Below are 111,056 nucleotides of genomic sequence, written 5' to 3'. Positions count from 1 at the left end.
GCCAGTTCGCCTGCGTGCGGCGTCAGGACGGTGTCCGCGGAGAGCTGGTGCGGCAGCGCGGGCAAGGCGCCGGCGTCGGCCACGATGGGAAGCCCGGTGCCCGCTGCCGCGCGGACCCGCTCCAGCTGTTCGTGGGCGCCGTCGTCGAGGCCGGGGCCCAGCAGCCAAGCCTGCACATGGGTTTCGGCGGGGTCCTCCCGTGTGCAGACCACTTCCGGGCAGGCGTGGCGGACCAGGTCGGCAACCGCGGGCGGTCCCAGGTAGCGGACCATGCCGACGCCGGCTGCCAGGGCGCCCGCGCAGGCGAGTACCGCGGCCCCGGGGTACCGTTCCGAACCGGCGACGACGCCCAGGACGCCGCGGGAGTATTTGTGGGCACGCCGTTCGGGGCGGGGCAGCAGCCGGGCCAGGTCGTCGGACTCCAGCCGGCGCAGGGCCGGCTGGGGAAGATGTGTCTCGATCCCGATCGGGACGAGCTGTACGCGGCCGGCGAAGTCCGCGCCCGGGTCAGCCAGCAGGCCCGCCTTCGTGGCGCCGAACGTCACCGTGACATCGGCCGTGAGCACGGGGGCGTGCGCCTCCCCGGTGTCCGCGTCGACTCCGCTGGGAATGTCGCAGGCGACCACCAGGCCTGGGCGGGCACGTTCCAGATCATGGATGAGGGTGGCGGCGGGTCCCCTGAGCCCGCCCCGGGCGCCCGTCCCGAGGACCGCGTCAATCACGACGTCGGTGCGTGCGGCCGCGGCCGCGATTGACGCGGCGTTCTCCGGAGTCAGGTGCAGCGTGCGGCCGCCTGCTTTTTCGAAGGCCGCCAGTCCCCCGGGGTGCGCGCCGTCCGTGGTGAGGACCGCCGTCGTCCGCATTCCGCGGCCCGCCAGCAGCATGGCGGCGAACAGCCCGTCGCCTCCGTTGTTGCCTTTGCCGGCGAGGACCGTCACGCTGGCTCCGTAGAGGCGTTCCCCGCGGTGCTGAAGCTCGCGGACCACCGTGTTGGCCAGGCCGTAGGCGGCCCGCTGCATCAGAACATCGCCCGCGCCGGAGTCCAAGCCTGCCTGCAGAAGGGGCTTTTCAGCCTCCCGTACCTGGGTACCGGTGTAGGCGCTGATCATGGTTTCAGTCCGTTCGCCGTGCGGTCGCTGTTGGCAATGCGGGTTCTGCCGGACCTGTGTTGCCGGGTGGGTTCGGCGCGGGCTGGCGTGCTCAGCCTTCGGCGAGGACCGTGGCGGTGGCGATCCCGCCGTCGTGGCTCATCGAGAGGTGCCAGCGCTTGACGCCTTTCGACTCCGCTACGGCCAGCACAGTGCCCTTGACCTGGATGGTGGGGCCGTTCTGGTCCAGTCCGATCCAGCAGTCCTGCCAGTTCATCCCTGCCGGGGCGCCGAGGACCTTGGCCACGGCTTCCTTGGCGGCGAACCGTGCGGCCAGCGACCGGGTGTTCAGTTCGCGCTCAGCAGGGACGAACAGCCTGTCACGCAGCCCGGGGGTGCGTTCCAGCTGCCGGCCGAACCGTTCAATGTCTACGACGTCTACGCCGATGCCAACAATCATGCGGCTATTCTACGGTCACGCTTTTGGCCAGGTTGCGTGGCTGGTCCACGTCGTAACCCTTGGCCGAGGCAAGTGCGAGGGCGAAGATCTGCAGCGGGACCGTGCTGAGCAGCGGGGCCAGCAGCGTGGGCGTCTCCGGAATGTAGAAGACATGCTCGGCGTAGGCCTTGACCGATTCGTCTCCTACTTCCGCGATCACAATCGTCTTGGCGCCGCGCGCCCGGACTTCCTGGATGTTGGAGACGACCTTCGCGTGCAGCGAGTCCCGGCCGCGCGGGGACGGGACGACGACGAAGACCGGCTGGCCCTCCTCGATCAGTGCGATCGGTCCGTGCTTCAGCTCACCGGCGGCGAAGCCTTCGGCGTGGATGTAGGCGAGCTCCTTGAGCTTGAGGGCGCCTTCCATGGCGACCGGGAATCCGACATGGCGCCCCAGGAACAGCACAGACTTGGCGTCGCGCATGGACGCGCCGAGTTCCTTGATCTGGTCCTCGTTGTCCAGGATTTCCTGGATCTTGTCCGGGATCTTGCCGAGGTCGGCGAGGATGTCCTTGATTTCGCCCTGGAATTTGTTGCCGCGCAGCTGTGCCAAATACAGTCCCAGCAGGTACGCGGCGGTGATCTGCGCGAGGAAGGCCTTGGTCGAGGCCACCGCGATCTCCGGGCCCGCGTGGGTGTACAGCACGGCGTCGGATTCGCGGGGGATGGTGGATCCGTTGGTGTTGCAGATGGAGACCGTCTTGGCGCCCTGCTCCTTGGCGTAGCGGACGGCCATCAGGGTGTCCATGGTCTCGCCGGACTGGGAGATGGAGACGATCAACGTGTTCTGGTCAACGATCGGGTCCCGGTAGCGGAATTCGTGCGAGAGCTCCACTTCGGTGGGGATCCGGCACCAGCGCTCGATCGCGTATTTCGCGACCTGCCCGGCGTACGCGGAGGTGCCGCAGGCCAGGACGATGATCTTGTTGACGCTCTTGAGCAGCTGCGGGTCGATCCGGAGCTCGTCCAGCGTCAGCTTGCCGTTGATGTCGGAGCGTCCGAGCAGGGTCTGCAGCACGGCATCCGGCTGGTCATGGATTTCTTTTTCCATGAAAGACGGGAAGCCTCCCTTTTCAGCGGAGGCCGGATCCCAGTCGACGTGGTATTCCTTGCCCTCTGCTGGAGCGCCGTAGAAGTCGGTGATCTCAACGGAGTCTGCGGTGATGGTGACGATCTGGTCCTGGCCCAGTTCCACGGCCCGCCGCGTGTAGTCGATGAAGCCGGAGACGTCGGAGCCGAGGAAGTTCTCCCCCTCGCCGAGGCCCACCACGAGCGGCGAGTTCCGGCGGGCTGCCACGACGACGTCGGGCTGGTCCGCGTGCACGGCGAGCAGCGTGAAGGCGCCGTCCAGGCGCTGGCAGGCAAGCTCCATGGCCCTCGTGAGGCCGCCATGGTCGGCGCCGGATTCGGCCTGGGTCCGGTAGATGTCGCCGAGCAGGGCAGCTGCGACTTCGGTGTCCGTCTCGGAGAGGAACGTCACTCCCTTGCCGAGGAGCTCGAGCCTGAGTTCGGCGAAGTTTTCAATGATGCCGTTGTGAATTACCGCCAGCTTCCCGCCGTCAGCGAGGTGCGGGTGCGCGTTCTGGTCCGTGGGGCCGCCGTGCGTGGCCCAGCGGGTGTGGCCGATGCCGGTCAGGGATGCGGGGAGCGGGCTGGCCTCGAGCTCGGCGATCAGGTTGCTCAACTTGCCCGACTTTTTGCGCGAGGAGATGGTCCCGTCGGAGACGACCGCGATGCCGGCCGAGTCGTAGCCTCTGTACTCCAGGCGCCGCAGTCCCTCGAGGACAACGTCCAGGGCATTGTGTCCAGTATTTGTCCGGCCAGCGGAGTGGCCTACATATCCAACGATTCCACACATGGACTCAAGCCTAGCGGGTTTCACGGAAAAGCCGGCGTTTGATGAAGCGGTTTGGCCGGCGACCCCCTGCCCTCCGTGCTGAGTGGCGCAGGGACGCCCATTTCGCTCTCAGGCCGGCGAAGGGCAGAATCTCTAGGGTGACTTTGCAACGCAATGAAGCGAACGGCGACGGTGTCTCCCCGTTCGTGGAGCTGGACCGGCAGACCTGGTCCCGGCTCGCTGCCCAGATGGAGCAGCCCCTTAATGAAGAGGATGTGCTGCGCCTGCGCGGGCTGGGCGATCCGCTCGACATGAAGGAAGTCCGCGAGGTCTATCTCCCCTTGTCCCGGCTCCTGCACCTCTATGTTGAGGCGGCCGGCCAGCTGCATTCCGCGACCACCACTTTCCTCGGTGAGAAGACCCAGCGCACGCCGTTCGTGATCGGCGTTGCCGGCTCGGTTGCGGTGGGCAAATCGACCATCGCCCGTGTGCTCCGCGAAATGCTCCGGCGCTGGCCCGGAACCCCCAATGTGGAACTCATCACCACCGACGGCTTCCTCTACCCGCTGGCTGAGCTCAAACGCCGCCAGCTCCTGGAACGCAAAGGGTTTCCCGAGTCCTATGACCGCCGCGCCCTGCTCCGCTTCGTGAGCGAGATCAAAGGCGGCGCCGAGGAAGTCCGGGCCCCCTGGTACTCGCACGTGACCTACGACATCGTGCCGGGCAAGGAAGTGGTGGTCCGGCGCCCCGACGTCCTGATCGTGGAAGGACTCAATGTCCTGGCGCCCGCCCGGCCCCGGCATGATGGCCGGCAAGGCCTGGCGCTGAGTGACTTCTTCGACTTCTCGATCTATGTTGATGCCAAAACGAGCTACATCGAGGAATGGTACGTGGACCGCTTCCGCAAGTTGCGGACCACGGCTTTTGCCCAGCCGGAGTCTTATTTCCACCGCTACGCCACGCTCTCGGACGCCGAGGCGGAGCAGACCGCGCGGGAAATCTGGAAGCGCATCAACGAGCCGAACCTCGAGGAAAACGTTCTCCCCACCCGCGGGCGTGCCCAGCTGGTCCTCACCAAGGATGCCGACCATTCCATCCGCCGCATGCTTCTGAGGAAGGTGTAGCAGAGGTGTGCCATGACGGCATCGGCGGCCCTGACGCAGGGCGCACAGTACCCAGCAGGCGGGCCTTCAGCCGGTTCCTCCTGGCCGGTTCCGGCCTGGCCGCCCTCGCCGCCTGCTCCCCCGCAGCGCCGCAAGACCCCGCCGCCGGGTCCGGCTCAGCGACCACGACGACGCCGGCCGCTAGCCCTTCTCCGTCCGCCACAGCCGGCGCTTCCGAGGCTCCGGTCCCGGACAGCACTCCGGCGGCAGTCCCGGGCGGAACCACGGCTGCCGGTACGGCGCCGTCGGCCTCCGCCCCCGGGCCGCAGCATTCACTCTCGGACCCCGCCAGCCAGTGGGTGGTGGTCAACAAGCACCGGGCGCTCTCCCCCGCCGCCTTCGTCCCGGCCGATCTGGTCCGGCCGCGCATCCGCCTGTCGACGTCCGGGGAGGCGGCCCTGCTGAACAGCACGACGGCGGCCGCAGCGGAGTCGATGTTCGCGGCTGCGGCGGCGGACGGCGTCACCATGACCCTGGCCAGCGGTTACCGTTCTTTCACCACCCAGACCGCCACGTACGGCAATTGGGTGCGCACGCAAGGCCAGACAAAGGCTGACACGGCTTCGGCCCGTCCCGGCTTTTCGGAGCATCAGACCGGCTGGTCCTTCGACATCGGCGATGGCAGCGGGGCGCACAGTTTCCAGCCCGAGTTCGCCAATCTGCCCGCAGCCATCTGGGCCAAGACAAGCGCCCACCGCTTCGGCTTTGTGGTCCGCTACCCGTGGATGTTCCACGACATCACCGGCTACTGGTACGAGCCGTGGCACCTGCGCTTCATCGGTATCGAGGCGGCCACGGACATGACGACCCGGGGAATCGCCACCCTCGAGGAATACTTCGGCCTGGAAGCCGCCCCGTCCTACCTGTAGGGGCCGCGGACACGGCCTGCAGGGACACAGGACCCCGAACTTACCTGCCCGCCACCCCGTGTTCACAGGACTGCGCTAGCTTGGTGTCCATGCTGACCGGATTCAAGAATTTCTTCATGAAGGGCAACGTCATCGACCTTGCCGTCGCCGTCGTCATGGGTGCCGCCTTCGGGGCAGTCGTGACGTCCATTGTGGAAGGCCTGCTGACCCCGCTCATCGGGATGCTCTTCAATGCCAAGGGGATCGAGGAGATGGCCTGGGAGGGCTTCAAGTACGGCTCCGTGATTTCCGCCGTGATCTCGTTCCTGCTGATCGGCGCAGCCGTCTATTTCGTGGTGATCCTGCCCATGAACCATATGATCGAGCGCCGCAACCGCCGGCTCGGGATCAACGAGGACGTCAAGGAAGAGGCGGCCGAGGACCCGCAGATCGCACTGCTGACGGAGATCCGGGACGCCCTTCGGAAGGAAAACTCAGTCTGACGCGAGCGCCAGGGCCAGTTCGGTCCGGACTACCTGAGCCAGGCGTTCGGCCACGGCCTGGGCCGTCTCCTCGTCCGCGGCCTCGACCATGACGCGCACAACCGGCTCGGTGCCGGAAGGACGCAGCAGGACCCGTCCGGTGTCCCCGAGCTCGGCTTCGGCGAGGGCAACGGCCTCGGCCACGGCCTCATCGCCTTTCACCCGTGTGCGGTCGACGCCCTTGACGTTGATGAGGACCTGCGGGAGTTTGGTCATCACGGTGGCGAGGTCCTTCAGCGGACGTCCGGTCAGGGCCACCTGGGCGGCAATCTGCAGGCCGGTCAGGACGCCGTCTCCGGTGGTCGCGTGGTCCGCGAAGATCACATGCCCGGACTGTTCCCCGCCGAGGTTGAAGCCGCCCTCGCGCATTCCTTCGAGGACGTAGCGGTCACCCACCCCGGTTTCGCGCAGGCTGATGCCCGCCTCGCGCAGTGCAATCTTGAGTCCCAAGTTGCTCATGACGGTAGCTACCAGGACGTCGTCCTTCAGCTTGCCTGAAGCCTTCAGCGCGACGGCGAGGATGGCCATGATTTCGTCGCCATCGACCACGTTGCCTTCGTGGTCCACCGCAAGGCAACGGTCCGCGTCGCCGTCGTGGGCAATGCCCAGGTCCGCGCCGTGTTCCAGGACTGCCCTACTCAGCGGGCCGAGGTGGGTGGAACCGACGCCGTCATTGATGTTGAGCCCGTCGGGCTCGGCGCCGATCACGATGACGTCCGCGCCGGCGTCCTTGAAAACCTGGGGGGAACAGCCGCTGGCGGCGCCATGGGCGCAGTCCAGGACAATCTTGAGCCCGTCCAGGCGGTACGGGAGTGTACCCAGCAGGTGCACGATGTAGCGGTCCTCGGCGTCCGAGAAACGCTGGATGCGGCCGACTTCGCCGCCGAGCGGCCGGAACGGCTCCTTGCCCAGCTGCTCCTCGATGGCGTCCTCGACGTCGTCGGGAAGCTTCTGCCCGCCGCGGGCGAAAAACTTGATCCCGTTGTCAGGGGCGGGGTTGTGGGAGGCGGAGATCATCACGCCGAAGTCCGCGTCCAGATCGGCCACCAGGTAGGCAGCTGCCGGGGTGGGTAGCACGCCGGCGTCATAAACGTCGATACCGGAACTTGAAAGCCCGGCTTCCACGGCAGCCGCGAGGAATTCGCCGCTGGCACGCGGGTCGCGGGCAACCACGGCGCGGGGCCGTGTTCCGTTGGTATTGCGGTCGTGGCCCAGCACGACGGCCGCGGCCTGGGCCAGCTGCAACCCCAGCTCGGCAGTCAGCAGGCCGTTCGCCAAGCCTCGGACACCATCTGTTCCAAATAATCTAGACATCGGGTCAAGTTTAGACGATAGGGACATCGCCTCCGGCCAGTGCCCGAGTTTGGATCGTCATCCGGACCCCTTAAACGGCGGAAGCCCGCCCCGCATAATGCAGGACGGGCTTCCGGAAGCGGAATTAACGCTTCGAGTACTGCTGAGCCTTACGGGCCTTCTTGAGGCCAGCCTTCTTACGCTCGATGACGCGGGCGTCACGGCGAAGGTAACCGGCCTTCTTCAGGGTCGCGCGGTTGTTCTCGGTGTCGATCTCGTTCAGTGAACGGGCGATGCCGAGGCGCAGGGCGCCGGCCTGGCCGGAGATGCCACCACCGTGGATGCGGGCAGTGACGTCGTAGGCGCCATCAAGATCAAGGATCTTGAAGGGTTCGTTGACATCCTGCTGGTGCAGCTTGTTCGGGAAGTAGTTGGCCAGTTCGCGGCCGTTGATGATCCACTTGCCGGTGCCGGGCACGATGCGAACGCGTGCGACGGCTTCCTTGCGACGGCCAACTGCCGCGCCGGCAACCGTGAGGGCCGGGCGTTCCTTTTTGGGCGCTTCTGCTTCTGCAGGACCGCTCTCCGAGGTGTAGCTGGTCAGGTTTTCCTCAGCCACAACGGCCTCGGTGGTCTCTTCGTTCTGAGCCACGATTCTCCTTGTATAGATAAGTTGTTTGGTGGCCAGGACTACTGGGCGACCTGGGTGATTTCGAAAGTCTTGGGCTGCTGGGCGGCGTGCGGGTGCTCTGCACCGCGGTAGACCTTCAGCTTGCCCAGCTGCTGAGCAGCGAGGGAGTTCTTCGGGAGCATGCCCTTGATGGCCTTCTCCACAGCGCGGACCGGGTTTGATTCCAGCAGCTCTGCGTAGTTGACGGAGGTCAGGCCGCCCGGGTAACCGGAGTGGCGGTATGCGCGCTTCTGCTCCAGCTTGGCGCCGGTCAGGGCAACCTTTTCAGCGTTGATGATGATGACGAAGTCGCCCATGTCCATGTGGGACGCAAAGGTGGCCTTGTGCTTGCCGCGCAGCAGGATTGCGGTCTGGCTCGCGAGACGACCAAGGACAACGTCTGTGGCGTCAATGACGTGCCACTGGCGGTTGATATCGCCGGGCTTCGGGGTGTACGTACGCACGGTGTTTGCCTCGTTCTTGTTCTGGCGTTCTTGTTTTAGGCGTCACTCTTAAGGTGCACCTACTATCTATGCGCTACCGGAACAGAGGTGAGGGCTCCATGTAACCAGTAGTCCTATGGTCCCGAATGTGCACGATGAGTAGCTATCCTGCAACCGGATTCTCATACGGGCACGCATCATCGAGAAAGGACACGCACAACGACTACCAAGAATAGCGGAAGACGGGCCGCTGGGTCAAAATGGGGTGTCCGGATGCATCCTGCCCGCCGCCGGCCCCGCCGCGTCCTTGGAGGCACCGTGTCCGATCCCGCCGTTTCAGACTCCGTCGCCGTGCTCTTCGTGGCAGCAATCGGGGCTCTTGGACTGGGACTGGGACTGCTGGCCGACTTCGCCACCCGCCGCGCCCTGCCGGATCTTGCCGGCGGACCGTCCGTCCGTCCCAGAATCACGACGGCGGCAGTCACCTTTGTATTGTCGGCCTTGCTCGCGTGGCGCTTCGGCCCTTCCCCCGAGCTGGCCGCCTACCTGGTGCTGGGAGTTGCCGGTGTTCAACTGGCGCGGATCGACATCGTCCACCATCTGCTGCCCAACCGGCTCGTGACGCCCTTGCTGGGAGCCGGGCTGGTCCTGCTAACTGCCGCAGCCGCAGCACATGGAGCTTCGGAAAACCTGATGCGCGGCATCGCCGGCTCCGTAATATTGTTCCTTCTGTACCTGATTCTTGCCCTGACCAGCCGAAACGGCCTCGGAATGGGGGATGTGAAGCTCGCAGCACCACTCGGGCTGTACTTAGGCTACCTAGGCTGGTCCCAATTGTTTTACGGCGGCGCCCTGGGCTTCGTTGCCGGCGGCCTCTCCTCCCTTGTGCTCGTGCTCAAAAACCGCGGAAATAGGCCTAACGAAGTCGCCTACGGCCCGTCCATGCTCGCGGCCGGCCTCGCAGTCATCCTGCTGATTCCCTAAAGATCCGACAGGTCCGCAGGACCGCAGAAGTAGCAAGTTGGCTTACCAAACCAAGTAATTATGGCCGTACCCTGCCGAAAAACTGAGCCCGGCGTCGGAAGAAATTCGACGAACAGGTGCAGGACACCCTTCAGATGCTCGCCGGCGGTCTCCGGGCTGGGCACAGTCTGCTCCGTTCAGTGGACGCAGCCGCAGAGGAGTCCGAGGAACCGATGAAGGATGAGCTGACCCGGGTCCTGAACGAGACCAGGATCGGCCGGGATCTAGGGGAATCGTTGAACGACGTTGCCCGCCGCACTGAAAACGACGACTTCGCGTCGATAACCCGGGCCATCGACATCCACCGGGAAGTCGGCGGAGACCTTGCCCACGTTCTGGACAACGTCGGCGAGACCATACGTGACCGGAACCAGATTCGCGGCCAGATCAGGGCGCTGAGCGCGGAGGGTCGAATGTCCGCCATGGTGCTTATGGCGCTCCCCATTGTCATGTTCATTGGGCTGACGCTCTTCAACCCCATGTACTCGAGGGTGTTCCTGACCACGATCCCGGGCTACCTGATGATCCTCACGACGGTGGTCCTGTTGACCGTCGGCGGCTTTTGGCTCAGCCGGCTAATCAAACCGAAGTTCTGAGAGGAAGGGAGAGAACCGTGCAAACCATCGCATACGCCGCCATCTTGGCGGTTATCGCCCCGCTCTCGATGATGACCTGGCTGGTCTTCACCGGCGACCGGGCGGGCCTGCGGAACATCCAGGCCAATCTCGGCCGGCGTCCGCAGGAGGGCGGATCCCTGCTCTCGGCCCATGGACAACTAGCTGCCCTTACCACGAGGGCGACTCCCAAGGGCTATGCGGCATGGCTGGACAAGCAGCTCGCTGGGGCCGGTCGCCCCAAGGACTGGCCCTTGGGCCGCGTCATCATGGTGAAGCCTTTGCTCGCGCTAGCTGGGGCCGTAATGGGAATGTTCCTCCTGGTGGGTTCCCCATCGGCCCTCAACTTCCTTTTGATGCTGGGCTTCACGGCGCTGGCCTACTTTGTGCCCGACCTCCTGCTGCGAAATTACGCCCAGAAGCGACGGGAAAAGATCAAACTCGAACTACCCGATGCGCTGGACCAGATGCTCATTTCCGTCCAGGCCGGACTCGGTTTTGAGACGGCCATGGCGCGGGCTGGCCAGAACGGCAAAGGGCAACTCGCCGACGAGCTGATCAGGACTCTCCAGGACATCCAGGTAGGGCGCTCCCGCAAAGAGGCGTACCTGGCCATGGCGCAGCGGGTTGACGTCCCGGACTTGAGGTCCTTCGTCCGGGCTGTAGTCCAAGCAGACACCTACGGCATCGCCATCGCCAAGGTGCTCGAGTCACAGGCGAAGGATATGCGCGTCAAGCGGCGGCAGCGGGCGGAAGAGCATGCCATGAAAATGCCTGTCAAGATGCTCTTTCCGCTCATCATGTCCATCCTCCCGGCGCTCTTCGTTGTTATTCTCGGCCCGACGGTGATGAGCATCATGGATGTTTTCGCGAACAAGTAGCTCGGCGACTTTGAACCGCCCACCAGACCGGACCCCCTCGGACCCCAGAGCCGAGGGGGTCCTCCTGTGTGTCAGGGCAAAGGGGCGTGCCAAGCGCAGCGTCCGCGCAGGGAACGTACAGGAAACGTGCAGTTTGGGAAGCCTTGGCACAGGATGCTTCAAGGTCGCATCGTCGGCGTGTCGGCGGTTGCTAAGTTCCACTCAGTGCTGGTGCAGGGCCAGCCCCGACCTCGCTCAGGAGTCCCACATGCGTTCCTTTTTCTCCAACCTCGCATCCCGTCTTCGCCGTGACCAGCGCGGCGCCACCGCTGTGGAATACGGCATCATGGTTTCGCTCATCGCCGTCGTGATCATCGTCGCGGTCACGCTGCTTGGTGGCACGTTGAAAGAGACCTTCAACTCGGTCCAGTGCAGCGTCAAGGGCGGCGTCTACACGGCGGCCACGACGGGCACCACTCCCGTCGCCGGAAGCTGCTCGAAGTAACACCCACCTTTTCGTCCCGTCGCTGGCGTATGCCAACCACCCAACTCGCTCAGGAGGCCCCATGCGTTCCCTTTTCTTCAACATCGCCACGCGTCTTCGCCGCGACCAGCGCGGCGCCACCGCTGTGGAATACGGCATCATGGTTTCGCTCATCGCTGTCGTGATCATCGTCGCCGTCACTCTCCTCGGCGGGACTTTGAAAGAGACTTTCAACTCGGTCCAGTGCAGCGTCAAGGGCGGCATCTACACGGCGGCCACCACGGGTGCCACTCCCACCGACGGCAGCTGCTCCAAGTAGCAGAACCACGCGATCCAGCGGACAGGGTTGGGGACGGCTCCGTCGTTCCCAACCTGCCTGTTTCAGGAGCCATCGAAAAAGAGATCCAGAAAGGCGGTCCCCATGTCCAAAGCATCTGAACGGGGCGCCGTGGCGGTGGAGTTCGCTATCCTGGCCCCGGTCCTGGTGATGCTGCTTCTGGGAATCATGGAGTTCGGCCGCGCCTACAACGCCCAGGTCATTCTCTCCAGCGCCGCCCGCGAGGGCGTCCGGGTCATGGCCATCAATAACACTCCCGCGTCCGCCCTCACCGCAGTCAAGAACGCGGCAACGGGCCTGCAGCCGGCACTGACGGACTCAAACATCACAATCAGTCCCGCTACTTGCACATCGGGCGCCCAAATGACGCTCAAGATCACTTACTCGCTGTCCACAATGACGGGCATCGCCGGGCCTTTTCCGATGGAAGGGAAGGGAGTCATGGTATGCGGCGGCTAGCTGGACAGGGACCCGACGTAAACCGCGAGCGCGGCGGCATCAGCGTCATCGTCGCCATCCTGATGGTTGTCCTTCTGGGTTTCGCTGCCCTCGCGGTTGACATCGGCATGCTCTATTCCGAGCGGACCCAGCTGCGCAATGGGTCGGACGCCGCTGCCCTGGCCGTGGCCCAGAAATGCGCCAAGGACGCCAACGACCCGGAATGCTCAGCTACCTCAGCCCTTGCACGTAGCCTCGCCAGCAGCAACGCCGGGGACGGGCTCAGCAATGTCCAGTCGTTGACCCTGGACAAGGCGGCCCGAACGGTCACGGTCACTGCCGGAGCCCAGGAAGCCGGCAAGGAACCCAACCAGGTTTCGTTGTTCTTCGCCCGCGCCCTCGGCATCAACACCACCGAGGTCGCTGCCGCTTCAACGGTCCAGTGGGGCAGCCCGCTGGCGGGTCCGACAGCGTTTCCCGTCACTTTCTCGATCTGCCAGGTTCAGAACCACGTCGACCGCACGCTGCAGTTGCTCCAGAACCATGGCAGCAACGCCAACCCGGATTGCTTCTACGGTCCGTCCGGCGCCCCGGTCTCAGGCGGCTTTGGCTGGCTGACCAGTGAACCGGGCGTCTGCGGCGGATTGATAGACCTCGACGTTGCCGAAGCGGGAAGCGACCCGGGAAATAGCGGTGCCCCGGACGTCTGCTTGGCGATCCTGCAGCGTTGGGCCACCGACATGACGGCCGGCAAGGACGTTGTCGTGCTGTTGCCGGTCTTCGACGAGGTCAGCGGCACCGGGTCGGGCGCCGTTTACGGGCTGAAGTCATTTGCCGCGTTCAAGGTGCAGGGCTGGAAGTTCAGCGGTAACGACGACCTCCCCAAATCATTCCGGAACACCACAGCCTACGTTTCCTCCTCGGTGGCCTGCGCTGGAAATTGCAGGGGGATCATCGGCAGCTTCATTAAGTATGTCTCCCTGGCGGACGGATTCACGCTCGGCCCGGTGGACGCCCATGGCGCAACTATCGTCCGGCTCACCCAGTAACACGTTTTCGACCTAGCAGTTCAGGAGCAGTTTTTGAAGTCACGCCTATTGGCAGGAGTGGCGGCCGTAGTGCTCGCCATAGTCGGAGCCATCCTTGTAGTCAGCTACGCGCAAGGAGCCGACACCCGGGCCGTGCAGAGCCTGGAGCCAGTCTCAGTGCTCGTGGTCAAGCAGGCGGTTCCCGCCGGCACTTCGGTAGCCGCCCTCAAAGCCTTCGTGGCCAGTGAGGAACTTCCCGGCAAGGCGGTCACAAAGTCGGCGCTGAAGAACCTCGATGGACTTGCCGAGAAGGTCACGGCCGTCGAGCTGCTGCCGGGCGAACAGTTGCTGGCGGAGCGCCTCATCGCCCCCGATGAGTTTCAGTCAAGCGGGTCCGTACAGGTACCGGAGGGGCTGCAGGAAGTCTCGTTCCAGCTCGAACCACAGCGTGTCGTCGGCGGACGGATCGAACCGGGAGACCATGTGGGTGTCTTCATCAACCTGGCCGGTGGCGGCAACGAAGCCAAGGCAGACAGGAAGACGACCCAGCTTTCCATCCACAAAGTGCTCGTGACGGCGGTACAGCGCGCACCCGTAGCCACGCCGGCTCCCGAGCCTTCGGCCCCCGAAGGTTCTGCGGCACCGCCCGAAGACACTTCGCTCCCAACGGGATCGCTTTTACTGACCGTCGCCGTCAGCGACCTCCACGCCGCCAAGATCGTCTTCGCCGCGGAATTCGAGAAAATCTGGCTCAGCAAGGAACCGCTCAACGCCACAGACAGCGGCCCCATGATCATGGAGATACCGGAGGTCTACAAGTGAGCCGCTTTGTCCTGATCACCCCCAACACCGACTTCGATGCCCGGGTACGCCAGGCTCTCGCGGGCGGGCTGCCGGGCGGGCTGCAGACGTTTGCCGCCATCAACCCGGCCGATCCGGGCGAACTGTTCGCAAACCTGAACCAGGAACGCCCGGAGGTGCTGATCCTCGGCCCGGGCGTTCCCGTTGAAGACGCCCTGACCCTCGCCACGGTCTTCGGCGTGCAGGTGCCGGAACTCAGCGTCGTCCTCGTGGGCGAACCGGACCCCTCCTTCGTCCTGCTCGCCATGCGGGCCGGGATCCGGGACATCCTCAGCCCCGAGTCCGACCCCGTCCAGATCCGCATGCAGCTGGAGCGGGCCTGCCAGTCGTTCACCAGCCGGAGCCGGACCGCGGCAGTCCAACAGTCCGAGAGCCCCAAGGGCCTGGTCATCGGCGTCTTCTCCCCCAAGGGCGGCGTCGGAAAGACCACCATCGCCACCAACATCGCCATTGGGCTGGGAAGGGTCGCCCCCATGGGTGTGGTCATTGTGGACCTGGACCTGCAGTTCGGGGACGTCGCCTCGGGGCTCTACCTCAACCCCGAGCACACCGTGACGGACGCCGTCTCGGCAGCGGCCAGCCAGGACTCGCTGGTCCTCAAGGCCTTCCTGACCGTCCATCCAGGCAACATCTATGCCCTCTGCGGTCCGCGGACACCGGAGGAAGCCGACGACATCACGCCGCAGCAGGTCACCCGGCTGCTCGAGCAGCTCGCGGAGCAGTTCCAGTACGTAGTGGTGGACACCGCGCCCGGGCTGCCGGAGGTCGGGCTTGCCGCCCTCGAGCAGTGCACGGACGTGGTCTGGGTGACCGCCATGGACGTACCCAGCATCCGCGGGCTCCGGTCCGGGCTCCAAATCCTGCGCAGGCTGGACTTGCTGCCGGAGAGCCGGCACGTCGTGCTGAATATGGCCGACTCGAAGTCCGGATTGAGTGTCCAGGATGTTGAGGCAACCATCGGAGCGCCCGTGGATGTCAGTATCCCCCGGTCCAAAGCCGTGGCATTCTCGACCAACCGGGGCATCCCGGTGCTTCAGGACGGACGGAAGGACCCGGCTGTCAAGGGACTCCGTCAACTCGTGGCACGGTTTGATCCGGCTTGGCGTGCCACCGCCCAGAAGAAGCTCCACCGTCGGGTGGTGGTGTAAGTGAAGCTTTCCGAGCGTCTCCGTACCGCCGAAGGAACTCCTGCCGCCCCGCCGGCAATGTCGCCGCCCCGCACCAGCGAGCCGGCGGCGCCGCCGCCGGCGGCCGTCGTCGCCGCGTCACCGGTGCCCCACCCGTCGTTCGCGGAACCCCAGGAAGTGCCCCGGCCCAGGGGCCAGCAGCCGGTCGATGCCTTCGCCGCGCTCAAGCAGCGCGCGGCCACCGCCCTGTTCGAACGGATGGGTGCGCGGTTCAACGACTCCGCCATCAAGGAAGATGAACTCCGCACCTCGGCCCGGGAGGAACTCACCCGGATCATCGACGCCGAGCAGGTTCCGGTGTCCGCCGAGGAGCGTTCCCGGCTGGTCCGCGATGTGGCGGACGATGTCCTGGGCTACGGACCCCTGCAGCGGTTCCTCGACGACCCCGCTGTCACCGAAATCATGGTCAACCGGATGGACCAGATCTACGTCGAACGGCACGGCAAGCTGACCCTGACCGAATCGCGCTTCAGCTCGGAAGACCATCTGCGCAAGGTCATTGAGCGCATCGTGTCCAAGGTGGGACGCCGCATCGACGAGTCGTCCCCGCTCGTGGATGCGCGGCTCGAGGACGGGTCCCGCGTCAACGCCGTCATCCCGCCACTCGCGGTCGGGGGGTCATCGCTGACGATCCGTAAGTTCAGCAAGGTGCCGCTGACGGTCCGGAACCTCATCGAGTTCGGCACGCTCACACCGGAAATGGCAGAGCTGCTCAATGCCTGCGTACGGGCCAAGCTGAACATCATCGTCTCCGGCGGCACCGGCACCGGCAAGACAACCCTGCTGAACGTGCTGTCGTCCTTCCTGCCGCAGGACGAGCGGATCGTGACGATCGAGGACGCCGTCGAGCTCCAGATCCAGCAACAGCACGTGGTGCGGCTGGAAAGCCGTCCCCCGAACACCGAAGGCAAGGGCGAGGTCACGATCCGCGAGCTGCTGAGGAATTCCCTGCGTATGCGCCCGGACCGGATCGTCGTGGGCGAGGTCCGTGGCGGTGAGTCACTGGACATGCTCCAGGCCATGAACACCGGTCACGACGGCTCACTCTCGACGGTCCACTCCAACTCACCGCGCGACGCCGTCGCCCGGCTTGAAACCCTTGTCCTGATGGCGGGCATGGACTTGCCGCTGCGCGCGATCCGGGAGCAGATCGCCTCCGCCGTGAACGTGATCATCCAGATCTCCCGGCTCCGGGACGGCACCCGCCGGATTACCCACGTCACAGAGGTCCAGGGCATGGAAGGGGACATCGTCACGCTCCAGGACGCCTTCGTGTTCGACTACTCTGCCGGCGTCGACGCCCACGGTCGGTTCCTAGGCAAGCCGGTCCCCACCGGAATCCGCCCCCGTTTCATCGACCGTTTCGAGGACCTGGGCATTCACGTCTCGCCGAACGTGTTCGCGGCACCGCTGACCGCGGCCGGACGGGTGTGAGGAGGCCATGACGCTGCTGCCTATCGGTGTCGGGCTGCTCTTCACCGCCCTCCTGCTGCTTGGATACGCGCTGCTCGCCACGGGCGGGGGCGGAGTGCCGCTGGACCGACGGCGCCCCTTCCCGAACCAGCCCGACTCCCAGCTGACCCGCTTCGCCGGTTCCGCGGTGGGTATGGTGGACGGCTACTTTTCGCAGCGGAAGGTCCGGCTCTTCAACCGGGAGGCCCTGGAACATGCCGGTTTGCGGTTGAGCCAGGCCGACTTTTTCGTACTGCTTGGCGCCGGAGCCCTCGTCGGAGCGCTGGCCGGCCTGGTTGTCGCCGGTCCGCTGCTGTCGGTCCTCATGGTCCTCCTGGCGCCGCTCGTGGGGCACCTCTTGATCGGCTTCCTGGCGGGCAAGCGCCGGGCCAAGTTTGATGAGCAGCTCGGCGACACGCTCCAGCTCCTCGCCGGCGGCCTCCGGGCCGGCCACAGCATCCTGCGTGCCATTGACGCCGCCGCCACCGAGTCGCAGAGCCCGACGTCGGAAGAAATGCGCCGGGTCGTCACGGAAACCAGCCTGGGCCGCGACCTGCTGGCCTCGCTGAACGACACCGCGGAGCGGATGCGGAACGAGGACTTTGTCTGGATCGCCCAGGCCATCCAGATCAACCGTGAAGTGGGCGGCAACCTGGCCGAGGTGCTGGACCAAGTGAACGAGACGATCCGCGAGCGCAGCGAGATCAAGGGGCACATCAAGTCCCTCGCCGCCGAGGGCAAGTTCTCCGCCTATATCCTCATGGCCATGCCGATCGGCATTGTGGTGATGCTGATGCTGGTCAACCCCGGCTACATGAACGTCATGTTCACCCACCCCCTGGGCTGGACCATGATCGTGGCATCCGTGATCCTGATGGTCATCGGTGGTCTGTGGATGCGCAAGATCATCGACCTGAAGTTCTGAGGCCGGAATGGATTCCCGAATACTTCTCGCCCTCCTGCTGGTCAGCCTGCCGCTCGGATACCTTGTCTGGTCGCTGCTCTCGGTCGACCGCACCTCGCAGCGGGCCATCCGCGGGATGCTGGCGCTGGGCACGGAGCAAAGCGGTAATGAGGAGCGGGGGCGGAACCCGCTGCTCGCGCGGATCGGCTATCGCCTCACGCCTCCCGGCTACGTTCGGAAACTCGACAAACTCCTGTCCCTTGCCGGACGCCCGGCCTCGCTGCCGCTCGGGCGGGTGCTAGCGGCCAAGCCGCTGCTGGGCCTGGCCGGGGTTGCGCTCGGCTTCTACATCGGCAGCATCGGGCCGATGCCGATCATCAAGCTGGTGGGGGTCTTTGTAGTACTGCTGGGCTACTTCATCCCCGATCTCCTGCTCTACAGCAAAGGCGAGGAACGTCAGAAGCTGATGCAGCTGGAACTGGCCAACACCTTGGACCAGATGCTCATCTCGGTGGAGGCCGGCCTCGGCTTCGAAGGCGCCATGGCGCGGGCGGGCGAAAACGGCAAGGGCCCCCTCGCGGAGGAACTGGTCCGGACCCTGCAGGACATGCAGGTGGGCAGGAGCCGGCGCGAGTCGTATCTGGCACTGTCCGAACGCACCAAAATCCCCGAGCTGCGCAGCTTTGTCCAGGCAATCGTCCAGGCGGACACCTACGGCATCGCGATCAGCCGCGTGCTCCGGATCCAGGCGAAAGTCATGCGGGTCAAGCGCCGGCAGCGGGCCGAGGAAAAGGCGATGAAGCTGCCGGTCACCATCTTGTTCCCGCTGCTGTTTTTCATCTTCCCGGTGCTCTTCATCGCCATCCTGGGTCCCGCCGTGATCAACGCGATCGTCACATTCAGTGGCCCGTAGCTGACCGGGCACGCCGCCGCGCCGCGGTCCTGCGCGGGATGCCACAAGGAATGCCGAAAGGTTTCCGCAGGAAAGCCCGGAGCGTGAAATATCTGCCGGGACAGGCAGTAGCGTGGTCGCATGTCCTTCTTAGCTGCCCCAGACGACGGAGAAGCGAGCGCTGCCCTCTCCCCCGATGCTTCCCTCGGTGGCGCTGGGCTGAGCGTCCCGCCGGCGGTGCCCGCCCCGGCGTTACCGGCAGCACCGGCCACCGCGGCCCCGCTCGTGGATCCCGCGGCGCTCCAGGACCTCGGCGTCCAACTGGACAGCCCCGCCGTCGCCAAGGATTTCGCCCGCGACTACGCGAAGATGTGGCAGCAGCGCTACAGTACCCTGGCGTCGGCCCTCGCCGGTAGCGACGAGGTGGCAGCCCTCGATGCCGTGCTGAGCCTGAAGACGTCCTCGGAGATGGTGGGCGGCGTCCGCTTGGCCCAGCTGGCGGCGGAGCTTGAGCAAGCCGTCCGCGGCGGCGAGATGGACCGGGCCAGCGCCCTGCTGCGAGACGTGGCGGAACGCGGCAGCGAGACCATAGACGAACTCCAGTTCAGCTACGTCCTCTGGGACAGCTGACCCCGCTCCGGCGCCAGCCGGTAACCCACACCGCGGACAGTCTGCAGCCAGCGTGGCTCCAGCGGATTCTCGCCCAGCTTCCGCCGGAGGTTACCGATATGGACTTCCACCGCCCGTTCGTCGGATTCGCTGATGTAAGCGTCGGCGCGGTAATACTCGCCCCGCACCACCCTGACCAGTTCGGTCTTAGACCGGACCGCGCCGGCGCCCTTCAGCAAGGCATGCAAGAGGTCGAACTCGCTTCGGGTCAGGCTCGTGGCCGAACCATCGACCACTATCAAGCGGGTTTCCGGGTTCAGGGTCAGACCGTTGTGGCGGAGCACAGAATCATCGGCTGGCGTGGCACTGCCGGCGGCTTCCGGGCCGGAGAGGAGCGAGCCGGCGGGCGGCGTAGCCCTGCTGTCCTGGCGTGGCCGGCGCATCATCGCCGCCACCCGGGCGCGTAATTCCCTCGGCCGGAACGGTTTGCTGAGGAAATCGTCCGCGCCGGTATGCAGCGCTGTCAGGGTATCGAGTTCGTCGGTCCGGGCAGTCAGCATGACCACGTAGGCGTCACTGAACTGACGGATACGGCGCAGCACTTCGTAGCCGTCGATATCGGGCAGTCCCACATCGAGCGTCACTACGCTGGCATCCCGGAGCCTGACGACGTCGACCCCTTCCCGTCCGGCGGCCGCCGAATGGACTTCAAACCCCGCCTGGCTCAGCACAGCTTCGACAAGATTGCGCACGTCCACGTCGTCTTCCACAACGACGGCGACTCCAAGATCGGTCATGGCCCCCCTCACATCTGTTGCTGCTCCGCTGTCCGGCGCCGGTGCGTCGTCCGTCCCACCAACAGAAGCCACATTACCCAGTTTTGTGTCAAGTATGTGTGACAAGGGTGTAAAAATGAATCAGTGAGAAAGGGGCGCGGCTTAATTGGGTGAACTACAGCTGGTTCAAGGCTCGGACAGTGTTATGTCCGTCCTGCCCGTGGCCTTGTTGGCTGTCTCGCTCCTGTTGGTCGCGGTGACTGCCGCCGGGCTGTTCCTGCGGTCCCGGCAGCGGTCCAGGCTCGCCGAAAGCCTGGAACGCGAACGCGTGCTGCGCACCATCCTGGACACTGTCGACGTCGGCATCGTGGCCCTCGACAAGACCGGCCACCGCCTCCTGACCAACCGCTGGCAGTCGGAGTTGGAGGCCTCGGCGGTGCCCGCAGGCTCGCCGGGGCCGGCGCAGGAAGCGGAACTCCTCCTAGCCGGCCACGCACAGCAAGCGCCCCTCCCGCCCGAACGGCGTCCCATCCGGCGCGCGGCTGCCGGAGAGACCTTCGCGGACTACCTCGTGTCCTTCGGCGGGCCCCCCGGGGCCCGGGTGGTGTCCACCGGGGCCCGCAGCTTGACGGACCACGACGGCGGATGCGCCGGGGCCGTCGTTCTGTTCAACGAGGTGACGGGGCTGATGGAGGCGCTGGCCGCCAAGGACGACGTTGTCTCCACCGTCTCCCACGAGTTCCGTAACCCCTTGACGTCCATCATCGGCAACCTGGACTTGGCCCTCAGCGACCCGGAGGAGTTGCCGGCGCAGGCAGTCCGCCGGATCGAGGTCGCGCAACGCAACGCGGAGCGGCTGCTGGCCCTCGTCTCGGATCTGTTGATGTCCGCGAACTCGGCCGTCCACGTCCGCCCGAGGCGGACCGACGTTGCCAGCCTCGTGGAGGCCAGCCTCGGCTCGGCGCATGCCCACGCCCGGTCCGCCAGTGTTGCCCTCTCTATGGATGTCCCGGGTCCGCTGTGGGCCAACCTGGATCCGCTGCGGATCAGCCAGGCGCTGGACAACCTCGTGTCCAACGCCATCAAGTACTCCCCCGACGGCGGCACTGTCCGGGTTTCGGCCAGCACCGAAGGCGGCACGGTGCGCCTGCTGGTCCAGGATGACGGGATCGGCATGACGGCGGCAGACGCCGAGAAGGTCTTTACCCGCTTCTACCGGAGTCCGGCGGTCCGGGAGGGACCCATTCCGGGGGCCGGACTCGGGCTCTCGATCACTAAGGCAATCGTGGAGCACCACGGCGGGACAGTCTCCTGCAGCACCCGTCCCGGCCTCGGAAGCACCTTCACGGTGGAACTCCCCACCGCCGGGCCCTCAGCTTCCTAGCCGGCCTGCTCCTGGCGCAGCGCCCGGGTCAGTTCAGCCCGGGCCAGGAGTCCTACGTCCGAGGGGTAATCCACTTCCTCGAGCACCAGCGGATGCGGGGCGGCCAGCACGGACTTGGCGTCACGCTGCCGGGCGAGCAGCCGATCCAGCAGCCAGCCGGGCGATTCGACGCCCTCTCCCACGAACAAGGCCGAGCCCACGAGTGAACGCACCATATTGTGGCAGAACGCGTCCGCCTGGACCGTGGCGACGATGACGCCGTCGGAACCACGGGAAAACTCGAAGCGTTGCAGTTCCCGGATGGTGGTGGCGCCCTCCCGGGGCTTGCAGTAGGACCGGAAATCCTGAAGCCCCAGCAGTTGCGAGGCACCTTCGTTGAGCAGTCCGACGTCGAGCGTCTCCCGGTGCCACAGCGTTGAGGTCCGGCCCAGCGGGTCCCAACGGGCGGGACCGTCCGCGATCCGGTAGCTGTACCGGCGCCAGAGCGCCGAGAACCGTGCGTCGAATCCCTCCGGAGCGATCGAGACCTTGTGCACCTCAATGGCCCCGGTCAGGTCCCCGAGCCCGCGGCTGAGGGCGCCGCGGAGCCGGCGCAGCAGGGCGACGGCGGGATCCAGTTCAACGCCCCGGTTCAGGCCCAGCCACTCCTCCGCGCTGAGGTTCAGATGGACAACCTGGCCGCGGGCGTGCACGCCGGCGTCGGTCCTTCCGGCAACGGTGACCCTGATCGGACGCCGGATGAGCATCGCAAGGGCCTCTTCGAGGGTGCCCTGGACGGTACGCCGTCCCGGCTGGACGGCCCATCCGCTGAACGGGCCGCCGTCGTAGGCAAGATCAAGGCGGATACGCAAAAACCCGCCGCCCCCCATGACGGGGGCAGCGGGTTTTGGCTCGTTCATAGACTTAAGTCTATGCGAAGAAATCAGCGAACTACTTCGCGTCCTTCTTGGAGTCAGCGGCTGCTTCCTCAGCGGCCGGAGCCTCTTCGGTTGCTGCAGCTTCAGTTTCAGCTGCTTCAGCCTCGGGAGCCTCTTCGGTCTCGGCAACCGGAGCTGCTTCGGCCTTCTCGGCGTCCTTCTTGTCAGCGTCACGCTGGGCAGCGGAGGTAGCCTCGGCTACAACGGCCTGCTTCGCGGAAACCGGCTCAAGAACCAGTTCGATGACAGCCATGGGAGCGTTGTCGCCCTTGCGGTTGCCGATCTTGGTGATGCGGGTGTAGCCGCCGTTGCGGTTCTCCACTGCCTGTGCAATGTCGGTGAACAGCTCGTGGACGATGCCCTTGTCGCTGATCAAGCCGAGTACACGGCGGCGGGAAGACAGGTCGCCACGCTTGGCGAACGTCACCAGGCGCTCGGCGTACGGCTTCAGTCGCTTGGCCTTGGTCACAGTGGTGGTGATCCGCTTGTGCTCGAACAGTGCTGCGGACAGGTTCGCGAGCATAAGACGCTCGTGAGCCGCTCCGCCTCCGAGGCGCGGACCCTTAGCGGGGGTAGGCATAATAGTTTCTCCTCATATGGAAGCCAGTGGGCTGCGCACACCGTGGTGCATCCAGCCAGCCGGCCAAGATCTGTTTGTTAGAGTTCGTCGTCGCTGAACGCGGCGTCGTCCTCTTCAATTGCTGCGGCGCGGGCTGCGAGGTCAAAACCGGGAGGCGAGTCCTTGAGGGACAGGCCCAGTTCAACCAGCTTTGCCTTGACCTCATCGATGGACTTCGCACCGAAGTTACGGATGTCCATGAGGTCAGCCTCGGAGCGGGCCACGAGTTCACCCACGGTGTGGATGCCCTCACGCTTGAGGCAGTTGTAGGAACGGACCGTGAGGTCCAGGTCCTCGATCGGCAGGGCCATGTCTGCTGCCAGGGCAGCATCCGTCGGCGACGGGCCAATCTCGATACCTTCAGCTGCGGTGTTCAGCTCCCGGGCCAGACCGAACAGTTCCACCAGGGTGGTACCTGCCGAAGCAACGGCATCGCGCGGGGCGATGGCCTGCTTGGTCTCGACGTCGACAATGAGCTTGTCGAAGTCAGTGCGCTGCTCTACACGGGTAGCTTCCACGCGGAAAGTAACCTTCAGGACCGGCGAGTAGATCGAGTCGACCGGAATGCGGCCAATCTCGGAATCGCCGGACTTGTTCTGAGCTGCCGAAACGTAGCCGCGGCCGCGCTCGATGGTCAGTTCGAGCTCGAACTTGCCCTTCGAGTTCAGCGTGGCAATGTGCAGATCCGGGTTGTGGAATTCGACGCCGGCCGGCGGCGCGATGTCCGCGGCGGTGACGACTCCCGGGCCCTGCTTGCGCAGGTAAGCAACAACCGGCTCGTCGTGCTCGGAGGAAACCGACAGGTTCTTGATGTTCAGGATGATCTCAGTGACATCTTCCTTGACACCCGGAACCGTGGTGAACTCGTGCAGCACGCCATCGATCCGGATGCTCGTGACAGAGGCACCGGGGATGGAGGAGAGCAGGGTACGGCGGAGGGAGTTTCCGAGGGTGTAACCAAAGCCCGGCTCCAGCGGTTCAATGATGAAACGGGAGCGGTTATCGGAGACGACCTCTTCAGAGAGGGTGGGGCGCTGTGCAATGAGCACTTAGGTTTCCTTTCGGCGAGCATCCGCTATATGACGCAACACAGGTGGTGGAAAGATCGGTCTGAGACTTAACGCGGCTGGGCCTGCCCGGACCGGTAAGGGTCCGGGCAAGCACCGGTGCGTTGGAAAGCCTTAGACGCGGCGGCGCTTCGGCGGACGGCAGCCGTTGTGGGCGCTGGGGGTTACATCCTGGATGGATCCAACCTCAAGGCCAGCGGCCTGCAGTGAACGGATGGCCGTTTCGCGACCCGAACCCGGGCCCTTGACGAATACGTCAACCTTGCGCATACCGTGCTCCTGTGCACGCTTTGCGGCGGCTTCGGCGGCCATCTGGGCGGCGAACGGGGTGGACTTACGTGAGCCCTTGAAGCCAACCTCACCGGACGAAGCCCAGGAGATGACAGCACCGTTCGGGTCCGTGATGGACACGATGGTGTTGTTAAAGGTGCTCTTGATGTGCGCCTGGCCCAGCGCGATATTCTTTTTGTCCTTCTTACGCGGCTTGCGAACCGCGCCACGAGTCTTCGGGGGCATTTTTTCTCCTACAGAAAGTTATTGGGGGAAAGATCCGCTATTCCCTCATTTGCCGGATTCCCTGAAATCGCGCCAGCGATTTTAGGGGGCAAATGGGACTTAACGGGTCTTCTTCTTGCCTGCGACGGTGCGCTTCGGACCCTTGCGGGTACGCGCGTTCGTCTTCGTACGCTGTCCGCGCACTGGCAGGCCCTTGCGATGGCGAATACCTTCGTAGCTGCCGATTTCAACCTTGCGGCGGATATCTGCTGCTACTTCGCGGCGAAGGTCACCCTCAACCTTGTAGTTGCCTTCAATGTAATCACGCAGCTGGACGAGCTCGGCGTCGGACAGGTCCTTGACCCGAACGTCCGCGCTGATGCCGGTGGCAGCCAGGGTTTCGTGTGCACGGGTCTTGCCCACGCCGTAGATGTAAGTAAGCGCAATTTCCAACCGCTTTTCGCGGGGAATGTCTACGCCAGCGAGACGAGCCATAGAGGCAGTGCTCCTTGAATAAACCGGAGGTCGTAGGCAGTACACCCGCACATGTTGTGCGGCCCCAGCCTCCGACCGGGGGTTAGCTGTCCGGGCCCATACGTCCCAGATCAGCTTGTGCTGCCTTTTATTTACTTGCGTGGGTTAGCAACCCGGGGTTTCCCGAAAGGGAAATTAGCCCTGGCGCTGCTTGTGGCGCGGGTTCTCGCAGATCACCATGACCCGGCCATTACGGCGGATCACTTTGCACTTTTCGCAGATCTGCTTGACGCTCGGCTTGACCTTCATGGCGTTCCTTTGCGTGTTGCAGTTGGTCAGCTGGACCGGCCTTCGGCTGTTGCTCTGGCCGCCCAGTGTTTACTTGTAGCGGTAGACGATACGACCACGTGTCAGGTCGTACGGGCTCAGCTCCACCACTACCCGGTCCTCAGGGAGAATCCTGATGTAGTGCTGGCGCATCTTTCCAGAGATGTGTGCCAGAACGACGTGCTTATTGGTGAGCTCAACGCGAAACATCGCGTTAGGCAGCGCCTCAGTCACAACGCCCTCGATCTCAATGACCCCGTCCTTCTTGGCCATACCCTCCGCTAACTGTTGTTGCCGCAGCCCTCCGGATTGCACCGGTCATGACCGCGGACGTTTTTTGATTGTTTGGCTGATGCCTCCCGGTCCCTAAAAGGGCACAACAGGGCAGACAACCAACAGACAACATTACGCCATCGCAGGCCGAATGTTAAATCCAGCAATGCTAGCGCACAACGTCGCCGTATGCACGAAAATCGCCGGCCGGAGTGCTCACGGCCTCCGCACTCGAGATGCCGTCCAGGATCGCCAGGCGGACGACGTCGGCTGCCGCACTCTGCAGCGTGACCAGGCTCAGCTGCCGGGCGGCTTCACTGCTGCGGTCCAGCGCGATGCTGCCGGTGGCCAGGCAGAACACGGTGTCCCCGTCCGCCAGGGTGTGGCTGGGGTTCAGCGCCCGGGCCAGTCCGGCGTGCGCCGCCGACGCCGTCCGCTTGCATTCGGCCTTGTCCAGGACCGCGTTCGTGGCGACGACGACGAGCGTGGTGTTGAGGGGCGGGGGCTCCGGCGCCGGTGGGGCTGTAACCCTCGGCGGCGATGTGCTGAAGGGCAGTCCCAGCGCGTTGACAACCGCGATCGCCCCTACAACCACGCCGTTGTCAAGGGTGATGGAGGCCGTGCCTACTCCGCCTTTGTAAGTGCCCCGGCCGATTGCCGCTCCGGTGCCGGCGCCTGCGTTGCCGCGTTCGACGTCGTGCCCGTCCTCCTGCGCCGCGGCATCCGCGGTGGCCGCATATCCCATGGCGGCGTCGGGGCGGGCCGTGAAGTCTCCGCCGCGGCCCAGATCGAAGATCGCTGCGGCCGGCACAATGGGGACCACGCCTCCCGTGACCGGGAAGCCGCGTCCGTGCTCCTCGCACCAGTGCTGGGCGCCGTGGGCGGCAACCAGTCCGTAGGCGCTGCCGCCAGTAAGCACCACGGCGTCTACGCGTGACGTCAAGGTGGTAGGGTCCAGCGCGTCGGTCTCATGTGTCCCGGGGCCGCCGCCGCGCACATCGACCGAGCCGACAGTGCCGGGCGGTGGCAGGACCACAGTCACTCCGCACAGCCAGCCGGCTCCGTTTTTCGTGGCGTGCCCCACCAGCACGCCCGGAATATCGGTAATCGCAGTCATGGCTCCATTGTGCGCCCCGTCCCACCGGTACCGCCCCGCCCGGCGAGGGTTTTTCAAATCGCTGGGCCAAACCCCGGGCCTGCAAACAAACGTTATGTAATACTGCAAGCAACACAGCGTTAACGGGCAAGGAAGCCTTGAACAACAATGCTCTATTGGGGTCTTGTGCGCGAGTCTGCCCACCAACCATGTGGTGAAGTGAAGCAGTTGCCTCCGCCCACCCGCCTGCCCCGGCAGGCCAGGCCCCGTTAGAGAGCTGAATGACTCGACAACTGACTGACCGGCCGCCGGCCGCCCGCGCCGAGGCCAGTCCGGCCAAAACGCCGCGTACCCGCTGGTCCGGCAGAACCCGGCGGGACTTCTTTGTGTTCCTGGCCCTGGCGTTACCCAACCTCGTCCTGATTGCGGTGTTCACGTATCTGCCGCTCTTCAACAACATCTACTACTCCACGCTGGACTGGACCCTCGGCTCGGCCTCGGCGACGGTGGTGGGCTTCGACAACTACGTCACCTTCTTTACCAGCGCGGATGCCGCCGAGGTTCTCGGGACCACCGCCCTCTTCACGCTCGTCACGGTGGGCGGTTCCATGCTGCTGGGACTGCTGGTGGCCCTCGCGCTGAACTCCAAGGTCCGCGGCACCACCTTTGCGCGCTCCGCGGTCTTCGCCCCGTATGTCCTCAGCGGGGTCGGCGTCGGCCTGGTCTGGCTGTTCATCTTCGACCCCGGCTACGGAGTGCTGTCCTGGCTGCTGCGCGGCATCGGCCAGCAGAGCCCGCAGTGGATCAATGATCCCCAGCTCTCACTGGTCATGGTCATCATTGTCTACATCTGGAAGAACCTCGGGTACTGCGCGGTCGTCTACCTCGCCGGCCTGCAGTCACTCCCCCAGGACGTCATGGAAGCCGCCTCCCTGGACGGCGCCAACGGTTTCCGGCGCTTCCTGAGCATGTCGGTGCCGCTGCTCTCCCCCACCACGTTCTTCCTGCTCATCACCACGATGCTCAGCTCGCTGCAGGCCTTTGACCTGATCCGGATCATGACGCCGCTGGGCAACGGCACCAGCACCCTGATCTACGAGGCCTACCTGCAGGCCTTCGGCGCCTTCAACCGCGCCGGCTACTCGGCCTCCATTTCCGTGGTGCTCTTCGCCATCCTGCTCATCATCACCGTGCTGCAATTGCGGTTCGTCGAACGGAAGGTGCACTACTCGTGAGCAGGCTTTCACCCGTCAGCCCGGACCCCGCCGCGAACGCCGGTCCCGCCGCCCTTTCCGGCGGCGGACCGGAAATCCCGCTGCAGCGCCACCGGCCGTTTTCCCGCGCCAACCTGGTCCAGACGATCGCCGGCGGCTACGTCCCGCTGATCCTCGCCACACTCGTGGTGTTCCTGCCGCTGCTGTGGATGGTCCTGAGCTCCTTCAAGCAACCGGGCGAGATCATCACGATGGATCTGAAGATCATGCCGGAGGGCCTCAACTTCGAGAACTACAACATCGCCATGACCACAGTGCCGTTCGCGAGGTTCTTCCTGAACAGCCTGATTGTCACGACAGTGGGCGCGACCATCAAGGTGCTCCTGGCCATCCTGACGGCCTATGCGCTCGTTTTTGTCAGGTTCCCGTTCAAGAACGTGATCTTCGTGCTGATCCTCGTGGCCCTGATGGTGCCGCCGCAGGTGTCGATCCTGCCGAACTACATCCTGATCGCCGGGATGGGCGGGAAGAACACACTCTGGGGCATCATCCTCCCCGGCCTGGGCACCGCGTTCGGGACCTTCCTGCTGCGCCAGCACTTCCTGACCTTGCCGGCCTCCATTCTCGAATCAGCCGAGATCGACGGCGCCGGCCACTGGCGCCGGCTCTGGCGGATCGTGGTTCCCGTCTCGGTACCCTCCATCGCCACGGTTGCCCTGGTCACTGTGGTCAGCGAATGGAACGACTACATCTGGCCGCTGATCATCACCGACCGGCCGGATACCATGACCCTTCCCGTGGGCCTGACGCTGCTGCAGAACTCGGAAGGCAACGGCTCCGGCTGGGGCATCCTGATGGCCGGTGCCGTACTGGTGATCGTCCCCATCCTGCTGGTGTTCGCGGCCCTGCAGCGCTACATCGTGGCCGGCCTGACGCAAGGCAGCGTCACCGGGTGACTCCGCCCCCAATACCCACCGCAATCCAGTCATCGCAGCAAACCAGTCGCACCACCGAGAGGATCCACCATGGCATTGCATGTTGACCGCAGACACTTCCTGGGACTGGCCGGCGCCGGGGCGAGTGCCGCGGCGCTGGCCGCCTGCGGCGGCCCGTCGACCGGTGGCACCACGGCGGCAACGGGTGCCGCCGAGATCGACTTCAGCGGTGTCAAGCCGGCCGCCTCGATCGATTTCTGGACCAGCCACCCCGGCAAATCCCAGGACGTTGAAAAATCCATCATCGAGAAGTTCCAGGCGAAGTTCCCGGACATTAAGGTCAACCTCGTGACCGCCGGGGCCAACTACGAGGAAATCGCACAGAAGTTCCAGACGTCGCAGGCGGCGAAGTCGGCACTGCCGGGCCTCGTGGTCCTCTCCGACGTGTGGTGGTTCCGCTATTACACCAACGGCAACATCATTCCGCTCGACGGGCTGATCAAGCAGTTGGACATCAAGGTGGACGATTTCCAGAAGTCCCTCATCGCGGACTATAAGTACGCGGACAAGCAGTGGGCGCTGCCCTACGGCCGTTCCACCCCGCTGTTCTACTACAACAAGGACCACTTCCAGGCCGCCGGGCTGCCGGACCGCGCCCCGAAGACCTGGCAGGAGTTCGGCGAGTGGGCACCCAAGCTGAAAGCGAGCTCCGGGGCGCAGTACGCCTACATCTACCCGGCCCTGGCCGGGTACGCGGGCTGGACGCTGCAGAACAACCTGTGGGGCTGGGGCGGCAGCTGGTCCGATGAGTGGTCCTTCAACTGCGACTCACCGGAGTCCGTGGCTGCCCTGCAGTGGGCACAGGATTCCATCTACAAGGACAAATGGGCCGGTGTCTCCTCGAAGGAAGCCGCGGACGACTTCGCCGCGGGCATCACGTCCTCCACAATTTCCTCCACCGGATCGCTGCTGGGCGTGCTGAAGTCCTCGAAGTTCAACGTCGGCGTCGGCTTCCTGCCGGGCGGGCCCAAGGTGGAAAGCGGTGTCTGCCCCACGGGCGGCGCCGGCCTCGGCATCCCCAGCGGCGTCAGCAAGGAGGTGCAGCTCGCGGCGGCGACCTTCCTGAAGTTCATGACCGAGCCCGAGAGCACGGCGGAATTCTCCGCCGCCACGGGCTACATGCCAACCCGCACGTCGGCGGACATGACCACCGTGCTGGCCAAAACGCCGCAGATCAAGACCGCCATGGACCAGCTCGCCGTCACCCGCGTCCAGGACAACGCCCGGGTGTTCCTGCCGGGGGCGGACCAGGAGATGGCCAAGGCCGCCGCGAAGGTCCTCACACAGCAGGGGGACGTCAAGGCCACCATGACCGAGCTCAAGGCCACGCTGGAAGAGATCTACACCAAGGACGTAAAGCCCAAGCTCAAGAGCTAGCTACCCTACCGACACAGAAAATCTCAGGCGCTACCGGCATTCCGGTGTCGCCAGGGATTTTGTGCGTCGCCAGGAATTTGGCGGGTCGGCGTGTGCGTGCGGTCAGGGAATCGGAACGGGTACGACGCCGAGCGGCGCCAGCTTCGCCGCGCCCCCGTCGGGCGCCGAGAGGACCCAGATGCCGTTCTCATGGACCGCCACGGAGTGCTCCCACTGGCAGGATCGCTTGCCGTCTGTGGTCACCACGGTCCAGTCATCGGCCAGGACGGCCGTGTCGATGCTTCCGCGCACCAGCATGGGTTCGATCGCGAGGCACAGCCCGGGCCGGATTTTCGGGCCGCGGTGGCCGGTCCGGTAATTCGGCACGTCCGGGGCCATGTGCATCTCGGAGCCGATCCCGTGGCCCACGTAGTCCTCGAGGATCCCGAGCGGCTTGCCCGGGACGGACGAGACGTAGTCGTCCACCGCGCTGCCGATGTCCCCGACGAACTTGCCGGTAGCGAGAGCGGCGATGCCGTGCCACATCGCCGCTTCCGTGACGTCGGATAGCCGCTGGTCCTCCGGGTCGGCAGTCCCGACGATCACGGTCCGGGCCGCGTCGGAGTGCCAGCTGTCCAGGATCGCCCCGCCGTCGATCGAGATGATGTCCCCGTCGTGCAGCACCCGTTCGCCCGGGATGCCGTGCACCACTTCCTCGTTCACCGAGGTGCAGATGGTCGCCGGGAAACCGTGGTACCCGAGGAAGTTGGACGTGGCGCCGGCCTCCTTGAGGACGGCCGCGAACACCGCGTCGAGGTCCCGGGTGGTCTTGCCCGGCACGGCTGCCGCCACCGCGGCGTCGAGGGCGCGGCTAAGCACGAGGCCGGCCTCATGCATGGTGCGCATCTGGGTGTTGGTCTTGTATTCGATGCGGGGCTGGCCGAAGGCCATCTGCAGCTTCCTTTCGTGGGGCCACGCTCCCGGGGGTGTGCGCGGCCAAATGGCTGAGGCCCCTCCCGGTGTCCGGGAGGGGCCTCAAACGTCTACGGCCTGGTTCAGGCCGACTGTGCCTCTTTGATGGCCTGCATGACGCGGTCGGTGACCTCGTCGATGCCGCCGATGCCGTCGACCTGGGTCAGGATGCCGCGGTCGGCGTACTTGGACACCACGGCTTCCGTCTGGTCGTGGTAGAGGTCAAGGCGGTGGCGGATGACGGCTTCGTTGTCATCGCTGCGTCCGGTCTCCTTGGCGCGGCCCAGGAGGCGGGCGACGAGTTCCTCGTCGTCGGCCGTGAGCTGGAGCACGACGTCGAGCTTCTGGTCACCATTGGCCAGGATCTCGTCGAGGTAGTCCACCTGCGCGGTGGTGCGGGGGTAACCGTCGAGCAGGAAGCCGTTTTCGACGTCGTCCTCGCTGAGGCGGTCCCGGACCATCTTGTTCGTCACGCTGTCCGGAACGAAGTCGCCGGCGTCCATGAACTTCTTGGCTTCGACGCCCAGCGGCGTCTCACCCTTGACGTTGGCACGGAAGATATCGCCCGTGGAGATCGCAACGACGCCGAGGCGTTCCGAAATGCGTTCCGCCTGCGTTCCCTTGCCGGACCCGGGAGGTCCGATAATCAACATTCTCGTCATCGCAAAAGCCCTTCGTAGTGACGCTGCTGTAGCTGCGCGTCAATCTGCTTGACGGTCTCCAAACCGACGCCGACCATGATCAGGATCGAGGTGCCACCGAACGGGAAGTTCTGGTTGGCATTGATCAGGACCAGTGCGATCAGCGGGATCAGTGCCACAAAGCCGAGGTAAATGGCACCTGGCAGGGTGATCCGGGAAAGCACATACTGCAGGTAGTCCGCGGTCGGCTTCCCGGCACGGATACCCGGAATGAAGCCGCCGTACTTCTTCATGTTGTCAGAAACTTCTTCAGGGTTGAAAGTGATCGCAACATAGAAGTAGGTGAAGAACACAATCATGGCAAAGTAGAGCGCCATGTAGATCGGGTGGTCACCGCGGGTCAGGTTGTTGTTGATCCACTCGACCCAGGGCGCTACCGGCTCGCCGGCCTTCGGCTGGTTGAACTGCGAGATCAGGCCCGGCAGGTACAGCATCGAGGACGCGAAGATGACGGGAACGACGCCGGCCATGTTCACCTTGATGGGGATGTACGTGCTGGTGCCTCCCACGGTACGGCGGCCGATCATGCGCTTGGCGTACTGCACCGGGATCCGGCGCTGGGACTGCTCCACGAAGACCACGAGGGCCACGGTGAGGAGGCCGATGGCGAGGACCATAAAGAACGTGCCCGGTCCCTGCGCCTTCCAGATCGCGCCGAGCGATCCCGGGAAGCCCGCGGCGATGGAGGTGAAGATGAGCAGCGACATACCGTTGCCGACACCCTTTTCGGTGACGAGCTCGCCCATCCACATGATCAGGCCGGTGCCGGCCGTGAGCGTGATGATAATGAGGATCGTGGTGACGATGCTCGCGTCCGGGATGATCGGCAACTGACAGTTCGGCAGCAGCTGGCCGGACCGGGCCAGCGACACGAGCGTCGTTGCGTTCAGGAGGCCAAGGGCGATGGTGAGGTAACGCGTGTACTGCGTCAGCTTCGACTGCCCGGAAGCGCCTTCCTCATACAGTGTCTGGAACCGGGGGATAACCACCCGGAGCAGTTGCACGATGATGCTCGCCGTGATGTACGGCATGATCCCGAGCGCGAAGATCGAGACCTGCAGCAATGCACCGCCGCTGAACAGGTTGACGAGCTGATAGATCCCGCCCGAAGTCTGACCGTTCTGCAAGCATTGCTGGACATTCTGGTAGTTCACACCAGGCGAGGGGATGAAGGCACCCAAGCGGAAGATTGTGATGATTCCCAGCGTGAACAACAACTTGCGTCGCAGATCAGGCGTGCGAAAGGCCCGGCCAAATGCGCTAAGCAAGCGTCCTCCTGAGTAATAAGTAAAGTCGTGTGAGCCAGGTCAAATAAACCCAACAACCGAGTCTAACGGGTGAAGGCGCCCTGCGGACAATCGGCAGGGCCCTCAAATCAAGAAAAACTCCCGGTACCGGAGGCCTGGGCCCCGGTACCGGGAGTTTCAACAACGGGCAGTTGCCCCGCCGCCTCGTTAGAGGGCGGTGGTGGTTCCGCCTGCTGCTTCAATCTTTTCTGCGGCACTGGCCGAGAATTTGTGGACGGTGACGTCAACCTTGACGGTGATGTCGCCGGTGCCCAGCACCTTGACGGGCTGGTTCTTGCGAACGGCACCCTTTTCGACCAGGTTCTCCACGGTGACAGCGCCACCTTCCGGGAACAGCTCGTTGAGCTTGTCCAGGTTTACAACCTGGTACTCAACCCGGAACGGGTTCTTGAAGCCGCGCAGCTTCGGCAGGCGCATGTGCAGCGGCAGCTGGCCGCCGGCAAAGCCAGCCTTGATCTGGTAGCGGGCCTTCGTACCCTTGGTACCGCGACCGGCGGTCTTACCCTTGGAACCTTCACCACGACCAACACGGGTCTTGGCGGTCTTGGCACCCGGGGCGGGACGCAGGTGGTGAACCTTCAGTGCGTTCTGCTTCTCAGCAGTGGCGCCCTTTGCCTTTTCGGCGGTGTTCTTCTCTGCCATTTACTTCGCCTCCTCTACCTTTACCAGGTGCGGAACCGTGTTGAGCATTCCGACGGTCACGGCGTCGGCGGTGCGGACAACAGTGTGTCCGATCCGCTTAAGGCCGAGGGACCGCAGGGTGTCGCGCTGGTTCTGCTTGCCGCCAATGGCGGACTTGATCTGAGTGATCTCCAACTTTGCGTCGGAGACAAGCACGTTCTTAGCCATGACTCAGACACCTGCCTTCTGGTTCAGGAGCGCCTTCACCATTGCCGGCGGGGCGATCTCGTCGAGCGGGAGGCCGCGGCGTGCTGCCACTGCTGCCGGCTCTTCGAGGCGCTTCAGCGCGTCAACGGTCGCGTGAACGATGTTGATGGCGTTCGAAGACCCGAGCGACTTGGAGAGGATGTCGTGGATGCCCACGCACTCCAGTACTGCGCGGACCGGACCACCGGCGATAACACCGGTACCGGCGGAAGCCGGACGCAGCATTACGACGCCTGCGGCGGCCTCACCCTGAACGCGGTGCGGGATGGTGCTGCCGATGCGGGGAACGCGGAAGAAGGACTTCTTGGCCTCTTCAACGCCCTTCGCGATAGCGGCAGGAACTTCCTTAGCCTTGCCGTAGCCGACGCCGACCATACCGTTGCCGTCACCGACGACGACGAGGGCGGTGAAGCTGAAGCGACGACCACCCTTGACGACCTTGGAAACACGGTTGATGGTTACGACGCGCTCTACGAACTGGCTCTTTTCGGCTTCGCGGCCACCATCGCGGCCACCACGGCCACCACGGTCGCCACGGCCCTGGCCCTGGCCGCGGTCGCCACGCTCGCCACGACGAGCGCCACCACGGGCGCCGTCAGTGGTAGCAGGCGCGGCGGTCTCAGTTGCCGGAGCAGCTACAGCTTCAGTCACCTGTTTGTCCTTTTCGATATTTTCGGTCACAGTGACAGCCCACCTTCACGTGCGCCGTCAGCGACGGCGGCGATCCGGCCGTGGTACTTGTTACCACCGCGGTCGAAGACAACCGCTTCGATACCGGCAGCCTTGGCTCGCTCGGCGACGAGCTCGCCAACGCGCTTGGCCTTGGCAGTCTTGTCACCATCGAATGCACGAAGGTCGGCTTCCAGTGTGGAGGCGCTCGCTACGGTCAGGCCCTGGGTGTCATCGACAACCTGGACGAATACGTGGCGTGCGGAACGGTTGACGACCAGACGAGGACGTACAGCCGTGCCGGAGATGCGCTTGCGGATACGAAGCTGGCGGCGGCTGCGCTGGGCAGACTTGCTCTTGTTCGTACGCTTCTTGTTAATTGCGATCGCCATGGTTACTTACCAGCCTTTCCGACCTTGCGGCGGATGACTTCGCCTGCGTAGCGGATGCCCTTGCCCTTGTAGGGGTCCGGCTTCCGCAGTTTGCGAATGTTGGCAGCAACCTCGCCGACCTGCTGCTTGGAGATACCTGAAACAGAGAGCTTGGTCGGGGTCTCTACTGCAAAGGTGATGCCGTTCGGTGCCGTGATGTTAACCGGGTGGCTGTAGCCAAGAGCGAACTCCAGGTCAGTTCCCTTTGCCTGAACGCGGTAACCAGTACCGACAATTTCAAGCTTCTTCTCGTAGCCTGCGGTGACACCCTGGATCATGTTGGCGATAAGGGTGCGGGTCAGGCCGTGCAGCGAACGTGAGGCGCGCTCGTCGTTCGGGCGGGCGACAGTCAGGGTGCCATCTTCCAGGGAAACCTCGATCGGGCTGGGCACAGTGTGGCTCAGCTCGCCTTTGGAACCCTTGACGCTGACGACAGAGCCGTCAACCTTGACCTCAACGCCGGCAGGAACGGTGATGGGGAGACGTCCAATACGTGACATTATTCTCTTCCTTTCCCGTTACCAGACGTAAGCGAGGACTTCGCCGCCCACGCCCTTCTTGCCGGCCTGCTTGTCAGTCAAGAGGCCGGAAGAGGTGGACAGGATTGCGACACCCAGGCCACCGAGCACGTGCGGCAGGTTGGTGGACTTTGCGTAAACACGCAGTCCCGGCTTGGAAATACGACGAACGCCAGCGATTGAACGCTCGCGGTTCGGACCGAACTTGAGCTCGAGGGTCAGCTTCTTGCCGACTTCAGCGTCTTCTTCTTTCCAGGAGGCGATGTAACCTTCGGCCTTCAGGATGTCGGCAACGCGTGCCTTGAGCTTGCTGTACGGCATAGACACGGAATCGTGGTACGCCGAGTTTGCGTTGCGCAGACGCGTAAGCATGTCTGCGACGGGATCTGTCATTGTCATGGTGGGCTCTTGCCCTTCCTCATAACGGTTTCCGCCGTGCTGCTTTCCCGAACAGAATTCGGAACCAGCGCGGACGGACCTTTTACGTAGCTAGATTAATCTTCGGTCTTGAACGGGAAGCCAAGCGCCTTGAGCAGCGCGCGGCCTTCGTCGTCGGTCTTGGCAGTGGTCACGACGGTGATGTCCATGCCGCGTACGCGGTCAATGGAATCCTGGTCGATCTCGTGGAACATAACCTGCTCGGTCAGACCGAAGGTGTAGTTGCCGTTGCCGTCGAACTGCTTGCCGCTGAGGCCCCGGAAGTCGCGGATACGCGGCAGAGCCAGCGTGACCAGACGGTCCAGGAATTCCCACATGCGGTCCCCACGCAGGGTCGCGTGTGCACCGATCGGCATGCCTTCGCGCAGCTTGAACTGTGCGATCGACTTGCGGGCCTTGGTTACCTGCGGCTTCTGGCCGGTGATCAGGGTCAGATCGCGGACGGCGCCGTCGATCAGCTTGGAGTCCTTGGCGGCATCTCCAACACCCATGTTCACAACGACCTTGACCAGACGGGGAACCTGGTTGACGTTCGAGTACTTGAATTCCTCAACGAGCGTGCTCTTGATGGAATCCGCGTACTTGGTCTTCAGACGAGGAACGATCTTGCTTGCCGGAGTCTCGAGAGTCTCAGTCATTAGATGTCCTTCCCTGAGCTCTTGGCCACGCGGACGCGCACTTCGCGCTTCACGCCATCGCGCTCAACGGTCTCGGTGCGGAAACCGACGCGGGTGGGCTTCTTGGTGGACGGGTCAACCAGAGCCACGTTGGAGATGTGGATCGTAGCCTCGACGACTTCGATGCCACCGGTCTTGGTGCCGCGCTGCGACTGACCGACCTTGGTGTGCTTGGTTACGCGGTTAATGCCTTCGACCAGCAAACGGTTGGTCTCGGGGAATACGCGCAGAACCTTGCCCTGCTTGCCTTTGTCGCCGCCGCGCTCAGCCTTGGCGCCAGTGATGACCTGAACCAGGTCACCCTTTTTGATCTTAGCCATGGACTAAAGCACCTCCGGAGCCAGAGAAACGATCTTCATGAACTTCTTATCGCGAAGTTCACGACCAACCGGTCCGAAGATGCGGGTACCGCGGGGGTCACCGTCAGCCTTCAGGATCACAGCTGCGTTCTCGTCAAACTTGATATAGGAACCATCCGCACGGCGGCGTTCCTTCTTGGTACGGACGATGACAGCCTTGACGACGTCGCCCTTCTTTACGTTGCCGCCCGGAATTGCGTCCTTGACGGTAGCGACGATTACGTCACCAATGCCTGCGTAGCGACGGCCAGATCCACCGAGAACGCGAATGGTAAGGATTTCCTTAGCACCCGTGTTGTCGGCGACCTTGAGTCGCGACTCCTGCTGAATCACTATTTACTCCTTGCGTCGCGCTGGTTCTCAGACCGAAAATCTTCCTACGGAATGAGCCTTGCGGAACGGTTGATCGGGGTGTCTCTTGACCTGCCTGGATTTTGCCAGGCCAGGCCTAAACTCCCGTGCCAAAAACATTTGCTTCCCAGGCGGATCCCGACGGGTCGGGGCGCGAGGGGGCACTATGCCGTGGCACGATTGTTTACGAGGTTTACTGACGGCGCAGAAATAGCGCCATACAAACTCAAAATCTTAGCACGTTTGGGCCGCCAGTCAGAATCAGCTACTACCACAGCCGGGGCCGTCACGCACTGCACACTTTCGGCCGGGCTGACGCTGCACTTCCCCCGGGATCCCGGCCCGCCGGCGTCGTAGGCCTCCCCAAAGCCTGCTCCGCGTGACGCCGCTACGTGGGCGCCGGCAACGCAGAAACCCCCGCTCCCACAAGGGGGACGGGGGTTTCTCATCAGCTCCCCTGTACAGGGGAGCTGCTGGTGTTACTTGGCCTTCTCGAGGATCTCCACCAGGCGCCACCGCTTGGTAGCGGAAAGCGGGCGGGTCTCGGCGAGGAGAACGAGGTCGCCGATGCCGGCGCTGTTCTCTTCGTCGTGAGCCTTGATCTTCGTGTTGCGGCGAAGGACCTTGCCATAGAGGGCGTGCTTCACACGGTCCTCGACCTGGACAACGATGGTCTTTTCCATCTTGTCCGAGACCACATAGCCGCGCTTCGTCTTACGGTCACCGCGCTCGCCAGCCGTAGCTGCGCCGGAAACAGTTTCCGTCACGTTCTCGTCCTTTTCACTCACTTGGCATCCTCCTCGGTCTCAACCGTTTCAGCCTTGTCGGCCTTCTTGGTTGCAGCCTTCTTGGACTTCTTTTCTTCCTTGGCTTCCACAACCGGCGCGGCAACCTCGGCACGAATGCCCAGCTCGCGCTCACGGAGAACGGTGTAGATGCGTGCGATGTCCTTCTTTACCGCGCGCAGCCGACCGTGGTTCTCCAGCTGGCCGGTGGCGGACTGGAAACGCAGGTTGAACAGCTCTTCCTTGGCTTTCCGGAGTTCTTCAACGAGTCGCTCGTTGTCGAAACCGTCCAGCTGTGCGGATGCAAGTTCCTTGGATCCTACTGACATTTCTATTCACCACCTTCGCGACGCAGAATGCGTGCCTTCAACGGGAGCTTGTGGATCGCCAAGCGAAGTGCCTCGCGGGCAGTCTCTTCATCGACACCGGAGATCTCGAAGAGGACCCGGCCCGGCTTGACGTTTGAGACCCACCATTCCGGAGAACCCTTACCGGAACCCATGCGGGTTTCGGCCGGCTTCTTCGTCAGCGGGCGGTCCGGATAGATGTTGATCCAGACCTTGCCGCCACGCTTGATGTGGCGGGTCATCGCGATACGAGCAGACTCGATCTGACGGTTGGTGACGTATGCCGGGCTCAGAGCCTGGATACCCCATTCACCGAAGGAGACCTTGGTGCCGCCCGTAGCAGCGCCGGAACGACCCGGGTGGTGCTGCTTACGGTGCTTGACTCGACGTGGGATAAGCATTTAAGCCTGTCCTCCTTCTACTGCCTGTGCCGAACCTGCGGCACCGGCTTCAGCGGCCGTAGCCTCTGCAGCAGGAGCTGCTTCGGCTGCCGGACGGTCAGTACGACGGCGGCGGTCACCACGGTCAGCGCCACCCGGGCGGCCCGGGCGTTCGCTGGCACCACGGCCACGGGACGGAGCAGCAGCTGCCTGCTGAGCCAGTTCCTTGGCGGTGACGTCACCCTTGTAGATCCAGACCTTCACGCCGATGCGGCCGAAGGTGGTCTTGGCCTCGTAGAAGCCGTAGTCGATGTTCGCGCGGAGGGTGTGCAGGGGCACACGGCCTTCGCGGTAGAACTCCGAGCGGGACATTTCTGCGCCGCCCAGTCGACCCGAGCAAGCGATCCGGATGCCCTTGGCACCGGCGCGCTGCGCGGACTGCATGGCCTTCTTCATCGCACGGCGGAAAGCCACGCGGGAAGTCAGCTGCTCAGCAACGCCCTGGGCAACAAGCTGGGCTTCCATCTCGGGGTTCTTGACCTCGAGGATGTTCAGCTGAACCTGCTTGCCCGTGAGCTTCTCGAGCTCGCCGCGGATGCGGTCTGCTTCTGCACCGCGGCGGCCGATGACGATGCCCGGACGTGCCGTGTGGATATCCACACGGACGCGGTCGCGGGTGCGCTCGATTTCGACCTTGGCGATACCGGCGCGCTCCATGCCCGTGGACATGAGCTGGCGGATACGGATGTCTTCGCGAACGAAGTCCTTGTACCGCTGGCCGGGCTTGGTGCTGTCAGCAAACCAGTGCGATACGTGATCGGTGGTGATGCCGAGTCGGAACCCGTGCGGGTTAACTTTCTGTCCCACTTAGCGAGCCTCCTCTTTCTCCGGGGTAGCGACTACCACGGTGATGTGGCTCGTGCGCTTCTTGATCTGAAATGCACGACCCTGGGCTCGCGGCTGGAACCGCTTCATGGTCGGGCCTTCATCAACAAACGCTTCGCTGATGATGAGGTCACCTTCGTCAAACGCCACGCCGTCGCGGTCCGCGAGGACCCGGGCGTTGGAGATTGCCGACTGAACTACCTTGAATACCGGCTCTGAAGCTGCCTGGGGGGCAAACTTCAGAATTGCCAGAGCCTCATTCGCTTGCTTACCACGAACAAGGTTGACGACGCGCCGGGCCTTCATAGGCGTTACGCGGATGAAACGCGCAATTGCCTTGGCTTCCATTGCTTTCCTTCTCTCGTCTTTGACGTAAGTGCAGGCGCCTAGCGGCGCTTGCCCTTACGGTCGTCCTTGACATGGCCGCGGAATGTCCGCGTGGGAGCGAATTCGCCGAGCTTGTGCCCGACCATCGACTCAGTGACAAACACGGGGATGTGCTTGCGTCCGTCGTGTACGGCGATCGTGTGGCCGAGCATGTCGGGGACGATCATCGAGCGGCGGGACCAGGTCTTGATAACGTTCTTGGTGCCCTTTTCGTTTTCCCTGGCTACCTTCACAAAGAGGTGCTGGTCAACGAAAGGACCTTTTTTCAGGCTGCGTGGCATGTGTCCAGGCTCCTATCGCTTGTTCTTGCCAGTACGACGGCGACGAACAATAAGCTTGTCGCTCTCTTTGTTGGGACGGCGGGTGCGGCCTTCGCGCTTACCGTTCGGGTTGACGGGGTGACGTCCACCGGACGTCTTACCCTCGCCACCACCGTGGGGGTGGTCGACCGGGTTCATGGCGACACCACGGACGGTCGGGCGAACGCCCTTCCACCGCATACGGCCGGCCTTGCCCCAGTTGATGTTCGACTGCTCGGCGTTGCCGACCTCGCCGACGGTTGCGCGGCAGCGCACGTCGACGTTGCGGATTTCGCCGGAAGGCAGACGCAGCTGGGCGAAACGGCCTTCCTTTGCAACGAGCTGGATCGATGCGCCGGCGGAGCGGCCCATCTTGGCGCCGCCACCCGGACGCAGTTCGACTGCGTGGATTACGGTACCGACCGGGATGTTGCGCAGCGGCAGGTTGTTGCCGGGCTTGATGTCAGCGTCGGCACCTGCCTCTACGGTGTCACCCTGGGCCAGCTTGTTCGGGGCGATGATGTAACGCTTGGTGCCATCAACGTAGTGCAGGAGGGCGATGCGAGCCGTGCGGTTCGGATCGTACTCAATTTCGGCAACGCGGGCGTTGACGCCGTCTTTGTCGTGGCGACGGAAGTCGATCAGACGGTACTGGCGCTTGTGGCCACCACCCTTGTGACGGGTCGTGATCTTACCGGTGTTGTTTCGGCCACCCTTTTTCGGGAGGGGACGAACCAACGACTTTTCCGGCGTCGACCGCGTGATTTCAGTGAAGTCCGCTACGCTCGAGCCGCGACGGCCCGGGGTAGTCGGCTTGTATTTACGGATTCCCATAATTTATTTCCTCGTTAAAGTGGTCTCCGCTACGAGAGCGGACCGCCGAAGATGTCGATAGTGCCTTCTTTGAGGCTCACAATTGCACGCTTGGTGTTCTTGCGGGTACCCCATCCGAATTTGGTGCGCTTGCGCTTACCGGCACGGTTGATGGTGTTGATCGAGTCGACCTTGACGGAGAAAATTTTCTCCACGGCCAGCTTGATCTCGGTCTTGTTCGAGCGGGGGTCCACCAGGAAGGTGTACTTGCCCTCATCGATCAGGCCGTAGCTCTTTTCCGAAACGACGGGTGCAAGCACGACGTCGCGCGGGTCTTTGATGGTGGCTGCACTCACTTGGCATCCTCCTCGTTCTTTGCCACTGCCTTGCCAGCAACGAATGCTTCGTAGGCAGCCTTGGTGAAGACAACGTCATCGGAAACGAGAACGTCGTAGGTGTTCAGCTGGTCTGCGTACAGAACGTGAACATCCGTGAGGTTGCGCACGGAGAGTGCAGCAACGTCGTTGGCGCGCTCGATGACGATGAGCAGGTTCTTGCGCTCGGAGACACCTCGCAGCGTTGCCAGTGCGGCGCTGGAGGACGGCTTGGTGCCGGCTACCAGTTCAGCGACAACGTGGATGCGGCCGTTACGGGCGCGGTCAGAGAGAGCGCCGCGCAGTGCAGCAGCAATCATCTTCTTGGGGGTGCGCTGGCTGTAGTCACGCGGCGTGGGGCCGTGGACAACGCCACCACCGGTCATGTGAGGAGCACGGATTGAACCCTGACGGGCGCGGCCGGTGCCCTTCTGCTTGAACGGCTTGCGACCTGCACCGGAAACCTCGGCGCGGGTCTTGGTCTTGTGGGTACCCTGGCGAGCAGCAGCGAGCTGGGCAACGACGACCTGGTGCAGCAGCGGCACGTTGGTCTGTACGTCGAAGATCTCTGCAGGCAGGTCAACCTTGACAGTGCTAGTCATTGAACTAGGCTCCCTTCACGGCGGTGCGTACGAGTACGACCTGGCCGCGGGCGCCGGGGACGGCACCCTTGATCAGGAGCAGCGACTTCTCGACGTCAACCGCGTGGACCGTGAGGTTCAGCGTGGTGTGACGAACGGCGCCCATGCGGCCGGCCATTTTCATGCCCTTGAAGACGCGGCTCGGGGTGGATGCGCCACCGATAGAACCGGGCTTACGGTGGTTCTTGTGGGCACCGTGGGAAGCTCCAACGCCGTGGAAGCCGTGACGCTTCATAACACCGGCGAAGCCCTTACCCTTGGTGGTGCCAACGACGTCGATCTTCTGGCCGGCTTCGAAGAGCTCAACAGAAAGCTCCTGGCCCAGCTCGTAAGAGTCAGCATCTGCAGTGCGCAGTTCTACGACGTGGCGGCGAGGCGTGACGCCTGCCTTTTCAAAGTGACCAGCCAGCGGCTTGGTGACCTTGCGGGGATCGATCTGGCCGTAGCCGATCTGAACGGCGACATAGCCATCAGTCTCTGCATTGCGCAGCTGCGTGATGACGTTTGAGTCTGCCTGGACCACAGTGACGGGGATGAGCTTGTTGTTCTCGTCCCAGACCTGGGTCATGCCGAGCTTCGTGCCCAGCAGGCCCTTTACGTTACGGGTTGCGGTCATAGTCTCTCAGCACCTCCCTACAGCTTGATTTCGATGTTCACGTCGGCCGGCAGGTCGAGACGCATAAGCGAATCAACAGCCTTGGGCGTGGGATCGATGATGTCGATAAGACGCTTGTGCGTGCGCATTTCAAAGTGCTCGCGGCTGTCCTTGTATTTGTGCGGAGAGCGGATGACGCAGTAGATGTTCTTCTCCGTCGGCAGCGGCACAGGGCCTACTACCGTGGCGCCTGCGCGCGTGACCGTCTCAACGATCTTCCGTGCTGAAACGTCAATGACCTCGTGGTCGTATGACTTCAGCCGGATGCGGATTTTTTGTCCCGCCATGTCGCCTGACTCTCTTTCAGTCTGTGCTTCCCCTGATTGGGGCTGCTCTGTTCACTTACTCGTTGCATGTGGCTGCCGAAGCAATTGAAGTCGTAACTACCACCCGCCGCACAAGCTGAATCCGGAAGAATCCGGGTTCCTCAACCTGCCGGCGTAACCGACCCCCGCGGTCGGGCGTGTCGCGCTTAGCACGCGTACCCGCCCGCAGTTCCATGGGGAGTGGGTTATGTTTGGTCTCCTACCTGGACCCTGACACCCGGCATTATCCGGATCGGGACGCGAAGGAGCGCTTGAACAACTCATCTAGTATGCCGGAATTAATGGGCAGAAGCGAATCAGTGCCCGCACGGGGCGCTCCCAGCCACCGGATCGCAGCCGGAGCCGCACGGCGACGTTCCCGGCTCATTGCCTTCAGCAACCGTCAAATGGATGATAGGGACATGACTGTGCAGGATTCTGTGGCAGTTCAGGCCCTCGCCGCGCGCCTGAGCCCCGATTTCCAGCTGGGGGTGGCCTCGGCTGCCTTCCAGATCGAAGGCGGGCTTTCGGCAGGCGGCCGCGGCCCCTCGGGCTGGGACGCCTTTGCCGAGAAGCCCGGCAGCATCCTCGACGGCCACTCCCCCGCCGTCGCCTGCGACCACTACAACCGGGCACCGGAAGACGTCGAACTGATGCGGGCCCTGGGCATCGACTCCTACCGCTTCTCCATCTCCTGGCCGCGGATCCAGCCCGAGGGCACCGGTTCTTTCAACAAGGAAGGACTCGACTTCTACGACCGGCTGATCGACCAGTTGCTCGAGGCCGGCATCTCCCCTATGGCCACGCTGTACCACTGGGATACGCCGCTTCCCCTGGAGCACCGCGGCGGCTGGCTGACCCGCTCGACGGCGGAACACTTCGCCGAGTACTGCGCCAAGGCCGGCCAGCGCTTCGGCGACCGGGTGGCGCAGTGGGTGACACTCAACGAGCCTGTCTCCGTAACCCTCAACGGCTACGCCCTGGGCCTGCACGCACCGGGCCATGACCTGCTTTTCAACGCGCTGCCCTCGGTCCATCACCAGCTCCTGGGCCACGGATTGGCCGTCCAGGCCCTGCGCGCAGTGGGAGTCGCCGGCAGCGTCGGGGTCACCAACCTGCATTCCCCGGTCCGTCCCGCGTCCCGCTCCCTGACCGATCAGTTGCTGGCAAAAGTCTTCGACCTTGTCCTGAATCGTGTCTACGCCGATCCAATCCTCCTGGGCAGCTACCCCAAACCGCCCCTGGTAGCGCGGCCGTGGTTCCGTTCGCTGGGCAGGATCACCGACGCGGACCTGCGGGACATCCACCAGCCGCTCGATTTCTACGGGCTGAACTACTACTACCCGGTGAAAGTCGCCACCGGGCGCGGTTCGGGTGAGAGCCCGGCCGGAACGGCGGACGCCATGCTGAAGATGCCGTTCCATCTGGCCGACTTCCCGGAATACGGGACCACCGGTTTCGGCTGGCCGGTGGCACCGGACCACCTCGGGGTGCTGCTCCGCGAACTGAAGGACCGGTACGGTGCAGCCCTCCCGCCTCTCTACATCACGGAGAGCGGGGCCAGCTTCCCGGAACCGGACCATGTCTCCGGCCCCATCGCCGATGAGGCTCGGATCAGTTACCTGGCCGCGCACCTGGGCCATGCCCTGGACGCCACCGCCCCGGGCGGCATCGCCGAGGACGTGGAGCTCCTGGGCTACTACGTGTGGACCCTGATGGATAACTTCGAATGGGCGGCCGGGTACTCCCAGCGCTTCGGTCTGGTGCATGTTGATTTCGACACCCTCCAGCGCACGCCGAAGGACTCCTACTACTGGTACCAGGCGCTCAGCAGGGCCCGGCGCGCCTGACGCACCAGCGCGCCGGCACGGGCCGGCAGCGGGTGTCTACTGCTTCTTGTTGGCGCGGTTGATCCGCTTTGCCCGCTCGATCTCCTGGCGGAAGTTCTTCCGTACCCAGAAGATCCCCGTGACGATGGCTGCTGCCAGCAGGAGGAAAATTAGCCATTCCATGCCGGACTCCTCTCTCGGTAGTGCACGCTGTTCCTGCCACCTTAACAAATAAGTACGACCACTATGGGGAAGACAAAAAAGAACAGCCCCGCTGCTGATGCAGCGGGGCTGTTCCAACCTTCACGGCGGCCGTCAGACGGCCGGCCGATCGGAGATCTAACTACAGATCAGCAAGTACTACTTGATGATCTTGGTAACGCGTCCCGAACCAACGGTGCGTCCGCCTTCGCGGATAGCGAAGCCGAGGCCGTCTTCCATGGCGATGGGCTGGATGAGCGCAACGGTCATCTCAGTGTTGTCGCCAGGCATAACCATTTCCGTGCCTTCCGGCAGGGTGATAACGCCGGTTACGTCCGTGGTGCGGAAGTAGAACTGCGGGCGGTAGTTGGAGTAGAACGGGTTGTGACGTCCGCCTTCGTCCTTGGAGAGGATGTAGACGTTAGCCTCGAAGTCGGTGTGCGGGGTAATGGAACCCGGCTTGACGACAACCTGGCCACGCTCGACATCGTCGCGCTTCAGACCGCGGAGCAGGAGGCCACAGTTCTCGCCGGCCCATGCTTCGTCGAGCTGCTTGTGGAACATCTCGATACCGGTAACCGTGGTCTTCTGGACCGGGCGGATGCCGACGATCTCGACCTCGGAGTTGATGGCGAGGGTTCCACGCTCGGCGCGGCCCGTTACAACGGTGCCACGGCCGGTGATCGTGAAGACGTCTTCGATCGGCATCAGGAACGGCTTGTCACGGTCACGTACGGGGTCCGGAACGGACTCGTCGACAGCTTCCATGAGGTCCTCGACGGACTTGACCCAGATCGGGTCGCCTTCGAGAGCCTTCAGACCGGAAACGCGAACAACCGGAGCCTCATCGCCATCGAAGCCCTGAGCCGAAAGCAGCTCGCGAACTTCCATTTCGACGAGGTCGAGGAGCTCTTCGTCATCGACCATGTCCGACTTGTTCAGTGCAACCAGCAGGTAGGGAACGCCAACCTGGCGGGCCAGCAGGACGTGCTCGCGGGTCTGAGCCATCGGGCCGTCAGTGGCGGCAACCACGAGGATTGCACCGTCCATCTGTGCAGCACCGGTGATCATGTTCTTGATGTAGTCAGCGTGACCCGGAGCGTCTACGTGTGCGTAGTGGCGCTTCTCGGTCTGGTACTCAACGTGGGAGATGTTGATGGTAATGCCGCGCTGACGCTCTTCGGGAGCAGAGTCAATGGACGCGAAGTCGCGCTGCTCGTTGAGTGTCGGGTACTTGTCGTACAGCACCTTGGAAATCGCGGCCGTCAACGTCGTCTTACCGTGGTCAACGTGACCAATGGTGCCGATGTTAACGTGCGGCTTAGTCCGCTCGAACTTTGCCTTTGCCACAGGTTCCTCCTAGAACGTTTTCAAATGACTTACCCTTCGACCGCGCTTGTCGCGACGAAACTTCAGTAAGTCTACTTGGGGGGCTTTGGATTGATGAAATTGCAGATTCAGGAACTAATACTAGTGCCTCGAGTCTGTCGGTGCAGATGGCCGGTCCCGGCTTGACCGGAAAAGCGGCTGACCGGAGCCGGCCACCTGCACCGGGTGAATCTCCGATGTCGGAGAAGCACCCGAGTTTGTTGCTGCGAGAGCCGTGGAGACTACTCGCCGCGGTTCTTCTGGATGATCTCGTCGGCATATGCCTTCGGGACCTCGGCGTAGCTGTGGAACGTCATGGAGTACACAGCGCGGCCCTGGGTCTTCGAGCGCAGGTCACCGATGTAGCCGAACATGCCGGACAGCGGGACGTGCGCGCGGATGACCTTGACGCCCTGGGCATCTTCCATGGACTGCATCTGGCCACGGCGGGAGTTGAGGTCACCGATAACTTCACCCATGTATTCCTCAGGGGTGCGGACCTCGACATCCATCAGCGGTTCGAGCAGGATGGGGTTCGCCTTGCGTGCAGCTTCCTTGAAAGCCATCCGGCCAGCGATCTTGAACGCCATTTCCGAGGAGTCAACATCGTGGTAAGCGCCGTCAATCAGCGTGGCCTTGATGCCGACAACCGGGTAACCGGCCAGGACGCCGTCGTTCAGTGCATCCTGGATACCGGCGTCCACCGACGGGATGTACTCGCGCGGAATGCGGCCACCGGTGACCTTGTTCGAGAACTCGTACATCTCGCCATCGGACGTGTCCAGCGGCTCGATCGCAATCTGGATCTTTGCGAACTGGCCCGAACCGCCGGTCTGCTTCTTGTGCGTGTAGTCGTGACGCTCCACAGCACGCTTGATGGTTTCGCGGTACGCAACCTGGGGCTTGCCCACGTTGGCCTCGACCTTGAATTCGCGGCGCATGCGGTCCACCAGGATGTCCAGGTGGAGCTCGCCCATGCCGGCGATGATGGTCTGGCCGGTGTCCTCGTTGAGGGAGACCTGGAAGGTCGGGTCCTCAGCGGAGAGCTTCTGGATGGCCGTGGAGAGCTTCTCCTGGTCACCCTTGGTGTTCGGCTCGATCGCAACAGAAATCACGGGCTCCGGGAAGCTCATGGACTCGAGGACGATCTGGTTGCTGGGGTCGCAGAGGGTGTCACCGGTGGTGGTGTCCTTCAGCCCGATCGCTGCGTAGATGTGGCCAGCGGTAGCGCCGTCAACCGGCATTTCCTTGTTGGCGTGCATCTGGAACAGCTTGCCGATGCGCTCCTTCTTGCCCTTGGTGGAGTTGACCACCTGGGAGCCGGCTTCGACGTGACCGGAGTACACGCGGATGAAGGTGAGCTGGCCGAAGAACGGGTGGGTGGCAATCTTGAACGCCAGAGCCGAGAACGGCTCTTCGGAAGACGGCTTGCGCGTCAGTTCCTTCTCTTCGTCGCGGGGATCGTGACCGATCATCGGCGGGACATCGAGCGGGTTCGGCAGGTAGTCGACGACGGCGTCAAGCATCGGCTGGACACCGCGGTTCTTGAAGGCAGAGCCACAGAAGACCGGGTACAGCTCGGAGTTGATCGTCATCTTGCGGATGCCGGCCTTGAGCTCGTCGGTGGAGATTTCTTCACCTTCGAGGTACTTCTCCATGAGCTCTTCAGAAGCCTCGGCAACGGTCTCGACGAGCGTTGCGCGGTACTCCTCGGCCTTTTCCTTGAGGTCAGCCGGGATCTCCTGGACCTCGTACTTGGCACCCATGGTGACGTCACCCTTGGAGTCGCCGGGCCAGACCAGTGCACGCATGTACAGGAGGTCGACGACGCCGATGAAGTCGTTCTCGGCGCCGATCGGCAGCTGCATGACGAGCGGCTTGGCACCGAGGCGGCCGACGATGGTGTCGACGGTGAAGTAGAAGTCAGCGCCGAGCTTGTCCATCTTGTTGACGAAGCAGATGCGCGGGACGTTGTACTTGTCAGCCTGGCGCCAGACAGTCTCAGACTGCGGCTCCACGCCTTCCTTGCCGTCGAACACGGCAACTGCACCGTCGAGGACGCGCAGGGAGCGCTCAACCTCAACCGTGAAGTCCACGTGGCCGGGGGTGTCGATGATGTTGATCTGGTTGTTTTCCCAGAAGCAGGTCACGGCGGCAGACGTGATGGTGATGCCGCGTTCCTTTTCCTGTTCCATCCAGTCAGTCGTCGAAGCGCCGTCGTGCGTTTCGCCGATCTTGTGGTTCACACCCGTGTAGAACAGGATGCGCTCAGTAGTAGTGGTCTTGCCGGCATCGATGTGGGCCATGATGCCGATGTTGCGGACCTTGCTAAGGTCGGTAAGCACGTCCTGTGCCACGGTGTCTCCCTTTCGGATGGACTGCACGTTCGCCGCCGACTCTGTCGAGCCGGCGGCGTCCGGGAAGTATTACCAGCGGTAGTGTGCGAAGGCCTTGTTGGACTCGGCCATCTTGTGGGTGTCTTCGCGACGCTTCACAGCGGCACCGAGACCGTTGGAGGCATCCAGGATCTCGTTCTGGAGGCGCTCAGTCATGGTCTTCTCGCGACGGGCCTTGGAGTAGCCGACCAGCCAGCGAAGGGCCAGTGCTGTGGAGCGGCCCGGCTTGACCTCAACCGGAACCTGGTAGGTTGCGCCACCGACGCGGCGGGAGCGGACCTCGAGGGAAGGCTTGACGTTCTCCATGGCCTTCTTGAGGGCTGCAACCGGGTCGCCGCCGGACTTGGCACGAGCACCTTCGAGGGCACCGTAAACGATGCGCTCTGCGGTGGACTTCTTGCCGTCAACCAGCACCTTGTTGATCAGCTGGGTGACCAGCGGGGAGCCGTAAACGGGATCTAGAACTAGCGGCCGCTTGGGGGCCGGACCCTTGCGAGGCATATTACTTCTTCTCCATCTTTGCGCCGTAGCGGCTACGAGCCTGCTTACGGTTCTTGACACCCTGGGTATCGAGGGCACCACGGACGATCTTGTAGCGGACACCCGGAAGGTCCTTAACGCGGCCGCCACGTACGAGCACAATGGAGTGCTCCTGCAGGTTGTGGCCTACACCGGGGATGTAAGCGGTGACTTCAACGCCACCGTTGAGGCGCACGCGTGCAACCTTACGGAGAGCCGAGTTCGGCTTCTTCGGGGTCGTCGTGTACACGCGGGTGCAAACACCGCGGCGCATCGGGCTGCCGTTAAGCGCGGGGGCCTTGGTCTTCTTGACCTTAGGCGTGCGGCCCTTGCGGACCAGCTGGTTAATCGTAGGCACTCTCGTGTTCTCCGTTTTATCCGGAGCGGCCGTTGGCAGCCGCTCTCTTGTCGCTGCGACCCGACGCTTGAGCTCTGAAGATCTCTCGAAGCGGCCGAGGCGAAGCCTTAATAGTCGGACCGCACGCCGGGATCCACGGACTTCCATCCGGAACTGTCCCTAGGCATGCGAAAATGTGGCATACGCTGCACAAGAACCCTGCAAACCGGAAACGTCGTCCTGGTCAAGCTTTTCAGCTATGACCGGCGCACTCATCCACTGCCACAATAACAATTAGTCTCAAGTCTAACACGGACGGGTCCCAGCCCTGAATCGGCGGGGTTTCCGACCGGAAAGGCCCCGCCCCCACAGCGTGGGGACGGGGCCTTTCAGTCACTCATCTGGCGTCAGCGGAAGTCGCTGCCGAGATCGTAGTCATCCAGCGGGATGGCGTGGAACTCAGGAGCTCCGTCGCCGCCCAGGGAATCGTAGGAGAAGTCGCTGAACGCGCTCGGGCCGGTGAACAGATTGGCCTTTGCTTCTTCAGTCGGCTCCACCGTGATCTCGGTGTAGCGCGGGAGACCCGTGCCGGCCGGGATGAGCTTACCGATGATGACGTTCTCCTTGAGGCCGAGCAGCGGATCGCTCTTGCCTTCCATGGCCGCCTGCGTCAGGACGCGGGTGGTCTCCTGGAAGGAAGCTGCGGACAGCCAGGACTCGGTCGCCAGGGACGCCTTGGTGATACCCATGAGCTCGGGACGGCCGGAAGCCGGCGTCTTGCCCTCGGACACAACACGGCGGTTGGCATCCTCGAACCGGCTGCGCTCGGCGAGCTCGCCGGGCAGCAGATCCGAATCGCCGGACTCGATGACCGTGACGCGGCGCAGCATCTGGCGGACGATAACCTCGACGTGCTTGTCGTGGATACCGATGCCCTGGCTGCGGTACACGCCCTGGACTTCGTCCACCAGGAACTTCTGCGCGGCACGGGGGCCCATGATGCGCAGAACCTGCTTGGGGTCGACCGGGCCGTTGATGAGCTTCTGTCCGACGCTGACGTGGTCGCCGTCTTCGATCAGAAGACGTGAACGGCGCAGCACCGGGTAGGCGATCTCTTCGGATCCGTCATCCGGGGTGATGACCAGGCGCATCTGGCGCTCGGACTCTTCGATGGCGATGCGGCCGGCTGCTTCAGCAATCGGTGCGACACCCTTCGGAGTACGGGCTTCGAAGAGCTCCTGGATGCGGGGCAGACCCTGGGTGATGTCGTCGCCACCACTGGAGGAAACTGCACCACCGGTGTGGAACGTACGCATGGTCAGCTGGGTGCCCGGCTCACCGATGGACTGTGCGGCGATAATGCCCACTGCCTCACCGATGTCGACGGTCTTGCCCGTGGCCAGCGAACGTCCGTAGCACAGGGCGCAGGTGCCGACGCTGGACTCACAGGTGAGTACGGAGCGGACCTTGACCTCGGTGATGCCGGCTGCGAACAGTTCGGCAATGACCACGTCGCCGCAGTCGGTGCCGCCGGCAGCCAGGACCTTGCCCTTGGAGTCAACGACATCCACGGCCAGGGTACGGGCGTACGCGCTGTTCTCGACGTTCTCGTCCAGGACCAGTTCACCGTTGGCGTCAGCCACGGCGATGGCCGTGACCAGGCCGCGCTCGGTGCCGCAGTCCTCTTCACGGACAATGACGTCCTGCGAGACGTCCACCAGACGACGGGTCAGGTAGCCCGAGTTGGCGGTACGCAGCGCGGTGTCAGCCAGACCCTTACGGGCACCGTGCGTGGCGATGAAGTATTCCAGCACCGACAGGCCCTCGCGGTACGAGGATTTGATCGGACGCGGGATGATCTCACCCTTAGGGTTGGCCACCAGGCCACGGATACCCGCAATCTGGCGGACCTGCATCCAGTTACCACGGGCGCCGGAGGACACCATGCGGTTGATCGTGTTCATCGGGGACAGGTTGTCACGCATCGCCTGGGCGATCTCGTTCGTTGCCTTGTTCCAGATCTCGATCAGTTCCTGGCGACGCTCGTCGTCGTCGATCAGGCCCTTGTCGTACTGGCCCTGGATCTTGGCGGCCATGGTCTCGTAACCGGCGAGGATCCGCGGCTTGTCCTTGGGCACCTCGATGTCGGAGATGGCGACGGTGACACCGGACCGGGTGGCCCAGTAGAAACCGGCATCCTTCAGGTTGTCCAGCGTTGCCGCCGTGACCACCTTCGGGTAGCGCTCGGCGAGGTCGTTGACGATGGTGGACAGTTCGCCCTTGTCTGCAACGTTCTCAACCCACGGGTAGTCGGCCGGAAGCGTCTCGTTGAAGAGGACCTGGCCCAGGGAGGTCTGGACGAGAACGGTCTGACCCGGCTCGTAGCCTTCCGGAGCTTCCCAGCCGGCGTAAGGGACAAAGCCCTCGAGCCGGATCTTGACCTGGGAGTTCAGGTGCAGCTCGTGCAGGTCGTACGCCATGATGGCTTCCGCGACGGAGGAGAAGATCCGGCCCTCGCCAGCTGAACCGACACGCTTGGTGGTCAGGTGGTAGAGGCCGATGATCATATCCTGCGAAGGCAGCGTCACCGGGCGGCCGTCGGACGGCTTCAGGATGTTGTTCGAGGACAGCATCAGGATGCGGGCCTCAGCCTGGGCCTCGGGGCTCAGCGGCAGGTGCACTGCCATCTGGTCGCCGTCGAAGTCGGCGTTGAAGGCGCCACAAACCAGCGGGTGGAGCTGGATTGCCTTACCTTCAACAAGCTGCGGTTCGAACGCCTGGATGCCGAGACGGTGCAGGGTGGGTGCACGGTTCAGCAGCACGGGGTGCTCGGTGATGATCTCTTCGAGGACGTCCCAGACCTGCGGGCGGTAACGCTCCACCATCCGCTTGGCCGACTTGATGTTCTGGGCGTGGTTGAGGTCAACCAGGCGCTTCATCACGAACGGCTTGAAGAGCTCCAGGGCCATCTGCTTCGGCAGACCACACTGGTGCAGCTTCAGCTGCGGGCCGACGACGATGACCGAACGGCCGGAGTAGTCGACGCGCTTGCCGAGGAGGTTCTGGCGGAAACGGCCCTGCTTGCCCTTGAGCATGTCGCTCAGGGACTTCAGCGGACGGTTGCCCGGTCCGGTGACCGGACGGCCGCGGCGGCCGTTGTCGAAGAGGCTGTCAACAGCTTCCTGAAGCATGCGCTTCTCGTTGTTGACGATGATCTCCGGAGCACCGAGATCAAGCAGGCGCTTGAGGCGGTTGTTGCGGTTGATCACGCGGCGGTACAGGTCGTTGAGGTCGGAGGTCGCAAAGCGGCCACCGTCCAGCTGGACCATCGGGCGCAGTTCCGGCGGGATCACCGGGACGGCGTCCAGCACCATGCCGAGCGGGCTGTTGTTGGTCGTCAGGAAAGCGTTGACCACCTTGAGCCGCTTCAGGGCACGGGTCTTGCGCTGGCCCTTGCCGTTGGCGATGATGTCGCGCAGCATGTCCGACTCGGCCTGCATGTCGAAGTTCTCAAGACGCTTCTTGATGGCTTCGGCACCCATGGAGCCTTCGAAGTACATGCCGTAGCGGTCGCGCAGTTCGCGGTACAGGCCTTCGTCACCTTCGAGGTCAGCGACCTTGAGGTTCTTGAAGCGGTCCCAGACCTGCTCGAGGCGCTCGATTTCAGCATCCGCGCGCTTACGTACGTTTGCCATCTGGCGGTCAGCGGAGTCGCGGGCCTTCTTCTTGTCGGCAGCCTTGGCGCCTTCGCCTTCGAGACGGGCAAGCTCGTTCTCAAGGTCGCGGGCGATCGTGGCGATGTCCGAGTCGCGGTTGTCGATCAGCTGCTTCTTCTCGATGTCGTGCTCAACCTGGAGGTTGGGCAGTTCTTCGTGGCGGCTGTCGGCGTCGACGCTCGTAATCATGTAGGCGGCGAAGTAGATGACCTTTTCGAGGTCCTTCGGTGCCAGGTCAAGGAGGTAGCCCAGGCGGGACGGAACACCCTTGAAGTACCAGATGTGCGTGACCGGGGCGGCCAGCTCGATGTGGCCCATGCGCTCACGGCGCACCTTTGCGCGGGTGACCTCAACGCCACACCGCTCGCAGATGATGCCCTTGAAGCGCACGCGCTTGTACTTGCCGCAGTAGCATTCCCAGTCGCGGGACGGGCCGAAGATCTTCTCGCAGAAGAGGCCGTCCTTCTCGGGCTTGAGCGTGCGGTAGTTGATGGTTTCCGGCTTCTTAACCTCGCCGTAAGACCAGCCACGGATGTCTTCCGCGGTGGCGAGGCCGATCTGCATGAGGCCGAAGGAGGATTCGCTGGACATATGGTCCCTGTTCTCTCTTGTTCTCTAAATTCTGAAGTCTTGGGTTACGGGAAGAGGGAGGAGTCCGACGACGGACGGGGAACCGCCCGCCGTCGGACGCCTGCTAAACCTCTTCTACGGAACTGGGCTCTGCACGAGACAGATCGATGCCCAGTTCTTCCGCAGCCGTGAAGACTGCGTCATCAGAGTCACGCATTTCAATTGTGGTTCCGTCCGTGGAAAGAACTTCCACGTTCAGGCACAGCGACTGCATTTCCTTGATCAAGACCTTGAAGGACTCAGGAACGCCCGGCTCGGGGATGTTCTCGCCCTTGACGATGGCTTCGTAGACCTTCACACGACCATGGATGTCATCCGACTTGATCGTGAGGAGTTCCTGGAGCGTGTAGGCGGCGCCGTAAGCTTCGAGTGCCCACACTTCCATTTCACCGAAGCGCTGGCCACCGAACTGTGCCTTACCACCCAGCGGCTGCTGCGTGATCATGGAGTACGGGCCGGTGGAGCGCGCGTGGATCTTGTCGTCCACCAGGTGGTGGAGCTTCAGGATGTACATGTAGCCGACCGAGATCGGATCCGGGAACGGCTCGCCGGAGCGGCCGTCGAACAGACGGGTCTTGCCTGAGGAGTTGATCAGGCGGACACCGTCGCGGGTGACGTTGGTGGAGTCGAGGAGACCAGTGATTTCCTCTTCACGTGCACCGTCGAAGACGGGCGTTGCAACAGTGGTCGAGCCACTCTCGCGCGGCAGGTTCGGCAGCTGCTTGACCCACTCGGGCTCGCCCTCGATCTTCCAGCCGGTCTTGGCAACCCAGCCGAGGTGAGTTTCCAGCACCTGGCCGACGTTCATACGGCCCGGAACACCGAGCGGGTTCAGGACGATATCAACGGGGGTACCGTCGGCAAGGAAGGGCATGTCCTCGATCGGAAGGATCTTGGAGATGACGCCCTTGTTGCCGTGACGGCCGGCGAGCTTGTCGCCGTCGGTGATCTTGCGCTTGGCAGCGACGTAGACGCGGACCAGCTGGTTGACGCCCGGGGGCAGCTCGTCGTCGTTGTCGCGGTCGAAGACGCGGACACCGATGACGGTGCCGGACTCGCCGTGCGGAACCTTCAGGGAGGTGTCGCGCACTTCGCGGGACTTCTCACCGAAGATGGCGCGCAGCAGGCGCTCTTCCGGGGTCAGCTCGGTCTCGCCCTTGGGCGTGACCTTTCCGACCAGGATGTCGCCGGCTTCAACCTCGGCACCGATGTGGATGATGCCACGCTCGTCCAGGCCTGCCAGGACTTCCTCGGACACGTTCGGGATGTCACGGGTGATTTCCTCGGCACCAAGCTTGGTGTCGCGGGCATCGATCTCGTGCTCCTCGATGTGGATGGAGGAAAGAACGTCCTCAGCGACAATGCGCTGGGACAGGATGATGGCATCCTCGAAGTTGTGGCCTTCCCATGACATGAATGCCACGAGCAGGTTCTTGCCGAGGGCCAGTTCGCCCTGGTCCGTTGCCGGGCCGTCAGCGATGATGCCGCCGACCTCCAGGCGCTGGCCTTCGCTCACCAGAACGCGGTTGTTATAGCAGTTGCCCTGGTTGGAGCGGGCGAACTTGTTGATGCGGTAGTTGGTTTCCGTGCCGTCGTCGTTGAGCATGATGACGAGCTCGGCGGAAACCTCGGTGACCACACCGGCCTTCTTCGCGATGGTGACGTCACCGGCGTCGACTGCTGCGGCGCGTTCCATGCCGGTACCGACAAACGGCGCCTCGGAACGGACCAGCGGCACGGCCTGGCGCTGCATGTTGGCACCCATGAGTGCGCGGTTAGCATCGTCATGCTCGAGGAACGGGATCAGGGCGGTTGCCACGGACACCATCTGGCGCGGGGAAACGTCCATGAACTCGACCTCCCCGGCGGGGACCAGCACGGGCTCGCCTCCACCACCACGGGCGCGGACCAGGACGGTCTCTTCGGCGAACTTCTTGTTCGCGTCCAGCGGAGCGTTGGCCTGTGCAATCAGGACCTCTGCTTCGTCGTCGGCTGTGAGGTACTGGACCTCATCGGAAACGACGCCCTCGGACACAAGGCGGTACGGCGTCTCGATGAAACCGAACGGGTTGATCCGTCCGTAGGAAGCCAGCGAACCGATCAGGCCGATGTTCGGGCCTTCAGGGGTTTCGATGGGGCACATACGTCCGTAGTGAGACGGGTGAACGTCTCGGACTTCCATGCCTGCACGGTCGCGGGACAAACCGCCCGGGCCCAGGGCAGACAGACGGCGCTTGTGGGTCAGACCCGACAGCGGGTTGTTCTGGTCCATGAACTGGGACAGCTGGGACGTTCCGAAGAACTCCTTGATGGCTGCCACGACGGGGCGGATGTTGATCAGCGTCTGCGGCGTGATGGCCTCGACGTCCTGGGTCGTCATACGCTCGCGGACAACGCGCTCCATGCGGGACAGGCCGGTGCGGACCTGGTTCTCGATGAGCTCGCCGACGGCGCGGATGCGACGGTTGCCGAAGTGGTCGATGTCATCGATCTCAACGCGCAGCTCGTGGTCCTGGCCGTCGCGCTTGCCCATGAGGGTTTTCTCACCGGCGTGCAGGGCAACGAGGAACTTGATCATGGCGACGATGTCTTCAACGTGCAGGACAGACGCTTCCTTGTCACCAAGGGAGCGGTCGATGCCGAGCTTGCGGTTGATCTTGTAACGGCCGACCTTGGCCAGATCGTAGCGCTTGGAGTTGAAGTACAGGTTGTCCAGCAGGGACTGGGCAGCCTCAACCGTGGGCGGCTCGCCCGGTCGCAGCTTCCGGTAGATGTCCAGCAAGGCGTCTTCGCGGGTTTCGGTGGCGTCCTTCTCCAGCGTTGCGCGCATGGAGTCGTACTGGCCGAACTCTTCGAGGATCTGGCCTTCGGTCCAGCCGAGGGCCTTCAGCAGAACCGTGACGGACTGCTTGCGCTTGCGGTCGAGGCGAACGCCGACCTGGTCGCGCTTGTCGATTTCGAGTTCGAACCAGGCGCCGCGGGACGGGATGATCTTCGCGGTGAAGATGTCCTTGTCGCTGGTCTTGTCGGCGGTGCGCTCGAAGTAGGCGCCCGGGGAACGGACCAGCTGCGACACGACGACACGCTCGGTGCCGTTGACGACAAAGGTGCCCTTCTCGGTCATCAGCGGGAAGTCACCCATGAACACGGTCTGCTGCTTGATTTCGCCCGTGTTGTTGTTCATGAATTCGGCCTTGACGTACAGCGGAGCCGAGTACGTTGCGTCCCGGTCCTTGCACTCAGCCATCGTGTATTTCGGATCAGCGAACTCCGGCTCCGAGAAGCTCAGGGACATGGTGCCCTGGAAGTCCTCGATCGGGGAGATCTCTTCGAAGATGTCGGACAGACCCGAGGAGGTGGCGACGCTGAGGTCGCCTTCTTCTACGGCCTTGGCGACGCGTGCCTGCCAGCGTTCGTTTCCGACCAGCCAGTCAAAGCTGTCCGTTTGCAGGGCAAGCAGATTCGGAACGTCAAGAGGTTCGTGAATCTTTGCGAATGAGAGCCGGCGGGTTGCACCGTCGGTGCTGTCGGCATTGATAGCGGTTGCAGCGTTGTTTACATTAGAGGTGCTCGAGGCGACCAAGAGGGATCCTTCCACAGACCTTCAGGCGTTTTCAGATCTCCCCCGTTATGCACCCTGCGGAGTGACTCCGCAGTGCTACCAATCCGGTTCCGCTATATGACCCGGGACCCGCGCTGACCATGCTGGTGCCGTTGTTGACGGCACATTGACGGCGCAGCTGCCAGGCTAAGCCCACCGCAATATGAAGGCTGAAGGTAAACAGGGAAGACGCAAATATCTACGATACGGCAAAGCAACCTACTTGTCTACCCCACTTCCGTTCCGATTGCAAGCACCGGGCTGGCGCCCGGACGCGGAAGCCTGCCTTCCCGGCAGGGACCGGAGCCGAATGGATAGGTGACGGGGCTCACGATAACCTAGGCATACATCGTTAATGATCGGAAGAGAAAATCATGAACAACTCCGCAGACAACAATGATGTTGTCATCCTTGCCGCCGCCCGCACGCCGCAGGGCCGACTCAACGGCCAGCTGGCCAGCTTCACGGCCGTAGAGCTCGGCGCCCACGCCATCCGCGCAGCCCTGGCCGCCAGCGGGGTGAAGACCGACCAGGTGGACTCCGTGGTCATGGGCCAGGTGCTGCAGGCCGGCGCCGGCCAAAACCCGGCCCGCCAGAGCGCCATCGCCGCGGGCATCGGCTGGAACGTTCCCACCGTCACCATCAACAAGGTCTGCCTCTCCGGCCTCACCGCCGTGATCGACGCGGCCCGGATGATCCGCAGCGGCGACGCCACGGTCGTCGTCGCCGGCGGCCAGGAGTCCATGACCCGGGCCCCGCACATCCTGCCGGGCTCCCGGCAGGGCTGGACCTACGGAACCGTCCAGGCGCTCGACGTCGCCGCGCACGACGGCCTGACCGATGCCTTCGACGGCCAGTCAATGGGGCTGTCGACGGAGTCCAGGAACCTCACCCTCGGCATCGACCGCGCCTCGCAGGACGAGGTCGCGGCCGGCTCGCACCAGCGCGCCGCGCGGGCCGCGAAGGACGGCGTGTTCGACGGCGAGATTGCCCCGATCAGCGTCAAGCAGCGCAAGGGCGATCCGGTCATCGTGGCGGCCGATGAGGGCATCCGCCCGGACACCACCGTTTCCTCGCTCGCCGGGCTGCGGGCGGCATTCGTCACGGACGGAACGATCACCGCCGGCAATTCCTCCCCGCTGTCCGACGGCGCCGCCGCCCTGGTGCTGTCCTCCCGCAAATTCGCTGAGGACAACGGGCTGGAGTACCTGGCCGTCGTGGGCAAGCCGGGGCAGGTGGCCGGTCCCGACAACTCGCTCCATTCCCAGCCCTCCAATGCGATCAGGAACGCGCTGGACAAGGCCGGCTGGTCCACCGCGGACCTGGATTTCATCGAGATCAACGAGGCATTCGGCTCAGTGGCCGTCCAGTCCCTGAAGGACCTGGACTACCCGCTGGAGAAGTGCAACATCCACGGCGGCGCCATCGCCCTGGGGCACCCGATCGGGGCATCCGGCGCCCGGCTGGCGTTGCACGCGGCACACGAACTGAAGCGCCGGGGCACCGGCAAGGCTGCGGTGTCCTTGTGCGGCGGCGGCGGGCAGGGCGAAGCCCTCCTCCTCTACCGCGACTGAGCCGGTCATGACGGACAGCGGGACCGGAGGCGGCGGCGCCGCGGGCGCGGGCCGGGAGCGATTCCTGGCCGACGCCGCGGCGCGCGGGCTTGAGGTCAGAGTCGTCGAGCGCCTTGCCGCGAACAGCCTCGAGGACGCGGCCCGGATACTGGGCATCCAGCCGGCCGACATTGTGAAGTCCCTGGTCGTCAGGCACAAAGACGGCAGCTTCCTGTTCGCCCTGATTCCCGGCGACCGGCAGATTTCCTGGCCCAAGTTCCGGGCGCTGGTGGGCGTCAACAAGCTGTCGCTGCCCACGGCGGAGGTCGCACTGGAGGCTACGGGCTACGCGCGCGGCACCATCACCCCGCTCGGCAGCACCGTCGCGTGGCCGGTGTACGCCGACTGCACCATCGCGGGCCGGCGCATTTCGATGGGTGCCGGGGAGCACGGCTTCAGCGCGTTCGTCGACGCCGATGCCCTGACAGCCGCACTGGACGCCGTCGTCGCGGATATTTCGGAACCAAACTAGCTGGGGCGGGTTAACTGCACCGGGTTAACTGGCAACGCGGGGTCGACCTGACCCCGCGCTGCCGCGATATGCGGCCCGCCTTCGTGGGCGGAACCGGGCCGGAACGCAGGAAACCCCGCCCACCGAAGTGGACGGGGTTTCCCGGAGCAGCGAGTTACTTGAGGGTAACGCGAGCGCCAGCTTCTTCGAGCTGTGCAACAGCCTTCTCGGCAGCTTCCTTGGTGACGCCTTCGAGGATGGCCTTCGGAGCGCTGTCAACAACGTCCTTTGCTTCCTTGAGGCCCAGGGAAGTGATTGCGCGAACTTCCTTGATCACTGCGATCTTCTTGTCGCCCGGGTGCTCCAGGATGACGTCGAATGCAGTCTGCTCTTCTTCTTCTGCAGCACCGCCGGCAGCGGGGCCAGCAACGGCGACAGCAGCAGCGGTAACTTCGAAGGTCTCTTCGAAGAGCTTAACGAACTCGGAGAGCTCGATGATGGTCAGTTCCTTGAAAGCTTCAATGAGCTCTTCGTTGGTGAGCTTCGCCATGGTGTGGCGTCCTTCCTATAGTGGTGCTCGGCGGCCTGGGCCTTTGCCTTCACACCGGAGTCTGGTTTAGAGAGTTAGTTCTCTTCGGGGGCTGCGGCTTCGGCCGGAGCCTCAGCCTCTGCTGCTGCATCGGCGGGAGCGTCAACAGGGGCTTCGTCAGCGGCGGGAGCCTCGGCAGCTGCCGGTGCACCGTTCTCTTCTTCAAGCTTGAGGCGCAGAGCGTCAATGATGCGTACAGCGGCGGCAGCAGGAGCCTTGAGGATGCCTGCAACCTTGGCGAGCTGCAGCTCGCGGGACTCGAGTGCTGCCAGGGCAGCAACTTCGCTGGCGTTCAGTGCCTTGCCCTCGAAGTAACCGGTCTTGATAACCAGCTGCTTGTTGGTCTTGGCAAAATCCGTCAGGCTCTTGGCAGCGGCAACTGCGTCACCCTTGATGAACGCGATTGCAGTGGGGCCGGCGAGCTGGCCGTCGAATGCTTCGACACCAGCTTCCTTGGCTGCAATGGCGGTCAGGGTGTTCTTGACGACCGAGAACTTGGTGTCCTGGCCGAGAGAGACACGCAGCTGCTTGAGCTGTGCAACGGTGAGCCCACGGTATTCGGTCAGGACAGCGGCGTTCGATTCATTAAAATCGTTGGTGATCTCAGCTACTGCTGAAACCTTGCTAGGCGTTGCCATAACCCTCCTTCCGGGGATAGTGCCGGTGTTCCCGGTCCCCGCTCAACAGAGCTAAAACTAAAAAACGCCCCGCGCAGATGCACGGGGCTTGTCTCGACGCGGTCCATGACCGCGGAGCTTTGCTTCGTTCACCTGCGCCGGCCGCCCTATGTTCAGGGTCCTTCGTCTGGAGATCCACTGGCCCTCCCCGGCGCGACTGCAGAAGTGAGCCTTGCTTGGGAGAGTGGATTTCCAACAACCGACGGTCTTTGGTCCCCCCAGCTTACGGGACACCGTGCGTGTGCTCCAAATCGGGTCGCAGCAGCATCGCCCCAGGCGTTCAGCTGACGCTCGGCCCGAAGTCCGGCAGTTCTTTCTGCCAGATCCCGGTTACGCCCGCGGTGGTGAAGCCGAGCTGCTGGTTGACCTTGAGCAGGTAGCGGTTTTCCGGCGCGTTCCAGGTGTAGAGGACCCGGGCGTCCGGGAACTGTTCGGTCAGCCGCTCCGTGTTGGCGACCTTGATCAGGAGGCCGAGTTTGTTGCCGCGGTGCTCCTGAAGGACCACCGTGTCGTCCTGGAAGACGACGTCGGGGCGCAGCGCGAGGACGCTGATGGTGGTCAGGCCCACGAGCTCCCCGCTGCCGATGTGTTCGACGGCGGTGACCACTGTCCGGCGCCCCTGCGCGATGGTGACCTCCTCCGCCTCGCGGAGGATCCGGCCGTCGAACACCATGTCCCCGGTTTCCACCCCGGGAACACCGTCCTCGCCCGCTCGGTTTTCCAGCGCCGCGACGGCCTCGAGCCACTGGGCCGGACAGCGGTCCGTCCAGTGGTGGAGGCGGTAGCGGCCCCCGTTGGCCGACTCGGCTTCTGCTTCGAGCTCGGCGACGAGCTTGCTGTCGAGCGGCAGGGTGCAGGCGCTGAACTGCTCGATGTGCTGCAGGGTGTAGCCGGTGTGCGTGGCGAATTCGACCTCCCGGCTGCTCAGCGGCACGAAGCCGAGCCCGCTCCCGGGCACCAGCTGCCCGGCCTCGGTGTCGGCCAGGGACGCCCCCGGATGGTTGGTGTCGATCAGGATCGTGTGCCGGCCCTCGTCGCGCGCGAAGTGTTCGGCCGCCTCAAGCAGTTGCCGGCCCACGCCCTGGCCCTGGAATTCCGGCAGGATATCGAGCGTGAATTCGGCCATGTCGAGGTTGTCCGCGAGCGGCAGCGCGATGTCCACGGCTCCGACGATCTCGCCGTCGATCTTGGCCACGAGGATGACCTGGCGTTCGTAGGGGTCCGCCATTTCCAGCAGCTTTTCCTGCGGGGCGTAGGCGAGATCGTCACTCCCCCAGGTCTGCATGCGCACCTTGCGGCCGACTTCGACGGCGGCCAGGAAGTCAGCGGCGTCCGGCCCGTCCACGGAATCGGGGATCCACAGCTGTTCAATCCGTACGTCGTTTGCCATAGAGGACATCATCCCAGCCGTTCTGCCATCCACTACGGGTGCCGGAAGCCCGGCTTGGGCCGGGCTTTCAACCGCCAGCATATGCCGGTTTGCTCCGCCGTTCCATGGGTTACGCCGCGACCACCCGCTGCCACTCGCCGTCGTACCCTGCGGGCCGGAAGCCGAGGGAGACGTTGATCGCCAGCATGTGGTCGTTCTCCGCGGCGTTGAAGGTGACCACTCGTTCCACCGCCGGGTACCCGGACCGGAGCCGGCGGATGTTGAGGAGTTTCACCAGCATGCCGAGCCTGTGTCCGCGGTGGCTGGCGGCTACAAGGGTGTCGTCCTGGTCGGCCAGCCACGGCTTCGAGGCGGTGAGCTGCAACACCGAATAGGCGGCCAGTTCCCCGCTGCCCCGGTGCCTCGCGGCCGCCACGAGGGACACCATGCCGGCCCGCTTCCAGGTGTCCTCAACGTGCCGGACCCGCGCGGTGTCCCACCGCTCCGCGTCGTAGCTCAGCTCCCCGGACGGTGCATCCGTGCTCATCCGCGACATCAGGACCGCAAGCTGCTCCGCATGTTCGTCCGGGCAGCGGTCGGTCCAGGACAGGAGCTCATACTCCTCCCCTGCCTTGGCCAAGGCCTCCCGCTCCAAGGCATCCCAGCCGCCGGCATATGCCGGCACGTTGAGGACGCTGAAGCGCTCGACCTGCTCAAGGCGGTAGCCAGCCTTCAGGGCGAACCGGACGCCCCGCGCCACTGCAGGCAGCGCGCCGGTTCCGGTCGCGGGCCTGACCAGGCCAGGTGCGTCGGCGTCGAAATCGGCGGGGTGTTCCGTAAAGCTTTGCAGGATGGTGCGGCCCTCGGCATGCACCAGCGCCTCCGCGTGCTTCAGCAGCGTCCGGCCGATCCCCCGGCCGGTGAATTCATTCAGCACCTGGACGTGCACAAGGGCGCAACGAAGGTTCTCCTGGGCGTCGCATCTGATCCACGAACTGCCCACCACCCGCCCTTCCTGGCGCACGAAGAAGAGCCGGACCGTGCGGTAGGCGTTGTCCCGCCAGCCCTGCAGCCGGGCCGCTGGCGTGGCTGACCGGTCGAGGTTGCCCCAGGTTTCGAGCGTCAGGGCATCGCAGAGTTCCCCGACGGCCAGGAAGTCGGCGGAATCAGCGGCGGCGGGGATGACGAGGGGTTCGATGAGGTACGGCGCTGTAGTCACCGGGACAGCCTAACCGGCGCCCGGAATGCAGAAAAGACCGCCCCGCAGCTGCGGGACGGTCTCTGCTGTGAAGCCTGCTGAGGCTTAGACCTCGGTCAGTACCTTGGTGACGTTGGGGTCAACCGAGACGCCCGGGCCAAACGTGGTGGCGACGGTGGCCTTCTGGATATAGCGGCCCTTGGAAGCGGACGGCTTGAGGCGAAGAACCTCTTCCAGAGCGGCTGCGTAGTTCTCGGCCAGCTTGAGAGCGTCGAAGGAAACCTTGCCGATGATGAAGTGCAGGTTCGAGTGCTTGTCGACGCGGAAGTCGATCTTGCCGCCCTTGATGTCGTTGACGGCCTTGGCGACGTCAGCGGTCACGGTGCCGGTCTTCGGGTTCGGCATCAGGTTACGCGGACCCAGGACCTTACCGAGGCGGCCAACCTTGCCCATGAGGTCAGGGGTGGCAACGGCGGCGTCGAAGTCGGTCCAGCCGGCTGCGATCTTTTCGATCAGGTCATCGGAACCGACGAAGTCGGCGCCGGCAGCGATTGCTGCTTCGGCCTTGTCGCCCGTTGCGAAGACGAGAACGCGGGAGACCTTACCGGTGCCGTGCGGCAGGATAACGGTGCCGCGGACCATCTGGTCGGCCTTACGCGGGTCGACGCCGAGGCGGAAAGCAACCTCAACGGTGGCGTCGAACTTGGACGGGTTGGTGTCCTTGGCCAGCGTCACTGCCTCGAACGGCGCGTAGAACTTCTCCGCGTCGATCTTGGCGGCGGCTGCCTCATATGCTTTGCTGCGCTTTGCCATGCTGCTTATTCTCCTTGTGCAGTTGTGGTCTGCGGACCGCGCTGGGCCCTGCCACAGTCAAGATTCCGGCTGTTTTGTCCGGATTTCCGACATTTCAATGATTAGGTGGTGCCGGTTGCCCGGCGGTAAAGGCTATTAGCCTTCGACGGTGATACCCATGGAGCGGGCGGTGCCGGCGATGATCTTCGCGGCGCCTTCGAGGCTCGTGGCGTTGAGGTCTTCCATCTTGGTGGTGGCGATCTCGTTGACCTGTGCCTGCGTCAGCTTGGCAACCTTGACGGTGTGCGGGGTCGGTGAACCCTTGGCAACGCCTGCAGCCTTCTTGATGAGCTCCGCGGCCGGCGGAGTCTTGGTGATGAACGTGAATGAACGGTCCTCGTAGACCGTGATTTCAACCGGAATAACGTTGCCGCGCTGGGCTTCCGTCGCGGCGTTGTACGCCTTGCAGAATTCCATGATGTTGACACCGTGCTGGCCAAGCGCAGGACCAATCGGCGGGGCCGGGTTAGCGGCACCTGCCTGGATCTGCAGCTTGATGAGGCCGGTGACCTTCTTCTTGGGAGCCAATGTAGGTCCTTCTCTCAAATACGTCCTGGGACACAGGAGCGTGCCTCAGGTTGGTGGCCGCCATGGCGAGGCGGCCGGCCGCTCCGTGGCTGCTAAGCGGGCAGTCCGGAGCGAATTCTTTGCGGAAAGCTAGATCTTGCTGACCTGGTTGAATGCCAGCGTCACAGGGGTCTCGCGCTCGAAGATGGAGACCAGGACCACGAGGGTCTGGGAATCGACCTTGATCTCGGAGATCGTCGCAGGCAGGGTCTCGAACGGGCCCTCCTTGACGATGACCGATTCGCCGACCTCGAAGTCGACGTCGATCTGCGCGGCGGCGTGCTTGATCGGCTTGCCCTTCTCGGCCTGCTCTTCCTCGAAGACCGGGGCGAGCATGGAGAACACCTCATCGAGGCGCAGCGGAACCGGGTTGTGGGCGTTGCCCACGAAGCCGGTGACACCGGGAGTGTGGCGGACGGCGCCCCAGGAGGCATCCGTCAGGTCCATGCGGACCAGGACGTAGCCGGGGATGCGGACGCGGTTGATGACCTTGCGCTGAGCGTTCTTGATCTCAACGACTTCCTCCATCGGAACCTGGATTTCGAAGATGTAATCTTCCATGTCCAGAGTCTGGATGCGGGTTTCCAGGTTTGCCTTTACGCGGTTTTCGTAGCCGGCGTAGGAGTGGATGACAAACCAGTCACCCTCCTGGCGGCGCAGTTTGGCCTTGAACTCATCGGCCGGGTCTACCTCAGCGGCGGCAGCGGCAGCGGCCAGGGCGTCGCCCGACTCGTCGTCGGATTCTGCATCGTCGTCTTCTGCGTCGGCAGCTTCTTCGTCAGATTCTGCATCTTCAGATTCTGCGTCGTCGGCTACAGCCTCTGCATCTGCCTCAGCGACGTCGGATTCGGGCGCAGCAGACGCAGCCTCGGACTCGTCCGTGGTTTCCACCGCGGCGTCCTGGCTCTTATCCAGCTCAGTCTCAGTTACCTCGAGCTCCTGCTCAGACACTTGGTCTCCTGCTTCCTCATTGCCTTACATGCCTATTTAAATGACTCAATTCCGCACACTCCGCGGACGCTCCGGTTGCCCGGGGATATCCACGCAGTCTGCGGACCGGTCGCGTTAGCGGTCCGTGGGCGCCGTGCCGCCGAAGACCCAGCTCACTCCGGTCCCGAAGGCCAGGTCCAGCAGGGTCACGATAAGCATCATGATGGCCACGAACACCAGCACCACGAGCGTGTAGTTGATCAGTTCCTTGCGGGTCGGTGCGACGACCTTCTTCAGTTCGCCGATGACCTGGCGGACGAAGAGCGCAATTCGAGCGAAGAAGCCGGCTTTCGCGGCGTTCTTGGTGGGGCGGCCTTTGGAGCTGCTGGCAGCTGTTTCGGTCACCTGGTCCTCACTCATCCTCGCAATGTCGGATACCCGGCTCTGAACTGAACCATGGTTGCTGCGCTTGCTCCGGTTCACCCGGAACAGCTTGCGCAGGGCAGACAGGACTCGAACCTGCAACCTGCGGTTTTGGAGACCGCTGCGCTACCAATTGCGCCACTACCCTATGGATCAAAAACCCCGCCAACGGCCAATCCCCAGACTTCTCTGAGGCGCAGGCCATCATCGTGTTTTCAACACCGGAGAACCAGTCTACGCAACAACTGCGCCTACGTCGAACCGGCCCGTCCGGACCGTGGTGTGTCGGCGAAATCATCTGACGCTGCTGCAGTCACATTTCCGCGCCGGCACCCCGGGCGATCCGCTGATCAGCATAGAGTAGATTCCGTCGAATCCCACAAACAGCCCTCCAGCTGCAAGCGAAGAATGGACCCGCCATGCCTGCCGCCCGCATTTCACAGCGCATTTCCGCCATAGCCGAATCCGCCACATTGGCTGTCGATGCCAAGGCGAAGGCGCTCAAGGCGGCCGGCCGGCCGGTCATCGGCTTCGGCGCCGGCGAACCGGACTTCCCGACCCCCGATTACATTGTGCAGGCCGCCATCGAGGCCGCCAGCCAGCCGAAGTACCACCGGTACTCGCCCGCCGGCGGCCTGCCCGAACTGAGGCAGGCCATCGCGGACAAGACGTTCCGGGACTCCGGCTACAAGGCCGAGGCGTCCCAGGTGCTGGTGACCAACGGCGGCAAGCAGGCCGTCTACAACACCTTCGCCACCCTGCTGGACCCGGGCGACGAGGTCATTGTCCCGACGCCGTTCTGGACCACCTACCCCGAGGCCATCCGGCTCGCCGGCGGCGTTCCGGTCGAGGTGTTTGCCGGGCCGGAACAGGAATACCTGGTCACCGTGGAGCAGCTGGACGCGGCCCTCACGGACCGCAGCAAGATCCTCCTGTTCGTCTCGCCGTCCAACCCGACGGGCGCCGTCTACTCGCCGGAGCAGGTCAAGGAGATCGGCCAGTGGGCCGCGTCCAAGGGGCTGTGGGTGGTCACCGATGAGATCTACGAGCACCTGACCTACGACGGCGTGCCCTTCACCTCGATCGCGACGGCCGTGCCGGAACTGGGCGACAAGGTGGTCATCCTCAACGGCGTGGCCAAGACCTATGCCATGACCGGCTGGCGGGTGGGCTGGATGATCGGTCCGGCGGACGTCATCAAGGCCGCCACGAACCTGCAGTCCCACGCCACGTCCAACGTCTCGAACATCCCGCAGGTCGCGGCCCTCGCGGCGGTCTCCGGCCCGCTGACCGCCGTCGACGAGATGAAACTCGCCTTCGACCGCCGACGCAAGGCGATTGTGGCGGGCCTGAACGCCATTGAGGGCGTCGAATGCCCGACGCCGAAGGGTGCGTTCTATGTCTATGCGGACGTCCGGGCCCTGCTGGGCAAGGAGTTCCCCTCCGCCGCCGGACCGGTCCGGCCGGCAACGTCGGCCGAGCTGGCCACGCTGATCCTGGACGAGGTCGAGGTGGCCGTGGTTCCCGGGGAGGCGTTCGGCCCCTCGGGCTACCTCCGCCTGTCCTACGCCCTCGGCGACGAGGACCTGGCCACCGGCGTCGCCCGTCTCCAGGACTTCCTCGGCAAAGCCAAATAGTCCCGCTTCCAACCCCGTTGCGCTATCACTTCTAGTCCTTATCCGGCGCGGATAAGGACTAGAAGTGATAGCGCATCTCGGTTCTAGAGGAGCCGGCGTTCGGCCGCCCAGCGGGTCAGCTCGTGCCGGCTGGAGAGCTGGAGTTTGCGCAGCACCGCGGAGACGTGGGTCTCCACCGTCTTGATCGAGATGAACAGCTCCTTGGCGACTTCCTTGTAGCTGTAACCGCGGGCAATCAGCCGCATGACCTCGAGTTCCCGGGCCGAGAGCCGGTCCAGCTCGTCGTCGGCGATGTCCGCGGGCGCGGTACCGAAGGCATCCAGGACAAACCCTGCCAGCCGCGGTGAGAAGACGGCGTCGCCTCCTGCCACCCGGCGCACGGCGTCGGATATTTCCGCCCCGGAAATGGTCTTGGTGACATAGCCGCGCGCCCCGGCGCGGATGACCGAGACCACGTCTTCCGCCGCGTCGGAGACGCTCAGGGCCAGGAACCGGGTGCCGCCCAGCAGCGGTACGGAACCGGCGATCACCTCGCGTCCGCCGCCACCCAGCCCGCCGGGCAGGTGGACGTCCAGCAGCACGACGTCGGGGCGCACCGCGGCGATGACGGCAACGGCCTCCTCGACGGTCCCGGCCTCGCCCGCGACGATGATGGCGGGATCCAAGTCGGCTTTGAGGCCGGACCGGAAGATGGCATGGTCATCCACGATCACGACCCGGATTGACCGGACCGCACCTCCTGCAGCTGTGGTGCTCACAGTTTTACCTCTCCGTTGTCGGTGGCGGCCGTGGCGGCGGGCAGCTCCAGCCTGAGCCGCACCTCGGTGCCGTCCGGGCTGCTGATGATGGCGGCCTTGCCGCCGTGCCTGTTCATCCGGCCGATGATCGATTCGCGGACGCCGAGCCGGTCCGCGGGGACCGAATCCGGATCAAATCCGGGTCCCCGGTCCTTCACAAAGACCTCCGCGGCCCCGTCGGTCACTTCCAGGTAGACGGACACTGCGCCGCCGCCGTGGCGGGCGGCGTTCAGCATGGCCTCGCGGGCCGCCTGGACCAGGGCCTCGTGCCGTTCAGCCATGGCGCAGTCGCCGACGCTTACGACCTCCACGGCATGGCCGAGCGCATCTTCCACTTCCGCCGCGGCCGCCTTGATTCCTTCGGACAGCTGACCAGCTTCCTTGCCCGGGTCCCGGTACAGCCAGCCCCGCAGCTCGCGTTCCTGGGCGCGCGCCAGCCGGACGACGTCGTGCTCGTTGCCGGCGCGCCGCTGGATCAGGGCCAGGGTCTGGAGCACCGAGTCGTGCAGGTGGGCGGCGATCTCGGCCCGTTCGGTGGCGCGGACCCGCCCGGCGCGTTCCGCCTCCAGATCGCGCCAGAACTTCAGGCCCCAGGGCAGCAGCACGAGGGCCACGCCGCCGAGCACCGCGACGGAGGCCAGCAGAGCCAGCCAGGTCTGCTCCCAGGAACCCGAGCCGGAGACCATCACCAGGACACCGGCGACCACCAGCGCGAGTCCGGCCGCGAGCCGGGCCCAGCCACCGGCCTGGTGGGCCTTGGTCTTGTCCACAAGGCCCGCCCGCCGGGTTTCATCGAGCTGCATCCAGGCGATGGCGGCGCCGCCAAGGATCGCCGCGGCAGGAATCAGCGTGCCCAGTGGAACGTCCAGGCCGAGCAGCCGGGCGATCAGGATTCCCGCGGCCAGCAGCAGGCCCGCGCCGAGCAGGATCTCCTTGCCGTAACGCATTCCCGGGACCCGGCTGCGCCAGGGCTCCGTAGCCGGCTCCGTTGAGGCGCCGGCGGGACCCTGCGGCCGGGCGGTGGCGTGCGGAGGTCCCGGATCGTAGGGCGCGGCGGAGATCCCCGCATAGGGTTCGCTCACGGCGGGCGCAATGGGCGACGCCGGGCGGCGGGCGGTGCGCCTGGCGTTCTCGTCCGCGGTGGGGACCATGATCCAAAGCCACGCGTAGAACGCGAAGCCCGCTCCGCCGGCGAGGGCCGCCACCACCATGCCGATCCGCACCATCCGCACCGGCCAGCCCAGATGGCGGGCGAGGCCTGCGCAGACACCGGCAATGACACGGTTGCTGCTGCGGACCAGCGGCGGGCGGGAAACAGCGGTTGTCATGGAACAATCCAAGCACGGATCAGGGTTCCCCGGAGGCCTTTCGGACCCGAACCGGGGCTGACTCAGGGACAGTTCAGGGTATCCCCCAGTAGAGCGGAAACCCGGCGGAGGGCAGGATCGAAGTATGAATCCGCACACTCCGCACCCTGATGAGGGCCACGACCCTTCGGCCCGTCCCGAAGCACAACCCGGCACCCCTGCCGAACAGCCCGCCGACCCCGCCGGCAGCCCCGCCGAACAGCCCACCGACACCGCCGGCCGCCCCGAGGACCAATCCGCAGGCCAGCCGGCCGGCCCCGGAACACTGCCCCCGCCGCCGCTCTACTACGGAGCGACGCCGCCGCCGGCAGGAGCCCAGCCCCTGGGCTTCTTCGACTGGATCCGCAGCCAGGGGATCCAGCGCGGGCGGGACCGCTGGGTCGGCGGCGTCGCCAGCGGCATCGCCCGGCGAACGGGCGTCGATCCCCTAATTGTCCGCGGCATCCTGATCGTACTGACGGTCTTCGCGGGCGTCGGAGTGCTCCTCTACGGCATTGCCTGGGCCCTGCTGCCCGAGCCCGACGGCCGCATCCACGTCCAGGAGGCCGCCGCCGGCCGGTGGTCCGCCGGCATGACCGGTGCCCTGATCACCACGATCATCGGTTTCCCCAGCCTGGGCAACGGCGTCTGGGGCTGGGACCGGCGCGGCTTCGGCGGCTTCATCTGGGCCATCTTCTGGGTGGGGGGCATCATCTACCTCATCTACTACCTGACACAACGCAACAAGGCACGGAATGGAACAGCGCCCATGTCCTCGCACTCACCGGCCTACGGCGGGCCCGGCCCCCAGCAGCCAAGCTACGCCCAGGCCGGCTACACGCAGCCAATGAACGCCCAGTCAAGCCACGCCCAGACAGGCAGTCCGCTGCCGAGCTATGCCCCATCCGGGTACGACACGGTGCCCGGCCCGGCCTGGGGCGTCCCACCTCCGTCCGGGCCCACGCCCCCGCCAGGCGGCGGCTACCGGCCCGTCCCCGGCGGGAGTCCCGTACCGCCGGGCAAAGCCCGCAACGTTGGCCCGGGCGCGCCCGCCGTGGCAGTCACGGCCGGACTCGCACTCCTGGTCGGCGGCGGCATCAAGGCGCTCGACGCCGGCCACCTTGTCAACCTCGGCGAATCCAGCAACGCCGTCGTCTGGGCGAGCGGGGCGGCCGTCCTGGGACTCGGGATCCTCTTCGCGGGGCTGAGGGGACGCACCTCGGGCATCCTCGGGTTCTTCGCCGCGGTGGCCCTGATCATCGGGGGCATCTTCAACGTGGTCCCGAACGGCGACCGGTTCCGCTTCCAGAATGCCGACTGGTCCCCGGCCAGCATCGAGCAGGCCCGCGTCGGGTTCGAGATCACGGGCGGCACGGGAACCGCGGACCTGACAACGCTGGCACTCAACCCGCCGCTGGGCACCGACGTCGTGGTCCCCATCGACGCGACGGCCAGCAACCTCACCGTGGTCATCCCGGGAACTGTGCCCGTGCAGATCCAGGCGGACATGACGATGGGCAACCTCAACGAGGGCGGCCGGAGCCACGGCGGAATGACCACCCAGCAAAGCGACTACAACACCGGCCTGCCGGGAGCCCGGCTGATCCTCAAGATCTCCGGCACCGCCAGCAACGTGACGATCCAGGAAGGGAACTGACATGAGCAGCTTTGACGAAACGACCGGCAGCGTGCCGACCACCCCCCTGCAGTCCGGGGAACCGGAACTGCGGGACGGCTCCCCCGCCCGTGTCGGAACCATCGTCTGGGGGCTGATTGTGCTGGCCCTCGCCCTGCTGATCATCGTGTCCCGGCTCGGCCTGGTGGCCCTGGACGGAACCTACGTGCTGATCGGGCTGATGATCGGAGCCGGGGCGGCCCTCGTGATCGGCGGGCTTCTCTCGGCCGGCGGGCGTGACAAAGATTCATCGACAGGGAAGTCTTAACCCATGGATAAATTCTTCAGCACCGTCCGGGGCCTTGGCCTGAATCGTGGTCCGCAGCGCTGGTTGGGCGGTGTCTGCGGCGGGATCGCCGCCAAATTGAACGTGGACGTGGCCTTCGTCCGGATCGCGTTCCTTCTTTTCGCCCTGTTGCCGGGCCCCGCGTTCGTGTTCTACCTCGCGGCCTGGCTGGTCCTCCCGGACCAGCGGAACGCAATCGTCCTCGAATCCTTCCTCGACAAGCGCTCAAGCCAGCCCTGAGGCCCGCCCCGTCGGTCCGGGACTGACCACGCCTCAACCGCGCGGACCCGTCCCGGGCGCCCTTCCGACGCCCCCGCCAGTGCCCCCTCCCGTCAGGAGGGGGCACTTCCGCCGTGGTAACCATTTGTGTCCTGCCCCACATCCGCCACTAGACTCTAGGGTGAGCTCAGCGTGGCGCTCTGCCTGCACACCTTCGAACCAGGATTTGAGCCGAGACATGAAAATTGGAATCCTCACCAGCGGCGGAGACTGCCCCGGACTGAACGCCGTCATCCGTGGCGCCGTCCTCAAGGGCATCGCCGTCCATGGCCACGAATTCGTGGGATTCCTGGACGGCTGGCGCGGCGTCGTCGAAGCCGACATCATCGATATCCCCCGGACCCTGGTCCGCGGCATCGCCAAGCAGGGCGGGACCATTCTGGGCACGTCCCGCACCAACCCCTTCGAGAACAACGGCGGCCCCGAGGTCATCAAGGCCAACATGGACCGCCTGGGCATCGACGCCATCATTGCCATCGGCGGCGAAGGGACCCTGGCCGCTGCCAAGCGCCTCACCGACGCCGGGCTGAAGATCGTGGGTGTCCCCAAAACGGTCGACAACGACCTTGACGCCACCGACTACACCTTCGGCTTCGATACCGCCGTCGAGATCGCCACCGAGGCGATCGACCGTCTGCGCACCACGGGGGAATCCCACCACCGCTGCATGATCGCCGAAGTCATGGGCCGCCACGTGGGCTGGATCGCGCTGCACGCCGGCATGGCCTCCGGCGCCCATGCCATCCTGATCCCCGAGCAGAAGGCCTCGATGGAACAGATCGCGGACTGGGTCCGCTCGGCCCACGACCGCGGCCGCGCGCCGCTGGTTGTGGTCGCGGAAGGCTTCGTCCCGGACGGCCAGGAGACGCCGCACTCCGAACGCGGCCTCGACACCTTCGGCCGGCCCCGGCTGGGCGGCATCGCCGAACGCCTCGCCCCTGAACTCGAGGCGATGACGGGCATCGAGACCCGCGCCACGGTACTCGGCCACATCCAGCGCGGCGGCGTCCCGACGGCGTTCGACCGGGTCCTCGCCACCCGTCTGGGCATGGCTGCCATCGACTCGGTGGTGGAACAGCGCTGGGGAACCATGGTCTCCCTCAACGGCACTGACATCGTCCACGTGGGCTTCGATGCCGCCCTCGGCAACCTCAAGGCAGTCCCGCAGCACCGCTATGACGAGGCCGCGGTCCTCTTCGGCTGAGCCGCCGTTTGGCCTGCCGGCTGGGCCGGAGTGCGGCCGCCGGTAGGTAGGGTTGAGTCATGAGTCTTGAGCCCGGTTCCGCAGACATCATCCAGCTCGCGTGGGCGCGCCACTTGGGGTTCGACGACGCCGAGTTCGCTGCCTCGGCCGGCGAACGGCTCACCCGGGCGGATGAGTCCCGCCGGACGGTCGATTTCGTCCGCCTGTTCGGCACCTCCGCTTTGGTGGGTCCGCAGCGGGTCCTCGATGCCGCCGTCGGGATTTCCGACGAGGAGCTGGCCCAGCACGTCACCCTGCTCACCATTACCCGTCCGCACGGCGGCCACGGCATGGGCGCGGCAGCCCTGTTCTTCGCGGACGAGTTGCCCCTGCTGCAGCCTGCCGAGGAGCTTAAGGTCGCCCATGGAAACCCGGAAGCCGTGGAACTGGAGGGCCGCTGCCCGCCGGACGACGTCAACGAGGTCCGGCTCTCCGGGCTGCCGCACCGCTACACGATCATGCGCGACGACGCCGGCCGCTCCGTTCCCGTGGCATGCGGGGCGTATTCGGAGTGGGAGGGCATCCTCGCCGACCTCGGGGTCCTGGTGGATCCCGAGTGGCGCCGCCGGGGCCTGGGCTCGCTGGCCGCCTCCATCGCCTCCCACGAGGCGCTCACCTCGGGCCTGACGCTCCAGTGGCGCTCCGACGTCAGCAACAAGGGCTCGCTGGCCATCGCCCGGAGCCTGGGCTTCGCCGCCGGCGGCATCCAGACCAGCGTGTTGCTGGGCTGATCCGGATGCCGGCTGGCGTCAGCGCGGCTGTGCCGGGCTCTGCACGCCGGCTGGTGCCTCCGCCGGCGCGGAACCGGGGGCAGCACCCCAGCCCTGGACAGGCTGGGGTTTGGCGAAGAACAGCACCACCGCTGCGCCCAGCAGGATGACTACGGCCGGCAGCAGGATGGACTGCCCCATCGCCGTCGAGAAGCCCTCATGCAGGGCATCGGGCAGGGCGCCGCCAAAGGACATCGGGCTGGCTTCCCCGGACCCGCCCGGCGCTGCCGGAAGTTCCGCCGCGAGCCGGGCCTGGATGAGCACCGCGATGGCGGCGCTGCCAAGGACCGCGCCGATCTGGCGGGTGGTGTTGTACACCCCGGAGCCGGCCCCGGCCTGCCGCGGCGGCAGGTTCCGGGTTGCCGTGGTGCTCAACGGCGCCCAGATCCCCGCGTTGGCGAAACCGAGCACGGCACTCGGGAGCAGGAACAGCCAGAGGGGGGTGTCCGGGTGCATCAGGGAAGCGTTCCAGAACAGCGCCACCGCCATCAGGAGCAGGCCGGACGCGGTGATGTATTTCGGGTTGACCCGATCGATGATCTTGCCCACCACGGGGGCCAGACCGCCCGAGATCAGCGCCATCGGGACCATCATGAGCGCAGACTGCGTCGGCGTCAGGCCGCGGACAATCTGGTAGTAGAAGATCAGCGGCAGGCTGAAGGCCGTGACCGTGAACCCGACCGTGGTGATGCCGATGTTGGCAAGGGAGAAGTTGCGGTCCTTGAAGAGAGACAGCGGCAGCAGGGGCTCGCTGTCATTGAATTTGCGGCTCACCCGCTGCCACACGACGAACGCGGCAAGGACGACGATCCCGGCGATGATGAGTCCCCAGACCGTGACCGGCCCGGTGATGGTCCCCCAGTTGTAGGTCTCGCCCTCCTGGATGCCGAACACCAGCAGGAAGAGCCCGACGGCGCTGAGCAGCACGCCGGGGATGTCGAACTTGTGCGGGTGGGTGGTGAGGGAAGGCACAAACCGCAGCGCGAGGATGAAGCCGGCGATGCCCACCGGCACGTTGATGAAGAAGATCCATTCCCAGCCCAGCCCGTCCACCAGGACACCGCCGAGGATCGGTCCCACGAGGGTGGCGACGCCGGCTGTGGCGCCCCAGATGCCCATCGCGGCGCCGCGACGGTCCGGCGGGAAGATGCGGGTGATGACGGCCATGGTCTGCGGTGTCATCATCGCCGCGCCAAAGCCCTGGACCACGCGTGCCGCAATCAGCATCTGGACGTCGCCCGAGAGGCCGCACCAGAGCGAGGCGAGGGTGAACACGACAAGACCGGTCAGGTACAGCTTCTTGGGGCCGAACCGGTCACCGAGCCGGCCGGTGATGAGCAGCGGGACGGCATAGGCCAACAGATAGGCGCTGGTCACCCAGATCACCGCGTTGATGTCAGCGTTGAGTCCCTCCATGATCCGGGGGTTTGCCACCGAAACAATGGTGGTGTCGATCAGGATCATAAAGAATCCGATCACGAGGGACCATAGTGCCGGCCATGGCCTGGCTACGTTTTCCATGGGGTTCCTTAGATGCTGGTCGGTTGGTTGATAAGGCGGAAGCGGAGCCGCTTCCGGAGGGCGGCTACCAGGGCAGCTGGCCGTTGCCGAGCTGGTCCTGCAGGCCCCGGATCCAGCAGATCTCTGCGCGCAGCACGGTCTGCTGGTACTCCATGTCGATCCAATACTTGCGCTCGACGCCCTTTGCCCGGACCCGGCCCTCAGCGGCGACGAGGAAGTCGCACTGCTCCTGCAGGGCCTGGAGCCGGCGGTCCAGAAGGTCGATCACGACGCCGGCCGGCAGGTTGTAGGCCTCCGAGATGGCCAGCGGGAACGCGGGGTACTCGTTCACCGGGCTGGCCAGCATGTCCTGGAGCCTCTGGGTCAGGGCGTCCCTACCCGCTCCGGAGATCTCGTAGGTGGTCCGTTCCGGGCGGTTGCCCTCGCGGTCCGTGCCCGTCGCGGCGACCAGGCCCTGCTCCTCGAGCCGGCCGACGGCGTGATAGAGCGTACCGGGGCGGACCTTCACCAGCCGGTCTTCATGCCGGGCCATCAGGAGCTGATACATCTCATAGGGATGCATGGGTTCCTCGACCAGGAGGGAGAGCGCGGCGACACCCAAAGGCGTCAGCGGCGTGGCTCGGGCCATGAGGCAGTCTCCTTTTTGATGCTGCGTCCTACGTCAAACGAAGACTATTCCACTAGAACTATTCCACATGGAGTATCACGGCGCAAGGCGGCCCGGAGCACCGCAGCGCGGCTCAGCCGAGCAGGGCGAGGAGGTCGGCGCGCGCGAACATCTGCGCAGCCGCCCGCGCCGAGGGCGTGCCGGCGTCGGGGTCGGCCCCGGCCTCCACGAGCACCTGCACGACGTCGGCGTACCCCTTGAAGACGGCCCCGGCGAGTGGCGTCTGGCCGCGGTCGTTGGCCGCATCGGCCTCGCCGCCGTGCTGCAGGATCAGCCGGACCGTCTCGGCATGGCCGTGATACGCAGCAAGCATCAGCAGGGAGTCCCCCGCCGCGTTGGTCAGGACCGCCGGCGCCCCGGCCGCCAGGTAGCTGCCGAGCAGGGCGGTGTTCCCTTCCCGCGCCGCGTCGAAGAGCGCATGGGCCAGGGCGAGCGTCTCGTCATCCGGCACGGCGTTATCGCTGGTCATCGTGTCCCCTTCAGGAATCCTGTTTGGCGTCCCACGACCTGTCCGGCGTCCGGGGCCACAATGACCTCCTGCGCCGCGGTGTACGGCTCCTCGCCGTCCAGGACGGTGAGTACCTCGCCGGGCGCCACCGAGCGCTTGATGACCGCGAGTGCCACCGGGCCCATCTCGTAGTGCTGTGCCACCGACGTCACGGTGCCGACCCTGCGGTCGCCCACCCGGACCTCGCTGCCGACGGCCGGCATGGTGTGCTGCGAGCCGTCGAGCTGCAGGAACACGAGCCGGCGCGGCGGATGGCCGAGGTTGTGGACGCGCGCGACGGTTTCCTGCCCCTTGTAGCAGCCCTTGTTCAGGTGCACGGCGGTGCGCAGCAGATCCAGTTCGTGCGGGATGGTCTTGTCGTCGGTTTCGGCGCCCCAGCGCGGCCGCCACGCGGCGATGCGCAGGGCCTCCGCGGCCCAGACGCCGGCCAGCTGACGCTCACCGATGGTGGCTTCGAGTTCTCCGTCCGGGACAAGGTACTCGAACCATGGCCGTTCCAGGCCGGGATGCGCGTCCTCACCCACCACGGCGTAGGAGTAGCCGCCGGCACCGACGTGCGGCCAGGGATCTTCCCACACCTGCAGCGCGGACCACTCCGGGATGCGCCGGGTGGAGCCGAGCACGGCCCAGTCCGCCGACACGTCGGCGATCTCGACCCGGAGCATGAACTTCATCCTGTTGAGCCATTCGGCGAGCGGGCCGGCCTCGGCGGCTTCCACGATCAGCCAGGTGGTCGCGCCATCGTCCACCACCCTCGCGTCGAACTCGATCCTGCCCTGCACGCTGAGCAGCAGCAGTTCGGTCGACTGGCCCGGGGCCAGGCTGGTGAGCTGCTGGGAGGACAAGGTGTTGAGCCAGCTCAGCCGGTCCGGTCCGGTGACCGTAACCACCCCGCGCTGGGAGAGATCGACGACGGCGGTGCCCGCAGCCAGCGCCCGCTGCTCGCGCAGCGGCTCGCCGTAGTGCGAGGCGATGCCGGCGTCCGCGCCGCCGGCTTCGACTGCGCCCGGGCGCGACAACAGTGGGCTCTTAGTATTCATATGAAGTAGAAGTCCTCAAGGCCTAGCGGTATTCCGGATTTTCGAAGTCGAACCTGGTGCCGGCTTTCCAGGCCTCGGGCAGGTTGCCGTAGGCGGGGATTCCGCCGGCGTCCTTGAGCGTCCGGGCCAGGTGCAGCAGGTTCCACGTCATGAAGGTGGTATTGCGGTTGGTGAAGTCGCTTTCGGGGCCGCCCGAGCCGTCGTCGAGGTAGCTGGGCCCGGGACCGACGGCACCGATCCAGCCGGCATCGGCCTGCGGCGGGATGGTGAAGCCGATGTGCTGGAGGCTGTAGAGGACGTTCATGGCGCAGTGCTTGATGCCGTCCTCGTTGCCGGTGATAAGGCAACCGCCCACCTTGGGATAGAAGGCCCACTGGCCCTTCCCGTTCAGCTGGCCCGAATGCGCATAAAGGCGTTCGATGAGTTTCTTGGTCTCCGAGGAGTTGTCGCCCAGCCAGATCGGTCCGGCGATGATCACGATGTCCGCTTCCAGGACGGCGGGATACAGCTCCGGCCATTCATCGATCCGCCAGCCGTGCTCGCGCATGTCCGGATACACGCCGCTGGCGATGTCATGATCCACCGTGCGGACCACCCGGGTGGCGACGCCCTGCTTCTCCATGATCCGGCGGCTGACGTCGATCAGGCCCTGCGTATTGGAGGTCTCTGGCGACTTCTTGAGCGTGCCGTTGAAGTACACGGCCTTGAGGTCGCTGTAGCTTTTCTTATCCACCGGGGTGGCTCCTGCTTCAGTCACTGTGTTGCTCCCTGCGTTCGCTGCGGACCACGGAATCAGTGAGCCTCGCACCCGGGCCCGAAGAGCTGTCAGCCGACTTTGGCGAGGATGGCAGAGGCGTGGGCCTCAAGCCCGCCGCCCGGCGTCGAACCCTTGCCGGTTGCCACATCCCAGCGCCACATCAGCCGTCCGTCCACGAGTCCGAAGATCCTGGTGGCGGCAGTGTATTCCTTGGAGTGGCTCCCCCGCATCACCATGTCGGTGCTGAGCTGGATCTGGGGTCCTTTGATCTGGCCGTAGTACAGCTCGGAGATCCCGCCGGGGTGGGAAACGGAGACCGAGATGTCGAAGCCGCCGTCGCTGTTGCGCAGCGCCTCGACCTCATCGGCGCTCTTGAGGACCGGGACGATGTCGCCCGGAACCAGGCCCGGCCCGACGTCTTCGTCCCGCTGCTTGCGCTCAAGGGCCCAGAAACCGGTTTCGACCGTCAGCGGACGCAGCTTGGTGCCCTCGTCGTCGGTCAGCCAACTCTCGGCACGGTACTGCAGGTACGGCAGGCCGTTGTGGGTGAACGAGACGTGCTGCAGGAAGTGCCCGGAATCCTCGTCCCCGGCGCCCAGGCGTCCGGGACCCTCCCACTCGCCAATGAGCCAGGAAAGCGGCACGATTTCGGGCGTCAAATCTGTAGGTATTTCAATCGGCACAGCAACTACCTCTGGAAACTACGTGTTCTGGACAGGTATTAGCTTCTGGCTGTCTACTTCTGGCCCTTGAAGAGGCGGTACACCACAAAGCCGGCGAACCAGGCCATGGAAAGGCTGGCGATGCCAAGCAGAACAAGGAAGAAGATCTCAAATGCAAGTACGGACATGATGCCATCCTAACGCGTTAGTAGATGAGTAGTTTGTCTATGAAGTAGGCCAGCGAGCCTACGGCGGAGACCGGGCCCAGGCCCATCCCCAGGGCCGCGGCTAGGCTGAGTGGTCCGCCGCGGAGGATCACCAGGCGGCGGAAGCTCACCAGCACGGATCCCACAACGACGCCGACGAGGGCCGCCGGCAGGACGGCAATGTCGGAAAACACCAGTCCGGCAAGCGGGCCGGCCAGGCCGGCGCCGATGATGCCGAGCGGCGCGACGATCCGGTCCGGCCAGCGGATCAGGCCGGCCATGAGCGCGATGGCCGCACTGATGGCCGCGACCAGGAGCATCTCCCGGACCCCGTTGAAGCGGGAGCACGCGATCCAGCCGGCTCCGAGGCAGGACAACATGACGCCGGCGCAGGAGCCGAGGGTGGATTCAAGGCGCTGGGCCTGGCCGGTGCCGCGGAGCAGCTGCATCACGAAGATGGCCATCACGCCGGCGGCCATGAAGGACGGTGTCCAGTCCAGGAAACCGGGAGCGGGAAGATAGGTGGCCGCCACCGCGGACCCCACACCCGGCAGCCCGATCAGGACGGCCAGGGTCTTCCTGGCGGGGATGCCCAGGAAGTGCGGCCAGCCGACGCCGACGCCGAGGGCGGTGAGCGATGCGACGGCGAGCAGGGCCTCAGGCGAGGAGAAGGAGCCGCCGATGATGGCGGCCAGACCGGCGAGGCCGATGATGCCTATGCTCCACGGATTCACTGAATACCCGCCATCAATTGATACCTTCGCTCACTGCGGACCCCAATTCGACCTGATCGGCTACTGCAGGCCTGCGGCCCTGACGGATCAATCCTGCCTTATGTGAACGTTTTATGTCGCAAGGGGACCCGCCCCGGATGAAGGAACCATGTCCACGAAGGGGCCGTTGGGTATACTCAGTCTCAGCTACAGACGCCCAACGATGCGCGGACACCCCTTGGAGGAACCATGTCGCACATCCTGCTACTGACGAACAGCACCGGCTCATCGGTGGACGTCCTGCCTGCGCTGGAACTGTTGAACCACCGCGTACACATCCTTCCGGCTGAACCCACCGCCCTGCTGGATACCGACCCCTGCGACATCGTCCTGCTGGACGCCCGCAAGGACCTGGTCGGCGCCCGCGCCCTCACCCAGCTGCTCAAGGCCACAGGCCTGAGTGCACCGCTGATGCTGATCCTCACGGAGGGCGGCATGGCGGCCGTGTCCTCCGCGTGGGCGGTGGACGACATCCTGCTGGAATCCGCCGGACCGGCCGAGGTGGAAGCCCGCATCCGCCTGGGCGTCGCACGCGCCGTACCGGACAAGGACGATGCCCCGACCGAGATCCGGGCCGCCGGCGTCGTGATCGATGAGGCCAGCTACACCGCCCGGGTCAACGGGGCGGCGCTCAACCTGACGTTCAAGGAATTCGAGCTGCTCAAGTACCTCGCCCAGCACCCGGGCCGCGTCTTCACCCGGCAGCAGCTGCTGACCGAAGTGTGGGGCTACGACTACTACGGCGGCACCCGCACGGTGGACGTCCATGTCCGGCGCCTCCGGGCAAAGCTCGGCGCCGACCACGAGAACCTCATCAGCACGGTCCGCAATGTCGGCTACCGCCTGACCCTGGTCCGCCATCCTGAAGAGGAACTGAGCGAAGCCTAGGCACAAGCCGGGCCGGTCCGCCGGACTGGTCACCAGACATAAGGAAAGCCCCGGACTCGGGAGTCCGGGGCTTTCCTTATGCATTTTTCCAGTGGAGGACATACGGGTCGAACGTATCGAGGCCACCCCAGTGGTGGATCCCCCTCGCATCCGGACCGGCTCTTTGTGAAGCGGACCGCCGGATGAGTTAACGACTATACGTAACAGGGCCGCAAACTTCAAAACCGACCCCGCCGCGGCACCAGCGTATAGCCTTGCACCATGAGTCCTGCGCATCCGGAAACCTGGCCCGTACTCGCTGCCAAGGGGGCCGCGGAGGAGCGGCTCCTCAAGGACGTCAAAGCCCTCGCGGCGGCCGCGGAGGAATCCGACGGCAATCCGCCGCTGTCCGAACAAACGCTGGTGACGCTCCGTGCCGACAATCCCGAGCATTCCGTGCTGACGCTCGCCCTGTACTGCCCCGATGAAAAATCCGATCCTGCGGGCGGGCAGGATCTGGCGGGCTTCGCCGTCGTGGTCGAGGAGCCGGACGGCACCGGGGTGCTGGAAGTCGCCGTCCACCCGAGCTACCGCAACCAGGGCGTGGCGGACCGGCTGGTGGGAGAACTCCGGAGCATCCGCGGCTTCGCCGGCCTCAAGGCATGGTCGCACGGCAACCATGAGGCAGCAGCCGAGCTCGCGGCGCGCTACGGTTACGGCCCGGTCCGTGAACTGTGGAAGATGCGGCTCACCACTGCGGCGGCGGAACTGCCCGACGTCGGCCTGCCGGAAGGCGTCACGCTGCGCGGCTTCGTTCCGGGCCAGGATGAGGACGCCTGGCTCGCGGCGAACAAGGCCGCGTTCGCGCACCACGCGGAGCAGGGCAACGTGACGCGCGGTGACCTGGATGCCCGGATGGCCGAGCCGTGGTTCGACCCCGCCGGCTTCCTGCTGGCCGTGGACGCCGGGGGGAAGCTCCTCGGCTTCCACTGGACCAAGGTGCACCCCCGGCACGGCGGGCACCCCGCGATCGGCGAGGTCTACGTCGTCGGCGTCACCCCGGACGCGCAGGGAACCGGGCTCGGCAAGGCGCTGACCGTCGCCGGAATCCGGCACCTCCAGCACGAGGGGCTGCACGCCGTCATGCTCTACGTCGACGCGGACAACATCCCGGCCGTTGCGCTGTACCGGCGGCTTGGCTTCACCCGCTGGGACGTCGACGTGATGTACGCGCCGCTGGACGGGCGCTAGGACGCACCGGCCCTACCGTCGGGGCAGCCGTTTATCCAGTCGGCGGACATGGAACCCGGCGGGCCCGAAATCTAGGCTCGGCGGAAAGTGAATGCTTGTAAGGTTGAAGCTAAATCGCGCCAGCATTAGGAGAGACCATGCAACGGGAATCTGCCCGGACCGCCACGGCTGACACCGCTACCCCGGAAAAAGGGGCGCGACCCGTCCGTGCCCGCTTCGGATCCTCCGAAGTTCCGGCCTCACGCGCCACCCAGGACCGGATCGACATCCCCGAGTTCGCGCCGAACCTTGAACCGGAAGGCGAAATCAGCCCGGACCGCTTCCTGGACCGTGAACTGAGCTGGCTCGCCTTCAACTCCCGTGTCCTGGAGCTGGCCGAGGACCCGAACCTCTACCTGCTGGAGCGGGTCGGTTTCCTGTCCATCTTCGCCTCGAACCTGGACGAGTTCTTTATGGTCCGGGTCGCCGGGCTCAAGCGCCGGATCGCCACCGGGCTCGCCGTGCCCTCCCCCGCCGGGCTCAGCCCCGTGCAGGTCCTGGAACAGATCGGCGAGGCCGCCCACCGGCTGCAGCAGCGCCACGCCCGCGTCTACGCGGAACAGATCCGCCCGGCCCTGGCCTACGAGCACATCCATCTCATGCACTGGGAAGAGCTGGATTCCCAGGCCCAGGACCAGCTCAGCGCCATGTTCGCCGAGAAGGTCTTCCCGATCCTGACGCCGCTGGCCGTTGACCCGGCCCACCCGTTCCCCTACATTTCCGGGCTCTCCCTCAACCTCGCCGTGGTGGTCCGCAACCCGGTCAGCGACAAGGAACTCTTCGCCCGCGTCAAGGTCCCGGACCAGCTCCCCCGGCTGATCTCCATCGACGGCCCCCGCGCAGGGTCCATCCCGGGACGGGTGGCGCGGTTCATCGCGCTCGAGGAAGTCATCGCCGTCCACCTGGACCAGCTGTTCGCCGGCATGGAGGTCCTGGAGCACCACATCTTCCGCGTCACCCGCAACGAAGACGTCGAAGTGGAAGAGGACGACGCCGAGAACCTGCTGCAGGCGCTGGAGAAGGAACTCTTGCGCCGCCGCTTCGGCCCTCCCGTCCGCCTCGAGGTCACCAACGACATCAACCCGAACATCCGGGCCCTGCTGATCCGCGAACTGGGCGTCGAGGAATCCGAGGTCTACTCGGTACCGGCCCCGCTGGACCTGCGTGGACTCTCCGTCATTGCCGGAATCGACCGGGCGGACCTGCACTACCCGAAACACGTTCCGCACACCTCCCGGTACCTCAACGAATCGGAGACCTCCAAGGCGGCCAACGTCTTCGCGGCCATGCGGCGCCGGGACATCCTCCTGCACCACCCGTACGATTCCTTCTCCACCTCCGTCCAGGCGTTCCTGGAGCAGGCCGCCTCGGACCCGAAGGTCCAGGCGATCAAGCAGACCCTGTACCGGACCTCGGGCGATTCCCCCATCGTCGATGCACTGATCGACGCCGCCGAGGCCGGCAAGCAGGTCCTGGCGCTGGTGGAAATCAAGGCCCGCTTCGACGAACAGGCCAACATCTCGTGGGCCCGGAAGCTGGAGCAGGCCGGCGTGCATGTGGTCTACGGCATCGTCGGCCTCAAGACGCACTGCAAGCTGTCCCTCGTGGTGCGCCAGGAAGTGGACGGCCTGCGCCGCTACTGCCACATCGGCACCGGCAACTACCACCCGCGCACGGCCCGGTACTACGAGGACCTGGGCCTGCTGACGGCCAACGAGCAGGTGGGCGAGGACCTTTCCAAACTCTTCAACCAGCTTTCCGGCTATGCGCCCAAATCCACGTTCAAGCGGCTCCTGGTGGCACCCCGCTCGGTACGGTCCGGCCTCATTGACCGGATCGAAACCGAAATCCGCAATGCCAAGGCGGGCCTCCCGGCCCGGGTCCAGATCAAGGTCAACTCGATGGTGGACGAAGCCATCATTGATTCCCTGTACCGCGCCTCCCAGGCCAGCGTGCCCGTGGACGTCATTGTCCGCGGCATCTGCTCGCTGCGCCCGGGCGTTCCCGGCCTGAGCGAGAACATCACGGTCCGCTCCGTCCTGGGCCGGTTCCTGGAACACTCCCGCGTCTTCGCGTTCGCCAACGCCGGCGATCCGGTGGTTTACATCGGCTCGGCCGACATGATGCACCGCAACCTCGACCGCCGGGTGGAGGCCCTCGTGCAGCTCAGCAGCGGGGACGACACCACATATGTCCTGGACATGCTCCGCCGCTACATGGATCCGGGTACCGCCAGCTGGCACCTGGACAGCAGCGGGGAGTGGGCGCGCCACCATCTGACCGAGGACGGCCAGAATCTGAACGACGTCCAGTCCTGGCTGCTTGCATCCCGCTCGCGGCAACGCGCGGCCGGCCTTCGGTAGGGGCTGTGAGTGTGAGCAGTGACGCCCTTGTTGCGGACCAGACCGACCACCCGGGCGAAGCGATTGCGGTCACCGCGGCCGGCGCCATCCCCTGGCGGCTCAATTCGGCGGCGAAGGACCAGCTCGAAGTCCTGCTGATCCACCGTCCGCGGTATGACGACTGGTCCTGGCCCAAGGGCAAGATCGACCCCGGCGAGACGGTGCCGGAGTGCGCCAGCCGCGAGGTGGAAGAGGAAATCGGGCTCAGCGCCCCGCTGGGAATCCCGCTGCCTCCCATCCACTACCACGTGCCCGCCGGGCTGAAGGTGGTCCACTACTGGGCCGTCGACGTCGACGGCGCCATGATCGTGCCGGACGGCAAGGAAGTGGACAGCGTGATGTGGTGCTCCCCGGAGCGCGCTGCAGGCCTGCTGAGCAACCCCAGCGATGTTAGCCCGCTCGAACACCTGGTGGCCGCCCATGGCCGCGGCGAACTGACGACGTGGCCGCTGATTGTGGTGCGCCATGCCAAGGCCAAGCCGCGTTCCTCCTGGACCAAGGCCGAAGGCGACCGACCGCTGGCCGCCACCGGCCTGCGCCAGGCCCAGGCCGTGGGACGGCTCCTGCAGGCCTGGAAGCCTGCGCGCATCGTCTCGAGCCCCTGGCTGCGGTGCGTGGCCACCATCGCGCCGTACGCCAAGGCCGCCGACGCCAAGGTGAAACTCAACGAGTCGCTCACCGAACACCGGCACGGCCGCAGCCCGCACAAGACGGCCGCCGTCGTCGAGGCGCTCTTCGAGAAGCAGCGGCCCGTGGCCCTGTGCACGCACCGCCCCGCGCTGCCGACCGTCCTCAAGCAGCTCGAGAAACACATGAGCTCCCGGCTCCGGGACCTGCTGCCGTCCGCCGACCCGTTCCTGGCCCCGGGTGAGATCCTCGTGTGCCACGTGGCGCACGGCAACAAGATCAAGGTGGTTGCCGTCGAGCGGTTCAGGCCCTTCGACGACTGAGGCCTGCGGGCCTTGACCCCGCGGCCCTGCGCGCCATACTTTGTATCAAGTACTTGATACATTGCCGCAGGATCTTTGGGGGTTTCATGCCGGTCCAGTTCAACGTCCCGCCGATGCTGCTGCTCGGTCCGTTGCTCGCCGCCGTCGCCGTGTACGTCGTGCTGCGCTGGGTCATCTGGGCTCCCCGCACGGGGACGTCCCCGGCCACGGTGTCCGAGCATGCGCTGTGGGTGGGCGTTATCGGCTGGCTGGCGAGTTCCCTCCAGGGTGCGATGACCCTGGGCATCATCCCGGCCTCCCCCTACCCCGGACCCGCCCTGACCAGTGCCGCGCAGATTTTCCCGGCCCTGGCCTGGCCTGTGCTGGGGTGCCTCGGGGTGCACGCCCTGGGCCAGATCAGTTACCCCGGGCCACGGCGCCTGCGGCGGCAGGCCGTGCTGTCGGTGCGGCGCATCCGGGACTTCCTGCCGCGCAGGCTGGCCCTGCTTACAGCGATCATTTTCGCGGCGGCCGGAGCCTGCATCGCGTGGACCGCCGCCCTGCCCGGATTCGCGTCCGTCGCCCCGGTCAACCGCCAGGACGGTCCGTACAACTACTACCAGAGCGGTGGCCGCGACGGCCGCATCCCCGGAGCCGAGATGGCGGGCTGGCTCGGCGGTGCCCTGCTGGTGCTGGCCGCCGGGACGTGCCTGGTGTTGTGGCTGATCTCGCGCCGGCGCCAGCTGGAATCGCTCGACGCCGCCGACAACGCGGCGCTGCGCACCATCGCGATGAACCGGCTGCTGCGCACCGTCTCCACGGTGGCCGCCGGCCTCGGCGTCATCGCCGGCAACTTCGCGTCCCGTCCCGATCCGTCGTCGGAGACGACGTCGTGGACCAACCCGGCCGGCATAGCCGGGACCGCCGTCCTCCTCGCCATGTGGTGGTGGCGTCCGCCGCGGATTGCGGCCGCCGGGCTGGGCGCCCGGAACCGGCCGGAGTCCGGGCTCGCCGTGGGCAGGCAGCACCCGGCGGTACGGCTGGTCTCCTCGCTCGGCGCACTGCTGGGCCTTGCGGCTGCTGCGCCCCTGGTGGCGGGCGTGTTCCTGTCCCCCGTCCTGATGGCCGCGGCCGGCCTCGGGCTGGCCGGCGTTGTGGCCCTGATGGCCGGACTCGTGTTGCTTGTGATCGCCGCCGGCGAACTGCTCCTGCAGCGCAACTACGGGACGCCGGAGGAGCCACGCAGCTGGCCCCGGCAGCCTGTGGGACCCGCCCTGCTGACCACGGCAGTCCTGGCGCTGCTTGTGTTCGTGGTGGTCCTCGTCTTCACCGCGCAGGGGCAGGCCCGGCTCGGCGGGGAGCCGGACTGGATTCCCCCGGCGCTGCTCACGGCCGGTATTGGCGTGATCTCGCTGCCGGCGTTCCTGGCCGCCCGGCTCCGCCAGTCCGTGCCCGGCCTTCCCGCCGGCATGGACGCCGCCCTGCGCGCCATCACCATCCACCGGACGGTCCGGGCCCTCGCCGCCGCGCTGACCGCCCAGGCCGCGATCCTGTTGCTGACGCACACGCAGGCCTGGGCGGCCGTGCTCGGGCCTGCGGCGTTCCCGGAAACCGACCCCGCCGGCGGGTCCTGGTGGCAGGTGTCCCTGGCCGGCGCCGTCCTGGGCTCCGCGGCCACAGTCATCGCCGTGATACCCGTTCGAATGATGGCCCGGACGCCGGGCGCGCCGGCTCCGCAACCGGACAAAGAGCATTCCGCGTGACAGCCGGAATCTCCGTCAACCTGCACTCCGCGACACCGCCGTACGAACAGATCCGGGCGCAGATCACCTCGCTGATCGCCGTCGGGGCCCTGGCGCCGGGCACCCGCCTGCCGACCGTCCGGAGCCTCGCGGCGGATCTCGGCATCGCGGCCGGAACGGTCGCCCGGGCCTACAAGGAACTCGAACAGTCAGGGCTGATTGAAACCCGGCGCCGCAACGGCACGGTGGTCGCCGGGATGCCCGCCCCGACGGCACCCGCCAGGATGCCCGCAGCTGTGAGCGCGGAGGTGATCGCCGCCGTCGAGCGTTACATCGGGGCAGGCCGCGAAGCAGGACTCGACGACGACGCCCTGCTCGCAATCCTGCGCACCAAGCTCAGCCAGCAAGACGAATACGGAGAGAAAGCCAGTTCTCAGTAGACTGGGACGGTGATCATTCCAACGCCCTATGAAGACCTGCTGCTCGATGTGCTGGAACACGGCACACACAAATCGGACCGTACCGGGACCGGCACGCTCAGCGTGTTCGGCCGCCAGCTGCGCTTCGATCTGGGCAAAAGCTTCCCGCTGATCACCACCAAACGCGTGCATTTCAAGTCCGTCGCCGTGGAACTGCTCTGGTTCCTGCGCGGGGACACGAACGTGAAATGGATGCAGGACCAAGGCGTCACCATCTGGAACGAATGGGCCGACGCGGACGGCGAGCTCGGCCCGGTCTACGGCGTGCAGTGGCGCAGCTGGCCCACCCCCGACGGCGGCCACATCGACCAGATCGCCGAGCTGATCAAGAACCTCAAGTCCAATCCGGACTCCCGCCGGCACATTGTCTCGGCCTGGAACGTCTCCGAGCTCAAGGACATGGCCCTGCCGCCGTGCCACGCCTTCTTCCAGTTCTACGTGGCCGACGGCAAGCTGTCCTGCCAGCTGTACCAGCGCTCGGCGGACACGTTCCTGGGCGTACCGTTCAACATCGCGTCCTACGCCCTGCTCACGTGCATGATCGCGCAGCAGACCGGCCTGGAACCCGGGGAATTCGTCTGGACCGGCGGCGACGTGCACATCTATGACAACCACATGGACCAGGTCCTCAAGCAGCTCGCCCGGGAGCCCTACGACTACCCGCAGCTCAAGATCACCCGCAAGCCGGATTCCATTTTCGACTACACCCTCGAGGACTTCGAGGTAGTCGGATACCGGCACCACCCGACGATTAAGGCCCCCATAGCCGTATGAGCAACGACGACAGCCAGGCCGCCCAGGCCATCAGCTTTACCGACGACGTGGCCGCTTCCATCACCGGCCTCGGCGTCGTGTGGGCCCAGACCAGTTCCGGCGTCATCGGCAAGGACGGCGGCATGCCGTGGAAGCTGCCGGAAGACATGCTGCACTTCAGCCGCCTGACCGGCGGCCACCCGGTCATCATGGGCCGCAAGACCTGGGAATCCTTCCCGGACAAGTTCCGACCCCTGCCGGGCCGGACCAACATTGTCATCACCCGCAAGGAAGGCTGGGGCGGAACGCCGGAAGCGGACGGCGCCCTCGCGGTCAAGTCCCTGGACGAAGCGCTCCTCGAATCCCAGTTCGCGCCCGGCCACGAGGTGGTCTGGATCATCGGCGGCGGCGAGATCTTCGCGCAGTCGATGGATCTCGCCGACGTCGCCGTCATCACCACGATCGACACGACGGCCGAGGGCGACACCTATGCCCCGGACCTCGGCTACGACTGGACCGCCGGGGCCAGCCTGCCGGCTGACGGCTGGCTGACCGCGGACAACGGCACGCGCTACCGCATCAACCTCTGGCGCCGGACGGAGGGCTAGGAATGCTGAAAAAACCGGAAACCCTGTTTGTCCTCGGCTACATGCTGCTGCCGCTGCTCGCATTGCTCTCCGCGATCGTCGGGCTGACCATGATCCTGGGCGGCAACAAGATCGTCGGCGCGATTGTGCTTGTGGTGGTCACCCAGGCCTTTGCCTTCGGGGCGTTCTACGCGCTGCGGAAACGGAAATCGGCCCTGCTGGCCGAGCCCGACGACAAATAGCAGCCTCTCGCGGCACGCCGCTGCCCCGGCCTTCGGCAGGATGGGGAGTCTACCCCATGTTGGTGCGGGCGGCCGCCGGGTAGTTTTGGTCCGGGGCTACATCCGCCCGTCGGATGTGCGGATTGGGGAACGGCGGTTATGGCAGGAAACGTGTGGGGAGCCGACGTCGCGCAGTTGCGCACGTTGGCCCAGCAGTTCGGCAAGACATCGGAGACGCTGTTGCAGCAGTCGACGTCGCTGAGCAGCGCTATCAACAACACCACTTCGTGGAAGGGCTCCGACGGCGCCCGTTTCACCTCCGAATGGAACGGCAGACACCGCGCCCTCATTCAGAAAACCGCACTGGCGCTCAAGGAAGAGTCCAAGCGCCTGCTGGTCCACGCCGAGCAGCAGGAGAAGGCCAGCAATGCCGCCACCGGCTCCGGCGGCGGGCCGGGCGGGATCGGCGGAATCGGCGGCGCCAACGGCAGCAACGCGGGAGCGCTCATTGGCGGGGCGCTGATTGGCGGTATCGGCGGTATCCGGGCCGCGATGACGATCCAGAAGTACCTCAAGGCACCGCTCACCCTCGCCAAGCACGCCGGGCAGCTGGGTTGGGTGCTGAAGAACCAGCGTGCGGACTTCATCAAGTCCTTCGTCCAGGGGAAGCACCGGATCGGCGGTCCCGGGTTCGCCGCGATCGACAAAGTCTCAGACATCGCGTCATTGAAAAACCTGAACAAGTACATCGGGCCGCTCGGCAAATTCGAGGGTGTCTTCGCGGAGAAGCCCTGGCTTGGTCCCGGCACCAAACTCGAGTGGCTTGGCAAGTCCGGCCTCGCGCGGGGACTGGGCTAAGCCGGCGTCGGTTTCAGCGCCGTCGACTCCGTGCGCAGTTCCGCCGACGGCGACATCAAGGGCGGTATGGCCAGCGCGGGCAAGGGGCTTCTCGGCGTCGGCTGCTTCCTGCCGCCACCCGCCGGAACCGTCTGCCAGGTCGCCAGCGTCGGGATTGCCATCTACGAGAACTGGGACACCTTCAGCAGCGTGGGCAAGAACGTCGGTGAGGGGATCGTCAACGCCGTCAAGGATCCCGGCAAGTTCGTCAGCGATACCGCTGATAACGTCAAAGACGCTGGAAAGTCCGTGTCCAAGTTCTTCGGCTTCGGGGATTAGGAGACTCACGTGACTGTTCAGGATCAGACACAGCAGGAGCCGCGCCTCGGCGTCGACGTGATCGGCTTTGGCGTGGGTGAATTCGCCTACCTGCTCAACGTGTTCGACGGTCCCGCCCGGGACCGCTCGGTCAGCGTTTTCCGCGCCCAGGACATGGTGGACGATGTCACGCTGTCCACGGCGGGCGCATCGTCCCTGATGGCGCGGGACATGGCCACCACCGATGACGACGGCGACCTCGGAGTCACCGGGGTCGCTGCGGCCGTGGCAACGGCCCTCGGCCAGGCCGTCCGGTGGACCGAAGTGTCCCTGCTCACCGGGGACGCCATGGACAATGTGGTGCTGATCGAGGCTCCGGGGGTAGCCCTGATGCTGCAGCCGCGGCTGCTGGGAACCTGGTTCGTGTTCGCCCAGGACCCCACGATCAGCTCCGCCGAGGCGACGCTGCGCCTGGTGCGCCAGCACGTCGAGCAGAACGCCGGCGGCTCCGCCTACCTCGTCTTCAAGACCCTCGACGCCGAACGCCACCTGCTTGTCCGCCGTGAGGCACACACCTGGACCACCGGCGTTCCGGACTTCGCCGCCGACGAGGTCGCGGAAACCGACGGCCTGGACGACGGCGGGCTGCTGCGTGCCATTGAGGAATCCCGGGGCCAGGCGTAGTCCGGATATGCCCCAGGAACCGGGCTGCTCGCGCGCCAAGACCGGGGAAGAGGGCCTGATCCACCGCCGGGCGGAGAACGGCGAGGTGAATGCCTACACCGCCGAGGAGTACGGAGTCCGCAAGGACGACGGCCACGGACTGGTCAAACCTGTCAGCTCCGCCGGCGGATTGCTCTTTCTGGCCATCCTTGCCTCGCTCTTCGCCGGCGGGGTCGCCTACGGCCCGGTCCGCATCGCAGTCGATGGCACGTGGGAGCTGCTGGGCGACATCTGGTGGACCATCCCGGTGGGGATCCACGTCCCGCTGGTCGCCTGGACCAGCTACGCCAAGGAGCGCCGGGCGTCGAAACTGCGCTCGGCACGCAACCTCCCCCGCCCGGTGGAGTAAAGCCGACGGCCCGCCGTGGCGCCGGGGTGACGTAACCGACTGCGCCCTGCGGGCCGCAAAGTCTAAACTGGCCAAATGACTACAGCAGCTACTCCGTCCGTTGGACTGGTCGGTTGGCGTGGCATGGTCGGTTCTGTCCTGATGCAGCGCATGCAGGACGAGGGCGACTTCGCCAACATCAACCCGGTATTTTTCTCCACCTCGAACGCCGGAGGTGCCGCGCCCGCGTTCACAGGTCCTGTCGGCGGCGATGCGGGCAAGCTCGAGGACGCGTTCGACGTCGATACCCTGGCGAAGCTGCCGATCATCGTCACCGCCCAGGGCGGCGATTACACCAAGCAGGTCCACGGCGAGCTGCGCAGCCGCGGCTGGGACGGCCTCTGGATCGACGCCGCCTCCACGCTGCGGATGGACGATGACTCGATCATCGTCCTGGACCCGATCAACCGCGACGTCATCGACGCCGGCCTCTCGGGAGGCGTGAAGGACTACATCGGCGGCAACTGCACCGTTTCCTGCATGCTCATGGGCCTCGGCGGGCTGTTCAAGAACGGGCTCGTCGAATGGGGCACATCGATGACGTACCAGGCCGCCTCCGGCGGCGGTGCACGGCACATGCGCGAACTGCTGGGCCAGTTCGGCACGCTCAACGCTGAGGTCAGCACGGAACTGGACGACCCGGCGTCGGCCATCCTGGAAATCGACCGCAAGGTCCTGGCCCACCAGCGCACCAACATCGACGCGAGCCAGTTCGGCGTGCCGCTGGCCGGCTCGCTGATCCCGTGGATCGACGCGGACCTGGGCAACGGCCAGTCCAAGGAAGAGTGGAAGGCCGGGGTGGAGACCAACAAGATCCTCGGCACCTCCGGCGAGGACCACATCATGATGGACGGGCTGTGCATCCGGATCGGCGCCATGCGCTCACACTCCCAGGCACTCACGCTCAAGCTCCGCGAGGACCTCTCCGTCGCCGAAATCGAGAAACTGCTGGCCGCGGACAACGAGTGGGCCACAGTGGTGCCGAACACCAAGGAGGCCTCGATGGCTCAGCTGACCCCCGTGGCGGCCTCCGGCACCCTGGACATCCCGGTGGGCCGCATCCGCAAGCTCGAAATGGGCCCGCAGTACATCAGCGCGTTCACGGTCGGCGACCAGCTGCTGTGGGGCGCCGCCGAACCGCTGCGCCGCATGCTCAACATCGCCACCGGGACGCTTTAGGCCCGGTCGGCTCCGAGGAATTTCCGGTACTTGGCGGCCTGCAGCCCAAACGACTTTTGGGCGGCAGGCCGCAGCCCGTTAGCGGCGCCAAACGGCTCGGGCACGACGCCGGCGGCCGCGCCGTTCCGTGCCACCGCCCAGGTGCCGACCACCTCGCCACCGGCCACGATGGTCCGCTTGAACACCCCGTTGCCGCCGGGCACGACCTTGTTCGAATGTTCGGCGGGCAGCACGAGCGAGCGGTCGGCGTAACCCAGCAGGAACTCGTCAAAGCCCGGCAGCGCCAGCACCGAACGCGCGCCGGGGACGGCGCCGTCGAGCAGCTCCGCCGTCTCCGGCGAGAGCCAGTAGCGTGTCCCCTCGAACTCCAGCTCCACGAGCCCCTCTGCCAGCCCCGCCAGCGCCGCCCGCACTTCGGTGAGGGGGATGCCGGACCACCAGGAGAAATCCCGGTCCGTGGCCGGCCCGTGGCTGCGCAGGTAGCGGAGCAGCAGCTCGGCAATGCCTTCTTCCCGGCCCAGCTGGCGCGACTCCGTGATCCACTCGTCAAAGGCCACCACCCGCTGCTGGTTACCGGCCGGCGGGCCCTGCACGAGCCATGCCCGCTGGCACAGGACCCCCAGCAGATGGATGCCCCGCTGGCCCGCCGTTGACTGGCCGGCTGCTTCGAAGGCCCGGAACAGCTCGGCCCGTGTGGCCGAGCCGCCGCCCGAGACCAGCAGCAGCGCAGCCTCCCGGGCCGACTCCGCGTCCGCCGCGGTGATGTCCAGCTCCCGGTGCCGTCCCGCCATCGCGCGGATGAGGCGTTCGGACGTGATCGCGAGCATCCACTTCAGGTCCTCGGGGGCCAGCAGGTGCAGGGTGCCCCGCATAGGCCAGGAACGGACAATCTCGCCCCGGTCCAGCGCACCGCGGACATCGCTGAGGCTGGTGCCGGGGACCCGCTGCCCCACAGCCCAGAGCGCAGCCTGCAGATCCTGCGCCTGCATCGCCGTCATCCACCGGACCGCTGCGGGTACGCTCCCGAGCCCCGGCCCGGTGAGCCCCTGTGAGGCCAGCCGGAGCCGGCCCATGGTCCTGCGGCTGAGCCGGGCACGCACCACTGCTGTCATGGACTTATCGTAGGGCCGCGGGCGGCGTCCGGGCCGTTCCCAGCCGTCTTCCAGCAGGACTGCCTACGCTTGAACAATGACCATGAGTGAGATGTGGCCGCAGCTGCGGCCCTTGTGCCGGAAGCTTGCCCTGCTGGGCTGGGCCGCCAGCGCGTCAGGAATGGCTGCCGGGCTCGCTGTCGCGATCGCCAGCGGAACACGACTCTCCCCCATGATGAGCACCATGCAGCTGGTGGCCGGCGTGTGTATGGCCGTCTGCGTCGCTTCCTTCGTCACAGCCGCCGCGCTGCAGCCGCGTGCCGAATCCGGGCGCGCCGCCCCGGCAGGGGGCGCCGCCGCGCCGCGGGACGCGGAGCTCCGGATCGAGTCCGGGGCGGAACTGCCCGCCACGGTGCAGAGCCTCCTGCTGGGCTCGCTGGCCCTGCTGGCCGGGGCAGTCGTCTTCGCCTGCGCCGGCCTGGTGCTCCGGAGCGGGCCCAGCGCACAGTCCGTGGCGTTCTGCCAGGTGTTCCTGCTCGGTGCTGCCGCCTCGGGATTCACCTTCATGCTGTTCAGCAAGGTTTCCGCGCGCGGCCACAGGGGCTGATCCGGGGCCGCTTCCTAGAGCTCCACGCCGATCAGCAGCGGTTCCGGGTGCAGTTCGATCCCGAAATGTTCGACGACGCCGCGCCGCACCTCGCGTGCGATCGCCAGCATGTCTCCGGTACTCGCCCCGCCCCGGTTGGTGATGGCCAGGGTGTGCTTGGTGGACAGCGACGCGCGCCCGCCCGAGACGCTGCCGGCGTCAAGACCGAAGCCCTTGCCGTACCCCGACTGGTCGATCAGCCAGGCGGCGGAGAGCTTTGTCAGGCCGTCCGACCCGCCTGGGTAGCGGGGGGCCGCCTCCGGAAGCGTGGCCGCGACGTCGGCCGGCACGATCGGGTTGGTGAAGAACGACCCGGTGGAATACGTGTCCCTGTCCGCGGGATCCCAGACCATGCCCTTGGACGCCCGGAGCCGGAGGACCTCGCGCCGGACGTCGTTCGAGTACGCCCTGCTGCCGGCCTCGACGCCGAGGGACCGGGCCAGCTCCGCGTAGCGGACCGGAGCGCTCATCCGTCCCAGCGGGAGCTGGAACTCGACGGTGAGCACGACGTAGCGGGGCGAGCCGTTGACTGTGGTCTGCTTGAGCACGGAATCGCGGTAGCCGAACTTCAGCTCCGAACTGGTGAAAGTCTGCATGGCGTTGCGTTCGCGGTCCCAGGTGCGCACGGCGGCGATCGTCTGGGAGACGTCGGCGCCGTACGCCCCGACGTTCTGCACGGGGGTGCCCCCGGTGGCCCCCGGAATGCCGGACAGTGCCTCGATGCCGGACCACGCGTGCAGCACGGCGTGCTCCACCAGGGCGTCCCAGTTGTGGCCGGCCTGGACCACGACGGCGACGCCGCCGCAGGAGTCTTCCGCATTGACGGTGAACCCCTCCGAGGCGATCTTCAACACCGTGCCGGGGAACCCGTCGTCGGAGACCAGCAGGTTGGAGCCGCCGCCGATGATCAGCAGCGGCTCTCCGGCGGCATCCGCGGAACGGACGGCGTCGATGATTTCGGCCTCGGTGCGGGCTTCGACGAAGCGGCCGGCGGGGCCGCCGACGGCAGCCGTGGTCAGGGCGGAGAGCAGTGTCTGGGTCACCTGACCAGCCTAGCGGGGATCGCGCCCGGTGCCGTAAGCGGACCGGGCCCGGACCGGCTAACTGAGCTTGCGCGCCACCGGGGAGAGCAGGAAGCTGACCACCAGCATCACCATCACGGCGAGGAGCGAGTGCAGGATGCCCACGTGTTCGGCCAGCAGGCCCAGCAGCGGGGGCCCGCAGAGGAACGCTCCGTAGCCGATCGTGGACACCACGGACACCCGGGCGGCGGCCTTGACGGGATCGTCGGCCGCGGCGGACATGCCCACCGGGAAGCCCAGCGAGGCGCCGAGTCCCCAGATGGCCAGGGCCACGTAGGCCAGCCACGGCGCCGGGGCGAAGACGAACAGGCCGAGGCCCACGACCGCCAGGGCGGCGCACCAGCGCATCACCGGGACGCGGCCGAAACGGTCCAGGACCAGGGTGCCGGCGAAGCGGCCGATAGTCATGAAGGTCACGAACAGCCCGTAGCCCGCGGCTCCGGCGGCGTCGGACTGGCCGTGGCCGTCAGCCAGCGCCAGGGCCACCCAGTCCCCCGCCGCGCCTTCGGCGAGGGCAAGGCCCAGGACGAGCACGCCCAGGAGCAGTGTGCGCCTGTCACGCCAGGCCTGGGCGATCTGGCGTTTGTTGTCCAACGGCTGTTCGGGGACCGCGTCCGTCTGCCGGACGATGGGGATGGGGCCGGTCGAGGGATCCTCAAAGGTATCTGTTCCGGCTGCCTTGAAGGGGCGCTCCGCCTCGACCGGGGTGACGTCCGCGCGGAACCAGGCGGAGGCAGTTACCACCGAGCCGGCCACCACGAGCCCGGCGGCTGCCAGATGCCAGAACACGGGGATGCCGGCACCGGCAGCCCAGGCACCCAGCCCGGCTCCAGCCACGGTTCCGAGGCTGAAGGAACCGTGCAGCCGGGGCATGATGTGCCGCCGGACGGCGCGTTCCACCGCGGCGCCCTCAACGTTGGACGCGGTGTTCCAGCTGGCGGTGCCCAGCCCGATGATTGCCAGTCCCGCGGCGACCGCCACCGGGCTGGCGAGCACGGAGGTGCCGAAGCCGGCGAGCACAAGCCCGAACCCGACCATGATGCTGCCGATCCGGATGGTGTGCTTGGAGCCGAGCCGAAGGACGATCAGGCCGGAGGCGGACACGGATACGAAGGACCCGGCCGTCATGCAGAGCAGGAGCAGCCCGATGGTGCCCGGAGTCAGTTCCAGGCCGTCCCGGATGGCCGGCAGCCGGGACACCCAGGTGGAGAACGCGATTCCGCTGGCCCCGTAGGCCACCACCACGGCGTTCCGCCAGTGCGTGATCTCGGCAGCCGGGACGAAGACGTCCTTGGTCACGGCAGCATCATTGTCACGTAAGCCTGACGACTGCCTGGGCCTTCATCAGGACCTTTTGTCCGGCAAAGACGACGGTGAGGTCGACCCGTGCGGTGCCGGCGTCGGCGTCAAGGGCGCCAATGGCGCCGCTGACCTCAATGACGGCGCCCGGCTCCCCGGTCCCCGTAGTGTCCGTCACCAGGACCGGTTTGGTGAAGCGGGTCTGGAAATCGACGACGGCGGCCGGGTCGCCGGCCCAGTCGGTCACCAGCTGGACGGCCGCGCCCATGGTGAACATGCCGTGGGCAATGACGCCGGGCAGGCCCACGCCGGTGGCGAAGGCCTCGTTCCAGTGGATCGGGTTGAAGTCGCCGGACGCGCCGGCATACTTCACCAGGTCCTGGCGGCTGACGGTGATGCTGCGGCTGCCAAGGTCCTGGCCGACGGCGAGTTCCGCGAACGTGGGGGCAATGGATGCAGTGCTCATGGTTACTGTCCCTCTCCGCGGACCAGGATGGACGACGTGGTGGTGGAGACGCTCTCGCGGGAGCCGTCTGCACCGTTTTCACCGGTGAGGGCGAAGATTTCCGAGCGGGTGGTGATCATGGCGCCGCCGCCCATGGCCCGGACCCCGTCCACGTGCAGCTCGGCCACCAGCCGGTCGCCGGCGACGATCGGCCGGTGGTGGATGAAGCGCTGGTCCGCGTGGACCACGCGGGAGAAGTCGATGCCGGAGTCCGGATCCTCGATCAGCTGGGCGTCGGCGCGCTGGGCGATGATGATGGCGAAGGTGGGTGGCGCGACAAGGTCGGTGTGGCCAAGGGCCTTGGCCGCGTCCAGGTCGAAGTGCGCGGGGTGGGTGGCTTTGACGGCCCTCGCGAACTCGCGGATTTTCTCGCGGCCGACGTCGTACACCTCTGCGGCAGGGTAGCTGCGGCCCTGCAGATCCGGATTGATAGTCATGGATCCAGCCTAGCGCGACGGCTCCGGCCGGACTTCCGCATGACGCGGCCCGGCCGGGATTGCAACCTCCGGTATGATGAAAACATCAAACCATCAATCAGTGTTGGGGTCCCGCCCGGACCGCGATGCCCAGAGAGCGCAGGCCAGCCATGTATTCCGCAGCGCAGACCCCTTTGTATGAGATCAAGGCCAACCTGTTCAAAGCCCTGGCCCATCCGGCGCGGATCAGGGTGCTGGAACTGCTTGCGGCTGCCCCGGACACCGCTGCACCAGTCAGCTACCTGCTGGCCGAGACCGGCCTGGAGGCTTCCCACCTCTCCCAGCATCTGGCTACGCTCCGCCGGCACGGTGTGGTGACCTCGGTCCGGTCCGCGAACGCGGTGACCTACCGGCTGGCCCATCCGAAAATTTCGGAACTGCTGGCCATTGCGCGGATCTTCCTGCTGGACAGCCTCGCCGATTCCAGTAAGCAACTCAGACTCGCGCGGGAGCTGCCAGGCGGCCAACCCCAGGGGCCGACCCCGTGAGTGCCGCCCAAGGACTTCCCGGCCGGTACCTGCCGTCCCGCCGCGACTACGACGGACTGCGATCGAGCTGGAAGGCCGACCTCCTCGCCGGTATCACGGTCGGCATCGTGGCGCTCCCGCTGGCCCTCGCCTTCGGCGTGAGCTCTGGCGTCGGTGCGGAGGCCGGGCTCATCACCGCCGTGGTAGCCGGCCTGGTGGCCGCCGTCATGGGCGGTTCGAACGTCCAGGTCTCCGGCCCCACCGGAGCCATGGTGGTGGTGCTGGCCCCGGTGGTCGCCGCCCACGGCGCCGGCAGCATCGCCCTTGTCTCGCTCATGGCCGGGCTGCTGGTGATCGGTTTGGGCGTCAGCGGGCTGGGCCGGGCCGTGGCGTTCATCCCCTGGCCCGTGGTCGAGGGCTTCACGCTCGGCATCGCCTTGATCATCTTCCTGCAGCAGGTCCCAATGGCGACCGGCACCGAGGGTGTCCCCGGGCACAACACCCTTCGTGCTGCCGTCGAGGCCGCGGCCCAGGCCACGGCGCCGACGGTGCTCCAGACACTGGTGGTGGTGGCCGGTGTGGCTGCCCTGATGTTTCTGCTGCCGAAGCTGCACAAGTCCCTTCCGGCGAGCCTGATCGCCGTTTTGCTGGCCACCGTCGGTGCCGAGCTATTCCAGCTGGATATCCCCCGGATCGGCGCCCTGCCGCATTCGCTTCCCGCACCGGAGTTGCCGTCCTTCGATCCGGCCACGCTCGGCGGCCTGCTTATGCCAGCCGTCTCCATTGCGGCACTGGCCGCCATCGAGTCCCTGCTTTCGGCCCGGGTGGCCGCGGGCCTGGTGGGCCCAGACGGCAGGCCCGCCGGGGCGTACAGGCCGGACCGGGAGCTCACGGGACAGGGCCTTGCCTCCGTGGCGGCCGGTCTCTTCGGCGGCATGCCCGCCACCGGCGCCATTGCCCGGACCGCCGTCAACGTCCGCTCCGGCGCTAAGACCCGGCTGTCCGCAATCGTGCACGCCCTCGTGCTGCTGGCCATCATCTACCTGGCCGCCGGGCTGGTCGGCCGGATCCCGCTGGCAGTGCTGGCCGGCATCCTGATGATCACGGCCACGCGGATGATCTCCAGGCATACTGTCACCGCCATCATGCGATCCACTCGCGCCGATGCCGCGGTCTTCATCCTGACCGCGCTCGTCACCGTCGCTTTCGACCTGATCGTGGCCATCCAGATCGGGCTGGCCGCCGCGGCCCTGTTCACATTGCGGAAGTTCGCTTCAATGAGCGGGGTGCAGCGCGAGGAAATTCCGGGGGACCCTGCGGACGGCGACGACCACATTGCCATCTTCCGCCTGGACGGGGCGATGTTCTTCGGCGCAGCCGAACGTGTGTTGCAGGAGATAAGCCAGGTCAAGGACATCCAGGTGGCCGTCATCCGGCTCTCCCAGGTGAGGATGCTGGATGCCACCGGCGCCCACACCCTCGTGGAGGTGATTTCGGCGCTGGAGCTAAGGGGCATCACAGTCCTGCTGAAGGGCGTCCAGCCGCAACATCTGGAGCTCGTGACCAACGTCGGCGTGATCCGGTCCCTGCGGCATCACAAACACCTGTTCACGAGCCTTCCTCCAGCCGTCGAGCATGCGCGCAGCCATGTGCGGCGAAACGCGGCCGTCAGCGCTTGAGGTTCTTCCGGATGGTCTGGCCGCGGACCACGATCCCCGCGATGTGCAGGATGAGCCCGAGGCCGATGACCGGCAACGAGGCCACGGCCAGGCCCTGGTTGCCGGTGTTGTTGCCGACCAGGTTGAGGATGATGCCGAGCGCGATCAGGCCCATGGCGCTGAAAACGAGCACCTTGTAGGTGGTTGACGCGGAGGCCCAGAATTCGTTCAGCACCGTGTCAGTCTACCGGGGCGCGCCGGCTACGCTGCGAGGCGCCTAATCCCTGGCGACGCTCAAGATACCTGGCGCTGCCGGAATCCGGGCGCGCCCGGTATTTTGCGCGTCGCGGTGCAATGCAGGCCTCAGAACAACGATTCCTGCACGGCCGGGACGTCCGAGCCGTGGTCGCCGAGTTCGATCACCCGTGCTTTGAGCTGCCCGAGGTTCACCACGAACTCCAGGTCGCTGCCGTCCAGCGCCGCGAGGGCAATGCTTCCGCTCAGCGAGTCGATCCGGAACCCGTGGGTCCCGGCACCCAGGTCGTGGGGGTAGGCATGCCGGGCGGCCGGTGAACAGGCTTTGGCGGAGAGCTCCGGCCGGACCCACCGCTCATTCACCACCTCGAAGTCCTCCGTGCCGGCGCCGGTGAGCAGCGTCCGGGCCTCCCCCGCCAGCTGTCCGTTCAGTGCGTCGAGTTCGGCGGCGGCTGCCGGCGCCACGAGCGCAGCAGCCTTGGCGGCTGTGCGGACCTGCTGCGGCAGCCCGGCGTCGCGGGTCACGAGGTCCTCGAGGATCCGGACCACCCGGCCGTCGTCGGCGCGGGCAACGTACCGGGCGACGACGGCGCCCTGCTCGGCGAGCCGGTTCCATTTGCGCAGGTGCGAGGCGGTCCCGACCTTGCTGGCGCCGTTCGCGAAGGTGGCGACGTAGAGCCAGTGCGGCTGCATGAGGTAGGCGCGCAGTCCGGGCGGGACCCGCCCGCCGCGGTGGAAGTCGTGGATGAGCCGCGAGTCGTCCACCACGAAGCAGCGCTCGCACTGGCTCCCCCTCGCGGCGGCAGCCCGGTCGGGGCAGAGGATGTGGTCCCGGTCCGCGGGACCGTGCACCTTGTGGTGTCCGAGGCATGACTTCGCGGCGGCGGCGAGCCGGAAACCGAGGCGGGTGCCGGCGTCGAGCGCCAGAGCGGTGAAGCTTCCGGCGGGGTCCTGGAGCCGCAGCACGGGCAGACCGGAGCAGGACTGCCCGGCGGCGGGCCCTCCGGATCCAGGTGCGGGAAACGGCGGCGGACCATCCCAAAAGACCCCGTGGACCAGATAGCGGGTATCGGTCACGGGGCCTCCTGGCGTGGTACGGGTGCGGCTACAGCGCCGGCTGCACCCCAAAGGCTACCGCGAGCTTCATGATCTTCTCGGCGCGGCCCAGGCGCGGCAGGTCGGAACCGTCACGGATGACGCGGCCGCTGGCCTCGAAGTCCGCCATGAAGTCCGTGGCCCACGCGACGTCGGACGGCGTCGGGCTGATGACCTCATTGATGACGTTGGTCTGGTCGATGGCGAGGCACAGCTTGCCGGTCATGCCCATCATCACGGTGATCCCGGTCTGCTCGCGCAGTATCGGGTGATTGGTGCCCACCGTGGGTCCGTCGATGGGGCCGGGCAGGTTGCCGACCCGGCTGGCGACGACGAGTTTGGCGCGCGGGTAGGCCATGGCTTCCGGGGTGGCCGCCATGCCGGTGTCGCGGCGGAAGTCGCCGGAGCCGAAGGCCAGGCGGAACGCGCCCTGGGCCTTGGAGATGTGGTTGGCTTCCTCGATGCCGACGGCGGACTCGACCAGCGGGATGACCGGGGTCTTGCCGTCCATGCGGTGGAAGCTCTCGGTGACCTGGTCCGCGGACTCGGTCTTGGCTAGCATCACGCCGAGCAGGCCCGGCGTGCCGCGGAGTCCGGCGAGGTCATCGGCCCAGAAGGGGCTCGTGGCGTCGTTGATGCGGACCCAGGCGTTGCCGCCGCTGGTGAGCCATTCCACGACGTGCGCCCGGGCGGCGTCCTTCTGCGACGGGTCCACGGCATCCTCGATGTCGAGGATGATGGCGTCCGCGCGGGAGACGGCGGACTGGTCGAAGAGCTCGGGTTTCATCGCGTTGACCAGGAGCCATGAGCGGGCGATTTCTGCTGGAACATTGCGTTGAGGCCGGATGGTCGCGGCTGCGGTCGTAGAGGTCATGCCTCTACGCTATCCGCACCCGGGTCCCTCCAGCGAAGTATTCCACCCCCGAGGGGTGACCATTACGACCAAAATCACATGCTAGGGGATGTTGCTGCCCCGCGCGGTGACCCACAGCCGGTACCACTCGGCCCGGCTCATGCCCGCGGCCACCTCTGCGGCGCCGGCGCAGGCCTGGATCCGGTCCGGATTGGCGGTGCCGATCACGGGGGCGATCCCGGCCGGATGTTTCATCAGCCAGCCCAGCACGATGGACTCCCCCGCGGTGCCCTTATCCCGTGCCAGCTCCGCCACGAGGGCGGTGGTGGCTTCCTCCGCCGCCGTCGGCGTGGCGGCCGGCGCCCCGGTGTAGAGGCCGCGGGCAAGCGCGCCGTAGGCCTGCAGGCTGATCCCCCGCCGGACGCAGTGCTCCACGGTGCCGTGCGGAAAGCTGTAGTCCGTACCCTCGGCGTGGTTGACCAGCACGGTGCTTTCGAGCCAGGCCCGTTTCAGCAGGCTCATTTCCAGCTGGTTGGCCGCCACCGGCGCCTCCAGCCGGTCCTGCAGCATCTCGATCTGCGGTCCGGACATGTTGGACACGCCTATGGCGCGCACCTTGCCTTCGGCCATGAGCTGCCCGACGGCGGAGGCCACCTCGGCCGGGTCCATCAGGGGATCGGGGCGGTGCAGCATCAGCACGTCCACGTAATCCGTGCGGAGCCGGGCCAGGCTCTGGTTGACCCGTTCCAGGATGCCCTCCCGGCTCAGGTCGTAGTACGTCTCCAGGCCTTGCTCGTTGAGCCGGATGCCGCACTTGGTCTGCAGCCGGATGCGCGCCCGCAGCCCGGGGGTCTGCGCCAGCACCTCACCGAATACCGCCTCGGCCTTGCCGCTGCGGTAGATGTCTGCGTGGTCGAAGAGGGTGATGCCGGCCTGCAGGGCTGCCTTAACGGCGGCGGCCGCCTCGTCCACATCCGCGGACGAGTACGGCTCCGCCGACCAGCTGCCACCAAGGCCCATGCAGCCGTAAATCAGCTCCTGGACCGGCGGCTCATGCGTCGCCGCGCTCACCGCAGCCAGACGGTGGTGCTGGCCGGCAGCAGGGCGCCCTCGAGCAGGCCGCTGCTGAGCAGCACCTCGCCGGCGGGCAATTCCACCGGCACGTCGCCGAAGTTCGTCACTGTCTGCCAGCCGCCGGGCCGGCTGAAGTGCAGGATCTCGGGGTTGGTGGTGGTGTGCCATTGCAGTTCTTCGGAGGTCTGCAGCTCGCGGCGCAGCTTGAGGGCCTGCCGGTAGAACTCGAGCGTGGAACCGTCCACCCCGTCCTCGGCCGCGACGGCGTAGCGGCTGAACCAGGCCGGCTGCGGCAGGTGCGAGCCGCCGTCGCCGAACCCGAAGGAGCTGCCCTCGGGAGCCCAGGGCAGGGGGACACGGCAGCCGTCGCGGCCGATCTCGACGCCTTTGTTGCGGAAGAACGTGGGGTCCTGGCGCTCGGAATCGGGGATCTCGGCGACCTCCTGCAGTCCGAGTTCCTCGCCCTGGTACAGGTACGCGGAGCCCGGCAGCGCCAGCATCAGCTGGGTGGCCGCGCGGGCACGGCGCAGGCCCAGCTCGACGTCGAGCTCCTCGGCCGGGGCGCCGGCCAGCAGCCAGCCCTTGCCGTCCTGGCCCTGGGCGTGTTTGCCGCCGCCCTTGGGCAGGCCGTAGCGGGTGGCGTGCCGGACGACGTCGTGGTTGGAGAAAACCCAGGTGGACGAGGCGCCGGACTCGGTGGCCTCCGCGAGGTTCCGGGTGATGATTTCGCGGAATTCCTCGGCGTCAAAGTCGGCCTGCAGGAGGTCGAAGTTGAACGCCTGGCCCAGTCCCTGCGGGCTGGCGTAGCGGCCGCGGCGGCTGGCGTGGACCCAGGCCTCCGCGACGGCGGTGCGCGGCGGGTTGTATTCGTTGAAGACCTCGCGCCATTCGACGTAGATCTCGTGGACCTCGTCGCGGTCCCAGAAGGGGTGCGAACCGTCGTCGAAGCCGTCGGTGCCGCTGTTGGCCTCGCTCAGCTCGACCTTGGACAGCAGCGGCTCGGTGAGGTCCTTGGTCAGGGCGTGGGCGACGTCGACGCGGAACCCGTCCACGCCACGGTCGGACCAGAAGCGCAGGGTCTTGAGGAAGTCGTCGCGGATTTCGCGGTTGGACCAGTTCAGGTCCGGCTGCTCCTTGGCGAAGATGTGCATGTACCACTGGCCGGGGGTGCCGTCGGGTTCGGTGATGCGTTCCCAGGCCGGGCCGCCGAACACGGACTCCCAGTCCGACGGCGGGATCTCACCGTTCTCGCCTGTGCCGTCCCGGAAGATGTAGCGCTCACGCGCGTCAGAGCCGCGGGGGGACGCGAGGGCTTCCTTGAACCATTCGTGCCGGTTGGAGGAGTGGTTCGGGACGATGTCCGCGATCAGCTTGATGCCGGCCGCGTGCAGGGCCGCGGACATCTCGTCGAAGTCCTCCAGCGTGCCGAGCTTGGGGTCCACGTCGCGGTAGTCGTCAACGTCGTACCCGCCGTCGGCCAGTGCAGAGGGGTAGAACGGGCTCAGCCATACGGCGTCGATCCCGAGGGTCTTCAGGTACGGAACCTTCGCGGTGATGCCCTTGAGATCGCCGAGGCCGTCACCATTGGAGTCGGAAAAGCTGCGCGGGTAGATCTGGTACACGGACGCCTGGCGCCACCAGGTGGGGTCGGCGGCGAGGTCGGAACCGGAAAGAGTTGCCAGCGTGGCGGTGTTGGACAAGGGAAATCCTTCGGGGCTTGGGTCTGGGTCTCTGGTATTTTAGATACAAGCTAAATATATTGCCTGAACAATTATGTGTCCGGATCCAGGGGAGGTCAAGATTTGATGCCGCAATCCGCCGCCACCCCCCGCCTGCTGCGCCGCGTCAATGCCCAGGCGGTGTTGGCGTTCATCCGCGGCACCGACGTGGCCACCGGCACCGAACTGATGGCCCGGACCGGGCTGACGCGGGCCTCCGTCATTGCCGTCTGCGAGGACCTGATCCGGCGCGGCTGGATCCGTGAACTGGACACGCCCCGGGGGGACCCGGCTCCTGCCACGGGGTCCGCACGGAAGGGCCGGCCGGCCCGGCGCTTCGAGCTCAACCACGGCGCCGGGTACGTCCTCGGCATCGACATCGGCGCGGCCACCACCACGGCCGCGGTCGCGGACCTCCGGGGCACGGTCGTCGGACGCTCCAGCGGGAGCTTCCGGGCCGCGGACATCCCCGCGGAGGAGCGGATCGCCGTCGTGGACCTGGCCTGCCGGCAGGCCCTGGCGGCTGCCTGCACGGATCCCGCCCGGGTCCTCGCGGCGGGGGCCGGCATCGCGGCCCCCGTGGACCGTGACGGCAACGTCCTGGTGACCCAGCATTTCTGGGGCCTGTTCGACGTCGGGCTCCGCTTGGCGTTGAAGGATCTGCACGGCTGGACGGTCCTGCTGGAGAACGACGCAAACCTCGCCGCGCTCGGCGAACGCTGGCGCGGGTCCGGCGCGGGGGTGGACGACCTCGTGGTGCTCCTGGCCGGCGAACGCCTCGGCGCCGGGGTGATGGAGTCCGGGCGGCTGCTGCACGGCCGGGCCGGTGCGGCCGGCGAAATGGGCTACCTGGACATGGTCGAGGGCGTGGGCTCCAGCGACGGCATCGCCAGCCTGGCCCGGCAGTGGTCCGCGGCCGGCGGCGGACCCCAGGCGGGAGGCACGGCCAGCGCGCGGCGGGTCTTCGAAGACGCCGCCGCCGGGGATCCCGCGGCGCTGGAGATCCTGGACCGGATTTCGGAACGGATGGCCCGCGTCATCGCCTCAATCGCCAGCCTGATCAACCCGGAGCAGGTGGTGATCGGAGGCGCCGTGGCGGAGTCCGCGGGCATCCTGCTGCCCGGCATCACCAGCCGGCTCCCGCGCTTCACCGCAACCCCGCCGCGCGTGACGGTCTCCCCGCTGGGCGACGCGATCGTCACAATGGGCGCCATCCGGCACGCCCTGGACTATGTCGAGGAGAACGCGCTGGAACTGGCACTGCCCGCCCGCCGCTGAGCACGCTGCGCCGGGGTACTCCTGGCCTGGGCATCTGCCGGGCCCTATTCCGGCATGATCATGGTGCGCAGGTCCAGCTGGCGGAGCACCCGGTCCGCGACTTCCGGGTCCATGCCCGGCTCGTTGCGGGCCGCCACGACCTCCTGGCGGGCCGCGTCGAGGGCAATGGTCTGCACGGCGATCGCGAGTTCGCGCCCGCGCTTGCGTTTCTCCCCCACGGTTTCGTTGCGGAGGCTGCCGTCGAGGAGTTCGGCGTGCAGCCGCGTCATCTTTTCCTTGACCAGGGCCACCTTTTCCGGCGGCAGCTCCTTCATGAGCTCGTTGCCCTTGAGCGCCGCGATGGCCGCCTGCTGCGCCCGTCCGGCCAGGACCCGGGCGGCGTCGCGTTCTTCCGATCCGTCCCCGGAAGCCTTCAGCACCCGCATGAGCCACGGCAGGGTCAGGCCCGGGAGCACCAGGGTGGCCAGCAGGACAGCGCAGGCGATCACGATCAGCTGCCCCCGGGCCGGGAACGGGCTGCCGTCGGCCAGCGTCAGCGGGAGCGCCAGGGCCAGCGCCAGGGTGGCCAGGCCGCGCATGCCGCACCACGTGAGGATCAGGACTTCCTTCGCGGAGTTGGGGCGCAGCGAATCCTTCTTGGAGCGCGTCAGCCCGGACATCATCGCCAGCCAGGCGAACCGGACCGCGAAGACGAGCACACAGACCACAACGGCGGTGCCGATCATGTCGAAGATGCCGGTGCCTTCATCCCGGATGACCTTCCGCACCTCCAGCCCCACCAGGCCGAAGGCGAGCCCGGTGACCAGCAGTTCAACAACGTCCCAGAAGGCGGTCCGGGTGACCCGCTCGGCGGCGTCCTGCGGCCTGGAGTGGCGCTGCATCTCCAGGGCGGTGACGACGACGGCGATCACGCCGGACGCGTGCACCTCTTCGGCCAGGATGTAGGCGGCGAACGGCACCACGAGGGTGACGGCGCTGCGGGCCACCATGGACTGCACGAGCCGGGTGATCAGGCTGGTCAGCCAGCCCATGCCGATGCCGACCACGACGGCGAGCGTGGCGCCCAGCGCGAACTGCAGGACGACGTCGGGGGCGATCTTCGTGCCGGAGACAGTGGCGGCCACCGCGGCCTGGAAGATGACGATGGCGGCGGCGTCGTTGAACAGGCCTTCGCTTTGCAGCACGGTGGTGAGCCGGCGCGGCATGTGGACGCGGCCGGCGATCGATTCCACTGCCACGGGATCCGGCGGAGCCACCATGGCGCCCAGGGCGATCGCGGCGGGGATGCCGATGCTGGGGATCACGAGCCAGGCCGCGCCCGCCACAACCACCGTGGAAACCACAACGAGGGCGACGGCCAGCATCAGCAGGCTGCGCCAGCGGACCCGGAAGACGGCCCAGGAACTGCGCTGCGCGGTGGCGAAGAGCAGGGGCGGCAGGAAGACGGGAAGGATCAGCTCCGGCGAGATCTCCATGTCCGGAAAGCCCGGAATGAACGTCAGCGAGGCGGCCAGGATCAGCATCAGGACCGGGAAGGGCAGCCGCAGCCTGTCCCCCACACCCACGGCCACCACGGTGGCCAGCAGCAGTCCGATGATGAGTGCCAACTGGTCCATAGGCTCACTTTCCCCGGGGTTCAGCGCGGGCCGTGCATCGTTGTTGGACGCACGGCCGCCACTCCACCCTATCGGGGATCCGGGCAGGAACCCGGCCCGTCAGTCCAGGGCGTCCAGCGCCGCGGCGATGGGCAGGCTGCCGTCGCGGAACTCTATGGTGCGCCGCATCGGGACCGGCAGGCCCAGCACCGCCGCGGCCACGAGGGCCACGTTGGTGCGTGAGGTTTCGGTGCTTTGCGAGGCGCCGTCGGGATTGACGTCGATCAGGCCGGTGCCGGCCCCGTCCGTCAGCCGGCCGGGGCCGAGGATGGTCCAGCCCAGGTCCGAGGCACGCAGGTAGGTGTCCGCGGCCGCCTTGGCCTCCGCATAGGCGTAGAAGCCGTTCTCCGGCGGCACACCGTGGTCCGGGCCGGCACCGAGGTAGGACACCATGACATAGTGTCCGACGCCGGCCTGGTCCGCCGCATCCATCGAACGGATCGCGGCGTCGCGGTCCACGGCGTAGGTGTTTTCCGGGTGCCCGCCGCCAGCGCCGGCGGACCACACAACGGCGTCGTGGTTCCGGAGGGCCTCGGCGATTTCCGCCGTCGTCGATTGTTCAACGTCGAGGACGGCCGGGGTTGCGCCGGTGGCGGCGACCTCGGCCGCATGGTCAGGGTTGCGGACGAAGGAGGTGATGTCCTCCCCGTCCGCTGCGAGGATGCGGGACAGTTCCAAAGCCACTTTTCCGTGGCCGCCGATGATTGCGATTCGCGTCATGGACCCATTCTGTCCCACGTCGCCCTGGCCCCGCACCCGTTGAGCTATCACTTATGGCGGCTCTGGGGCCCTCAGAGAGCCCCAGAGGGACTCCAAGTGATAGCTCAACCGGGGGTCAACTGATCCTGATCGTCTTGGCGACGCTGGGAACCCCGTTGGCGTCCATGCCGAAGAGCAGATAGGTGCCCGGCACCAGCACGCCGCGGTCCGCCGGCAACTTCAGCGAGGAGGTGTTGCCGCTCACCGAAGCGGTGACCGGGATCCGCCGCTGGTCTGAGTTCACGGTGTGGGTCACCGTGCTCATCCGCATCAGGGAGAACTTGGTGATCGGCGAGCCGGTGCTGACCGAGATCGTGCTGCCCGCCGCGGCCGTGGCGGGTGCTGTCACGATCGTCGGACGGGTGCGCGCGCTGCCGTCGGCGTTCAGCAGGTACGGCGGCGTGAATATCTGGCCGTCCAGGTGGTTGGTGGTGCAGTCGCCGCACAGCCCGCCGCCACCGACGAAGACCCGGCCATCGGGGAGCAGCAGGCCGACGCTGTGATACGTCCGGGGAATGGCCATCGGGGCCAGCGTGGTCCATTTGCCGGTGGCCGGGTTCCAGATCTCCGGCGACATCCGCGCGCCGGTGTCCGTGAACACCACGGGGGTGGCCTGGCCGCCGACCACGATCACCTGCCCGTCGGGCATCGCGATCCCGCTCGCGAACGACCGGGTGACAGCCATGTCCGCGGTCCGGGCCACCTTGACCCCGCTGTTGATGTCGATTGTGTACGCCCGCGCCGTCGCCGGGGTCTTGTCGTAGGCGGTCGAGCCGCCCACAGTGAGAATCTTTCCGACGTCGTACATCACGGCGTCACCGTTCATGGCGTCCGGGCTGTCCGCGCGCAGGCCGGCCGGGGTGATGCTGCCGTTGCCGGTGGTGGAGATCCAGTTCATCTTGCTGCTGGGACCCGCTTGGAACACCCGGCCACCGGCGGCGGCAAACAACCAGGCGTGGTTGTCGGAACGGTAGCCGCCACGGGGATCGGCGGTCAGGATGTTGTCAACCGGCACATTAGACAGCGTTCGCCAGCCGCCGGCGGCGGACCATATCTCACCGTTCTTGTTGCCGATACCGCCCGAAAACGACCCGCCGATGGTGAAAACCTCGCCGTTGGATGTGGTCACGTTGGTCTGGTAGCCGCGGGCGATCTTCATGTCCGGCCCCGCGCTCCAGGTGTCCGTCGCAGGGTTGTACAAAGTGGTTTTCGCGCTGCTGCTGCCGCCGCTGATCAGGATCTTCCCGTCCGGCAGCAACGCCGTACCGGGGCAGAACATGTCGTGACCGGTGTTGGCCACCTCTTTCTGCGTCACTTTGCCGGTGGTGAGGTCCAGGATGGACGTCTGGGTGTAGCCCTTGGTGCCAACGTAAGAGGTGGGGGAGTAAGCGGACCAGGTCAGCATCCGGTTGCCGGGCAACAGCGCCGCCGCGACCGGGATGATCGGAAAGTTGATGGTGGGACCCCAGGACCCCTTGGAGGGGCCGAGGAGATTGATCTCTGCGGCGCTGCTCCACGGACCCCGGTTGCCGGCCTCGGTGGTCGAAGTCAGCCGGACGAACCGGGCGCTGACCGCGGTGAAGTTGACGGTCTTCTCCGCACTCGTGTCCGGCCAGGTACCGGTGGCGACCACGTTCCACGCGACCCCGTTGGAACTGACTCCGATCGAGTATTTACCGATCCGCCCGTTGGCGTTGTCAGAACGCGGGAGATAACGGAACCCCGAGATGCTCCGCGCCGCCTTGGTGTC

Annotated in this window: 122 protein-coding genes and 1 tRNA gene (1 of these 123 running past the window's edge); 47 read left to right on the top strand and 76 right to left on the bottom strand. The window is 65.7% G+C overall.

Going from position 1 to position 111,056, the window contains the following annotated elements; genetic code table 11:
• From ABIB51_RS00615 to glmS, 3 genes are all read right to left on the bottom strand, one after another.
• Window positions 1–1,109, bottom strand: the 5' portion of a protein-coding gene (locus ABIB51_RS00615) for an NAD(P)H-hydrate dehydratase (protein WP_354184607.1). It extends 418 nt beyond the left edge of the window; 1,109 of the gene's 1,527 nt are visible here — the first part of the coding sequence; the start codon lies at window positions 1,107–1,109; its stop codon lies off the left edge, out of view.
• A 91-nt stretch (window positions 1,110–1,200) separates the two neighbouring features.
• A complete protein-coding gene (locus ABIB51_RS00610) occupies window positions 1,201–1,548 on the bottom strand; it encodes a holo-ACP synthase (protein ID WP_011692749.1) in 348 nt (115 codons plus the stop codon).
• A 4-nt stretch (window positions 1,549–1,552) separates the two neighbouring features.
• Window positions 1,553–3,445, bottom strand: a complete 1,893-nt coding sequence (gene glmS / locus ABIB51_RS00605) for a glutamine--fructose-6-phosphate transaminase (isomerizing) (RefSeq protein ID WP_354184606.1) — start codon at window positions 3,443–3,445, stop codon at window positions 1,553–1,555.
• 137 nt (window positions 3,446–3,582) lie between these two features.
• On the opposite strand from glmS, the gene coaA reads away from it, so the two are divergent.
• The 3 genes from coaA to mscL all read left to right on the top strand — a co-directional run bounded on the left by coaA (window position 3,583) and on the right by mscL (window position 5,938).
• Window positions 3,583–4,548: a type I pantothenate kinase gene (gene coaA / locus ABIB51_RS00600; protein WP_354184605.1), complete on the top strand. Its 966-nt coding sequence runs from the start codon at window positions 3,583–3,585 to the stop codon at window positions 4,546–4,548.
• 5 nt (window positions 4,549–4,553) lie between these two features.
• A complete protein-coding gene (locus ABIB51_RS00595; protein WP_354184604.1) occupies window positions 4,554–5,456 on the top strand; it encodes a M15 family metallopeptidase in 903 nt (300 codons plus the stop codon).
• 89 nt (window positions 5,457–5,545) lie between these two features.
• Complete coding sequence (gene mscL / locus ABIB51_RS00590) at window positions 5,546–5,938, top strand: large conductance mechanosensitive channel protein MscL (protein ID WP_354184603.1); 393 nt, start codon at window positions 5,546–5,548, stop codon at window positions 5,936–5,938.
• Here the strand turns inward: mscL and glmM are convergent.
• The 3 genes from glmM to rplM form a co-directional block, all read right to left on the bottom strand.
• Window positions 5,930–7,291 (bottom strand): phosphoglucosamine mutase, encoded by a 1,362-nt coding sequence (gene glmM / locus ABIB51_RS00585; RefSeq protein WP_354184602.1) that lies wholly within the window; start codon window positions 7,289–7,291, stop codon window positions 5,930–5,932. The two genes, mscL and glmM, sit on opposite strands and share 9 nt — an antisense overlap.
• A gap of 124 nt (window positions 7,292–7,415) precedes the next feature.
• Window positions 7,416–7,922 (bottom strand): 30S ribosomal protein S9, encoded by a 507-nt coding sequence (rpsI, locus tag ABIB51_RS00580; RefSeq protein ID WP_354184601.1) that lies wholly within the window; start codon window positions 7,920–7,922, stop codon window positions 7,416–7,418.
• Window positions 7,923–7,960: 38 nt separating this feature from the next.
• Window positions 7,961–8,404, bottom strand: coding sequence for a 50S ribosomal protein L13 (gene rplM / locus ABIB51_RS00575; protein WP_015937805.1), 444 nt, complete (start codon window positions 8,402–8,404; stop codon window positions 7,961–7,963).
• A gap of 297 nt (window positions 8,405–8,701) precedes the next feature.
• On the opposite strand from rplM, the gene ABIB51_RS00570 reads away from it, so the two are divergent.
• The 13 genes from ABIB51_RS00570 (at window position 8,702) to ABIB51_RS00510 (ending at window position 19,093) form a co-directional block, all read left to right on the top strand.
• The gene (locus ABIB51_RS00570; protein ID WP_354184600.1) at window positions 8,702–9,367 is read left to right on the top strand and encodes a prepilin peptidase; all 666 of its coding nucleotides are present in this window, start codon (window positions 8,702–8,704) and stop codon (window positions 9,365–9,367) included.
• Between the two features lie 134 nt (window positions 9,368–9,501).
• Window positions 9,502–10,002: a type II secretion system F family protein gene (locus tag ABIB51_RS00565; RefSeq protein WP_354184905.1), complete on the top strand. Its 501-nt coding sequence runs from the start codon at window positions 9,502–9,504 to the stop codon at window positions 10,000–10,002.
• Window positions 10,003–10,019: 17 nt separating this feature from the next.
• Window positions 10,020–10,901, top strand: coding sequence for a type II secretion system F family protein (locus ABIB51_RS00560; protein WP_354184599.1), 882 nt, complete (start codon window positions 10,020–10,022; stop codon window positions 10,899–10,901).
• A gap of 247 nt (window positions 10,902–11,148) precedes the next feature.
• A complete protein-coding gene (locus ABIB51_RS00555; RefSeq protein WP_354184598.1) occupies window positions 11,149–11,385 on the top strand; it encodes a Flp family type IVb pilin in 237 nt (78 codons plus the stop codon).
• Window positions 11,386–11,446: 61 nt separating this feature from the next.
• Window positions 11,447–11,683 (top strand): Flp family type IVb pilin, encoded by a 237-nt coding sequence (locus ABIB51_RS00550; RefSeq protein WP_354184597.1) that lies wholly within the window; start codon window positions 11,447–11,449, stop codon window positions 11,681–11,683.
• 102 nt (window positions 11,684–11,785) lie between these two features.
• The gene (locus ABIB51_RS00545; protein ID WP_354184596.1) at window positions 11,786–12,160 is read left to right on the top strand and encodes a TadE/TadG family type IV pilus assembly protein; all 375 of its coding nucleotides are present in this window, start codon (window positions 11,786–11,788) and stop codon (window positions 12,158–12,160) included.
• A complete protein-coding gene (locus ABIB51_RS00540) occupies window positions 12,148–13,188 on the top strand; it encodes a pilus assembly protein TadG-related protein (protein ID WP_354184595.1) in 1,041 nt (346 codons plus the stop codon). The genes ABIB51_RS00545 and ABIB51_RS00540 overlap by 13 nt, the downstream gene beginning before the upstream one ends.
• A gap of 33 nt (window positions 13,189–13,221) precedes the next feature.
• Window positions 13,222–13,989, top strand: a complete 768-nt coding sequence (gene cpaB, locus ABIB51_RS00535) for a Flp pilus assembly protein CpaB (protein ID WP_354184594.1) — start codon at window positions 13,222–13,224, stop codon at window positions 13,987–13,989.
• Window positions 13,986–15,176 (top strand): CpaE/TadZ family protein, encoded by a 1,191-nt coding sequence (locus ABIB51_RS00530; protein WP_354184593.1) that lies wholly within the window; start codon window positions 13,986–13,988, stop codon window positions 15,174–15,176. The genes cpaB and ABIB51_RS00530 overlap by 4 nt, the downstream gene beginning before the upstream one ends.
• Window positions 15,177–16,649, top strand: a complete 1,473-nt coding sequence (locus ABIB51_RS00525) for a TadA family conjugal transfer-associated ATPase (RefSeq protein ID WP_354184592.1) — start codon at window positions 15,177–15,179, stop codon at window positions 16,647–16,649. It abuts the gene before it with no gap.
• 7 nt (window positions 16,650–16,656) lie between these two features.
• Window positions 16,657–17,592 carry a type II secretion system F family protein gene (locus ABIB51_RS00520; RefSeq protein ID WP_354184591.1) on the top strand — a complete coding sequence of 312 codons (936 nt, stop codon included), beginning with the start codon at window positions 16,657–16,659 and terminating at the stop codon, window positions 17,590–17,592.
• Between the two features lie 7 nt (window positions 17,593–17,599).
• Window positions 17,600–18,484 (top strand): type II secretion system F family protein, encoded by an 885-nt coding sequence (locus ABIB51_RS00515; RefSeq protein WP_354184590.1) that lies wholly within the window; start codon window positions 17,600–17,602, stop codon window positions 18,482–18,484.
• A 120-nt stretch (window positions 18,485–18,604) separates the two neighbouring features.
• Window positions 18,605–19,093 carry an Hpt domain-containing protein gene (locus ABIB51_RS00510; protein WP_354184589.1) on the top strand — a complete coding sequence of 163 codons (489 nt, stop codon included), beginning with the start codon at window positions 18,605–18,607 and terminating at the stop codon, window positions 19,091–19,093.
• Here ABIB51_RS00510 and ABIB51_RS00505 read toward each other — a convergent pair.
• Window positions 19,072–19,869, bottom strand: coding sequence for a response regulator transcription factor (locus tag ABIB51_RS00505; protein ID WP_354184588.1), 798 nt, complete (start codon window positions 19,867–19,869; stop codon window positions 19,072–19,074). The two genes, ABIB51_RS00510 and ABIB51_RS00505, sit on opposite strands and share 22 nt — an antisense overlap.
• Window positions 19,870–20,053: 184 nt before the next feature.
• On the opposite strand from ABIB51_RS00505, the gene ABIB51_RS00500 reads away from it, so the two are divergent.
• On the top strand, window positions 20,054–21,232 hold the full coding sequence (locus ABIB51_RS00500) for an ATP-binding protein (RefSeq protein ID WP_354184587.1): 1,179 nt from the start codon (window positions 20,054–20,056) through the stop codon (window positions 21,230–21,232).
• On the opposite strand, the gene ABIB51_RS00495 is transcribed toward ABIB51_RS00500, so the two are convergent.
• The 8 genes from ABIB51_RS00495 to ABIB51_RS00460 all read right to left on the bottom strand — a co-directional run bounded on the left by ABIB51_RS00495 (window position 21,229) and on the right by ABIB51_RS00460 (window position 26,521).
• Window positions 21,229–22,131 carry a tRNA pseudouridine synthase A gene (locus ABIB51_RS00495; RefSeq protein ID WP_354184586.1) on the bottom strand — a complete coding sequence of 301 codons (903 nt, stop codon included), beginning with the start codon at window positions 22,129–22,131 and terminating at the stop codon, window positions 21,229–21,231. The genes ABIB51_RS00500 and ABIB51_RS00495 overlap by 4 nt on opposite strands.
• A 31-nt stretch (window positions 22,132–22,162) precedes the next feature.
• On the bottom strand, window positions 22,163–22,729 hold the full coding sequence (gene rplQ / locus ABIB51_RS00490; protein WP_354184585.1) for a 50S ribosomal protein L17: 567 nt from the start codon (window positions 22,727–22,729) through the stop codon (window positions 22,163–22,165).
• A 77-nt stretch (window positions 22,730–22,806) separates the two neighbouring features.
• Complete coding sequence (locus tag ABIB51_RS00485; protein WP_024366109.1) at window positions 22,807–23,817, bottom strand: DNA-directed RNA polymerase subunit alpha; 1,011 nt, start codon at window positions 23,815–23,817, stop codon at window positions 22,807–22,809.
• Window positions 23,818–23,949: 132 nt separating this feature from the next.
• Window positions 23,950–24,351: a 30S ribosomal protein S11 gene (gene rpsK / locus ABIB51_RS00480; RefSeq protein WP_018773682.1), complete on the bottom strand. Its 402-nt coding sequence runs from the start codon at window positions 24,349–24,351 to the stop codon at window positions 23,950–23,952.
• A gap of 99 nt (window positions 24,352–24,450) precedes the next feature.
• On the bottom strand, window positions 24,451–24,825 hold the full coding sequence (gene rpsM / locus ABIB51_RS00475) for a 30S ribosomal protein S13 (protein WP_024366110.1): 375 nt from the start codon (window positions 24,823–24,825) through the stop codon (window positions 24,451–24,453).
• Window positions 24,826–24,999: 174 nt separating this feature from the next.
• Window positions 25,000–25,113, bottom strand: coding sequence for a 50S ribosomal protein L36 (rpmJ, locus tag ABIB51_RS00470; RefSeq protein WP_009358722.1), 114 nt, complete (start codon window positions 25,111–25,113; stop codon window positions 25,000–25,002).
• A 69-nt stretch (window positions 25,114–25,182) separates the two neighbouring features.
• Entirely contained in the window at window positions 25,183–25,404 is a 222-nt protein-coding gene (infA, locus tag ABIB51_RS00465; protein ID WP_011775571.1) for a translation initiation factor IF-1, read from the bottom strand.
• Window positions 25,405–25,573: 169 nt separating this feature from the next.
• Window positions 25,574–26,521, bottom strand: coding sequence for a P1 family peptidase (locus tag ABIB51_RS00460; protein WP_354184584.1), 948 nt, complete (start codon window positions 26,519–26,521; stop codon window positions 25,574–25,576).
• A 260-nt stretch (window positions 26,522–26,781) separates the two neighbouring features.
• On the opposite strand from ABIB51_RS00460, the gene ABIB51_RS00455 reads away from it, so the two are divergent.
• The 3 genes from ABIB51_RS00455 (at window position 26,782) to ABIB51_RS00445 (ending at window position 30,086) form a co-directional block, all read left to right on the top strand.
• Entirely contained in the window at window positions 26,782–27,735 is a 954-nt protein-coding gene (locus ABIB51_RS00455) for a carbohydrate ABC transporter permease (protein ID WP_354184583.1), read from the top strand.
• Window positions 27,736–27,815: 80 nt separating this feature from the next.
• Window positions 27,816–28,670, top strand: coding sequence for a carbohydrate ABC transporter permease (locus ABIB51_RS00450; protein ID WP_354184903.1), 855 nt, complete (start codon window positions 27,816–27,818; stop codon window positions 28,668–28,670).
• Window positions 28,671–28,739: 69 nt separating this feature from the next.
• Window positions 28,740–30,086, top strand: a complete 1,347-nt coding sequence (locus ABIB51_RS00445) for an ABC transporter substrate-binding protein (RefSeq protein ID WP_354184582.1) — start codon at window positions 28,740–28,742, stop codon at window positions 30,084–30,086.
• A gap of 102 nt (window positions 30,087–30,188) precedes the next feature.
• Here ABIB51_RS00445 and map read toward each other — a convergent pair whose 3' ends face one another.
• The 23 genes from map to rpsJ form a co-directional block, all read right to left on the bottom strand.
• Window positions 30,189–31,016, bottom strand: coding sequence for a type I methionyl aminopeptidase (map, locus tag ABIB51_RS00440; RefSeq protein WP_354184581.1), 828 nt, complete (start codon window positions 31,014–31,016; stop codon window positions 30,189–30,191).
• Window positions 31,017–31,120: 104 nt separating this feature from the next.
• Complete coding sequence (locus ABIB51_RS00435) at window positions 31,121–31,690, bottom strand: adenylate kinase (protein ID WP_354184580.1); 570 nt, start codon at window positions 31,688–31,690, stop codon at window positions 31,121–31,123.
• 5 nt (window positions 31,691–31,695) lie between these two features.
• Window positions 31,696–33,006 (bottom strand): preprotein translocase subunit SecY, encoded by a 1,311-nt coding sequence (gene secY, locus ABIB51_RS00430; protein WP_354184579.1) that lies wholly within the window; start codon window positions 33,004–33,006, stop codon window positions 31,696–31,698.
• A 186-nt stretch (window positions 33,007–33,192) separates the two neighbouring features.
• Window positions 33,193–33,687, bottom strand: a complete 495-nt coding sequence (rplO, locus tag ABIB51_RS00425; RefSeq protein ID WP_354184578.1) for a 50S ribosomal protein L15 — start codon at window positions 33,685–33,687, stop codon at window positions 33,193–33,195.
• Window positions 33,688–33,894, bottom strand: a complete 207-nt coding sequence (gene rpmD / locus ABIB51_RS00420) for a 50S ribosomal protein L30 (RefSeq protein ID WP_018773676.1) — start codon at window positions 33,892–33,894, stop codon at window positions 33,688–33,690.
• 3 nt (window positions 33,895–33,897) lie between these two features.
• Window positions 33,898–34,584, bottom strand: coding sequence for a 30S ribosomal protein S5 (rpsE, locus tag ABIB51_RS00415; RefSeq protein ID WP_029704662.1), 687 nt, complete (start codon window positions 34,582–34,584; stop codon window positions 33,898–33,900).
• Between the two features lie 26 nt (window positions 34,585–34,610).
• Complete coding sequence (rplR, locus tag ABIB51_RS00410; RefSeq protein ID WP_307460555.1) at window positions 34,611–34,994, bottom strand: 50S ribosomal protein L18; 384 nt, start codon at window positions 34,992–34,994, stop codon at window positions 34,611–34,613.
• A 2-nt stretch (window positions 34,995–34,996) separates the two neighbouring features.
• Window positions 34,997–35,533: a 50S ribosomal protein L6 gene (gene rplF / locus ABIB51_RS00405; protein WP_354184577.1), complete on the bottom strand. Its 537-nt coding sequence runs from the start codon at window positions 35,531–35,533 to the stop codon at window positions 34,997–34,999.
• Between the two features lie 18 nt (window positions 35,534–35,551).
• Window positions 35,552–35,950 (bottom strand): 30S ribosomal protein S8, encoded by a 399-nt coding sequence (gene rpsH, locus ABIB51_RS00400; RefSeq protein ID WP_056425243.1) that lies wholly within the window; start codon window positions 35,948–35,950, stop codon window positions 35,552–35,554.
• Window positions 35,951–36,045: 95 nt separating this feature from the next.
• A complete protein-coding gene (gene rplE, locus ABIB51_RS00395) occupies window positions 36,046–36,627 on the bottom strand; it encodes a 50S ribosomal protein L5 (protein WP_354184576.1) in 582 nt (193 codons plus the stop codon).
• Window positions 36,627–36,986, bottom strand: a complete 360-nt coding sequence (gene rplX / locus ABIB51_RS00390) for a 50S ribosomal protein L24 (protein ID WP_069949294.1) — start codon at window positions 36,984–36,986, stop codon at window positions 36,627–36,629. Before rplX ends, rplE begins: the two co-directional genes overlap by 1 nt.
• 3 nt (window positions 36,987–36,989) lie before the next feature.
• The gene (gene rplN, locus ABIB51_RS00385; RefSeq protein WP_024366126.1) at window positions 36,990–37,358 is read right to left on the bottom strand and encodes a 50S ribosomal protein L14; all 369 of its coding nucleotides are present in this window, start codon (window positions 37,356–37,358) and stop codon (window positions 36,990–36,992) included.
• A gap of 497 nt (window positions 37,359–37,855) precedes the next feature.
• Window positions 37,856–38,164: a 30S ribosomal protein S17 gene (rpsQ, locus tag ABIB51_RS00380; RefSeq protein WP_354184575.1), complete on the bottom strand. Its 309-nt coding sequence runs from the start codon at window positions 38,162–38,164 to the stop codon at window positions 37,856–37,858.
• Window positions 38,161–38,490, bottom strand: a complete 330-nt coding sequence (gene rpmC, locus ABIB51_RS00375) for a 50S ribosomal protein L29 (protein WP_069949295.1) — start codon at window positions 38,488–38,490, stop codon at window positions 38,161–38,163. Before rpmC ends, rpsQ begins: the two co-directional genes overlap by 4 nt.
• A gap of 2 nt (window positions 38,491–38,492) precedes the next feature.
• Window positions 38,493–38,909, bottom strand: coding sequence for a 50S ribosomal protein L16 (gene rplP / locus ABIB51_RS00370; protein WP_024366129.1), 417 nt, complete (start codon window positions 38,907–38,909; stop codon window positions 38,493–38,495).
• Window positions 38,910–39,755 carry a 30S ribosomal protein S3 gene (gene rpsC / locus ABIB51_RS00365; protein WP_354184574.1) on the bottom strand — a complete coding sequence of 282 codons (846 nt, stop codon included), beginning with the start codon at window positions 39,753–39,755 and terminating at the stop codon, window positions 38,910–38,912. It lies immediately after the preceding gene.
• A complete protein-coding gene (gene rplV / locus ABIB51_RS00360) occupies window positions 39,756–40,121 on the bottom strand; it encodes a 50S ribosomal protein L22 (protein ID WP_354184573.1) in 366 nt (121 codons plus the stop codon).
• Window positions 40,122–40,159: 38 nt separating this feature from the next.
• Entirely contained in the window at window positions 40,160–40,441 is a 282-nt protein-coding gene (gene rpsS / locus ABIB51_RS00355; RefSeq protein ID WP_018773666.1) for a 30S ribosomal protein S19, read from the bottom strand.
• 12 nt (window positions 40,442–40,453) lie between these two features.
• A complete protein-coding gene (rplB, locus tag ABIB51_RS00350) occupies window positions 40,454–41,293 on the bottom strand; it encodes a 50S ribosomal protein L2 (protein ID WP_024366131.1) in 840 nt (279 codons plus the stop codon).
• 29 nt (window positions 41,294–41,322) lie between these two features.
• A complete protein-coding gene (gene rplW / locus ABIB51_RS00345; RefSeq protein WP_024366132.1) occupies window positions 41,323–41,628 on the bottom strand; it encodes a 50S ribosomal protein L23 in 306 nt (101 codons plus the stop codon).
• Entirely contained in the window at window positions 41,625–42,248 is a 624-nt protein-coding gene (gene rplD / locus ABIB51_RS00340; RefSeq protein WP_354184572.1) for a 50S ribosomal protein L4, read from the bottom strand. Before rplD ends, rplW begins: the two co-directional genes overlap by 4 nt.
• 4 nt (window positions 42,249–42,252) lie before the next feature.
• Window positions 42,253–42,903 (bottom strand): 50S ribosomal protein L3, encoded by a 651-nt coding sequence (gene rplC / locus ABIB51_RS00335; RefSeq protein WP_003803812.1) that lies wholly within the window; start codon window positions 42,901–42,903, stop codon window positions 42,253–42,255.
• A gap of 17 nt (window positions 42,904–42,920) precedes the next feature.
• Window positions 42,921–43,229: a 30S ribosomal protein S10 gene (gene rpsJ, locus ABIB51_RS00330; RefSeq protein ID WP_038464699.1), complete on the bottom strand. Its 309-nt coding sequence runs from the start codon at window positions 43,227–43,229 to the stop codon at window positions 42,921–42,923.
• 440 nt (window positions 43,230–43,669) lie between these two features.
• Between rpsJ and ABIB51_RS00325 the strand changes: the two genes are divergently transcribed.
• Window positions 43,670–45,097, top strand: a complete 1,428-nt coding sequence (locus tag ABIB51_RS00325; protein ID WP_354184571.1) for a GH1 family beta-glucosidase — start codon at window positions 43,670–43,672, stop codon at window positions 45,095–45,097.
• A gap of 36 nt (window positions 45,098–45,133) precedes the next feature.
• Here ABIB51_RS00325 and ABIB51_RS00320 read toward each other — a convergent pair whose 3' ends face one another.
• From ABIB51_RS00320 to rpoB, 7 genes are all read right to left on the bottom strand, one after another.
• Window positions 45,134–45,259: a hypothetical protein gene (locus tag ABIB51_RS00320; RefSeq protein WP_354184570.1), complete on the bottom strand. Its 126-nt coding sequence runs from the start codon at window positions 45,257–45,259 to the stop codon at window positions 45,134–45,136.
• A 177-nt stretch (window positions 45,260–45,436) separates the two neighbouring features.
• Window positions 45,437–46,627 (bottom strand): elongation factor Tu, encoded by a 1,191-nt coding sequence (gene tuf / locus ABIB51_RS00315; protein ID WP_354184569.1) that lies wholly within the window; start codon window positions 46,625–46,627, stop codon window positions 45,437–45,439.
• Window positions 46,628–46,887: 260 nt separating this feature from the next.
• Complete coding sequence (fusA, locus tag ABIB51_RS00310; RefSeq protein WP_354184568.1) at window positions 46,888–49,002, bottom strand: elongation factor G; 2,115 nt, start codon at window positions 49,000–49,002, stop codon at window positions 46,888–46,890.
• Window positions 49,003–49,071: 69 nt separating this feature from the next.
• Window positions 49,072–49,542, bottom strand: a complete 471-nt coding sequence (gene rpsG / locus ABIB51_RS00305; protein ID WP_011692813.1) for a 30S ribosomal protein S7 — start codon at window positions 49,540–49,542, stop codon at window positions 49,072–49,074.
• Between the two features lies 1 nt (window position 49,543).
• Complete coding sequence (gene rpsL / locus ABIB51_RS00300) at window positions 49,544–49,918, bottom strand: 30S ribosomal protein S12 (RefSeq protein ID WP_011692814.1); 375 nt, start codon at window positions 49,916–49,918, stop codon at window positions 49,544–49,546.
• A gap of 386 nt (window positions 49,919–50,304) precedes the next feature.
• On the bottom strand, window positions 50,305–54,204 hold the full coding sequence (locus ABIB51_RS00295) for a DNA-directed RNA polymerase subunit beta' (RefSeq protein ID WP_354184567.1): 3,900 nt from the start codon (window positions 54,202–54,204) through the stop codon (window positions 50,305–50,307).
• Window positions 54,205–54,307: 103 nt separating this feature from the next.
• Entirely contained in the window at window positions 54,308–57,826 is a 3,519-nt protein-coding gene (gene rpoB / locus ABIB51_RS00290; protein WP_354184566.1) for a DNA-directed RNA polymerase subunit beta, read from the bottom strand.
• Window positions 57,827–58,218: 392 nt separating this feature from the next.
• On the opposite strand from rpoB, the gene ABIB51_RS00285 reads away from it, so the two are divergent.
• Together ABIB51_RS00285 and ABIB51_RS00280 are read left to right on the top strand one after the other, a co-directional pair.
• Window positions 58,219–59,418 (top strand): acetyl-CoA C-acetyltransferase, encoded by a 1,200-nt coding sequence (locus tag ABIB51_RS00285; protein ID WP_354184565.1) that lies wholly within the window; start codon window positions 58,219–58,221, stop codon window positions 59,416–59,418.
• Between the two features lie 7 nt (window positions 59,419–59,425).
• A complete protein-coding gene (locus tag ABIB51_RS00280) occupies window positions 59,426–59,929 on the top strand; it encodes an aminoacyl-tRNA deacylase (protein ID WP_354184564.1) in 504 nt (167 codons plus the stop codon).
• Between the two features lie 154 nt (window positions 59,930–60,083).
• On the opposite strand, the gene rplL is transcribed toward ABIB51_RS00280, so the two are convergent.
• From rplL to ABIB51_RS00235, 9 genes are all read right to left on the bottom strand, one after another.
• Complete coding sequence (rplL, locus tag ABIB51_RS00275; RefSeq protein ID WP_024365995.1) at window positions 60,084–60,458, bottom strand: 50S ribosomal protein L7/L12; 375 nt, start codon at window positions 60,456–60,458, stop codon at window positions 60,084–60,086.
• A gap of 74 nt (window positions 60,459–60,532) precedes the next feature.
• Window positions 60,533–61,135, bottom strand: a complete 603-nt coding sequence (gene rplJ, locus ABIB51_RS00270) for a 50S ribosomal protein L10 (RefSeq protein ID WP_354184563.1) — start codon at window positions 61,133–61,135, stop codon at window positions 60,533–60,535.
• 319 nt (window positions 61,136–61,454) lie between these two features.
• On the bottom strand, window positions 61,455–62,564 hold the full coding sequence (locus ABIB51_RS00265; protein WP_354184562.1) for a GNAT family N-acetyltransferase: 1,110 nt from the start codon (window positions 62,562–62,564) through the stop codon (window positions 61,455–61,457).
• 109 nt (window positions 62,565–62,673) lie between these two features.
• Complete coding sequence (locus ABIB51_RS00260) at window positions 62,674–63,762, bottom strand: GNAT family N-acetyltransferase (RefSeq protein ID WP_354184561.1); 1,089 nt, start codon at window positions 63,760–63,762, stop codon at window positions 62,674–62,676.
• A gap of 84 nt (window positions 63,763–63,846) precedes the next feature.
• A complete protein-coding gene (gene rplA, locus ABIB51_RS00255) occupies window positions 63,847–64,554 on the bottom strand; it encodes a 50S ribosomal protein L1 (RefSeq protein ID WP_354184560.1) in 708 nt (235 codons plus the stop codon).
• 135 nt (window positions 64,555–64,689) lie between these two features.
• Window positions 64,690–65,121, bottom strand: coding sequence for a 50S ribosomal protein L11 (gene rplK, locus ABIB51_RS00250; protein ID WP_024365990.1), 432 nt, complete (start codon window positions 65,119–65,121; stop codon window positions 64,690–64,692).
• Window positions 65,122–65,250: 129 nt separating this feature from the next.
• Window positions 65,251–66,111: a transcription termination/antitermination protein NusG gene (gene nusG, locus ABIB51_RS00245; protein ID WP_354184559.1), complete on the bottom strand. Its 861-nt coding sequence runs from the start codon at window positions 66,109–66,111 to the stop codon at window positions 65,251–65,253.
• Between the two features lie 114 nt (window positions 66,112–66,225).
• Window positions 66,226–66,510 (bottom strand): preprotein translocase subunit SecE, encoded by a 285-nt coding sequence (gene secE / locus ABIB51_RS00240; RefSeq protein WP_354184558.1) that lies wholly within the window; start codon window positions 66,508–66,510, stop codon window positions 66,226–66,228.
• 78 nt (window positions 66,511–66,588) lie between these two features.
• Window positions 66,589–66,661: transfer RNA gene (locus ABIB51_RS00235), tRNA-Trp, on the bottom strand.
• Window positions 66,662–66,932: 271 nt separating this feature from the next.
• Here ABIB51_RS00235 and ABIB51_RS00230 point away from each other — a divergent pair.
• On the top strand, window positions 66,933–68,150 hold the full coding sequence (locus ABIB51_RS00230) for a pyridoxal phosphate-dependent aminotransferase (protein ID WP_354184557.1): 1,218 nt from the start codon (window positions 66,933–66,935) through the stop codon (window positions 68,148–68,150).
• An 83-nt stretch (window positions 68,151–68,233) separates the two neighbouring features.
• Here ABIB51_RS00230 and ABIB51_RS00225 read toward each other — a convergent pair whose 3' ends face one another.
• The gene (locus ABIB51_RS00225; RefSeq protein WP_354184556.1) at window positions 68,234–68,908 is read right to left on the bottom strand and encodes a LuxR C-terminal-related transcriptional regulator; all 675 of its coding nucleotides are present in this window, start codon (window positions 68,906–68,908) and stop codon (window positions 68,234–68,236) included.
• Window positions 68,905–70,275 carry an ATP-binding protein gene (locus tag ABIB51_RS00220; RefSeq protein ID WP_354184555.1) on the bottom strand — a complete coding sequence of 457 codons (1,371 nt, stop codon included), beginning with the start codon at window positions 70,273–70,275 and terminating at the stop codon, window positions 68,905–68,907. The genes ABIB51_RS00225 and ABIB51_RS00220 overlap by 4 nt, the downstream gene beginning before the upstream one ends.
• Window positions 70,276–70,399: 124 nt before the next feature.
• Between ABIB51_RS00220 and ABIB51_RS00215 the strand changes: the two genes are divergently transcribed.
• The 5 genes from ABIB51_RS00215 (at window position 70,400) to ABIB51_RS00195 (ending at window position 74,507) form a co-directional block, all read left to right on the top strand.
• Window positions 70,400–71,950, top strand: coding sequence for a PspC domain-containing protein (locus tag ABIB51_RS00215; protein WP_354184554.1), 1,551 nt, complete (start codon window positions 70,400–70,402; stop codon window positions 71,948–71,950).
• 1 nt (window position 71,951) lies between these two features.
• Entirely contained in the window at window positions 71,952–72,236 is a 285-nt protein-coding gene (locus tag ABIB51_RS00210) for a hypothetical protein (protein ID WP_354184553.1), read from the top strand.
• Window positions 72,237–72,239: 3 nt separating this feature from the next.
• On the top strand, window positions 72,240–72,494 hold the full coding sequence (locus ABIB51_RS00205; protein ID WP_354184552.1) for a PspC domain-containing protein: 255 nt from the start codon (window positions 72,240–72,242) through the stop codon (window positions 72,492–72,494).
• Between the two features lie 217 nt (window positions 72,495–72,711).
• On the top strand, window positions 72,712–73,737 hold the full coding sequence (locus tag ABIB51_RS00200; RefSeq protein WP_354184551.1) for a 6-phosphofructokinase: 1,026 nt from the start codon (window positions 72,712–72,714) through the stop codon (window positions 73,735–73,737).
• 59 nt (window positions 73,738–73,796) lie between these two features.
• A complete protein-coding gene (locus ABIB51_RS00195; RefSeq protein ID WP_354184550.1) occupies window positions 73,797–74,507 on the top strand; it encodes a GNAT family N-acetyltransferase in 711 nt (236 codons plus the stop codon).
• Window positions 74,508–74,525: 18 nt separating this feature from the next.
• Here ABIB51_RS00195 and ABIB51_RS00190 read toward each other — a convergent pair whose 3' ends face one another.
• The 7 genes from ABIB51_RS00190 to ABIB51_RS00160 all read right to left on the bottom strand — a co-directional run bounded on the left by ABIB51_RS00190 (window position 74,526) and on the right by ABIB51_RS00160 (window position 80,641).
• Complete coding sequence (locus tag ABIB51_RS00190) at window positions 74,526–76,067, bottom strand: DHA2 family efflux MFS transporter permease subunit (protein ID WP_354184549.1); 1,542 nt, start codon at window positions 76,065–76,067, stop codon at window positions 74,526–74,528.
• Between the two features lie 64 nt (window positions 76,068–76,131).
• Window positions 76,132–76,695, bottom strand: coding sequence for a PadR family transcriptional regulator (locus ABIB51_RS00185; RefSeq protein ID WP_354184548.1), 564 nt, complete (start codon window positions 76,693–76,695; stop codon window positions 76,132–76,134).
• Between the two features lie 112 nt (window positions 76,696–76,807).
• On the bottom strand, window positions 76,808–77,203 hold the full coding sequence (locus ABIB51_RS00180; protein WP_354184547.1) for an ankyrin repeat domain-containing protein: 396 nt from the start codon (window positions 77,201–77,203) through the stop codon (window positions 76,808–76,810).
• The gene (ygfZ, locus tag ABIB51_RS00175) at window positions 77,200–78,282 is read right to left on the bottom strand and encodes a CAF17-like 4Fe-4S cluster assembly/insertion protein YgfZ (RefSeq protein ID WP_354184546.1); all 1,083 of its coding nucleotides are present in this window, start codon (window positions 78,280–78,282) and stop codon (window positions 77,200–77,202) included. Before ygfZ ends, ABIB51_RS00180 begins: the two co-directional genes overlap by 4 nt.
• A gap of 22 nt (window positions 78,283–78,304) precedes the next feature.
• The gene (locus tag ABIB51_RS00170; RefSeq protein WP_354184545.1) at window positions 78,305–79,039 is read right to left on the bottom strand and encodes a flavodoxin family protein; all 735 of its coding nucleotides are present in this window, start codon (window positions 79,037–79,039) and stop codon (window positions 78,305–78,307) included.
• Window positions 79,040–79,107: 68 nt separating this feature from the next.
• The gene (locus ABIB51_RS00165) at window positions 79,108–79,722 is read right to left on the bottom strand and encodes a nitrobindin family protein (RefSeq protein WP_354184544.1); all 615 of its coding nucleotides are present in this window, start codon (window positions 79,720–79,722) and stop codon (window positions 79,108–79,110) included.
• Window positions 79,723–79,906: 184 nt separating this feature from the next.
• Window positions 79,907–80,641, bottom strand: a complete 735-nt coding sequence (locus ABIB51_RS00160; protein ID WP_354184543.1) for a permease — start codon at window positions 80,639–80,641, stop codon at window positions 79,907–79,909.
• A 228-nt stretch (window positions 80,642–80,869) separates the two neighbouring features.
• On the opposite strand from ABIB51_RS00160, the gene ABIB51_RS00155 reads away from it, so the two are divergent.
• The 14 genes from ABIB51_RS00155 (at window position 80,870) to asd (ending at window position 93,395) form a co-directional block, all read left to right on the top strand.
• Window positions 80,870–81,568, top strand: a complete 699-nt coding sequence (locus ABIB51_RS00155; protein ID WP_354184542.1) for a winged helix-turn-helix transcriptional regulator — start codon at window positions 80,870–80,872, stop codon at window positions 81,566–81,568.
• A 261-nt stretch (window positions 81,569–81,829) separates the two neighbouring features.
• Complete coding sequence (gene mshD, locus ABIB51_RS00150; protein ID WP_354184541.1) at window positions 81,830–82,798, top strand: mycothiol synthase; 969 nt, start codon at window positions 81,830–81,832, stop codon at window positions 82,796–82,798.
• Between the two features lie 137 nt (window positions 82,799–82,935).
• A complete protein-coding gene (locus tag ABIB51_RS00145) occupies window positions 82,936–85,200 on the top strand; it encodes an RNA degradosome polyphosphate kinase (protein WP_354184540.1) in 2,265 nt (754 codons plus the stop codon).
• An 11-nt stretch (window positions 85,201–85,211) separates the two neighbouring features.
• On the top strand, window positions 85,212–86,189 hold the full coding sequence (locus ABIB51_RS00140) for an NUDIX hydrolase (protein ID WP_354184539.1): 978 nt from the start codon (window positions 85,212–85,214) through the stop codon (window positions 86,187–86,189).
• Between the two features lie 86 nt (window positions 86,190–86,275).
• Window positions 86,276–87,931, top strand: a complete 1,656-nt coding sequence (locus tag ABIB51_RS00135) for a hypothetical protein (RefSeq protein ID WP_354184538.1) — start codon at window positions 86,276–86,278, stop codon at window positions 87,929–87,931.
• On the top strand, window positions 87,928–88,350 hold the full coding sequence (locus ABIB51_RS00130; RefSeq protein ID WP_354184537.1) for a GntR family transcriptional regulator: 423 nt from the start codon (window positions 87,928–87,930) through the stop codon (window positions 88,348–88,350). The genes ABIB51_RS00135 and ABIB51_RS00130 overlap by 4 nt, the downstream gene beginning before the upstream one ends.
• 9 nt (window positions 88,351–88,359) lie before the next feature.
• Complete coding sequence (locus ABIB51_RS00125) at window positions 88,360–89,163, top strand: thymidylate synthase (RefSeq protein ID WP_354184536.1); 804 nt, start codon at window positions 88,360–88,362, stop codon at window positions 89,161–89,163.
• Entirely contained in the window at window positions 89,160–89,750 is a 591-nt protein-coding gene (locus ABIB51_RS00120; RefSeq protein WP_354184535.1) for a dihydrofolate reductase, read from the top strand. Before ABIB51_RS00125 ends, ABIB51_RS00120 begins: the two co-directional genes overlap by 4 nt.
• 2 nt (window positions 89,751–89,752) lie before the next feature.
• Window positions 89,753–89,971, top strand: a complete 219-nt coding sequence (locus ABIB51_RS00115; RefSeq protein ID WP_354184534.1) for an NF038396 family protein — start codon at window positions 89,753–89,755, stop codon at window positions 89,969–89,971.
• 138 nt (window positions 89,972–90,109) lie between these two features.
• Entirely contained in the window at window positions 90,110–90,808 is a 699-nt protein-coding gene (locus ABIB51_RS00110; RefSeq protein WP_354184533.1) for a WXG100 family type VII secretion target, read from the top strand.
• 30 nt (window positions 90,809–90,838) lie between these two features.
• Window positions 90,839–91,126, top strand: a complete 288-nt coding sequence (locus ABIB51_RS00105; RefSeq protein WP_354184532.1) for a hypothetical protein — start codon at window positions 90,839–90,841, stop codon at window positions 91,124–91,126.
• Window positions 91,127–91,135: 9 nt separating this feature from the next.
• Window positions 91,136–91,789: a hypothetical protein gene (locus ABIB51_RS00100; RefSeq protein ID WP_354184531.1), complete on the top strand. Its 654-nt coding sequence runs from the start codon at window positions 91,136–91,138 to the stop codon at window positions 91,787–91,789.
• 7 nt (window positions 91,790–91,796) lie between these two features.
• Window positions 91,797–92,177, top strand: coding sequence for a hypothetical protein (locus ABIB51_RS00095; RefSeq protein ID WP_354184530.1), 381 nt, complete (start codon window positions 91,797–91,799; stop codon window positions 92,175–92,177).
• Between the two features lie 75 nt (window positions 92,178–92,252).
• Window positions 92,253–93,395 (top strand): aspartate-semialdehyde dehydrogenase, encoded by a 1,143-nt coding sequence (gene asd / locus ABIB51_RS00090; RefSeq protein ID WP_354184529.1) that lies wholly within the window; start codon window positions 92,253–92,255, stop codon window positions 93,393–93,395.
• Here the strand turns inward: asd and ABIB51_RS00085 are convergent.
• Entirely contained in the window at window positions 93,392–94,507 is a 1,116-nt protein-coding gene (locus ABIB51_RS00085; protein WP_354184528.1) for a winged helix DNA-binding domain-containing protein, read from the bottom strand. The two genes, asd and ABIB51_RS00085, sit on opposite strands and share 4 nt — an antisense overlap.
• A gap of 76 nt (window positions 94,508–94,583) precedes the next feature.
• On the opposite strand from ABIB51_RS00085, the gene ABIB51_RS00080 reads away from it, so the two are divergent.
• A complete protein-coding gene (locus tag ABIB51_RS00080) occupies window positions 94,584–95,093 on the top strand; it encodes a hypothetical protein (RefSeq protein ID WP_354184527.1) in 510 nt (169 codons plus the stop codon).
• Between the two features lie 14 nt (window positions 95,094–95,107).
• On the opposite strand, the gene ABIB51_RS00075 is transcribed toward ABIB51_RS00080, so the two are convergent.
• From ABIB51_RS00075 to ABIB51_RS00060, 4 genes are read right to left on the bottom strand one after another with little or no spacing between them, the layout of a single operon-like run.
• The gene (locus tag ABIB51_RS00075) at window positions 95,108–96,175 is read right to left on the bottom strand and encodes a UDP-N-acetylmuramate dehydrogenase (protein WP_354184526.1); all 1,068 of its coding nucleotides are present in this window, start codon (window positions 96,173–96,175) and stop codon (window positions 95,108–95,110) included.
• 57 nt (window positions 96,176–96,232) lie between these two features.
• Window positions 96,233–97,513 (bottom strand): MFS transporter, encoded by a 1,281-nt coding sequence (locus tag ABIB51_RS00070; RefSeq protein ID WP_354184525.1) that lies wholly within the window; start codon window positions 97,511–97,513, stop codon window positions 96,233–96,235.
• 13 nt (window positions 97,514–97,526) lie between these two features.
• Window positions 97,527–97,979 carry a MaoC family dehydratase gene (locus ABIB51_RS00065; protein WP_502916040.1) on the bottom strand — a complete coding sequence of 151 codons (453 nt, stop codon included), beginning with the start codon at window positions 97,977–97,979 and terminating at the stop codon, window positions 97,527–97,529.
• A 2-nt stretch (window positions 97,980–97,981) separates the two neighbouring features.
• On the bottom strand, window positions 97,982–98,455 hold the full coding sequence (locus tag ABIB51_RS00060; protein WP_354184524.1) for an FAS1-like dehydratase domain-containing protein: 474 nt from the start codon (window positions 98,453–98,455) through the stop codon (window positions 97,982–97,984).
• Window positions 98,456–98,604: 149 nt separating this feature from the next.
• On the opposite strand from ABIB51_RS00060, the gene ABIB51_RS00055 reads away from it, so the two are divergent.
• Both ABIB51_RS00055 and ABIB51_RS00050 read left to right on the top strand, forming a co-directional pair.
• Window positions 98,605–98,982, top strand: coding sequence for an ArsR/SmtB family transcription factor (locus ABIB51_RS00055; protein WP_354184523.1), 378 nt, complete (start codon window positions 98,605–98,607; stop codon window positions 98,980–98,982).
• A complete protein-coding gene (locus ABIB51_RS00050) occupies window positions 98,979–100,640 on the top strand; it encodes a SulP family inorganic anion transporter (RefSeq protein WP_354184522.1) in 1,662 nt (553 codons plus the stop codon). Before ABIB51_RS00055 ends, ABIB51_RS00050 begins: the two co-directional genes overlap by 4 nt.
• Here the strand turns inward: ABIB51_RS00050 and ABIB51_RS00045 are convergent.
• The 5 genes from ABIB51_RS00045 to ABIB51_RS00025 form a co-directional block, all read right to left on the bottom strand.
• A complete protein-coding gene (locus ABIB51_RS00045) occupies window positions 100,630–100,854 on the bottom strand; it encodes a DUF3188 domain-containing protein (RefSeq protein WP_354184521.1) in 225 nt (74 codons plus the stop codon). The genes ABIB51_RS00050 and ABIB51_RS00045 overlap by 11 nt on opposite strands.
• Window positions 100,855–100,982: 128 nt before the next feature.
• Window positions 100,983–101,951: a DUF2797 domain-containing protein gene (locus ABIB51_RS00040; protein WP_354184520.1), complete on the bottom strand. Its 969-nt coding sequence runs from the start codon at window positions 101,949–101,951 to the stop codon at window positions 100,983–100,985.
• Window positions 101,952–101,979: 28 nt separating this feature from the next.
• Window positions 101,980–102,843, bottom strand: a complete 864-nt coding sequence (locus ABIB51_RS00035) for an HpcH/HpaI aldolase/citrate lyase family protein (RefSeq protein ID WP_354184519.1) — start codon at window positions 102,841–102,843, stop codon at window positions 101,980–101,982.
• A gap of 81 nt (window positions 102,844–102,924) precedes the next feature.
• Window positions 102,925–103,842, bottom strand: coding sequence for an aldo/keto reductase (locus ABIB51_RS00030; protein WP_502916054.1), 918 nt, complete (start codon window positions 103,840–103,842; stop codon window positions 102,925–102,927).
• 47 nt (window positions 103,843–103,889) lie between these two features.
• On the bottom strand, window positions 103,890–105,596 hold the full coding sequence (locus ABIB51_RS00025; RefSeq protein WP_354184517.1) for a glycoside hydrolase family 13 protein: 1,707 nt from the start codon (window positions 105,594–105,596) through the stop codon (window positions 103,890–103,892).
• Window positions 105,597–105,701: 105 nt separating this feature from the next.
• On the opposite strand from ABIB51_RS00025, the gene ABIB51_RS00020 reads away from it, so the two are divergent.
• The gene (locus ABIB51_RS00020; RefSeq protein WP_354184516.1) at window positions 105,702–106,892 is read left to right on the top strand and encodes an ROK family transcriptional regulator; all 1,191 of its coding nucleotides are present in this window, start codon (window positions 105,702–105,704) and stop codon (window positions 106,890–106,892) included.
• A 44-nt stretch (window positions 106,893–106,936) separates the two neighbouring features.
• On the opposite strand, the gene ABIB51_RS00015 is transcribed toward ABIB51_RS00020, so the two are convergent.
• The 3 genes from ABIB51_RS00015 to ABIB51_RS00005 all read right to left on the bottom strand — a co-directional run.
• Window positions 106,937–108,508 carry a Na+/H+ antiporter gene (locus tag ABIB51_RS00015; protein WP_354184515.1) on the bottom strand — a complete coding sequence of 524 codons (1,572 nt, stop codon included), beginning with the start codon at window positions 108,506–108,508 and terminating at the stop codon, window positions 106,937–106,939.
• Window positions 108,509–108,607: 99 nt separating this feature from the next.
• The gene (locus ABIB51_RS00010) at window positions 108,608–109,267 is read right to left on the bottom strand and encodes an SDR family oxidoreductase (protein ID WP_354184514.1); all 660 of its coding nucleotides are present in this window, start codon (window positions 109,265–109,267) and stop codon (window positions 108,608–108,610) included.
• 115 nt (window positions 109,268–109,382) lie between these two features.
• Window positions 109,383–111,056: galactose oxidase family protein (locus ABIB51_RS00005; RefSeq protein ID WP_354184513.1), on the bottom strand; the 1,674-nt coding region annotated here is incomplete at its 5' end.

Origin of the sequence: Arthrobacter sp. UYCu712 (assembly GCF_040547005.1) — a bacterium.
Lineage (GTDB): Bacteria > Actinomycetota > Actinomycetes > Actinomycetales > Micrococcaceae > Arthrobacter.
Note: the sequence above shows the minus strand (reverse complement) of the source record. Positions and strands in the feature narration are given on the sequence as shown.

What these genes read in the sequence shown, in the direction of transcription:
- ABIB51_RS00610 (WP_011692749.1), bottom strand. Translation starts at nt 1,548, where the DNA reads ATGATTGTTGGCATCGGCGTAGACGTCGTAGACATTGAACGGTTCGGC.
- glmS (WP_354184606.1), bottom strand. Translation starts at nt 3,445, where the DNA reads ATGTGTGGAATCGTTGGATATGTAGGCCACTCCGCTGGCCGGACAAAT.
- mscL (WP_354184603.1), top strand. Translation starts at nt 5,546, where the DNA reads ATGCTGACCGGATTCAAGAATTTCTTCATGAAGGGCAACGTCATCGAC.
- glmM (WP_354184602.1), bottom strand. Translation starts at nt 7,291, where the DNA reads ATGTCTAGATTATTTGGAACAGATGGTGTCCGAGGCTTGGCGAACGGC.
- ABIB51_RS00565 (WP_354184905.1), top strand. Translation starts at nt 9,502, where the DNA reads ATGCTCGCCGGCGGTCTCCGGGCTGGGCACAGTCTGCTCCGTTCAGTG.
- ABIB51_RS00555 (WP_354184598.1), top strand. Translation starts at nt 11,149, where the DNA reads ATGCGTTCCTTTTTCTCCAACCTCGCATCCCGTCTTCGCCGTGACCAG.
- ABIB51_RS00550 (WP_354184597.1), top strand. Translation starts at nt 11,447, where the DNA reads ATGCGTTCCCTTTTCTTCAACATCGCCACGCGTCTTCGCCGCGACCAG.
- ABIB51_RS00545 (WP_354184596.1), top strand. Translation starts at nt 11,786, where the DNA reads ATGTCCAAAGCATCTGAACGGGGCGCCGTGGCGGTGGAGTTCGCTATC.
- ABIB51_RS00540 (WP_354184595.1), top strand. Translation starts at nt 12,148, where the DNA reads ATGCGGCGGCTAGCTGGACAGGGACCCGACGTAAACCGCGAGCGCGGC.
- ABIB51_RS00520 (WP_354184591.1), top strand. Translation starts at nt 16,657, where the DNA reads ATGACGCTGCTGCCTATCGGTGTCGGGCTGCTCTTCACCGCCCTCCTG.
- ABIB51_RS00515 (WP_354184590.1), top strand. Translation starts at nt 17,600, where the DNA reads ATGGATTCCCGAATACTTCTCGCCCTCCTGCTGGTCAGCCTGCCGCTC.
- ABIB51_RS00510 (WP_354184589.1), top strand. Translation starts at nt 18,605, where the DNA reads ATGTCCTTCTTAGCTGCCCCAGACGACGGAGAAGCGAGCGCTGCCCTC.
- ABIB51_RS00505 (WP_354184588.1), bottom strand. Translation starts at nt 19,869, where the DNA reads ATGACCGATCTTGGAGTCGCCGTCGTTGTGGAAGACGACGTGGACGTG.
- ABIB51_RS00500 (WP_354184587.1), top strand. Translation starts at nt 20,054, where the DNA reads ATGTCCGTCCTGCCCGTGGCCTTGTTGGCTGTCTCGCTCCTGTTGGTC.
- ABIB51_RS00495 (WP_354184586.1), bottom strand. Translation starts at nt 22,131, where the DNA reads ATGAACGAGCCAAAACCCGCTGCCCCCGTCATGGGGGGCGGCGGGTTT.
- rplQ (WP_354184585.1), bottom strand. Translation starts at nt 22,729, where the DNA reads ATGCCTACCCCCGCTAAGGGTCCGCGCCTCGGAGGCGGAGCGGCTCAC.
- rpsK (WP_018773682.1), bottom strand. Translation starts at nt 24,351, where the DNA reads ATGCCCCCGAAGACTCGTGGCGCGGTTCGCAAGCCGCGTAAGAAGGAC.
- rpsM (WP_024366110.1), bottom strand. Translation starts at nt 24,825, where the DNA reads ATGGCTCGTCTCGCTGGCGTAGACATTCCCCGCGAAAAGCGGTTGGAA.
- rpmJ (WP_009358722.1), bottom strand. Translation starts at nt 25,113, where the DNA reads ATGAAGGTCAAGCCGAGCGTCAAGCAGATCTGCGAAAAGTGCAAAGTG.
- infA (WP_011775571.1), bottom strand. Translation starts at nt 25,404, where the DNA reads ATGGCCAAGAAGGACGGGGTCATTGAGATCGAGGGCGTTGTGACTGAG.
- ABIB51_RS00460 (WP_354184584.1), bottom strand. Translation starts at nt 26,521, where the DNA reads ATGACTGCGATTACCGATATTCCGGGCGTGCTGGTGGGGCACGCCACG.
- ABIB51_RS00455 (WP_354184583.1), top strand. Translation starts at nt 26,782, where the DNA reads ATGACTCGACAACTGACTGACCGGCCGCCGGCCGCCCGCGCCGAGGCC.
- ABIB51_RS00445 (WP_354184582.1), top strand. Translation starts at nt 28,740, where the DNA reads ATGGCATTGCATGTTGACCGCAGACACTTCCTGGGACTGGCCGGCGCC.
- map (WP_354184581.1), bottom strand. Translation starts at nt 31,016, where the DNA reads ATGGCCTTCGGCCAGCCCCGCATCGAATACAAGACCAACACCCAGATG.
- ABIB51_RS00435 (WP_354184580.1), bottom strand. Translation starts at nt 31,690, where the DNA reads ATGTTGATTATCGGACCTCCCGGGTCCGGCAAGGGAACGCAGGCGGAA.
- rplO (WP_354184578.1), bottom strand. Translation starts at nt 33,687, where the DNA reads ATGGCAGAGAAGAACACCGCCGAAAAGGCAAAGGGCGCCACTGCTGAG.
- rpmD (WP_018773676.1), bottom strand. Translation starts at nt 33,894, where the DNA reads ATGGCTAAGAACGTGCTTGTCTCCGACGCAAAGTTGGAGATCACTCAG.
- rplR (WP_307460555.1), bottom strand. Translation starts at nt 34,994, where the DNA reads ATGGCGATCGCAATTAACAAGAAGCGTACGAACAAGAGCAAGTCTGCC.
- rplF (WP_354184577.1), bottom strand. Translation starts at nt 35,533, where the DNA reads ATGTCACGTATTGGACGTCTCCCCATCACCGTTCCTGCCGGCGTTGAG.
- rpsH (WP_056425243.1), bottom strand. Translation starts at nt 35,950, where the DNA reads ATGACAATGACAGATCCCGTCGCAGACATGCTTACGCGTCTGCGCAAC.
- rplE (WP_354184576.1), bottom strand. Translation starts at nt 36,627, where the DNA reads ATGACTGAGACTCTCGAGACTCCGGCAAGCAAGATCGTTCCTCGTCTG.
- rplX (WP_069949294.1), bottom strand. Translation starts at nt 36,986, where the DNA reads ATGGCTAAGATCAAAAAGGGTGACCTGGTTCAGGTCATCACTGGCGCC.
- rpmC (WP_069949295.1), bottom strand. Translation starts at nt 38,490, where the DNA reads ATGTCAGTAGGATCCAAGGAACTTGCATCCGCACAGCTGGACGGTTTC.
- rplP (WP_024366129.1), bottom strand. Translation starts at nt 38,909, where the DNA reads ATGCTTATCCCACGTCGAGTCAAGCACCGTAAGCAGCACCACCCGGGT.
- rplV (WP_354184573.1), bottom strand. Translation starts at nt 40,121, where the DNA reads ATGGAAGCCAAGGCAATTGCGCGTTTCATCCGCGTAACGCCTATGAAG.
- rpsS (WP_018773666.1), bottom strand. Translation starts at nt 40,441, where the DNA reads ATGCCACGCAGCCTGAAAAAAGGTCCTTTCGTTGACCAGCACCTCTTT.
- rplB (WP_024366131.1), bottom strand. Translation starts at nt 41,293, where the DNA reads ATGGGAATCCGTAAATACAAGCCGACTACCCCGGGCCGTCGCGGCTCG.
- rplD (WP_354184572.1), bottom strand. Translation starts at nt 42,248, where the DNA reads ATGACTAGCACTGTCAAGGTTGACCTGCCTGCAGAGATCTTCGACGTA.
- rplC (WP_003803812.1), bottom strand. Translation starts at nt 42,903, where the DNA reads ATGACCGCAACCCGTAACGTAAAGGGCCTGCTGGGCACGAAGCTCGGC.
- rpsJ (WP_038464699.1), bottom strand. Translation starts at nt 43,229, where the DNA reads ATGGCGGGACAAAAAATCCGCATCCGGCTGAAGTCATACGACCACGAG.
- ABIB51_RS00325 (WP_354184571.1), top strand. Translation starts at nt 43,670, where the DNA reads ATGACTGTGCAGGATTCTGTGGCAGTTCAGGCCCTCGCCGCGCGCCTG.
- ABIB51_RS00320 (WP_354184570.1), bottom strand. Translation starts at nt 45,259, where the DNA reads ATGGAATGGCTAATTTTCCTCCTGCTGGCAGCAGCCATCGTCACGGGG.
- rpsG (WP_011692813.1), bottom strand. Translation starts at nt 49,542, where the DNA reads ATGCCTCGCAAGGGTCCGGCCCCCAAGCGGCCGCTAGTTCTAGATCCC.
- ABIB51_RS00295 (WP_354184567.1), bottom strand. Translation starts at nt 54,204, where the DNA reads ATGTCCAGCGAATCCTCCTTCGGCCTCATGCAGATCGGCCTCGCCACC.
- ABIB51_RS00285 (WP_354184565.1), top strand. Translation starts at nt 58,219, where the DNA reads ATGAACAACTCCGCAGACAACAATGATGTTGTCATCCTTGCCGCCGCC.
- ABIB51_RS00280 (WP_354184564.1), top strand. Translation starts at nt 59,426, where the DNA reads ATGACGGACAGCGGGACCGGAGGCGGCGGCGCCGCGGGCGCGGGCCGG.
- rplL (WP_024365995.1), bottom strand. Translation starts at nt 60,458, where the DNA reads ATGGCGAAGCTCACCAACGAAGAGCTCATTGAAGCTTTCAAGGAACTG.
- rplJ (WP_354184563.1), bottom strand. Translation starts at nt 61,135, where the DNA reads ATGGCAACGCCTAGCAAGGTTTCAGCAGTAGCTGAGATCACCAACGAT.
- ABIB51_RS00265 (WP_354184562.1), bottom strand. Translation starts at nt 62,564, where the DNA reads ATGGCAAACGACGTACGGATTGAACAGCTGTGGATCCCCGATTCCGTG.
- rplA (WP_354184560.1), bottom strand. Translation starts at nt 64,554, where the DNA reads ATGGCAAAGCGCAGCAAAGCATATGAGGCAGCCGCCGCCAAGATCGAC.
- secE (WP_354184558.1), bottom strand. Translation starts at nt 66,510, where the DNA reads ATGAGTGAGGACCAGGTGACCGAAACAGCTGCCAGCAGCTCCAAAGGC.
- ABIB51_RS00230 (WP_354184557.1), top strand. Translation starts at nt 66,933, where the DNA reads ATGCCTGCCGCCCGCATTTCACAGCGCATTTCCGCCATAGCCGAATCC.
- ABIB51_RS00220 (WP_354184555.1), bottom strand. Translation starts at nt 70,275, where the DNA reads ATGACAACCGCTGTTTCCCGCCCGCCGCTGGTCCGCAGCAGCAACCGT.
- ABIB51_RS00215 (WP_354184554.1), top strand. Translation starts at nt 70,400, where the DNA reads ATGAATCCGCACACTCCGCACCCTGATGAGGGCCACGACCCTTCGGCC.
- ABIB51_RS00210 (WP_354184553.1), top strand. Translation starts at nt 71,952, where the DNA reads ATGAGCAGCTTTGACGAAACGACCGGCAGCGTGCCGACCACCCCCCTG.
- ABIB51_RS00205 (WP_354184552.1), top strand. Translation starts at nt 72,240, where the DNA reads ATGGATAAATTCTTCAGCACCGTCCGGGGCCTTGGCCTGAATCGTGGT.
- ABIB51_RS00200 (WP_354184551.1), top strand. Translation starts at nt 72,712, where the DNA reads ATGAAAATTGGAATCCTCACCAGCGGCGGAGACTGCCCCGGACTGAAC.
- ABIB51_RS00195 (WP_354184550.1), top strand. Translation starts at nt 73,797, where the DNA reads ATGAGTCTTGAGCCCGGTTCCGCAGACATCATCCAGCTCGCGTGGGCG.
- ABIB51_RS00190 (WP_354184549.1), bottom strand. Translation starts at nt 76,067, where the DNA reads ATGGAAAACGTAGCCAGGCCATGGCCGGCACTATGGTCCCTCGTGATC.
- ABIB51_RS00185 (WP_354184548.1), bottom strand. Translation starts at nt 76,695, where the DNA reads ATGGCCCGAGCCACGCCGCTGACGCCTTTGGGTGTCGCCGCGCTCTCC.
- ABIB51_RS00180 (WP_354184547.1), bottom strand. Translation starts at nt 77,203, where the DNA reads ATGACCAGCGATAACGCCGTGCCGGATGACGAGACGCTCGCCCTGGCC.
- ygfZ (WP_354184546.1), bottom strand. Translation starts at nt 78,282, where the DNA reads ATGAATACTAAGAGCCCACTGTTGTCGCGCCCGGGCGCAGTCGAAGCC.
- ABIB51_RS00155 (WP_354184542.1), top strand. Translation starts at nt 80,870, where the DNA reads ATGTCGCACATCCTGCTACTGACGAACAGCACCGGCTCATCGGTGGAC.
- mshD (WP_354184541.1), top strand. Translation starts at nt 81,830, where the DNA reads ATGAGTCCTGCGCATCCGGAAACCTGGCCCGTACTCGCTGCCAAGGGG.
- ABIB51_RS00145 (WP_354184540.1), top strand. Translation starts at nt 82,936, where the DNA reads ATGCAACGGGAATCTGCCCGGACCGCCACGGCTGACACCGCTACCCCG.
- ABIB51_RS00135 (WP_354184538.1), top strand. Translation starts at nt 86,276, where the DNA reads ATGCCGGTCCAGTTCAACGTCCCGCCGATGCTGCTGCTCGGTCCGTTG.
- ABIB51_RS00120 (WP_354184535.1), top strand. Translation starts at nt 89,160, where the DNA reads ATGAGCAACGACGACAGCCAGGCCGCCCAGGCCATCAGCTTTACCGAC.
- ABIB51_RS00115 (WP_354184534.1), top strand. Translation starts at nt 89,753, where the DNA reads ATGCTGAAAAAACCGGAAACCCTGTTTGTCCTCGGCTACATGCTGCTG.
- ABIB51_RS00110 (WP_354184533.1), top strand. Translation starts at nt 90,110, where the DNA reads ATGGCAGGAAACGTGTGGGGAGCCGACGTCGCGCAGTTGCGCACGTTG.
- ABIB51_RS00095 (WP_354184530.1), top strand. Translation starts at nt 91,797, where the DNA reads ATGCCCCAGGAACCGGGCTGCTCGCGCGCCAAGACCGGGGAAGAGGGC.
- asd (WP_354184529.1), top strand. Translation starts at nt 92,253, where the DNA reads ATGACTACAGCAGCTACTCCGTCCGTTGGACTGGTCGGTTGGCGTGGC.
- ABIB51_RS00085 (WP_354184528.1), bottom strand. Translation starts at nt 94,507, where the DNA reads ATGACAGCAGTGGTGCGTGCCCGGCTCAGCCGCAGGACCATGGGCCGG.
- ABIB51_RS00080 (WP_354184527.1), top strand. Translation starts at nt 94,584, where the DNA reads ATGACCATGAGTGAGATGTGGCCGCAGCTGCGGCCCTTGTGCCGGAAG.
- ABIB51_RS00065 (WP_502916040.1), bottom strand. Translation starts at nt 97,979, where the DNA reads ATGAGCACTGCATCCATTGCCCCCACGTTCGCGGAACTCGCCGTCGGC.
- ABIB51_RS00060 (WP_354184524.1), bottom strand. Translation starts at nt 98,455, where the DNA reads ATGACTATCAATCCGGATCTGCAGGGCCGCAGCTACCCTGCCGCAGAG.
- ABIB51_RS00055 (WP_354184523.1), top strand. Translation starts at nt 98,605, where the DNA reads ATGTATTCCGCAGCGCAGACCCCTTTGTATGAGATCAAGGCCAACCTG.
- ABIB51_RS00035 (WP_354184519.1), bottom strand. Translation starts at nt 102,843, where the DNA reads ATGACCTCTACGACCGCAGCCGCGACCATCCGGCCTCAACGCAATGTT.
- ABIB51_RS00030 (WP_502916054.1), bottom strand. Translation starts at nt 103,842, where the DNA reads ATGGGCCTTGGTGGCAGCTGGTCGGCGGAGCCGTACTCGTCCGCGGAT.
- ABIB51_RS00020 (WP_354184516.1), top strand. Translation starts at nt 105,702, where the DNA reads ATGCCGCAATCCGCCGCCACCCCCCGCCTGCTGCGCCGCGTCAATGCC.
- ABIB51_RS00015 (WP_354184515.1), bottom strand. Translation starts at nt 108,508, where the DNA reads ATGGACCAGTTGGCACTCATCATCGGACTGCTGCTGGCCACCGTGGTG.
- ABIB51_RS00010 (WP_354184514.1), bottom strand. Translation starts at nt 109,267, where the DNA reads ATGACGCGAATCGCAATCATCGGCGGCCACGGAAAAGTGGCTTTGGAA.